Genomic DNA, 111,715 nt, shown 5'->3' on the forward strand with positions numbered 1-111,715 from the left:
CCACCACGAACGGGCTGGTCGCCATCGAGGGCTCCGCCACCCGATCCTCGGTGCTCAACCAGGCGCATGTGCGAACCGCCAAGGCGGTGATCATCGCGACCGACAGCGACGACGCCTCGGTGCTGGTGGCCCTGACCGTACGGCAGCTCACCGCCGGTCAGGTCCGGATCATCGCCGCCGCGCGGGAGGCGGAGAACGCGCCGCTGCTCAAGCAGAGCGGGGCGCACCACGTCATCGTCTCGTCGGCGACCGCCGGGCGTCTGCTGGGCCTGTCGACCTCCGCGCCACCGCTGATCGACGTGGTCGAGGACCTGCTGACGCCCGGTCAGGGGATGGCGCTGGCCATGCGGTCGGCGGAGCGCAACGAGGTGGGCCGGAACCCGCGCGAACTGGAGTCCCTGGTGATCGCCCTGGTGCGGCGCGGCAAGGTGGTCACCCTGGCCGACCAGGCGGGTGCGGTGGTGGAGACCGGCGACATGCTGGTCCACGTCCGCGACGACCGTCCCACCGCCAACACCCTGCCCTGATCGCCGACCCGGGTCAGCAGAGGACGTCGGGGTTGTCCCGGATGGCCTCCGTGCAGGTCGCCGGCCCGCCGCTGCTGGCCCGCCGCAGCAGGTCGTAGAGCGTGTCCCGCTCGGCGGGGTCGAGTGCGGCGAGCACGTCGTCCTCGGCTCCGGCCAGGGCGCACTCGGCCTCGTTGAGCCGCCTGGTCCCGTGCTCGGTGAGGCTGACCACGTGTCGACGGCGGTCCTCGGGGGAGCGGCGACGCTCGACGAGCTCCGCCGTTTCCAGGTCGTTGAGCAGCCCCACCACGTTCGTGCCGTCGAGTTGCAGGCTGCCCGCCAACGCCTGCTGACTCATCTCGCCGGCCTCCCGCAGCACGGTGAGCGCGACCAGGTGCCGGGGGCGCAGACCGAGCGGTGCCAGCACCGACTCCGAGCGCAGCCGCATCCGGCGGGCCAGGAATTCGAGCAGGGCGCCGGAACGGCGCTCCCTGTGCTCGGCCGGCCCGGCAGTCATGTGACCGAGTTTACCCCCCACGGCGAAACATTGGCCTGCTATAAATAGTTGGTGCTACACAAACCATCTGTGAGGGGTTAGCCAATGCCGCACCTGTTGCACATCGACTCGAGCATCCGGGGAGAGCAGTCGGTCAGCCGCCGGCTCACCGCCCGCGCCGCCGCCGCGTGGCAGGCCGCGCATCCCGGCGGCACGATCACCTATCGCAACCTCGGCAAGGAGCCGCTGCCGCACCTCGACGAGGCCGCCGAGACGGCCCGGCACACGCCGCCCGACCAGCGCACCCCGGAGCAGCACCGGATCTGGGAGCTGACCGAGCAGGTGGTCGCCGAGGTGCAGGCCGCCGACACCGTGCTGCTCGGCCTGCCGCTCTACAACTACGGCGCGCCGAGCAGCGTGAAGAGCTGGGTGGACCTGCTGATCGCGCCCGGCCTGTCGTACGATCCGGCCACCGGCGCCGGGCTGCTCGGCGGCCGGGAGTTCATCGTGCTGGCCTCCCGGGGCGGCGGCTACGGCTCCGGCACCCCGCGCGAGGGCTGGGACCACGCCGCGCCCTGGCTGCCGCACGGCCTGTCGATGACCGGCCTGGAGCCGAGGTTCATCGGCTGCGAGCTGACCCTGGCGTCCAGCGTCCCGGCCATGTCCGAGCTGATCCCGCTGCACGAGGAGAGCCTCGCGGTGGCGCAGCGGAGCATCGACGAGCTCTGGGTACCGGCCACGGTCTGACCTGGTACGGAAAACTGCCGGGCCGCCCCCTCAGGGAGCGGCCCGGCAGTTTCGACTGAAGCGGTGGGTCAGAGGATCGTCCAGGTGTCGCCGCTGCCCAGCAGGCCGGCGAGCTGCTGCTCCGGAGTCTCGGTGACCGAGGCACGGGCCTCGTCCAGTTGCGCCTGGACCACGCTGTCGTACGACGGCCGGCGCACCGACCGGAACACCCCGATCGGGGTGTTGCGCAGGTCGAAGCCGGGAAGCCGGGACAGCGCGAAGGCGTACGCCGGGTCGTCGACCGTGGCGTCGTGCACCACGATGTCCTCCGCCGGGGTGGACGCCGTCTCGCGGACCTCCAGGCCGAAGCCGCGCGGCGGGTGCACCACGCAGAACTGCCCGTCCTTGCCGAACGTGATCGGCTGACCGTGCTCCAGCCGGATCAGGTGGTCGTCCCGGACGCCCGGGTCCTTGAGCTGCTCGAACGCGCCGTCGTTGAAGATGTTGCAGTTCTGGTAGATCTCCACGAAGGCCGAACCCTCGTGCTCGGCCGCAGCCCGCAGCACCGACTGGAGGTGCTTGCGGTCCGAGTCGATGGTGCGGCCGACGAAGGTCGCCTCCGCGCCGAGCGCCAGCGACAGCGGGTTGAACGGCGCGTCCGCCGACCCGACCGGCGTCGACTTCGTGATCTTGCCGACCTCGGAGGTCGGCGAGTACTGCCCCTTGGTCAGACCGTAGATCCGATTGTTGAACAGCAGGATCTTGAGGTTGACGTTGCGGCGCAGCGCGTGGATCAGGTGGTTGCCGCCGATGGAGAGCGCGTCACCGTCACCGGTGACCACCCAGACCGACAGGTCCGGACGGGAGACCGACAGGCCACTCGCGATCGCCGGGGCGCGCCCGTGGATCGAGTGCATCCCGTAGGTGTTCATGTAGTACGGGAAGCGCGACGAGCAGCCGATGCCCGAGACGAAGACGATGTTCTCCCGGGGGATGTTCAGCTCCGGCATGAACTGCTGGACGGCCGCGAGGATCGCGTAGTCACCGCAGCCGGGGCACCAGCGCACCTCCTGGTCGGACTTGAAGTCCTTGGCGGTGAGCTTCAGCGCGACGGGCTCAGACATTCTTCAGGACCTCTTCCAGCATCGACTCCAGCTCGGCGGCGGTGAACGGCAGGCCGCGGACCTGGTTGTAGCCGATCGCGTCGACCAGGTAGCGGGCCCGGATCACGTGGGCGAGCTGGCCGAGATTCATCTCGGGGATGACCACCCGGTCGTACGCGCCGAGCACCGTGCCCAGGTTCGCCGGCATCGGCGCGAGGTGGCGCAGGTGCGCCTGGGCCACCGGCAGCCCGCGCTGACGCAGCGCGCGGCAGGCGGCACCGATCGGGCCGTACGTGGAGCCCCAACCGAGCACCAGCACCCGGGCGTCGCCGTCCGGGTCCTCGACCTCGACGTCCGGAACCGGGATGGTCTCGATCCGGGCCGCCCGGGTCCGCACCATGAAGTCGTGGTTCGTCGGGTCGTACGAGATGTCGCCGGTCTTGTCGGCCTTCTCCAGCCCGCCGATCCGGTGCTCCAGGCCCGGGGTGCCGGGCACCGCCCACGGGCGGGCCAGCGTCTGCGGATCGCGGAGGTAGGGCAGGAAGGTGGTGCCGTCCTCACCGTTCGGCGCGGTGGCGAACTCGACCCGCAGGTCGGGCAGGGAATCCACCTCGGGCAGCAGCCACGGCTCGGAGCCGTTGGCGACGTAGTTGTCCGACAACAGGATCACCGGCGTGCGGTAGGTCAACGCGATCCGCGCCGCCTCCAGGGCCGCGTGGAAGCAGTCCGACGGGGACTTCGGCGCGATCACCGCGACCGGCGCCTCGCCGTGGCGTCCGAACAACGCCATGTTCAGGTCGGCCTGCTCGGTCTTGGTCGGCATACCGGTGGACGGCCCGGCCCGCTGCACGTCGACGATGACCAGCGGCAGCTCCAGTGCCACCGCGAGCGAGATCGTCTCGCCCTTCAGCGCGACACCGGGACCGCTGGTGGTGGTCACCCCGAGCGCGCCGCCGTACGAGGCGCCCAGCGCCGCGCCGATCGCCGCGATCTCGTCCTCGGCCTGCATGGTGGTGACGCCGAACCGCTTGTGCTTGCTCAGCTCGTGCAGGATGTCCGAGGCCGGGGTGATCGGATACGCCCCGAGGAACACCGGCAGGCCGGAGCGGACCCCGGCGGCGACGAGACCGAGCGAGAGCGCGGCGTTGCCGGTGATGTTGCGGTACGTCCCGGACGGCATCTTGGCCGGCTTGACCTCGTACCGGACGGCGAAGTCCTCGGTGGTCTCGCCGAAGTTCCAGCCCGCCTTGAAGGCGGCGATGTTGGCGGCGACCAGTTCGGGGCGCTTGGCGAACTTGCGCTCCAGGAACCGCAGCGTCGAGGAGTACGGGCGGGAGTACATCCAGCTCAGCAGCCCGAGAGCGAACATGTTCTTGGCCCGCTCGGCGTCCTTCTTGGACACGTCCTGATCGGCCAGCGCGCCGATCGTCATCGAGGTCAACGCCACCGGGTGCACCGCGTACGCGTCGAGGCTGTCGTCGTCGAGCGGGCTGCTCGCATACCCGACCTTGGCCAGGTTGCGCTTGGTGAACTCGTCGGTGTTGACGATGATGTCGGCCCCGCGCGGCAGGTCGGCGAGGTTGGCCTTGAGCGCCGCCGGGTTCATCGCCACCAGCACGTTCGGCGCGTCGCCGGGCGTGAGGATGTCGTACTCGGCGAAGTGCACCTGGAAGCTCGACACGCCCGGCAGGGTGCCGGCGGGTGCCCGGATCTCGGCCGGGAAGTTGGGCAGCGTGGAGATGTCGTTGCCCAACTGCGCGGTCTCCGAGGTGAACCGGTCACCGGTCAGCTGCATGCCGTCGCCGGAGTCGCCGGCGAACCGGATGACCACCCGCTCCAGTTGGCGGATCTGCTTGCTCACGGCCGTACCCCGCTCCGTCGTGCGTGGCCCGCTCGGCTGAGTGGGATGGTGACCTCGCCTTGCCCGGCCACGAGACCTCCTTGACGCGCCGCTGCACCGGCCGTCCGCGAAGGTCCGGCCCGCCTGTCATTCCTCACCCAGAGCCTACGTCGGATCGAGCCCCCGCCTGCCCCGGAGGTCCGCCGACTGGGACTGGAATGTGGGGGTTTATGCGACCCCTTGGGGGGTTTCGCCCGGCACGCCGTAATCCAGATCACCGCCCAATCCGGGCGGACCACCAGGGATTGACCCGGCCCGCCGACGCCTCCCGCCGGTAGGCTGACCGATCGTGACCGGTTACCTGGGCTCGTACGCGACGCTCGGGCTGTTGCTGCTCGCCGGCGTCCTCTTCCTCGTCGTCGCCTTCTCGGCCAACCGGGTGCTGCGCCCGGCCCGCCCGGCGGACCCGCCCGGCAAACGGGCCAACTACGAGTGCGGTGTCGACCCGGTCGGCGGCGACTGGGCGCAGATGCAGATCCGGTACTACGTCTACGCCTACCTGTACGTGCTCTTCGCGGTCGAGGCGGTGTTCCTCTTCCCCTGGGCGGTGGTCTTCGACCGGCCCGGCTTCGGCCTGGTCACGGTCGTGGAGATGGCGATCTTCGTGGCCGTCCTCGCGCTCGGCCTGCTCTACGCCTGGCGTCGCCGGATCCTCGACTGGACCTGATCGCGGTCAGGCCAGCCCACGCCGGGTGAGCGTGGGCGGGCGGGTACCCCGGATGGACGCCACCATGTCGAGTACGCGGCGGGTCTGAAGGACCTGGTGGGCCCGGAATACCCGGGCACCCAGCCAGGCGGAGACCGCCGTGGCGGCGAGCGTCCCCTCCAGCCGCTCGGCGACCGGCAGGTCCAGCGTCTCGCCGACGAAGTCCTTGTTCGACAGGGCCACCAGCAGCGGCCACCCGGTCTCGGCCAGCTCACCGAGCCGTCGGGTGATCTCCAACGAGTGCCGGGTGTTCTTGCCGAAGTCGTGGGCCGGGTCGATCAGGATGCCGTCGGGGCGTACCCCGAGGGACACCGCCCGCTCGGCGAGCCCGGTCACCGTCGACACGACGTCGACCACCACGTCGTCGAAGGCCGCCCGGTGCGGCCTGGTCCGCGGACTCAACCCACCGGCGTGCGAGCAGACCAGCCCGGCCCCGGTCGCCGCGGCGACCCGGGCCAGCGCCGGGTCCGCACCCGACCAGGTGTCGTTGAGCAGGTCCGCCCCGGCGGCCACCGCCTCCACCGCCACCTCGGCCCGCCAGGTGTCGATGGAGATCACCACGTCCGGGAAGGCGGCCCGGACGGCGGCGATGGTGTCCACCGTCCGCCGGATCTCCTCGGCCACGTCCACCTCGGCACCCGGCCCCGCCTTCACCCCGCCGATGTCGACGATCTGCGCGCCCTCGTCCACGGCGCGGGCCACCGCCCGCAGCGCACTGTCCGCCTCGAACGTCGCGCCCCGGTCGAAGAAGGAGTCCGGGGTGCGGTTGACGATCGCCATCACCACCAGCTCGTCGGGGCCGAACGTCCGTCCACCGAGCCGAAGCTCCCCGGCCACGCCGCCTCCTTGATCGCCGCACGCCGCCGGAGGGTCACCCGGCCGACCTCCACGACGCTATCCGGTGCCAGGTCACGGGCATCGTCCGGTACGGCGCGCCGGGTGGGGTCGCTCCGGGGCCGTCGACATGCCACGATCAGTGGTATGGGTCAGCTTCTGCTCCTGCTGGTCGTGGCGGTCGCCGTCGCGGCGGTGGTGTTCGGGGTGACGGTGCTGGTCACCGGCCGGGATCCCGGCCTGGTGCCGGTCGAGGCGGACGGGCGGGCGGTGCCGCTGCCCGGTGACCGTCCGCTGCGCGAGTCGGATGTGAGCGAGGTGCGTTTCGACACCGCGTTGCGCGGATATCGAATGGCCCAGGTCGACCAGGCGCTGCGCCGGGCGGCGTACGACATCGGTTACAAGACCGAGCTGATCGGGGTGCTGGAGGCAGAGGTGACCGCGTTGCGCGACGGGCGGACGGCCGAGGCCGACGCCCTGCGGCGCGCCCGCGAGCAGTCCGCCGGCCTGGCCACCGGCCCGGCCGCCGACACCAGCTCGGCGGTCTCCGACACCTCCACCCCGCCCGTCTCCGACGTCACCGTCTCTGCGGCACCGTCCGACATCTCCGTCACTCCGGCGAGCGCCCCCTCACCCGGTGGCACCGCCGCCACGTCCGGCACCGCCGCGCCCCGCACCGCCACCTTCGCGGGACCGACCGCCGAGGATGCGCCGCCGACCGCCCCCGCGACGACCGCGCCGCCGCCGACCACCGCAGCGGCGACCGCGCCGACCGGCGGCCGGGACGACGCCGCGACCGACGGCCAGGGCGCTACGCCGACCGGCGACCGTCAGGGCGCGTCGTCGGTCGAGGCAGAGGGCCGCACGTCGGACGACGACGCGCCGGAATCCGAGCCACGCGGACCCGTGGTCCGCTCGGAGTCGGCGTGAGCGATCCGGAGGGGCAGGACGATCTGCGCCAGGCGGCCCAGCCGGGCGCAGGTGAGGTCACCGCGACCGTGATCGTCGACGCCCCGGCCGAGAAGGTCTTCGCGGCCCTGCTCGCCTGGGAACGGCAGTCCGACTGGATCCCGTTCACCCGCGTACGGGTGGTCGAGGGCGACGGCGGCGAGGGCAGCCTGGTCGAGGCGGTCACCGCGCTCGGCCCGGCGGTGCTGCGGGACAAGATGCGGGTCGTCCGGGTGGACGCGCCGTACGAGATCGGCGTGGTGCACTGCGGCACCCTGCTGCGCGGTCCCGGCGTGCTGCGCTGCACCCCGTTGGCGGGCGGGCGGACCCAGGTGGTCTGGCACGAGTGGTTCCACCTGCCCGGCGGCACCGCCGGTCGGGCGGCCTGGCCGGTGCTCTGGCCCGGCTCGAAGTTCAGCCTCACCCAGGCGCTGCGCAGGTTCGCCCGTCAGGTCGAGCAGGGCCGCATACCCTGACCCGGTGCATCCCGCCGAACGCTGAGCCGCCTCACGGTGTCCGGCGGCGGGGTGGGCGCTCGATCTGTTCCGTTTTGGGCAGACCCGCGAGCACCACGAGCTTCCTCGTCAGTGGGCGGCGCGTGGATCAGATCGTGTGGATCGTGATGAGGTCTTCGAGCCCTGCGAGATCCTCGGCGTTGCGGGTGTACACGGCGGCGTCATGGGCGTGTGCAGTTGCCGCGATGAGCAGGTCCATCACCCTCGCTCGCGGCTGGCGGCCGGTCTCGACGACACGTGCGGCCAGCCGCGCGTAGCTATCGGCGATCACTTCGTCGATGGGAAGTGGATCAAATCGACGTTGGATGGCACTCAACCGTGCCAACCGGAGCGCCCTCGCCTCGGCGGTCTTCGCGACCAGGACACCGAACTGGAGTTCGGCGAGGCTGGCGATGCTGATGGCCAGCTCGCCGGGAATCGGGGTCACGTCGGTGGCGATGAGGATGCTGGTGTCGAGGATGCCGCGACTCACCGCTCGACCCATGGATCGGTGATGGCGTCGTCGAGCAGGTCCCGATCGCCCGCCCACCCTGGGTCCGTGGGCTGGTCGAACACGCCGGCGAGGTCGTCCCACTCGCGCCAGGTGCGAGGACTGACCGGGCCGAGCACGGCTGCCGGTCGGCCAGCGACGGTGATCGTCACACGTTCGCCCGCCTGCGCCCGACGCACCAGGTCGCTGGCGTTCTGCCGCATCTCCCGCAGCCCGACCTCATGCATACGGGCACTGTAGCACATGTGCTACCTGCTCCCGAGGGTCAATCAGTACCTCGCTGCGGCCGATCCTCCGGGCCGCGACGGTCACACCCGCGACGGTCACACCCGCGACGGTCACACCCGCGACGTAGCCTCGGGGCCGTGACTGAACTGGTGATCGGTGCCGACGGGCTGGCCCGCTGCGCCTGGGGGGCGAGTACGCCCGACTACGCGGTCTACCACGACACCGAGTGGGGTCGCCCGCTGCGTGGCGACGATGCGCTCTTCGAACGGATGACGCTGGAGGCGTTCCAGTCCGGGCTGTCCTGGTTGACGATCCTGCGGAAGCGTCCGGCGTTCCGGACGGCCTTCGACGACTTCCGGATCGAGGCGGTCGCCGGGTACGGCGAGGCCGACGTGGCGCGGCTGTTGGCCGACGCGGGCATCGTCCGCAACCGCGCCAAGATCGAGGCGGCGATCGCGAACGCGCGAGCCGCGCTGGAACTGCCGGAGGGGCTGTCCGCGCTGCTCTGGTCGTTCGCGCCGGCCGCCGGTCGGGACCGTCCCACCGCGTCGACCGGGGTGCCGGCGTCGACCGACGCCTCCGCCGCCATGGCCAAGGCGCTCAAGCGGCGGGGCTTCCGGTTCGTCGGCCCGACCACGGCGTACGCGCTGATGCAGGCCACCGGAATGGTCGACGATCACCTGGCGGGCTGCCACGTCGTGGCGACCCGGGCGAACGTGATGAGATGAGGACATGACGACCGACACCGCGCACCGGCGCAGCGGCGCGAGCCACGCGGAGGGCCCCGGAGCCTGGGCGGTGCTGCTGCCGCCCGGCAGGTACGACGCCGAGCGCCTCGTGCACCACGACACGCTGGAGCTGACCGGCCTGGACGACCGCCTCCTGCCCGGCCCGGGCGACCAGGTCGCGGTGCTGGCCGACGAGCCGCCCCGACTGGTGGCGCTGGGTCGGGTCGCGGTGCCGACCGGTCCCGTTCCCGACGACCCGGAGGACCCGCAGTCCGACCGGGGGCCCGACGCGCTGGTGGTCACGTACACCCGGCGGGCCTTCGACGAGCCGGTGCCGGCGGAGACGCTGGCCCTCGACGGGCCGGTCACCGCGCTCGACCCGGTCACGTTCCGCGAGTTGGCCGACCGGCTCGGCCCGGCGCCGCAGCGGCAGACCTGGCTGGTCAGCCTGGACCTGCCGATCGAGGCGGACTCGCCGGCCGAGGCGGTCCGGCTGTTCTGGGCGTACGTGCAGGAGCTGGGCCCCCGGGAGCTGCCCGCCTTCGTCTCGCCCTCCGGTGACGAGTTGGCCATGCAGGCCTTCGTGCTCGGTGCCGAGGCGAACCAGGACCCGGAGGAGGACGACTGACCCGCTCGGGTCAGCGTCCCTCGAAGATCGGCTTCTGCTTGTTGACGAAGGCCACGGTGGCCGCCCGGTGGTCGGCGGTGCCGCCGCAGATCGCCTGCGCCTTCGCCTCGGCGGCCAGCGCGTCGGTCAGGGTGCCGGCGTCGGCGACGGAGAGTTGGCGCTTGATCGCCGCGTAGGCCACGGTCGGGCCGGCGGCGAGCCGGGTGGCGAGTTCCTGGGCGGTGGGGAGCACCTGCTCGTCGTCGTCCAGCAGCCGGGTGAGCAGGCCCAGCCGGGCTGCCTCGTCGGCGCGTACCGGCTCGGCCAGCATCAGCAGCTCGACGGCCTTGGCGTGGCCGACCAGCCGGGGCAGCGTCCAGGACGCGCCGGTGTCGGCGGCGAGCCCGACCTTGGCGAACGCCATCAGGAAGCTGGTCGACGGCCCGCCGACACGGAAGTCGGCGAGGAACGTCAGCGAGGCGCCCGCGCCGGCAGCCATGCCGCGTACCGCCGCCACGACCGGCTTGGTCAGGTTGGCGAGCCGGGCGGCGATCGGGTTGTAGTGCACCGCCACGGTGTCCAACGGCCGCCCCGCGCCCTCTTCGAGGGTGGTCACGTGCTCGCGCAGGTCCTGGCCGGCACAGAAGTTCCCGCCGGCCCCGGCGAGCACCACCGCCCGGATGCTGCGGTCGGCCTCCAACTCGGCGAGCGTGTCCCGGAGCGCCTCCTTGAGCGCCACGTCGAGCGCGTTCATCGCCGTCGGGCGGTTCAGGGTGAGCGTGGCGACGGCGTCGGTGCGGTCGACGAGTAGCGGCTCTGTCACGTGTGGCGACCCTTCTGTCGGGCGATCCGGTGTCCTCCGTCGAGGCACTGTTCGACGTACCGGTCGGCGGCCGGCCGGAGCCGGGCCGCGTGCCGGTCGAAGAAGCCGGCCGCGGCGGTGCCGGGCCAGCGTTCGGGGAGCAGCGCCGGTGGCAGCTGCGGGTCCCGGAACAGGAAGGTACGCCACGCGTGCACCAGCCGGAACCGGGCCGCGTACGCCTCCTCGTCGCCGCTACGTGCGGAGACTCCGCTCAGCAGGGCGCGCTGCTCGGTGACGAACTGCTCGTACGCCCGGCCGATCTCGGCGAGGTCCCAGGCCCGACGGACCAGGCCCATCGCGCCCGGCGTCCCGGCGGCGTGCGCCGCGCTGAACCGCTCGAACCGGACGCCCGCCTCGCTGAGCAGCAGGTCGACGTCCTCGGCCGGACGGGTGGCCACCCAGGTCTGCTCGTCGAGCGTGCCGTAGCCGAGGTACCGCAGGTTGGCGGCGAGGCGTTGGCGGTCGCGTCGGGCCGTCGGCGCGTCGAGCACGAGCAGGTCGAACCGCCCGTCCCAGGTGACCCGACCGGTGCGGTAGATCCGGGAGGCCGCCTCGTCCAGTCGTCGGGCCGCCTTGGGTGTGATCGAATAGCCCGGACCGGAGGTCAGTTTGACCGGTTCGAGCCAGCCTTGACGGACCATGCGGGAGACCGCCGTCCGTACGGCGGGTGGGGCGATCCCGAGCGGCGCCAGCAGCTTTACCAGGGCGGCAACGGGTGCGCGGCCGCCCCGAGGCCGGAGGTGGTCGCCGTACAGGTCGAAGAGTGCCGACCGTGCCTGCATGACCGCACATTGTGACAGGCCATCTCGCGATAAGCTAGATGCTGTTACATCAATGCTGCTTCGGTTTGGGTCCGGCGGTGTTCATCAGGGAAAATCGTTGGTCGACACCTCCCGTGCACATCGCGGGTGGTCATGGCGAAGTGGCTGTGGGGCAACCCACCGACCCTGGTGTAGGTCTGAGGGGAGACAACATGGCGGCGATGAAGCCGCGGACGGGCGACGGTCCGCTGGAAGTCACCAAGGAGGGCCGGGGCATCGTCATGCGGGTCCCGCTGGAGGGCGGTGGCCGGCTCGTCGTCGAGATGACTCCCGACGAGGCGACGGCGCTCGGTGACGCGTTGAAGGCGGCCGCCGGCTGAAAGAGGCCGGTGCGTCGGCGACGCTCGCCGCCGCGGACGGTTCGTCACACCCTGAGCCACCGGCTGAGCCGGTGGCTCAGGGCCTTCACACCATCTCGCCGGGCAGCCGCCCCGCGATCGTCCTCAGGAGGTACGGCTCCGCGTGCTCGCCATCCGTCTGACCGCCGAGCCGGACCGGCTCGACGTCCTGGTCCTGCCCGTCCGACCCGCTCCCGGCGACGCCACGTCGGCCGAGCCGGTGCCCGCCGGGGCGACGCTGCCCACGGGGATCGCCGACGAGGCCGCCGCGCTGGTCGGGCCGGCCCGGGTCACCGGCCGCGCCGGTCAGGTGCACGCCCAGGTGCGACCGGGTGGCACCCCCGCCCGGCTGCTGCTGCTCGGTGTGGGCGAGGCGGACGAGGCGGCGTGGCGGGCGGCGGGTGCCGGACTGGTCCGGGCAACGCGAGATGAGACTCATGTCACAGTGGCGTTGCCGGCGGAGTTGGCACCCGAGTCGGTGCGTGGGCTGGTCGAGGGCCTGCTGCTCGGTTCGTACCGGTTCCGCCTCGGCGACGACCCGGACGCCCCGACGCTGACCGGGGTCGACCTGGCGGTCGCCGAACCCGACGCGTACGCACAGGCCGTCGCCACGGCCCGGACGACCGCCGAGATGACCCGGCTGGCCCGCGACCTCACCAACACCCCCTCCTCGGTCAAGAACCCGGAGTGGTTCGCCGCCCAGGTCACCGACGCCGCCGCCGACCTGCCCGGACTCCGGGTGCGGGTACGCGAGCCGGAGCAGTTGGCCGCCGAGGGATTCGGCGGGATCGTCGCGGTGGGCGGCGGCTCGGCCAGCGGTCCCCGCCTGGTCGAGATGGACTGGCACCCGGCCGACGCCCGGACCCACGTGGTGCTGGTCGGCAAGGGCATCACCTTCGACACCGGCGGCATCTCGATCAAGCCCGTGCCGGCGATGAAGCTGATGCGCAAGGACATGGCCGGGGCGGCGGCCGTCGTCGCGGCGACCCTGGGCGCGGCAGCCCTGAAGCTGCCGGTCCGGATCACCACGCTCGCCCCGCTGGCCGAGAACATGGTCAGCGGCTCGGCGTTCCGTCCCGGCGACGTCATCCGGCACTACGGCGGCCTGACCAGCGAGACCACCAACTCCGACGCCGAGGGGCGGCTGGTCCTCGCCGACGCGCTGGCGTACGCCGTGCAGGAGCTCAAGCCCGACCTGCTGATCGACCTGGCCACGCTGACCGGGGCGAACGCGGTCGCGCTCGGCACCCGCATCGGCGCGCTCTACAGCGACAACGACCGGTTGGCCGGGGACCTGCTGGCGGCCATCGACGCGGCCGGCGAGTCCGCCTGGCGGATGCCGCTGGGCACCGACTACGTCGAGCACCTCGGCAGCGACGTGGCCGACCTGCACAGCGCACCGACGCAGGGGCCCGGATCCGTGCTGGCCGCGCTCTACCTGCGCGAGTTCACTGGCGAACTGCGCCAGCAGTGGCTGCACATCGACATGTCGGCGCCGTCCTGGTGCGACCGGGACGACGCGGAGCTGACCCGGGGCGCCACCGGCTGGGGCGTACGCGGCCTGCTGCGCTGGCTGGCGACCCTCTCCTGACCGGCGGCCCGGCCGTGGTGCGCCCAGTTCAGCAGCGCACCGCGGCCAGTAGCCCGTGGCCCACCGGCAGCATCGCCGGGATCCAGTTCTCCGACTCGCGGATGGCCTTGATCGTCTCGCGCACGGTCACCGTCTCCGCGTCCCGGGCCGCCGGGTCACCGATCCGGCCCCCGGCCAGCGTGCCGTTGAGGACCAGCACGCCACCGGGCCGGAGCAGCCGCAGCGCGGCCTCCACGCAGGCGGTGAAGCCGGTCGCCTCGGCGTCGACGAAGACCAGGTCGTACGCCCCGTCGGCGAGCCTCGGCAGCACGTCCAGCGCGCGTCCGGTGATGATGCGGGTCCGGCCGGCGACGAAGCCCGCCTCGGTGAAGATCCGGCGGGCGATGCGCTGGTGCTCCACCTCGACGTCGATCGTGGTGAGCACCCCGTCGACCCGCATGCCCCGCAGCAGCCAGACCCCGCTGACCCCGGTGCCGGTGCCGATCTCGACCACCGCCCGCGCATTCCCGGCGGCGGCGAGCAGGCGCAACGCGGCGCCCGCTCCGGGGGTGACCGCGTCGAGTCCGACCTCCCGGGCGAGGCTGCGGGCGGTACGCAGCACGAGGTCCTCGGTGACGTACGACTCGGCGAACTGGAGAGCCGGGTTCGTCGGACTACCGGAACCGGCGACGGTGGCGATGGGACACCTCCGGGCGGCGAGCATGATGCGCAGGGCGGGTGGGCACTGTGACTCTAGAGGCGGCCCGCCACCGGCGCAGCCGGGCGTCCACCCGCAGTGACAACCGCTGACCCCACGCGGCACATCCGTGCAATCCTGGAAGCGGTATCCCGTCGACGGCATCGGAGCGGCGTCCGATCGCCGGATCGCGGGACACCGGGGGACGGACTGGGAGGCACCGAGTGACCGACGGCTGGGACTGGCGCCAGCCCGGCGCGAGCGGCGTACCGGCGGGACAGCCGGTGCCCGGAACTCCGCCGGCAGGCTCGTCGGCGCGCGAGGGAGGCCCACCGGGTGCCTCGCCGTGGTGGTCCGACGCGCTGAGCGACCCGTGGCGGGACCCGTACGCTCCGACGGCGGTGGTGGTGCCGGCGGCACCGGTCGTCGGCGCCGAGCCGGAACGGGTCACCGACCCGGACGCGCCCGGACGCTCGAAACTGCACCAGATGCTGCTGGTTCCCCTGCTCGCCGCGTTGCTCGCCGGCACGCTCGGCGGTGCCCTCGGGTACGCCTTCGCGGTCCGTGGCGGCGCGGCCGGGCCGGTGCTCGGCGCCGCCCCCGGGACCGCCCCCACGCTCGCCCAACGCCCGCCGGAGTCGCTGGCCGGGGTGGCCGAGCGGGTCCTGCCCAGCGTGGTCACCGTCCGGGTGGCCGGGGTGGGCGGCACCAGCGAGGGCTCCGGGTTCATCGTCAGCACCGACGGCCACGTGATCACCAACGATCACGTCGTGGCCGGCGGCAGCGGCAAGGCGTCGGTGGTCTTCAACGACGGCAGCACCGACTCGGCGACCGTGGTGGGTCAGGACCCGGAGTCCGACATCGCCGTGATCAAGGTCTCACGTACCGGACTGCGCCCGGTCGAGTTCGGCGACTCCGACGCCCTGGCGGTCGGCGACCCGGTGCTGGCCTTCGGGTCGCCCCTGTCGCTGGCGAACACGGTCACCTCGGGCATCGTCAGCGCGCTGGACCGGACCATGCAGGCCGGCGAGCCGGGCGGCCCGACGCGCTACTACGCCGCGATCCAGACCGACGCCGCGGTCAACCACGGCAACTCGGGTGGCCCGCTGGTCGACGCGGCGGGGCGGGTGATCGGCGTCAACTCGACCATCAAGTCCCTGGTCGCGGATGGCCAGGAGGCCGGCAACATCGGTCTCGCCTTCGCCATCCCGATCAACCAGGCCAAGCGGATCACCCAGGAGATCATCGGCACCGGCAAGGCCCGGCGTACGGTGATCGGCGCCCAGGTGGGCGGACCGGGTGCCAACGCCGGCGGATCGGGTGTCCGCCTCGCCGCGGTGGAACCGGCGGGGCCGGCGGCCGGCGCCGGGCTCCGGGCCGGTGACGTGATCCTGCGGCTCGACGGCCGACCGATGACCGAGCCGACCGACCTGATCGCCCTGGTCCGCAAGTACGCCCCCGGCTCGGTGGTGACCGTCGAGTACCGGCGGGGCAGCGACCGGCAGAACGCCTCCGTCACGCTGGCGGCGGATGCGAAGTGACCTCGCAGAACCCCTTCTGGCCGGGCCCCCGACGTGCGTACTCTGGCTGCGGTAGCCGGGGGAGGAGGACGGGGTGTTCGAGAACCTGAACGTGTGGGAGGTCGGCGCGCTGCTGCTGCTGGCGCTGCTGATCTTCGGCGATCGGCTGCCGCAGGTGATCAGCGACGGCCTGCGGATGGTGCGCAACCTGCGGAACATGGCGCGTAACGCCACCACCGACCTCAGCAAGGAACTGGGCACCGACATCCAGCTCGAGGATCTGCACCCCAAGGCGTTCATCCGCAAGCATCTGCTCAGCGAAGAGGACGAGCAGGCGATCCGCAAACCGTTGCAGGGCGTCTACGACAACCTCCGGGCGGACGTCACCGGCGTGCACAACGACCTCAAGGACGTCGCCACCTCCGCCGACCCGCGAACCCCCGCCGCCACGTCGTCGGCCGCCCGCGCCACCGCCCCGGCGGCGTCCCCGCCGGCCCCGCGCGCCGCCAGCTACGACGAGATCACCTGACGGCGCGCCTTCCGGTCAGCGACCGGCCGGAGTGAGACCGAGCGGCTTGCCCAGCAGCGACTCCCGGCGCAGCGCGAGCCGGTCGGCGACCTGGCCCATCGCCTTCGCCGCCGGAGAGTCCGGCGCGGACAGCACGATCGGGTTCCCCTCGTCGCCGGCCTCGCGGACCCGGGTGTCGAGCGGCACCTGACCCAGCAGCGGCACCTGCGCGCCGATGGTCTGGGTCAGCGAGTCGGCGACGGTCTGGCCGCCACCGGCGCCGAAGACCTCCATCCGGGAACCGTCCGGCAGCTCCAGCCACGACATGTTCTCGATCACACCGACCACCCGCTGGTGGGTCTGCAACGCGATCGCACCGGCCCGCTCGGCCACCTCGGCGGCAGCGGCCTGCGGCGTGGTGACCACCAGGATCTCGGCGTTGGGCAGCAACTGGGCCAGCGAGATGGCGACATCGCCGGTGCCCGGGGGCAGGTCGAGCAGGAGCACGTCCAGGTCGCCCCAGTACACGTCGGCGAGGAACTGCTGCAACGCGCGGTGCAGCATCGGCCCGCGCCACACGACCGCGGCGTTGCCGGCGGTGAACATGCCGATCGAGATCACCTTCACGCCGTGCGACTCCGGCGGCATGATCATGTCCTCGACCCGGGTGGGACGGCCGTCCGCGCCGAGCATCCGGGGCACCGAGTGTCCGTAGATGTCCGCGTCCACCACGCCGACGGAGAGACCCCGGGCGGCCAGTGCCGCCGCCAGGTTCACCGTCACGCTGGACTTGCCCACGCCGCCCTTGCCGCTGGCCACCGCGTACACCCGGGTGCGGGAGCCGGGCTGCGCGAACGGGATGACCGGCTCCTCGGAGGCGCCGCCGCCGCGCAGCGTGGCCTGGAGCTCCTTGCGCTGCTCGGCGCTCATCACACCGAAGTCGATCTCGACGCCGGTGACTCCGCTCACCGCGCTGACCGCGGCGGTGATGTCCGCCCGCAGCTTGTCCTTCAACGGGCACCCGGCCACCGTGAGCAGCAGCGCGACCCGGACCACACCGTCGTCGCCGATGTCGGCGGACTTGACCATGCCGAGTTCGGTGATCGGCCGGCGGATCTCCGGGTCGTTGACGGTGGCCAGGGCGGCCTGGACGGCGTCGTGGACGGTGCTGACGGGAGCTGACATGCCCGCAATGCTACGTCGGTCGTGATCCGCCACCGGCGCCAGCGGCGACGGTGTGAGCCAGTCGATGACCAGGGTCAGGAGTGTCGGGGGCTGCCGCTGCCGCGCCGGCCGTCCCCGGGGAGGTCCCCGTCCATCTCGTCACGGGGCTCGTCCAGCGGGTCGGCGTCGTCCCCCCGCGCCGCCGCACCCTCCCGGAGCCGCCGCTCCAACCGCAGGCGCCGCTGCGCCGCCTCGTCCAGTTCCTCGGCCATCCGGGCCAGCTCGGAACGGAGGAAGTCCCGGGTCGCCACCTCACCCATCGCGATCCGCAACGCCGCGATCTCCCGGGCCAGGTACTCCGTGTCGGCCTTCTGCATGCCCGCCCGGCGCCGATCCTCGTCCAACGCCACCCGGTCCCGGTCGGCCTGGCGGTTCTGGGCCAGCAGGATCAGCGGCGCCGCGTACGACGCCTGGATGGAGAGGACCAGGGTGAGGAACGTGAAGGTGTACGGGTCGAAGCGCAGGGTCGTCGGGGCGAGCGTGTTCCAGACGAACCACAGGGTGATGAAGAGCGTCATGTAGACGATGAAGTTCGCCGTACCCATGCCCCGGGCGATCGCCTCCGACCAGCGACCGAAGGTCTCCTGGTCGACCCGGGGCAACCTCAGGCCGCGCGGTTCCCGGGGCAGGTCCAGCCGCTCGGTCCGCCGCTGCTCAGTCATCGACTCGCTCCGTGCTCACGTCGGTGGACGCCGCACCGTTCGCGGCATCCGGTGCAGGGCTCGGCACGGCGTCCCGGTCCCGCCAGTCCGCAGGCAGCAGGTGGTCCAGCACGTCGTCGACCGTGACGGCACCCACCAGCCGGTTGTTCAGGTCGATCACCGGCATCGCGACCAGGTCGTAGGTGGCCATCCGGCGGGTGATCTCCGGCAGCGGCGTGGCCGGGCGCAACGGGTCGATGTCGTTGACCACCACCCCGCCGAGCAGGTCGGCCGGCGGCTCGCGGAGCAACCGCTGGAAGTGCACCATGCCCAGGTAGCGGCCGGTCGGTGTGGCCATCGGCGCGCGGGACACGAACACCTGCGCGGCGACCGCCGGGGAGAGCTGCGGCTCCCGGATCCGGGCCAAAGCCTCCGCCACCGTCGCATCCGGCGGCAGGATGACCGGCTCCGAGGTCATCACGCTGCCGGCCGTGCCCGGGGTGTACTTGAGCAGTTGCCGCACCGGATCGGCCTCGTCCGGCTCCATCAGGTCGAGCAGCACGTCCTGCTCCGGCGGCGGCAGCTCACCCAGCAGGTCGGCGGCGTCGTCCGGATCCATCTCCTCCAGCACGTCGGCGGCGCGCTCCCGGCCCAGCGCGGTGAGGATCTCCACCTGGTCGCGCTCGGGCAGCTCGCTCAGCACGTCGGCCAGCCGGGGGTCGTCCAGCGCCGCCGCGACCTCGTTGCGGCGGGCGTCCGGCAGGTCCTGCAACGCGTTGGCCAGGTCCGCCGGGCGCATGTCCTCCAGCACCGCCAGCAGGTTGGCGGTCCCCCCGGGCTCGGCGAGGCCGCTGAGCCCGCGAACCTTCTCCCACTCGACCTGCTGGAGGTTGCCCCGGCGGGCCAGCCGGCCGGTCTGCTCCCGGGCCGCCACCCGGGTCAGCGACCATTCCCCGGCCCGGCTGCACTCCATCGCCACGTCCACCACCGTCGCCGCCCGGTTCTCCGGGCCGAGCTGCACCCGACGGTCGAGCAGCTCCTGGAGCACCAGCAACTCGTTCGGGCGCTTCTCGAAGCGGCGCAGGTTCAACGTGCCACTGCCCAGCACCACCGCGTCCGCGTCGATCGAGATGATCCGGTTGATGGAGAGGAAGATGCGCCGCCGCATCGGGATCTCGGCGACCAGGCCCACCACCTCGGGCGGTCGCTGACCGGCGCGGAGGCGGCCCACCGCGTCGCGTACCCGGCCCACCTGGTCACCGTTCGGATCGAAGACGGCGACTCCGGCGAGACGGGCGAGGTAGACCCGAGTCGGCGTGCTCACGGGCACCAGCCTAGGGCGTACGCGGAAGTCAGCGCCCGGCTGTCACTTCCGGACAGCCCGGAGGGCCTAGTCTTTACCAACATGTCGACCTTGGCTTACGAGATCGTGGACGTCTTCACCGACCGTCCGTACGCGGGGAACCCGCTCGCGGTGGTCTTCGGGGCCGACGGGTTGGCCACCGAACAGATGCAGTCGCTGGCCCGGGAGTTCAACCTCTCCGAGACGGTCTTCGTGCTGCCCGCGACCCAGGTCGGGGCCACCTACCGGGCCCGGATCTTCACCCCGAACGAGGAGTTGCCGTTCGCCGGCCACCCCAGCGTGGGAGCGGCGGTGACCGCCAGCCGGCGGGGCCTGTTCGGAACGGGTCAGGTCAGCCAGGAGTGCGGTGCCGGGGTGCTCCCGATCGAGGTGACCGACGGCGGCGCCACGCTGACCGGCGGCACCCCCACCCTCGGGCCCGAGTTCGACCCGGAGCCGCTGCTGGAGGTGGCCGGACTGGCGGCCGGCGACCACTTCGGCCCGGCACCCCGGGTGGCCGGCTGCGGGCTGGAGTTCCCGTTCCTGCCGGTACGCCCCGACGCGCTGGCGAGGGCCGAGGTCAATCCGGTGGCAGCCCGGCGGTACGGAATCGAACACGTGAGCGTCTTCTCCTGGAACGCCGACGCGCAAACCGCACAGGCCCGCGTCTTCGTCCCCGGCCTCGGCGTACCCGAGGACCCGGCGACCGGGTCGGCCGCTCTCGGCCTGGGCGTGTGGCTGGTCGCCAGTGGCCTGCTGCCCGGCGAGGGCCGTTCCACGTACACCGTCCGACAGGGCGTCGAGATGGGCCGCCCGTCGACGCTGAGCTGCACGGTGACCGCCGCCGGTGGCACGGCGCTGGGCGCCAGCGTGGCCGGTCACGTCATGCCGGTGGCCCGGGGCGAGATCCTGGTGCCGCCGTTCGTCGGCTGACCGACCGGGCACGCGTACGGGAGGATGTGGTGGTGACCGACGAGCGTGAGAGCACCCCCCTGGTCGACGAGGCGATGAAGAAGGCCTCGGTGGCCTGGGTCGCGGTGGCGGGTGGACCGTCGCTCGCCCTGTGGTGCGTACCCCTGGAGAGCGCCCTGTTCGTGGTCAGCGGGCCGGGGGAGCAGTCCGCCCCCGGGTTGGCCGAGGTCGACGAGGCCCGGGTGACGCTCCGGGGCGACCACGGCGGCGCGATCGTCACCTGGCCGGCCCGGGTGACCCGGGTGCGGCCCGGCACCGACGAGTGGGACACCCTGGCTCCGCTGGTCGGAGCGAAGCGGCTGAACGCCACGGGCACCACCGCCGACCTGGTCGCCCGCTGGGCCGCCGACGACTGCGCCCTGGTCCGGCTCTCCCCCGGCGGTACGCCCGTCCACGGTGCCGACCTGCCCGCCGACTCGCTCGCCGAGCCGCCCAGACCCACGCCGGCCGTCCGCGCCGTCCGCAAGCCGTTCCGGCTGCACCGCGTCCGGCGACGCTGACCGCAGCGCCGCCCCTGCTACGACACCGTCACCGCTGCGGCCCGCCCGGCTGGTAGCCGCTGCCGTCGGTCGACCTCCGTCGACTCGACCAACTCGACGACCTCACCGAGGGCGCCCAACGCCCGACCGGTCCACTCGGTGTCGACGTTGAAGACCAGATGATCGACCAGGTCCGGGGCGGCCAGCCGGGCCGCGCTCAGCCCGGCCCGCCGCGCGCCCGTCAGCTCCTGGCTGCCGCCGTCGCCCACGTACAGGCACTCCTCCGGACGCAGGCCCAGCCGCGCGCACGCCGCCAGGTACAACGCCGCGTCCGGCTTGCAGCGCCCCACCTGCACCGAGTAGATCCGCACGTCCAGCAGCGGCGCGACGGCCAACTCCGGCAGGAGCACCGGCAGTTCGTGCGTACAGTCGCTGATCACACCGGTCCGGATGCCCCGGTCCCGCAGCGCCCGCAACGTCGGGACGGCCTCGTCCCGCAACCGGGTGTCGCCCCGTACGGCGTCCAACCGGGCCGTGGCCGCCGCCCGCAGCGCCTCCTCGGTCGGCCGTACGCCGGCCTGCTCGCACAGCCAGCGCAGGGTCGCCTCGGCACTGCCGAAGCGCCCGGCGGCGCGCTCGTAGAACGTGCGGTCGAGCAGCTCGACGAAGATGTCCGGCGGACAACCGAGCAACTGGGCGGTGACGCGGTGACCGGGACCGCGCTGGACCGGACGGGTCAGCGTGCCGAAGAAGTCGAACAGCACCGCCTGGAACCTGGGCATGGGGGAGCGCCTCCGGACGGGGTGAGGGGGGTCCCGACGGGCTGCGCATGATCGTAACGGACCGCTGACGGAAAGTGGTCATCGCGGTCGTGTGAGGATTGCGTCTCGTGCCACCCGAACCACACCGTCCCCCGGTCGACCTGCTGACCACCGGCGCACTCGCCGTCGCCGTGGTGGCGGTCTCCTCGTCCGCGCCGCTGATCGCGTTCGCCGCCGCGCCCGCACTCGCCATCGCCTTCTGGCGCAACGTGCTCTCGGTCGCCGTGCTGAGCCCGTACGCGCTCACCCGCCGGCGGGCCGAGTTCCGCTCCCTGCTGACCGGCGCGAACCGGCGTCAGGGCGTCTTCTGCGTACTCTCCGGGGTCGCTCTGGCCGCGCACTTCGCCACCTGGATGCCGAGCGCGAAGCTCACCACGGTCGCCGCCGCGACCGCACTGGTCGCCACCCAACCGGTCTGGCAGGGGCTGATCGCCCGCCTCCAGGGCCGCCGACTGCCGCTGGGCGTCTGGGCCGGCATCGGAGTGGCGGTGCTCGGCGCGGTCCTCGCCACCGGCGCCGACTTCACCGTCTCCGGCACCGCCTTCGCCGGCGACCTGCTCGCCCTCGCCGGTGGCCTGTTCGGAGCGGTCTACACCGCGCTCGGCGAGCGTGCCCGGGTCACCGTCAGCACCGCCACCTACACCACCATCTGCTACGCGGTGTGCGGACTCGTCCTGTTGGTGATCTGCCTGGTCGGCCGCGTGCCGTTGGGCGGCTTCGACACCGGCACCTGGCTGGCCGTGATCGCGCTTGTCGCCGGGGCCCAACTGCTCGGCCACTCGATGTTCAGCTACGCGCTGCGGCGGATCCCGGCCACCACGGTCAGCGTGCTGATCCTGCTGGAGGCACCAGGCGCCGCCCTCATCGGCTGGGCCTGGCTGGGGCAGTTGCCCGCCGCGTCGAGCGTGCCCGGCCTGCTGCTGCTGTTGGTCGGTGTCGCCGTGGTGGTGCTGGCCAGCGCCCGGTCCGCCCGCCGGGTCACCCGCTAGGAAGGGAGGCCGACCGCCGCCGCGCTGGCCGCCCAGAGCCGGGCCGCGAGCTGCGGATCGGACGCCTTGCGCAGCGGACGACGCGGTCGGCAGTCGAAGTAGTAACCGCCGCCGGTCAGGCGGGCCCGATCCTGGTTGGCCAGCCACACCAGCGTCTGCGCCCCCTTCACCGGGCCGCGCAGCGGCAACAACCGCATCCCCAGGGCCACCAACCGGCTGTCGCTGCCGAACCGGGTCCGCACCACGCCGGGATGGAAGCAGTACGAGTCGACGGCCGGCCACCGCCGGGCCGCCTCGGCCGTGAACAGGATGTTGGCCTGCTTGCTGGTCCCGTACGCGCCCATCGGGCGGTACCGCCGCAGTGGCCGGTTCAGGTCGTCCGGATCCAACGAACCACTACGGTGCGCGCCCGAGGCGGTCACCACCATCCGCCCGACCCGGTCGGCCAACAGGTTGCTGAGCAGGAACGGCGCCAGATGGTTGGCCTGGATGGACAGCTCGAAACCGTCGACCGTGGTGATCGGCTGGAGCACGATCGCACCCGCGTTGTTGGCCAACACGTCGATCCGGTCGTACGCGGCCCGCACCTGCTCGGCCAACCGGCGTACGTCGTCCAGGGCCGCGAAGTCGGCGCGGAACGTCTCGGGACGCTCGCCGGACGCCTCGCGTACCTCGTCGGCGGCCGCCCGCAGCCGGGCCGGGTCCCGCCCGACGAGCACGAGCCGGTCACCCCGGCGCGCCAGGTCGATCGCCGCCGCCAGCCCGATGCCGGAACTCGCTCCGGTCACCAGCACGAGTCGACGGCCGGTGACGTCATCCGCAGGTCCATCCACCCCGGTCACGGCACGAGATTACCGTGATCGCCGGTCCCGCCGAACCTCGACTTTCCCGTCGCCGTGACGACCGCCGGACCGGCCGCCCGCCCCGAATCCCGGCCGGGGCGGGCCCACCTGTTCAGACGGTGGTCACGGCGGTGGCCCAGATGACGAAGATCGCCACGTAGACGAGTACCACCAGCGCGAAGAAGGCGGTGATGATCCAACCGACGATGATGGCCGCCTTCGCCATCCCCTCGCCCTCCTCGCCGGTCTCCCGGATCTGGCGGATGGCGACATGCCCCATGATCGCGCCGATCGGAGCGGTGATGCACGAGCCGATCCCGATCAACGAGAGGATCAGGCCCACCAGGGCCAGCGAGTTGGTGCTCCGCTGCGGGTAGCCGTAGCCGTATCCGGGTTGGACCGGCGGCGGGTAACCGGGCGGCGGGTACGGCGCGGGAGCCGGCGGAAAATCAGACTTCGCCGCGTACGAGTCGATCGGCGGGTAGGGATCGGTCGGCTGGTACGGGTCGTACCCGGCGGGCTGGGAGGGGACCGACAGGAGCGGATCGGCCGGCGGACTGGAAGGCTGACCGGCCGACGCGGGGTCGGGCCAGCCACCGGCCGGTGGGGGCTGTGTCATCGGGCTCACTTCCGTCGCGATGTGGTGGCAGCCAGGGTAGCCATCGCGGGGTAGGGCGCGACGCGCCCGGCAGCGGGTGCGCGTTGCCCGGCACGGCGGCAGCAGGCAGGATCGCGGCATGGGGATTGACGCGCGCGCGGCGGACCGTTCCGGCAGCAGACCGAGGCGGGACGTCAGCCGCCCGGGAGTGGCCCGCCGCCCCCGCCCGGTGACCACACCGAGCGCGGCGGAGGACGACGCCCCGGCATCGTTGCCCGAGCCGGTGACCATGCGACTGGACGGCAAGGTCGCCCTGGTGACGGGGGCAGGTAGCGCGGACGGGATCGGGTACGCCACCGCCCGCCGACTGACCGACCTCGGCGCCCGGGTGGCGATCGTCTCGACCACCCGCCGCATCCACGAGCGGGCCGGTGAACTCGGGGTCACCGGGTTCGTCGCCGACCTCACCGACGAGTCGGAGGTCGGCGCGCTGGCCGACGCCGTCGCCGAGCAGCTCGGCGACGTGGAGGTCCTGGTCAACAACGCCGGGCTGGCCAGCCGGGCGAGCCCGGAGGTGCTCCGGCCGGTCGCCCAGCTCAGCTACGAGGAGTGGCGTGCCGAGATCGACCGGAACCTGACCACCGCGTTCCTGTGCAGTCGGGCCTTCATCGGCGGGATGGCCGAACGCGGCTGGGGTCGCATCGTCAACCTGGCAGCCACCGCCGGGCCGGTCAACGCCCTGCCCACCGAGGCGGCGTACGCGGCGGCGAAGGCCGGGGTGGTGGGCCTGACCCGGGCTCTGGCCATGGAGATGATCGCCGACGGGGTGACCGTCAACGCGGTCGCGCCCGGCACCATCTACACCGCCGCCTCCACGATGGCCGAGATCAAGCAGGGCCTGGGGACTCCGGTGGGCCGCCCCGGCACCCCCGACGAGGTGGCCGCGGCGATCACCTTCCTCTGCTCACCGGCGGCGTCGTACATCACCGGGCAGATGCTGGTGGTCGACGGTGGCAACAGCGTGCGGGAGTCGCAGTTCCGCTGACCGTGGTCAGGTGTTCGTGCCGCTCGATCCGGCCCAGATGACCAGCGCCAACCAGCCGCAGCAGGCCACCAGGTAGAGGCCGGTGAAGATGTAGCTGAGCGCCAGCCCCCAGGTGGCGAGCTGAGCGCCGTCCTCGCCGCTGGTGCGGAGCTGGCGCTTGGCCAGGTGACCGAGGGCGATGCCGGCCGGGGCGAAGACGAACGCGAAGACCAGCGACAGGATGGCGAGTACGTTCGTGCCGCCGCCTCCGCTGCCAGGCTGGGGTGACGGCGGCCCGTACGGGCCCTGCGGCGCGTACGGCGGCTGCTGCCCCCACTGCTGCCCGTGCGGCGGCTGCCCCGGATGCTCGTACGACGGCTGTCCGTACGCAGGCTGCCCGTACTGCTCTCCCGAGGGCCGACCGTACGGGTCACCCTCGGGCAGGCCGTACTGATCACCGGTCGGGCCGTACCGGTCGCCGTACGGCTGTGCGTGCGGTGGCTGGTGACCGCCCGGCGGCGGCTCGTAGGGCGACGGCGGCTGATCCGGCTCCGGTGGCTGGCTCACGTTCGTCGACGTTACCCGCAGTGATGGACCCTGTCCCCACGGTTGTCAGGAAGGCCCCGCCCAGCTGCCCGACCCTCCTCGGCGGCGGCTGTCGAGCTGAACCGTTCGTGCCGGTATGGTTTCTGGCTGGCCGTCTCGCTGGTGTCCTTCGGGGCGACTGTCGAGCTGAACCGTCTGTGCCGTCGTTGCTCTCGGCCGACACGATGCGGGCAGCGTGATCTGTCTTCGCTCTCAGCTCGATAGGGCCCGTGCAGGTATGACACGCCGGTCGCCGGATCGCCACCCGGCTCCGCCGAGGGGCGCCCTGCCCGCATCGGACCCCTCGGGCGCATCTGACCGGCCGCATCGGCTGAGCTGCACCGGCGGCAGCAAGACCGCGCCGGTTCAGTCGCGCCGGTTCAGTCGCGCCGGGTCAGGCCGGCGGCGGCGCGCTCGACGATCAGGCAGCGGTCCTCGACGTAGTCGATGCCGGCCTGCTCCGCGATCTCCCGTGCCTGCGCGGAGACGATGCCGAGCTGCAACCAGACCGCCGGGGCACCGATCGCCACCGCCTGGCGGACCACCTCGACGGCGTCCTCCGCCGGGCGGAACACGTCGACCAGGTCGACCGGGTGCGGGATGTCGGCCAGGGAGCGGTAGACCGGTTCACCGAACAACTCGTCGGCGGTCGGATTGACCGGGACGATCCGCCACCCGTACCGCTGCATCTCGGCCGGTATGGCGTGCGCGGCCTTGCTCGGGTCGCGGGACGCGCCCACGACGGCGATCACGGCGGAGTCGGCGAGGATCTGCTGAGCGGTACGCACCAGCCGACTCTATCCGCGCCCGGAGGGCCCTCAGAGCAGGCTGAGCTGTTCGGGGGCGGCCGGGGCGGGCGTGGTCACCTGACGGTGCTCACCCGGATCCGGCCGGTACAGCCCGTGCCGCCGGGCGGCGATGCGCACCCGTGCGGTTAGCTCCCGTTGGTACGACTGCGGGGCGTACGCCCCGGCCCGGTACAGCTCCCGGTAGCGGGGCACCAGGGCGGGATACTCCCGGGCGAGCCAGTGCGCGTACCACTCGCGGGCGCCGGGACGCAGGTGCAGCGGGAGCGGCGTCACGCTGGCCGCACCGGCGGCGGCGATCGCGGCCACGGTGGCGTCGATCGACTCGTCGGAGTCGCTGAGGCCGGGCAGGATCGGCGCCATCAGCACGCCCACCGCGAAGCCTGCGTCGGCGAGCTGGCGTACGGCGTCGAGCCGCCGCCGAGGGCTCGGCGTGCCGGGCTCGGCCGACCGCCACAGCCGCTCGTCGACGAAACCCACCGAGAACGACACGCCGACCCGGGTGACCTCGGCCGCCTGCCGCAACAAGGGCAGGTCCCGCAGGATCAGCGTGCCCTTGGTGAGGATCGAGAACGGGTTCGCGAAGTCGCGCAGCGCCTCGATGATCGGCGGCATGAGGCGGTAGCGGCCCTCGGCCCGCTGGTAGCAGTCGACGTTGGTGCCCATCGCCAGGTGCGCGCCCCGCCAGCGCGGCGCCGCCACCTCCCGCCGGACCAGCTCCCCGGCGTTGACCTTGACGACCACCTGCCGGTCGAAGTCCGCCCCGGCGTCGAAGTCGAGATAGGTGTGGGTCTTCCGCGCGAAACAGTTGTGGCTCACCACTCCGTTGGCGATGAAATCGCCGGTTCCCGTGGTGATGTCCCAAAGCGGCAGGTCGAGCCCAAGAGCTTCGATCGTTGCGACCTTGAGCCGCGCGCTGCATTTCACCGCAGTGCCATCCATCGACCGCTTGCGGGTGATTGCGGGATCGGTCAGGTGGAAGAAGCGTAGCCGTTTGGCCAGACCTCCTGTCAACCGCAGGTTGCGAACCCGGTTGGGTAGTCCGTGATCTTCGAGAACGAAGTGGAGACCCAGATGACGTAGCGCCGCCGCCGTCCAGCTGAGGATGTCGTCATCCTTGTTGGAGATCCGCAACACACCCTGGCTGCAACTACCTTCGGCGTCGAAGATGCCTGCGAGAAAACCGCGGTACCAGTCGTCGTCGGGCTGGTCCGGCCAGACGATTAGCGCTCTGACGGCGTCGACATCGGCCGCTCTGGAAGTGCGGATCGCCTTCATCGCTCTGCGGTTCGTCCGTGCCGGCGCGAAGGAGAACCAGGTGGTCTCCACTCCGAAGGCAGACAGGTATCGGTGCGTCCGGCGCAGCGCTTCCTCATCGACCAAAGCAAGCCGAAACCGGTGCACTGCCCCGTACGGGTATCGGTAGGTGCCCAGGTTGCCGTCGCCGCGGATCATCCCGCAGAGGTAGCCACGCCGATATCCATCGTTTCCCTTCGGGCCGGTCGCGAAGTGGCCTGTGCCGATCAGGCGGTTGTTCGTCGTCAGGTAGGAACGTCGGCGGTGACCGTTCATGGCGCCGATGACGTGTTTCCAACCCCGTTCGGTCAGAAAGCGGTGGTCACCGCTCGCGATCAGTGTTGTTCCGTCCTCGAGAGTGACTCTGTACGCGGGCTTGGTCGTCGACCACTTGGCCAGCACGGTGGTCACCACGTAGCGGCGGTAAGCGCCCCTTCGTTCTGTTCCGTAGATGTGATCGCCGACCTCCAGCTCGCGTAGCTCTCTGGTGCGTCCGTCAGCCATCAGGATCGGGGTGTCGCCCGAGAGGCAATAGACGCAGGCATGGCTGCATCCCCGGTATGGATTGATCGTCCACTCGAACGGGACGCGGGAGGTGCCCGGGACCTTGTTCAGGATGGACTTGGCGCGTACCTCGTAGAAGGTCATGCCGGCGAAGTCGGGGGTGTCGAAGGTGCGCACGATCGCGTCGGGCAGCGCCAGCGGCAGGGGTGGCGTCGCTGGCGCTGCCCTTCCAGGATCTCCCTCGTCCGGGGGAGCGGCGAGGTTCTCCCAGCGCATGACCGCTATTCGAACACACGTACGACACCGCTGCAAGTGGCACGCCGGACACCGTGGTGTGCACGGGCCGGTGGCGGGGGAGGATGGCAGGTATGGAGAGGTCGACCTTCGTCTACGACGGGGACTGCGCGTTCTGCACCCGCTGCGCCGAGTTCATCGAGCGCCGGATTCCGACCGGCGCCACGGTGCTGCCCTGGCAGTTCGCCGACCTCGACCGGCTCGGGCTGACCGAGGCCGAGTGCGAGGAGGCGGTGCAGTGGGTCGGCGTCGACGGGCACCGGGCCGCCGGTCCGGACGCCATCGCCGCGCTGCTGGCCGGCAGCGGCCGACTCTGGCGGATCGCCGGGGCAGGGCTGCGGTTCCCGCCGGTACGTGCCGTCGCCTGGCCGGCGTACCGCTGGGTGGCCCGCAACCGGCACCGGATGCCGGGCGGTACGGCCGCCTGTTCGCTGCCGCAGGAGACGCGCGACCGCCTCTACGGTCCGTCGGCGGGCTGAGCGCCGATCCCCACGTCCGGTGTGGCGCGGTCGCCCGAGGTCCGACGGGTCAGCAGTCGTCGGGCCAGGACCACCGGACGGACCTTCTCCAGCGGCAGGAAGCTGGTCATGGCGACCAGGTGCGGTGCGAACGAGATGGTGATGGTCGCGATGGTGACCAGGTGGAACGAGTAGAAGAAGCCGACTGTGGCGTGCCGCCACCGGGCCGGGATCACGAAGATCGCCGGGCTGAGCAGCTCGAAGGCGAGGATGCCGAACTGGGCGACGAGCAGCAGGTGGGGCACCTGGGCGAGCAGGTCGGCGAGGTCGGTGCCCCGGCGGATGATCGCCTTGGCCAGCACCGAGCCGGTCGCCCAGTCCAGGCCGCCGAAGCGGAACTTGGCCAGGGCGGCGAGGAAGTAGGTGCAGATCACGGCGATCTGGGTGACCCGCAGGGCCCAGCCGCCGGCCTCGGTGGGCGTGGCGTCCCCGTGTCGGGCGCGGCCTGCGGTCGGTAGCACCGCGAGCGCGACGAGCAGGGCGAACCGGTCGTGGTCCACCTTCCCGTAGCTCATCGCGACGATCATCCACTGGAAGTAGAGGGCGAAGACCGTCCACCCGAGTAGCCGGGGCGCCCGTCCGCTGGCGGCGGCCAGGGCGAGCAGCAGCAGGGCCCAGAAGACGACGCCGACCAGCGCGGGCTCGGGTGTGGGCAGCGGCAGCAGGCGGCCGACGAACAGTGGTTGGTACATGTCGCCGGGCACGTCCACCTTGGCGCGTACCCACGGAGTGAAGACGACCAGGTCGGCGGCGACGAAGAGGTAGATCAGGGTGCGGAAGGCGGCGACCCGGCCGCGGGGCACCGCCTCGGTCAGCCAGCGGATCACGGGTTCACCTGCCAGCGCACGACCGTCTCGTCGGACCACAGTCCGGTGGGCCGGCGGTCGGTGATGTCGTGCCAGCGGATCACGATCCGGACCTCGGTCAGCCGGGGCGCGTCGGGCTGACGCCGCGCGTACGCCTCGGCGATCTCGCGCAGTCGGCTCGGGTCGGCGACGAACTGGGCCTGCTGGCCCTCGATCTCGGCGCGGCGGATGCCGGTCGCCCGTTCGCCGAGGTCGACCACGCTGCCGGTCTGGTCCACGCCCTCCACCCGGGTGTCCGGGGCGTCGGCGTCGGCCGGGTCCGAGGTGGAGTACATCCGGAAGGGCCCGAACGGGAAGTGGTCGTCGTCGCCCCAGGCCGTCCCGGCGAGCAGGAGGGTCAGGCCGAGTGCGGTGGCCGCCACCCGGATCGCGCGGCCGTGGTTCGTCAACACATCCATCGGATGCCGAAGATACGGCACGGAAGCCCTGGTACGGCTCCCGTCGACCGGCCTGTGTCGCAAGTGTGACGGGCCGGGCCGGTGGTGGCGGGCACACGCACCGACGGCCGGGCCCCCGGTTGTCGGGCCCGGCCGTCGGTGGGGGAGGTCAGTGGTTGTGCTCGGCGAGCTTCTTGCGGACGTCGTCCATGTCGAGCGCCTGGACCTGCTCGATGAGGTTCTCCAGGGCCGACTCGGGCAGTGCGCCGGGCTGTGAGAAGACGATCACGCCGTCGCGGATGGCCATGATGGTCGGGATCGAACGGATGTCGAACTTGGCGGCGAGGCCCTGCTGCGCCTCGGTGTCCACCTTGCCGAAGGTGATCTCGGTGTGCTTGTCCGAGGAGCGCTCGTAGACCGGGGCGAACCGCTTACACGGACCGCACCATTCGGCCCAGAAGTCGACCAGCACGATGCCGTCGCTCTCGGTCACCTGGTCGAAGTTAGCCGTGGTCAGCTCGACGGTTGCCATGTCTATCTCTCCGATCACGCGGAACGTCTACCCCTGGTGGAACCCGACCGTACCCCGACGCATTCCCGCCGGGGTGCCACCAAAACCCGGTCCAGGTCGCCTTGGGAGCCTTTGTCCACATCGATCGTCATCGGTCTTGTGGTGCGTCCGCAGATCGCAAATGCACGTCGCAATTGCGTGACCGGTTGTGATGGGAGCGGTTCCAAGGAGATCAGGCCCAGTAACTGCTACGACACGGTAACTTTGGCGTTGACGAGGACCGATTCGACCTGCGGAGATCGCTTCTGGGCGGATGTTTGGTCACGTTGGGTAATGTAACGAAAAGATAAATGTGACCTCGGTCTCTGTGCAGTCGAAGGGTCGTACGGCAGAATCTTGAAGCATCAGAGCGTGGGCGGCGGGTGCCGGGGAGGGCCCCGCCGCTCATTGCGTCCGGCCCCGGTTGTGACCGCTGAGTCCGACCGGTGTGGCCACCGCAGAACGGCCCTTCTTTCCGCCTCCGGCCCGACCCGGCACATATGCTCGAGCCGGAGGTCCCGCCATGAGCGAGCGCAGTGCGCAGGTCACGATCGTCGCGGGCTATTCCGCCACCGAGTGGGAACTGCTCACCGGGCTGCCCGGCCGCGTGATCGTGGTCGCCGCCCGGCCCGGCCCGGGACGCGCGTACTCGTCGGTGGCCGCCGGTCTCGCCGGACTGGACGCGGTCGCGGCCGGCCGGGTCTTCGACAGCGATCTCATCCGGGCGGTGGTGGCCACCGTCTACGCGCGCCACGACGGTGCGTCGGAGTCCGGCGCGGAGCCTGACGATCCGGCGGACCTGCTCGCGGCGTGCCGGACGGCGGTGCGGGTGCTGGAGCGGCGGGCCGACCCGGCCGACTCGGCGGCGTACCGGCAGTGGGTCCAGTCGGTGGGTGCCCGGGTGTGCCGTACCGCGTCGGCGGTGGTGCCGGGCGCGGAGCTGGCTCCGGCCGACCGTCGTTTCCTCGACCGGCTCGGTGGCGCACTCGCCCTGCGCTGAACCCCGCTCCTCGGCCGGGCGCCAGGGGCGCGCCGAAACTGGCGCGGCGGCGCGCGTACCCTGCGTGGTCGTGACCGGTGAGCAGCTCGACGTCGGCGTGGGCCCGTGGCCCGGCGACCCGCCGGACGACCCCCGCTACGACCCGGAACTGCTTGCCGAGGGCGACCGGCGCAACGTGGTCGACCGGTACCGGTACTGGCGTCGCGAGGCGGTGGTCGCCGATCTGGACGAGCGGCGACACGACTTCCACGTGGCGATCGAGAACTGGCAGCACGACTTCAACATCGGCACGGTGGTCCGCAACGCGAACGCCTTCCTCGCCGCCGAGGTGCACATCGTCGGCCGCCGCCGGTGGAACCGGCGCGGGGCGATGGTGACCGACCGCTACCAGCACGTACGGCACCACGAGACGATCGAGCAGTTCGCCGACTGGGCGGCCGGGCAGGACCTGTCGCTGGTCGGGATCGACAACCTGCCGGGCTCGCGTCCGATGGAGACCACCACGCTGCCCCGGCGTTGCGTGCTGCTGTTCGGTCAGGAGGGCCCCGGCCTCTCCGACGCCGCGCGGGCCGCCTGCGACCAGCTCTTCTCCATCGCCCAGTACGGCTCGACCCGGTCGATCAACGCGGGCGTGGCCAGCGGGATCGCCATGCACGCCTGGATCCGCGCGCACGCCGGTCCGCCGCCGGGCTGAACTGCCGCCACGCCGGGGTAAAGGCGCCGCTCCGCTTGACGGCTCGCCCGGACGGGGCGACGGTGGAGTGGTGACTGTTGCGGTGAGTTGTCCCAGATGTGGGGGGTCCGTGCGGGCACCGGACCTGATGCACGCCGAGTCGCGCTGCCCGGACTGCGGGCCGGTGGCGCCGCTGCACGTACCCGAGAACATCGGTGCGGAGATTGTGGCCAGCGTGGTGGAGCGGATCCAGTCGGCGGCACGACCGGCGCAACCGCCGGTCCCGCTGTGGTGCCCGTGGCCGCTGCCTCCCGGCTGGACCACCACCGGCGTGGCGTGGGCCGGTGACGACCGGATCGGGGTACGTGCCACCGCCGTCGCCTGTGCCGGCCCGGCGCCGCTCGGCGGTGGACCGGCCGATCTGGTCTTCGTGGCCGAGGAGCCGGGCGTCGGCCTGGGCACGCGGTACGCGGGAGTCCCCGGCCCGGACGCCGGTCCGGAGTTGGCCGAGGCGTTGACCGAGCCCGGTCCCGGGCATCCCGGTCATGTCGGGCGCGCGGGGATCCGGGTGGCCGGTCATCCCACTCCACTGTGGCTCGTGAGTTCCCTGACAGATCGAAGCGCGTACGCCGGCGAAGCTCGGGGAATGTGGCTGTATGCGATAGCCTGGCCGGCGAGTGCGGGGCATCTGCTCGCCGAGGACGTGCTCCTGCACGATCTGGTCGAGTGGACGCCGCCCGAACTCGTGTACGGCGCACCATCTCCGTACCTGCACGGGAAGGCCTGACGGCCCCCCGGAATGTCGGAGAACGGACGCAGATATTCACGGTACGACACCACGCTGATACTCTGGGTGCCGCTGAGGTAATCGGAACCCGGCGCCGTGCGAGAGGATGGCCCCCATGGTCAAGAAGGTCCTCACCTGGGCCGGTATCGCTTTCTTGATCTTCTTCGTAGCCTACCGGCCAAATTCTGCCGCAGACGTGTTCAAGTCTCTGGGCGGCGGGATCATGGACATCGCCCAGGGCTTCGGCGACTTCTTCACCAGCCTGGTCGCCTAGCCTCCGATGGGAAGCCCCTCCGGCCCACCCTTCGACCCCGACGACCCGGACCGGGCGCGCCGGGAACGCGACACCGAGCCGATACCCCGGATCGATCCTGACGACGGTCCGGGCTTCGGGTCCGGTGCGCGGCTCTCCGACGGGCCCGCCTTCTCCGACGACGCCGGCTACGGCGACGGCCCGGCCTACTCCGGGGAGACGCGCTCCGAGCGGGCCTGGGTACGCGATCCCGAGGGCGGCTACCAGCCCCCGCAGATCTCCGAGGAGGAACTGGCGGGGCTGCGCTCCGACGCCAGCGGCATGACACCCCGACGGGTGCTGCCGCTGGAGGACGAACCCAGCTCGCTGGTCGCCCGCTATCTCTTCCCGACCGAGCGTTACCGGGGCGAGTGGAAGCGGCACTGGATCCATCTCGTCACCCCGATCCTGATCGGGATCGCCGCCACCTTCGTGCTCGGCTACCTCTCCGGCTTCCTGGCCGGGCAGAACGTCGGCGCGCTCACCACGATCGCCGTACTCCTCTGGTTCGGTGTGATGGGCTGGGTGGCCTGGAAGGTCGCCGACTGGTGGTACGACAGGTTCATCCTGACCAACAAACGGGTGATGGTCGTCAACGGCATCATCACCCGGCGGGTCGCAATGATGCCGCTGGTCCGGGTCACCGACATGAAGTACGAGCAGACGCCGGCCGGGCGGGCGCTCAACTACGGCACCTTCGTGCTGGAGTCGGCCGGTCAGGAGCAGGCGCTGCGCGAGGTCAAGAACCTGCCCAACCCCAACGAGCTCTACCTGCGTGTGGTCGAGGAGATGTACGAGCCGCAGGCAGTCGAGGCGCGGTTGGGCAAGGAGCAGGACGAGGCCAAGGCCGACGACGGCGCCTGAAACTTTCCGACCGAACATCGGAGCCACTGCGCACCTTTCGCCCTCGACCCGCTACCCCGGGCCGTGGCAGGCTGCCGAGCAGGATCAGTTCGGGGGTGGCGTGTGGGCGGTAGCAATCCGTTGGAGGACGAGTTCCGCGACTTCGTCACGGCCCGTTCCGCCGCGCTGCTGCGCACCGCGTACCTGCTCACCGGTGACTGGGGCACCGCCGAGGACCTGCTCCAGACCGCGCTGACCAAGACGTACCTGGCCTGGAAGCGCCTCGGTGGTATCGAGGCCATCGAGCCGTACGCCCGGCGCGTCATGGTCAACACGTCGACGAGTTGGTGGCGGCGTCGCTGGCACGGCGAGCGACCGACCGAGGTGCTGCCGGAGCGCGCCGCCGCCGACGCGATCGAGCAGCAACTCGACCGTGACGTGCTCTGGCGGCACCTGCGCGCACTGCCCGCCCGGCAGCGCGCGGTGCTGGTGCTGCGCTACTACGAGGACATGTCCGAGGCGCAGACCGCCGCCCTGCTGGAGATCTCGCCGGGCACCGTCAAGAGCCAGTCCTCCCGCGCCCTGGCCACCCTGCGACGGCGACTCGGCGCGGAGGAGGCGATCACCCTCCCCGGCGCACCGACGACCCCGGCCTCATCAGCGGCCACACCCACGCCGGCGGCCCGCCGGGCCGGTCGCCCGACCACCCGGTCCACGCCCACCACCCGGTCCACGCCCACCGCCAGGCTCCGCCCGGCCGCCGGGTCCGACGTACCACCTCCGGCCGACGCGCCGCCTTCTACCGGCCGAGGAGACCCACAGGTTCCGGCCCTACGACCCGGGTCACCGCCCGAGGCGGCGGCGCCGCGGCAGCCGGACGACGCCCTGGTCGGAGAGCACCGGTGAACACCGTTTCCGGAGGTCGTGACAACCAGAGCGGGGCGCCGGAACGTCTCGTCAACATGTCGCAGGACGAGTTGGAGCGCGCCGTCCGGGAGACGTTCTCCCGGCAGGTGGCGACCCCGCGCGCCCCGCACGACCCGGCGGGTGCCGTGCTCCGCCGGGCCCACCGCATCCAACGTCGCCGCACGGTGGCCGGAATGAGCCTGGCCGCGTCCGCGATCGTGCTGGTCAGCGTCAGTGCGATGCACCTACGCGACGACCACCCGCCGCCCGGCGGCACGGTCGTGATCGCGGATCCGTACCCGGCACCGGACACGTACCGCACCGTCCTCCCGTCGCCCGGCCCGCGCACCGAGACTCCGCTGGCCGAGGTCGATCTGCTGGTGAACCGGACGATCGCCACCGCGCAGGGCCGCCGGGTGACCCTGATCGGGATCGGTGCGGTGGAGCGCGCACACCGTCTCACCGACGGGCGGGGCTGGCTGGCGGTCGGCGAACCGTCGCTGGCCGGGCGATCGCTCTGGGCGGTGGCGGCCGACGGGACCGCCCGGGTGCTGCTGGCGGGCGCCGACGAGATCGTCCTCGACCGGGACGGCCGGCAGGTCGCCTGGAAGCAGGACCGGGTGCTGGCCGCCGCCCGCATCGTGGACGGCGAACTGGCCGGCACCGTACGCGCCGACGCGCCGACCACGGCCGTACCGCTGCGGTTCGTCGACGGCGCGGTGCTGGTGCGACTCGACCCCGACCTTCCCGGGCACGTGCTCTGGCCGCTGCGGCCGGGCCCACTCGACGAGGGCACGGACCGGACCAGCCAGCGGATCTTCGGCGCACTGCCGGACGGACGCCTGGTCGGCGAGGTGTCCGCCGAGACGCCCGAGGACGCCTGCCTGACCCTGCTCGATCCGGTGGCCCTTCGCCCACCCGAGCCGCCGGCCTGCGGCCCCACGATCGAGGGAGCCGGCCTCGGTGCGGTCTCCCCGGACGGGCGGTGGCTGCTGGTCAACGGGCGCGTCGGCGAGCAGGACCGGGCGCTGCTGGTCGACCTGACCCGACTCGATTCGACCCGACTCGATCCGACCGTCCCGGTCCGGCCGGCCGGACCGGCGATGACCGGCGCGGTGTCCTGGAACCTGCCGGACGTGGCGCACTACGCCGACGCGACCGGTGCCCTGGTCCGGGTGGACGCCGAGCGGGTCCGCGCCGGTCGGTCCGCCGTCCGGGTCACCGTCCCCGGTCTGCGCGACGACGAGCCGCTGGTGGTGGTGACCGGTGGCTGACCGCCGGCCCGGTAGCGTCGGGCGATGACCCACCGGATCGACCTGCACACGCACTCCACGGCCAGCGACGGCACGCTCGCTCCCGCCGAGCTGGTCCGGGCCGCTGCCGAGGCCGGGCTGGACGTGGTGGCGATCACCGACCACGACACCACCGCCGGCTGGGCGCCGGCCCTGCGGGCGCTGCCGCCCGGACTGCGCCTGATCCGCGGTGCGGAGCTGTCCTGCCGGTGGTACGGCGAGCAGCCACCGATGTCGCTGCATCTGCTGGCGTACCTGTTCGACCCGGACCATCCGGAGCTGGTCGCCGAGCTGACCCGGATGCGGGCCGCCCGGCTGGCCCGTGGCGAACGGACCGTGGAACTGCTGCGTGCCGACGGTGTCGACGTGCGATGGCCGGAGATCCTCGCCACGGCGGGCGGTGGGACCGTCGGGCGACCACACATCGCCCAGGCGCTGATCCGGGCCGGGCTGGTCGCCACCACCAGTGCGGCGTTCGGACCGGAGTGGCTGGGCGAGCGGTACCGCCTGCCGAAGGAGGACATCGACGTCTTCCACGCGGTCCGGCTGGTCCGGGCGGCCGGCGGGGTGCCGGTCTTCGCCCACCCCCGCGCCAGTCGACGTGGCCCGGTCGTGCCGGACACGCTGATCGCCGAACTGGCGGCGATCGGCCTGGCCGGTCTGGAGGCCGACCACGAGGACCACTCGCCCGCCGAGCGGGCCCACGTCCGTGGACTCGCCGCCGACCTGGGCCTGCTGGTGACCGGGTCGTCGGACTTCCACGGCACGCACAAGACCGTCCGGCTCGGCGCCTTCACCACCGCGCCCGAGGCGTACGAGCGTCTCGTCGCCGCCGCGTCCGGGGTGACCGAGGTCGCTTCGGGCTGACCTCGCGTTCCGCCCCGCCGACCGCCGCTACGGTGACCGGGTGGATCTCAAGCTCTTCGGCGAGGTCTTCGTGACCCTGCTGGTGATCGTCGACCCGCCCGGCATGATGCCGATCTTCCTGGCGTTGACCGGTCCGCTGTCGGCCCGCGAGCGCAACCGGGCTGCCTGGCAGGCGGTCGCGCTGGCGCTCGGCGTGATCGTGGTCTTCGCGGTCGCCGGCCAGACCCTGCTCGCCTACCTGCACGTCGACCTGCCGGCGTTGCAGGCGGCCGGTGGGCTGCTGCTGATCCTGGTGGCGTTGGAGCTGCTCACCGGCAAGACCGACGACCCGACCAAGCAGGCCACCTCCAACATCGCCCTGGTGCCCCTGGGTACGCCGCTGCTGGCCGGTCCCGGCGCGATCGTGGCGACCATGCTCTTCGTCCAGCGGGCGGACCGGACGGCCGACTACACCGCCATCGCCGCCGCGATCGTCGCGGTGATGCTCGCGGTCTGGGTGGTGCTGCGCTTCTCCGGCGGGATCGTCAAGGTGCTACGCCCGGGCGGCATCGAGGTGCTCACCCGGATCGCCGGCCTGCTGCTGGCCGCGATCGCCGTGCAGCTCATCGCGGACGCGATCGCCGCGTTCGTGGCCCAGTACAGCGGCGCCGGTTGAGATCGGCCGGCCCTGTCGCCGGTCGCGCTGAGCGCCGCCGCTGCGACTGTCGGAGGTGGATGGCAGGATCGGGAACGTGCGACGAGCCTCCCCCGCAGGACGACCCGCCGCCGGTGGCCGTGCCCCCCGGCCCCGCGACGCGCAGCCCGAGCAGCTCGGATTCGAGGGCATGCCGGAGCGGCTGTTCGTCTGCACCCCGAGCAAACTCGGTGCGTACGCGGACTGTCCCCGGCGCTACCGCTACTCCTACGTCGACCGTCCCGCCCCGCCCAAGGGGCCGCCGTGGGCGCACAACTCCCTCGGCGCCAGCGTGCACACCGCCCTGAAGAACTGGTATGCGCTGCCCGTCGACCGGCGCCGCCCGGAGGTGCTGCCCACCCTGCTCAAGGGCACCTGGGTGCGGGACGGCTACCGCGACGACGCGCAGGAACGGGACGTCTACCGGCGGGCACTGGGTTGGCTGGAGACGTACGTCGGCGGGCTCGACCCGGCTGACGAGCCGCTCGGCGTGGAGCGGGTGGTGGCCACCAAGACCGGGGTGCTGGCGTTCAACGGGCGCACCGACCGGATCGACTCCCGACCCGGCCCGGACGGCCCCGAGCTGGTCATCGTCGACTACAAGACCGGCCGCACCGGGCTGGACGCCGACGATGCCCGGGGCTCGCAGGCGTTGGCGCTCTACGCGTACGCGGCCGAGCGGGTGTTCCGTCGCCCGTGCCGTCGGGTCGAACTGCACCACCTGCCCAGTGGCACGGTCGCCGCGCACGAGCACACCGTCGACTCGCTGGCCCGGCAGGTGACCCGGGCCGAGCAGACCGCCCAGGACATCATGGCCGCCGAGCGGTCGGTCACCGACGGCGGCGACCGGGACACCGCCTTCCCGACCACGCCCGGCCCGCGCTGCTCCTGGTGCGACTTCCGGCGTACCTGCCCGGCCGGTGCCGAGCAGCCGGGCAAGGAGCCCTGGGCGGCCGTCGACCGTCCCACCGCGCCGCCGGCCGAGCCGGGCTGAGCCTGACTGAGCCGGGCTGAGCCGGAGCCGCGCCGGGCTGAGCCGCGCCGAGCCGTCCCGCCAGGATCTCGCCGAGCGAGCCAGGGGAGCAGCCGTCCGGTCAGCCGGACAGGGCTGCCACCCGGGCCGCCCGTTCCTCGGCGGCGCGCCGCATCGGTCCTTCCCGCCAGTCGCGTGGCAGGGCGGTGAGGGCGAGCCGGAGCGCGCGTACCGTCACGTCCGCCGACAGGGCGGTGGTCGGCAGGCCCAGCCCGCCGTACAGTCGCCGGGCCCAGCCGGGCAGCAGCGCCAGCGCGGTGCCGGCCACGCCGAAGTACGCCCACCTCAGCGGCCCGAGGTTGAGCCCGAAACGGGCGGGCAGGCTGAGTTTCCACGGCAGCGGCGGCGCGGTCAGGAACAGGGCCGTCTCGGCGGCCTCCTTGGTCATGCGCAACTCCGGGCGAACCCGGCGGTAGTACTCGGCCACCTCGGCGGCGGTGCCCGGCACCGTCTCCGGATCCAGCCCGACCAGTGCGGCGGACCGGCGCTGCTCGGTGTAGTAGCCGTCCACCTCGGCGTCGTCCAGTGGTACGCCGGCCCGGCGCGCGGTGTCGAGGAACGACTCCACCTCGGTGACGTGCACCCAGCGCAGCAGGTCCGGCTCGTCGACCCGGAACCGCTCCCCGGTGGCCGGGTCGACGGCCGTCATCCGGGCGTGCAGCCGACGCAGCCGTAGCCCGGCCTCCTCCGCCTCGGCCGTGGTGCCGTAGACGGTGGTGCCGACGTAGTTGGCGGTGCGGATCAGCCGGCCCCAGGCGTCCCGGCGGTAGTTGCTGTTCTGGGCGACCCCGGCCATCGCCCGGGGGTGCAGTGCCTGGAGGTAGAGCGAGCGCAGCCCGGCGAGGAGCAGGATCGGCTCCGCGTGCAGTTTCCAGGTGACCGAGTCGGGACCGAACAGGCCGGTGTCAGTGGAATCCACCCACCAAGGGTGCCACGGCCTGCCGAAACGTTCAGGAGTCGGCGGAGCGGCGGGCCTGGCAACCGGGACAGAGCCCCCAGAAGGTGACTTCGGCCTCGTCGACGTGGAAGCCGACCGCGACCCGCGGATCCAGGCAGGGGGCCTCGCCGACGGCGCAGTCCACGTCGGCGATCTCGCCGCAGCCACGGCACACCATGTGGTGGTGGTTGTCACCGACCCGGGCCTCGTAACGGGCGGGACTGCCGGCCGGTGCGATCCGGCGGGACAGCCCGGCGCGGGAGAGCGCCCCCAGCACGTCGTAGACCGCCTGTGTGGAGACCGAGTCGATCCGCTCGCGTACCCGTCGGGTGATCTCGTCGACGTCAAGGTGACCGCCGTCCGCCAAGACGTCGAGTACGGCGAGGCGTGGCCGGGTGACCCGCAGGCCGTGCGACCGCAGCAGATCCTCACCCCTGGACATGTGTCAATGACAGCACGCTCGCACCGACCGGACAACAGACCGGCGGGTTCGGTGGCTCGGGCCACAGCCAGCCCTTCCGGGTGACGTGTCGGTGAACCCTGGGCGCCGATGGGCCGTGTCAAGCAGAAGCGCACTGGGCGGGGCCCACCCCGGCCCGTACGCTGACAGGTCACGATCACCTACCGCCGGAGGTGCGGATGTTCGAGAAGGCGCTGGGCCTGCCCATGCACGTGCTCGTCGTGCATGCGGTCGTGGTCTTCGTACCACTGCTGGTGTTGCTCGCCGCCGCGTACATCGCGCTGCCGAGATTCCGTTCCCGCCTGGACTGGGCGGTGGCGGTCCTCGCGATCGCCGCGCCGATCACGGCGTTCGTCGGCAAGCAGTCCGGCGAGGCCCTGCAGGAACGGCAGATCGCCAGAGGCTTCTCCGGCGAGATCATCGACCAGATGAACGCGCACGCCGCCTACGGTGACGTGCTGTTCCTGATCACGCTGGGTCTCGCCGTGGTGACGATCCTGCTGCTGGTCGCGACCAGCAGCCACCCCCGGGCGCCGAAGCTGCCGACCTGGTCGACGCCGGTGCTGTCGGTGCTGGTGATCGGGGCGGGTGTGGCCGCGCTCGTCTACGTCTGGCTCACCGGTCACTCGGGTTCCGAGATGGTCTGGGGCAACACCTTCGACTGACGGCCCGCCTCGTTCAGAGGAACGCCCGCGAGCAGAGCAGGCAGACCACCACCACGAGGACGGCGCCCGCGATCCCGCCGATCACCCAGGTCACCCGCTGCGCCCGCTGCTCCTGCGTGTCCAGCGCCGTCATGTCCTGTGCCGGTAGCCGCCGTGGCGGTGCCGCCTGGAGATGCACCGGCGGACGCCATCCGGGCGGCGGCGCGGTGGTGGGCGGTGGCCCGCCGTACCCGGCCGGTCGGTGACCACCCGAGGAGCCGGCGCCCGGACCGGTCGCGACGTCGTCGGCGGGGGCCGTCGGCGGACGCCAGGGATCGTCGGACGCGGGTCGGCGTGGCACGGGGGCGCCCGGTGCGGGCAACCCGCCGGCACCGGGTGGGGACTCCGGCCGGGGGTCGGGCGGGGACTCCGGCCGGGCACGGGTGGCGGACTCCGCACCGGTGTCGGGCGTGGGCCCGTCCCCGGTGACGGGCCGGCGCCAGGGATCGTCGGAGGCCGGGCCGGGGTGGGGCGTCGTCACGCCGTCCGACGCTACCAACGACCGGTGTGCCACGCCGTCGGCCGCGCCGTGACCCCGTACGCCGTGCTCGGTCAGCCCGCACAGTCCGTGGTCGGCGGTTCGGGAGCGGTCCGGTGGTTGCGTTAGCCTTGGCGCTCGTGACGAGTGGGAATCCCGGTGGGCGGCGCGACGACGATCGCGCGGTCGACCTGAGCGACGACGACTTCGTGGTGCTGCCGGAACAGAGCGCCGACGACACCGATCGCGGGTGGGGCGAGCGGACCGGCGGCAACGACGACCGGCTGCTCGCCGAACGCCCGCCGCACTGGCACTGAAACGCCCTGCCGAGCCGGGACCGCGCCGGGCCGTCGCCCGGCGACCGTCGCGATCGACGAGGCGGGGCGACGCGTACCCGGTCGGGGCCCGGTCAGGGGGTGCTGGCCGCCGCCGGAGCCTTGCTCGTGCCGCCGCCGGAGGAGTTGCCCGACGAGCCGGTGCTGCCACCCGACGTGCTGCTCGACGAGGAGGTCGAGCCGGTCGAGGAGGACGACGACTCGGACGTACCCGACTTGCTCGGGCTCGACGTGGTGTCGGTGCTCGCCGAGCCGTTCGAGCGGGAGTCGGTGCGGTAGAAACCGGAGCCCTTGAAGACGATGCCGACGGAGTTGAAGACCTTCCGCAGCCGCCCCTCGCACGCCGGGCAGTCGGTCAGCGGCTCGTCGGAGAAGGACTGCACCGCCTCGAGCTGGTGACCGCACGTGGTGCAGGCGTACTGGTACGTGGGCACGTTCTCCTCCGGGTCTGACACGGCCGGTTGGCACTCGACGTATTCGAGTGCCAATGGTGCGTCATCGGGGGCCGGTTCGTCCAGCGGAAGTGTGTGGCGCGACACCCGAGAGCGGGAGCAGGCCGCCGCTCGGGGTGAGCGCCGCGCGTACCGGACGGTCGTGGGGCTCGGCCGGGACCTCGTCGAGCAGCTCGCCGTCGTACAGCGGCGTCACCGTGAGGGCGGTCGCCGGCACCCGGGCCAGCGCCCGGTCGTACGAGCCGCCACCCCGACCCAGGCGTACGCCCCGGCGGTCGGCGGCCAGGGCGGGCACCACGACCACTTCGGCCGTGGCGATCGCGTCGAGACCCAGCCGAGGGGTGTCCGGCTCGCGGATGCCCCGACCGGCGGCGACCATCGCGTCGGCTCCCGCCCAGCGGGCCCAGTCCAGGTCCAGGTCGTCGCGGAGCACCGGCAGCAGCAGGTCGGCGCCGGGCGGCAACGCGTCGGCGAGCACCGCCGGCAGGTCCGGGCCGCCCGGCTCACCGCCCACCGGCGCGTACGCGGCCACCCGGGTCGGCCGTAGTCGGCGTACCAGGTCGACGAGTGCGGCCTGGACGGCTCCGGCGGCGCTCTCCCGCTCGGCGGCGGTGTACGCCCGACGGCGGGCCAGCAGCGTCACCCGTGCCGCCCGCTTCGCGTCATGCGTCACTTCCGCTCCTTCCGCAAATTCAGGCACGCAACACCCCTCACGCAACGCCTTTCCCGCCGTTGCTCTGTGTCAGCATCGCAGGCGACGGTCGCGCAACTTCCGGGGGGAAGGTGAGGCGTTGACGCTACGGGGGCGGTTGACCGCGTCGTTCCTGGCCGTGGCGTTCGGCCCGGTCCTGCTCGGTGCCGTCTTCGTCGCCTCCACCGTGGCGACCATGGACCGCAGCCGCGCCACCGAGCGGCTCGCGGTGGCCGCCACCGCCGTGCGCACCTCGATCGACGCGCTCTGCCAGCAACTCCGTGCCGCCGCGGACGCGGTCGCCCTCACCGCCGACCGGCCGGGTGCCGCCAGCCAGGTGGTCAGCCGGGGCCTGGCCTCGGCGGTGCTGGTCACCGACGTGACCGGCCGGGTCAGCTTCGCCACCCCGGACGCCCCACCGGCGCCCTGGCGGGACTGCGGCCCAGCGGAGCCGCCCGTGATCGGTCTCGGCGCGGTCTCCGCCGGGCCGGTCGGTGCGCTCGCCGTCCGGGTGGAACTGCGCGACCCGACCGGAACGGCGCTCGGCACCGTCTCCGCCGCCCAGCCGGTCGACCCCCGGTTCGTGGCGCGTCTCGCGGCGGTGACCGGCGTCGCGGTAACCCTGCTCGACGGCGGCGGCGTGCCGCACGTCGCGCACACCACGGAGTCGGCGAACGGCCGGGACGAGGTGGTCGCCGCAGCCGCGTCGCTGCGCGGTGAGCGGGTGACCGGCACGCCGGACGGCCGGTACCTGCGCCGGGCCGGCCCGACCACCGGCCAGCCGCTGCACCTGGTGCTCTCGGTGCCCAGCGACCAGCCTCCCGGGCTGCACGCCGTGCTGGTCGGCGTGGTGCTGCTCGCCGCCCTGCTGGGGGTGGCCGCCGCCTGGCGACTGGCGCGGGTGACCACCCGCCCGCTGGTGGAACTGGCCGGCGCGGTGGACCGGGTGGCAGCCGGTGACCTGACCGCCCGGGTGCCGGTACGCAGTGACGACGAGGTCGGCCGCCTCGCCGCCGCGTTCAACCGGATGGCCCAGGAGACCGGTGGCTACCTGGCGGCGTTGGCCAGCAGCCGCGACCAGCTACGCGGGCACCTCGCGGTGCTGGGCGACACCCTGGCCAGTACGCACGACCTGCAACGGATCCTGCGGGTGATCCTGCGCAGCGCGCTCGCCGCGACCGGCGCCCGGGCCGGTGCGGTGCTGCTCACCGAGCCCGGCGGCGTGCTGGTCGCCCAGTGCTCCGAGGGGCTCGACGGGTACTGGCCCGGCACCGGGTCGGTGCCGGTGGGCAGCGGTCTGCTGGGCGAGGTCGCGGCGACCGGCCGACCCTGCCGGGGACGGGTGGACCCGGCCGACACCGACGGCGAACCGCCCTGCCGGACGTACGTCGCGGTGCCGTTCACCACGCCCGAGGCGACCGTGCGCGCCGAACCCGGCCCGGGGTGCGACGCCGCGACCGCCGGGACCCGGCCGGACGCGCCGGAGACAGTGCTCGGCGTGCTCGCCCTCTACGACCGACCGGGCGGAGCCGAGTTCGACGACGACGACCTGGCGACGCTGCGCACCTTCGCCGGGCACGCGGCGGTGGCGGTGGAGAACGTCCGCGTCCACGAGGAGGCGCAGCGGCTCTCGCTCACCGACCCGCTGACCGGGCTGTGGAACTACCGCTACCTGCGCGAGTCGGTGCGTCGCGAGGTGGAACGGGCCAGCCGGTTCGGTCGGACGGTCAGCGTCCTCGTGCTGGACCTGGACCGGTTCAAGCGGATCAACGACACGTACGGGCACCCGGCCGGGGACACCGTGCTGGCCGAGTTCGCCCGACGCGTACGGGGCGAGATCCGCGAGGTGGACCTCGCCTTCCGGCAGGGCGGGGAGGAGTTCGTGGTGCTGCTGCCGGAGACCGACGCCCGGGGCGCGACCATCGTCGCCGAGCGGCTCGCCACGGCCGTCCGGGACAGCCCGGTCTCCGTGGCGGGGCACGCCGGGGTGCCGGACCACGTCCCGGTGACGGTATCGATCGGGATCGCCGTCTTTCCGGACCACGCCGACACCGGACCGCAGGTGCTCCAGGCGGCCGACGAGGCGCTGTACGCCGCCAAGTCGGGTGGCCGGGACACCTGGCGGCTGGCTCCCGCCCGCGAGGCGTCCGCCACCCGGGAGCTACCGGTGCTGGTGGCGACCCGTAGCCCGCGGGACGGTCTGCCCCGGGCCGGACCCGAGGGCGATCCGGGCGAACCGACCACCGGCGACGAACCGGCCGGGGCCGGTTCCGCCGGGACCGGCAGAACTGCCCCGGCGGGCGGCGCGTCTTCCGGTCCTCACCCGCCGCGTCACGGCCCCGGCCGATAGTCTCGCGACATGTCGGAGCACTCAGCGAACCCCTCAGCGACCGCCGCCACCGGTCGTCCCCGTGCCGTCAAGGCCGTCATCCCGGCCGCCGGCCTGGCCACCCGGTTCCTGCCGGCGACCAAGGCGGTACCCAAGGAGCTGCTACCGGTCGTCGACCGCCCCGTGTTGCAGTACATCGTCGAGGAGGCCGCCCAGGCCGGTATCGGCGACGTGCTCCTGATCACCGGGCGCGGCAAGACATCGATGGTCGATCACTTCGATCGCCGCCCCGACCTGGAGGAGCGGCTCGCGGAGAAGCCCGAGCTGCTGGCCGCCGTCAAGCGCACCGAGGAACTGGCCGCCATCTACACCTGCCGGCAGCCCGAGCAGCTCGGCCTCGGCCACGCCGTCGGGTACGCCGAGTCGCACGTCGGCGACGAGCCCTTCGCGGTGATGCTCGGCGACGAGTTCGTCAACCTCTCCGAGCCGCTGCTGCCGGCCATGTTGGAGCTGCAGTCCCGTACCGGTGGCGTGGTGCTCGCCTTCTTCGAGGTCGACCCGGCGGAGACCACGCGCTACGGCATCGCCTCGGTCGAGCCCGCCGAGTCCGAGCTGACCGACATCGGCGAGGTCGTCCGGGTCACCGGCATGGTGGAGAAGCCCAAGCCGGAGGACGCCCCGAGCAACCTGGCCGTGCTCGGCAGGTACGTCCTGCCGGGCAGGATCTTCGACGCGATCCGGCGTACCGAGCCCGGCAGCGGCGGCGAGATCCAACTCACCGACGCCATGGAGCTGCTGCGGACCGAGGGCACTCCGGTGCACGCGATCGTCTACCGCGGCACCCGCTACGACACCGGTATGCCGCTGGGCTACCTGCAGACCGTCGTCCAGATCGCCGCCGAACGCGAGGACCTGGGCAGCGAGTTCCGCAAGTGGCTGACCGAGTTCGTCAACTCCGACGCGTCGGGCGGTCCGAATACATGACCGCGACGGCCGACGCCGAGGCGGCCGAAAACGGGTTGACGCCGCTCGCCGACTACCTGGGCAGTGTGCTGCGCAGGTTACGTGCGCTGCCTCCGCTCGACCTCGACCTCACCCAGGCGCACGGCAACGTCCTCGCCGAGGACGTCGTCGCTCCGCACTCGTTCCCGGCCTTCGACCAGGCGGCCGTGGACGGGTACGCCGCGCGCTGGGAGGACATCGCCGGCGGGACCCGGGGCGTGGGATACGTCCCGGCCCAGTCCGGCCGTCCGGGTGGTCGCACGATACGCCTCAACGTGGTCGGTGACCTCGGCGCGGCCAGTTGGCGGCCGGTCCGGCTCACCCCCGGCTCGTGCTTCTCGGTGGCCGCCGGAGCGCCACTCCCGGTCGCCGCCGACGTGGTCGTCCCGGTCGAGTGGACCGACCAGGGCATGGCCGCGGTGGAGATCTTCCGCGCCCCGAAGCGGGGCTACGGCGTACGCCGGGCCGGTGAGGAGGTGGCCGCCGGCACGATGCTCGCCCGCGCCGGCACGTACGTCTCACCGGCGCTGGTCGCGGTCCTCGCCGCCACCGGCATCGGGCACGTGGTGGTCCGCCCCAGCCCCCGGGTGGTGATCGTGGCCACCGGCGACGAACTGGTGGACGTCGGCCGGGGCAGCCAGCCCGGCCAGGTGGTGGACGCCAACTCGCACGCGTTGACCGCGGCGGCGGCGGAGGCGGGTGCCCTGGCGTACCGGGTGGGCATCTGCGACGACGACCCGGAGGGGCTGCGCGGCCTGCTGGAGGACCAGACCCTGCGGGCCGACCTGATCATCACCACCGGCGGCACCGGCACCGGCCCCGGCGACATGGTCCGCCGCATCCTGTCCCGGCGGGAGGGCAGCCGCGCCGGACCGGTCACCTTCACCGACGTGGCGCTCTATCCGGGCACCGCGCTCGGCTTCGGCACCGTCGGCGCCGAGGAGGTGCCGGTGGTGTGTCTGCCCGGCGACCCCGGTGCGGCGATGATCGGTTTCGAGGTGCTGGCCCGTCCCGCGATCAACCTGCTGGCCGGCGCCGAACCGGTGTTCCGCCCCAGCGTGCGGGCGCACCTGCTGGAGACGGTCTCCTCGCCGGTGGGTCTGCGCGAGTTCCGGCCCGCGCACGTCGCCGAGCGACGGGGTGGGGGTTACACTGTCCAACCGCTCAACGGCGGTCCGTTCACCCTCTCCGGTCTGGCGGAGGCGAACGGACTTCTCGTTCTCGGTGAGCGGGTCACCGCCGCCGCTGCCGGCTCCACCGTGGACGTGCTGCTGCTCGACCGTCGACGGTGAATCCGGGTGACGCTCGGGAGTGGAGGAGTGGTGCGGTTCCGACGGGCTCCCGGCTGGCCGGTGGTGCTCTCCGACGGTCCGGTGCTGCTGCGACCGTACCGACGCTCCGACGCGGCGGCCTGGTCCGAGGTGCGCTGCGCCAACCGGGAGTGGCTGGCCCCGTGGGAGTCCACGCCGGCCGGTGGCTGGACCGAACTGAACTCGCCGGCCACCTTCCGCTGGGTGTACCGCGACCAGCGGCGGTCGGCGCGTACCGGCGAGGGCATGCCGTTCGCGGTCTGCCTCTATGCCGACGGCCTGGAACGTCTGGTCGGGCACATCAACATCGGCAGCATCGTGCGTCGGGCGTTCTGCTCCGGCTACGTCGGGTACTGGGTGGACCGTCGGGTCGCCGGTCAGGGCGTGATCCCGACCGCGATGGCGCTCGCCGTCGACCACGCCTTCGGCCCGGGTGGACTGCACCGGGTGGAGGTCAACATCCGGCCGGAGAACGGGCCGTCGCGTCGCGTGGTGGAGAAGCTCGGCTTCCGCGAGGAGGCGTACCACGCGCGCTACATGCACATCGACGGTGCGTGGCGGGACCACATCGGGTACGCGATGACGAGCGAGGAGATCGCCGCCGAGGGCGGGCTGCTGGCCCGTTGGCACCGGCTGCGCGCCCGTACGCCGTGAGCCGTCCCACGTGCGGAATCGGCGCGGCGCGGTGGTTCCGGCCAGCCTGACCCGTAACCTCAGGTAACTGCAAGCTGCGGCAGGCGCTGCCCGCTCCGCATGATTCACGTCGCCGACGCCGATCGGTGAAAGATCCTGCGGCCGGTCGGCGGTTGCTCCGAATCTTGGTGACGGGAGGGGTGAGGGTGCCGACCTCGGTGCTCCTCGCCGTCCTCGCCGCCGCCGGTCTGCTCGCTCTCGCTCCGGCGCTGGTTCGCCGGTACGACGCCGCCGAGCGGTTGGTGGCGGAGCGGGCGCAGTCGACGGCGCGGGTGCTCCAGCGCCGCCGACGACGCCGCACTGTCCCCGGCCGCCGACCGGTCAACCCGTCGCGCGCCCTCGTCGTCACCCTCAGCGAGAACCCCAGCTCGGGCCAGCTCGCCGCCCCGGTCTCCGGCCCACCCGCACCTCGCACCGGTGACTCCCCGCGCGGCTCCGCATCGGCCCGTTCCGGCAGTGCGGCTGCGGGCGATCCGGCGTCGACCGGTTCCGGCGCCGCCGACAGCGCTCCCGCGTCGCGTCGGTCCGGCCGTCCGAGTCGGCTGCGCTCCGTCACGCCGGCCGGGAGCCGTCCACGCCGCCGCGCCGACCGCCGACGCCCGCACACCCCCGCCGTCTACCGCCGCCGTCGGGTCCTCGCCGCCCTGGTGCTGCTCAACGCCGTCGAACTGGTCGGCGTCCTGGTGGTCGGCCCCGGCTTCTGGATCAGCTTCGCGGTCACCGGCACCCTGCTCATCGTGTACGTCGTCCACCTGCGCGCCCGCGCCCTCGCCGACCGCCGTCGACGGCGTGCCCGGGCCCGCGAGGCCGCCTGGCTGGCCGCCCGGCAGGCCGAGGTGCGCCGCGAACAGGCACGCCGCGCCGCCGCTCGCCGGGAGGCCCAGCGTCGCCTGGCCGCCCAGCGGGAGTCCGTCCGGCGTTCCGCCATGGGCCTGGATCGCCCCGCCGACCTGCCGCAGGTCGCCAGCGGCGGCTCGGTCTCCTACCGCCGCGCCGGTGGCCTGCGTGGTCGCCCCTACGAGGCCGGCCGCGGCTCGCACAGCGCCTGACCTCCTGTCCGAGGGCTCGCCACCCCGTGCAGGGTGGAGGCCGGTCGCCAGGCAGCAGTTTCACGGTTGTTGCTGCCTCGGCGGTGGGTGAAGGCGGCAATATCGGGGATTCTGCTGCCTCGTGGGGGCCGAGGAGCCAGGTGTCCGGGGTGTGGGGATCTTGGGGCGTCGAGCGGGCGGGGCGGTTCGCGGCGAAGGCGGTCGACCTGTTAGCCTTGTCGCCGGCCCGCCTGGTGAAAGCCGGGTGGGACCGAAGCCGGTAAAACGGCGGAGGGGCTGTGGCGCAGACTGGTAGCGCACCTCGTTCGCATCGAGGGGGTCAGGGGTTCAAATCCCCTCAGCTCCACCAGCAACATCAATGGCCAGCGGAAACGCTGGCCATTGATCATTTGGCACAGATCCGGCACAACTCAGCCCGGAAGCGCCGACCCCGAGCGGTTCCCCGCACCCTTCCGAAGCGCCGTGCTGACCATGTTGCGGCGCCCTGCGGCCCGCCGCCGTACCACGCCGGGACGCGCGTGCGGCCGGGCGGCCGGTCACGCCCCGGCACGCACGGCGCAGCCATGGAGCAGGAACGGAGACAGCCGGGGCGTCAGCCGCAGGCTCATGGCCCCGGACGAGTCCTCAGGGGCCACGGACGGGTCACCCACGAGCCGCTGTGGCGGTGTCCGCGGGGTGCCGGTCCGTGACCCGGAAGCCGAGTCCGATCCCGGGCACCCTCAGGGAGACCGGGAGGTGCGGGTGGGGTGTCAGTTCTCCGGCTGGATGCTGGCGAGCAGTTCGGTGACGTGGGTCTTGATGTCGTCGCGGACGTGGCGGACGACGTCGAGGGGTTGGCCGGCGGGGTCGGTGAGTTTCCAGTCTTCGTAGCGTTTGCCGGGGAAGACGGGGCAGGCGTCGCCGCAGCCCATGGTGACGATGACGTCGCTGGTTTCGGCGGTGTCCCAGGTGAGTCGGGTCGGGGTCTGGTCGGTGATGTCGATGCCGACTTCCCGCATTGCTTCGACGGCGGTGGGATTGATCTGGTCGGTGGGCGCGCTGCCGGCGGAGCGGACCTCGACGGTGTCCCCGGCGAGGTGGCGGAGCCAGGCGGCGGCCATCTGGGAGCGGCCGGCGTTGTGGACGCAGACGAACAGGACGCTGGGCTTGTCGGTCATCGAGCTGCGCTTTCTCGGGTGGGGTGGGGCACGACCACCGCGTCGGCGGCGTGCCCGGCGTGGGGGTACCAGGCGGCGAGGGCGGCGACGGCCACCAGGCCGCCGACGAGCTGGGCGGCGACGAAGCCGGGCACGGAGGCGGGGGCGATGCCCGCGAAGGTGTCGGTGAAGGCCCGGCCGATGGTGACCGCAGGGTTGGCGAAGGAGGTCGAGGAGGTGAACCAGTAGGCCGATCCGATGTAGGCGCCGACGGCGGCCGGGGCCACGGTGGTGCGGCCGGAACGGGCGAGGGCGAAGACCAGGAGGACCAACCCGGCGGTGGCGACCACCTCGGCCAGCCACAGATTTCCGCCGGTGCGGTCGGTGTGGGACCAGGTGACCGGCGGGAGCCCGAACATGAGGGCGGCCAGAACCGCCCCGGCGACGGCCCCGGTGACCTGCGCGCAGACGTAGGCGGCCAGGCCCCGGAGAGTCAGACCGGTCCCGGACCGGCGGCCGAGCCACCAGTCGACGGCCGAGACGACCGGATTGAAGTGCGCGCCCGACACGGGGCCGAACATCAGGATCAACGCGCCCAGAGCGAGGGCGGTGGCGACCGCGTTCTCCAGGAGCTGGAGGCCCACATCCGTCGGGGAGAGCCGGGTGGCGGCGATCCCGGAGCCGACGACGGCGGTGACCAGCAGGGCCGTGCCGGTGAACTCTGCGCTTGCCCGCCGGGTCAGCGCGAGGCTCACCCGGTGACCCGGGGGGCCGTGGGGATGTCCAGCAGTGCGCCGAGCTGGCGGAAGGCTTCCGGGCGGACCCGGTACCAGACCCAGGTGCCCCGCCGCTCGGAGTCCACCAGGCCAGCGTCCCGCAGCACCCGCAGATGGTGGGAGATGGTGGGTCCGGACAGGTCGAACGCCGGGGTCAGGTCACAGACGCAGATCTCCGGCACCGAGGCGATCATCGACATCAGCCGGAGTCGGACCGGGTCGCCCAGGGCCTTGAACATCGGGGCGACCACCGCCGCCTGGTCGTCGTCCATCGGACGGGCCGCGATCGGGGCGCAGCAGGCCACCGCGTTCAGGTCGACCACCGGCACGGCTTGTTTCGACATGCGTCTAGGTTGACAGATTTCAAAACAAGAGGCAACGTGGGGGCTGATTCGAAAATCATCTAGGCAGGACGGGTCGCGGTGATCGTGGCCCTGCCGAGAGGAGACAGCCCATGTCCCGCGTTCAACTTGCCCTGCGCGTGTCCGACCTCGAAGGCTCCGTGGCCTTCTACGCGAAGCTGTTCGGTGTCGAACCGGCCAAGCGCCGCCCCGGCTACGCCAACTTCGCCGTCCAGAACCCGCCGTTGAAGCTCGTGCTCCTGGCGGGCGAGCCCGGCCAGCCGACCGTGCTGGACCACCTGGGCGTCGAGGTCTCCACCACCGAAGAGGTCAACGCCGCCACCCGGCGCCTCACCGAATCCGGCCTGATCACCCTGGAGGAGAACAGCACCGAATGCTGCTACGCCCTCCAGGACAAGGTCTGGGTGCGTGGCCCCGGCGACGAACCCTGGGAGGTCTACACCGTCAAGGCCGACTCCGACCACCTGGAGAAGACCACCGCGAGCGCCTGCGACACCCCCGCCACCGACAAGCAGCCCGCCACCACCGGCACCTGCTGCTGACCGCACCCGACCACAGCGGCAGACGTCCCGCCCGCAACGCCCGGACTCTCGCGAGACAGTACGAGCCGGGCGGCGGGCGGGACGGTGGCAAACACGGTGACCGGATGGTCGGCGGTCGGCGGGGTGGCAGCGGTGGGTGATATCGGATGGTCTTGTGATCCTCCGGCAGATGGTCTCCGCCGGAGCGCTGCTGCCACACCTGGTCGGCCACTGTGGGCGAGACCGCCTGATCAGGCCGACCACGCCCGCCCGCTGCGTCACGTCACGCACCGGAAATCCGGGGCGGTCGAGGTCAGCAGGGCCGTCCTCGCGGGCACTTTCCACGCCCGGTCCAGTTCGGCGGCGAGTGTGCCCAGCAGACGCGGTACGTCCGTGGCGGCCGAGTCGTGCATCGCCTCGACGACGACCAGCACGGTGGAGGTCTCCTCGCGCACCGCCGACCAGCCGCTCTGTCTGTTGGTCCAGCGTCGGGCGTGGGCCCGTCCGTGCGGGTCGGCGAAGATCACCTCACCGGGGTCGGGCCGCTCCTCGGCCCCGCTCAAGGTCAGGTAGCGCTCGTCGCCCCGGGCGTGCCGAACCTCGATGCCACCGCCGACGCGATCGACGTCGAGGATTCCGACCGGGATCGCGTACGCGGCCGAGACGGCGTTGCCGAGGTCGACGAGCGGGTGCACCCGGGGCAGGTCACCGGTGGTACGCAGCCGCCGCAGCAGGGACTCCGACGCGCAGCGGTACCTGGTCGGCGCCAGCCCCATCCGGGCGAATGCCCGACGCCACGCCTGGATCTCCGCAAGACCCGCTTCGCTGCCGGCGGCGAGCCGCTGCCGGGCCTGCGCCAGCAGGTCGGCCAGCGGCAGTTCGGCTCGCGGCTCACCGGCGACGCCCTCGGCGTACAGCACGCCGGCGACCAGTGGCGGATGCTCGGCCCGGACCTCGGGAGAGTGCTGAAAGTACACGCCTCGACTCCTCACGCCTCGGCGCGGGCCAGCAGCAGGCCCAGCGCCAGGAACGACCCGGCGAAGCACCGGCGCAACCAGTCGGCCACCCGGGGGCGGTCGAGCACGCGTCGGCGTACGGCGGCGGCTCCCAGGCCATAGCCGACGAAGACCACCAGCGTGGTGGCGGTGAACACCGCGCCGAGCCCGAGCATCCGGCCGAGGGCTCCCGGCGTCTCCGGGTGGACGAACTGCGGCAGGAACGCCACAAAGAAGATCGTCAACTTCGGATTGAGCAGGTTCATCAGCACCGCCGAGACGATGACCTTGCCCGCCGGACGGGTGGGGGAGGTGTCGTCCACGGTGATCGCACCCCGGTCCCGCAGCGTGGCGAAGGCGAGCCAGAGCAGGTAGCCCACGCCCAGGTACTTGACCAGGTCGAAGGCGAGCGCGCTGGAGTGCAGCAGCGCGGCGAGCCCGGTCACGGCCGCCACCAGGTGCGGGACGGTGCCCAGGGTGCCGCCCAGCGCGGCGACCAGGGCGGCCCGGCGCCCACCGGTCAACCCGGCGGAGAGTGTGAACAGCACCCCGGCGCCCGGGGTGACGACCACGACGAGCGTGGTCAACAGGAACGCGATGGTCACGAGGTTGCTCCCTGGTCCGGTGATGGCACACCGGCAACCCTGTCGCCAGAATGGTCCGATGGACAGTGCCAAAACCGCCCCGCCTGACCGGTCCATAACCGAAAGGACGGTCACGCCTCCGGTGGTGGCGGGGCCCCCGGTCAACGCCGGGTCGGACTTCCTGCATCTCGACATCGGGCAGGCTCCGGCGGGTGGGCGGGCGGCCTGGCTTGCCCACCGGCTACGCCGGGCGATCGGCGACGGGGTGGTACCGGTCGGCGCCAGGCTGCCCGCCACCCGGGTACTCGCCGCCGATCTCGGGGTGTCGCGGGGGGTGGTGGTCGAGGCGTACCAGCGCCTGGTGGAGGACGGGCACCTCGCCGGCCGGGGCCGTGCCGGGACCGTGGTGGTCGCCACCGGAGTCGCGGCGCCGCCGGGCGCCGGGACGGGGTGCGGGGCGCGGACCTCGGGGACACCCGGTGTCCGATCGTCGGACGACACCGTCCTGTTCCCGCAGGTGCCCGGCCCGGACGCCTTCGACGCGGTACGCGCCGCCCCGGCGCGGATCGACCTGACACCCGGCGTACCCGATCTGGCGGCGTTTCCCCGCGCGGCCTGGCTGCGGGCCGAGAAGGTGGTGCTGGGGCGGCTGGCCGCATCGGACCTCGGCTACGGCGACCCGTGCGGGACGCCGACGCTGCGCCGCGCCGTCGCCGGGTGGCTGGCCCTCAACCGGGGGATCAGCGTCGACCCGGCCGAGGTGATCGTCACCACCGGGGTGTCGCAGGCGCTCGGCCTGCTCGCCCAGGTGCTGCCGGACGACGGCATCACCACCGTCGGCGTGGAAGACCCCGGTTCCCTCGGCGTCCGGCAACATCTCGACAACTGGCGGCTCGACACGGTGCCGATCCCGGTCGACGCCGCCGGACTGCGGGTGGACGAACTGGCCGCCAGCGGGGCACCTGCGGTGATGCTCACCCCCGCGCACCAGTTCCCGACCGGCGTGGTGCTCGACGGCGAGCGGCGCCGCCGGCTCGCCGACTGGGCCCGCAGCGGCGGTCTGGTCATCGAGGACGACTACGACGCCGAGCACCGCTACGACCGCCCGCCGGTGCCCGCGCTGCGGGCCACCCTGCCGGAGCGGGTCTGCTACGCCGGCAGCGTGTCGAAGCTGCTCGCCCCGGCGCTGCGGATCGGTTGGCTGCTGGTGCCCCACCGGTACCGGGACCCCGTGGTGGCCGCCAAACGCAACGCCGACCTGGGCAACGCGATTCTGCCGCAACTGGTCCTCGCCGAGCTGATCACCTCAGGGGCGCTGGAACGGCAACTGCGGCTGCTGCGCCGCCGGCACGTACGCCGCCGGGACGCGATGATCGCCGCCCTGGCACGTCACCTGCCCAGGGCGACCGTGCACGGAGCAGCGGCCGGGCTGCACCTGACCGTCACCCTGGACGGCAACGTGGTGGACACCGAGTTGGCGGCGGCGACTCTCGCCCGTGGGGTGAAGGTGCAGCCGTTGTCCTGGCACTGCCGCCGGCCGTACCCGCCCGGCCTGGTCCTCGGCTACGCGGCCAACTCCGCCTCGGCCATCGAGGAGGGCATCGCCACCGTGGCCGCCGCGCTGCGCTGAGTCATCACGAACGAGGTCCCGGTGTCAGTCGAACAGCCCGTCGAGCGCCTTCTGTTCGAGTTCGCGCCAGCGCTGGGCGTCCTTCAGCGCCTTGGCGATCTCCTTCTCGTCGAGGTGGTGCGCGCCCTCCTCACGGATGCACGCGACGCTGAACGGCCCGCCGACCGACGGCGAGGTCCGCTCCAGCGCCTCCAGCACCCGTATCACGCCCACCACGCCGTACTCGACGGTGCGCGTGGTCATCCGGAAGTGGGACAGTAGCGCGCCGGCCTGCTGGGCCATGGGGGCGCCGGAGCCGATGGCGTGGAAGCCCACGTCCTCGTAGCGGCCGATGAGCCCGTTTGGGTTGATTTCCACGATCCACGGCCCGCCCTGGCTGAAGCCGACCGCGAGCAGGTACGCCGACACCCCGCCGCCGTTGGGCTCGCCGGGCACGTCCGGGATGTAGTTCTTGTAGTGCTTCTTGAAGATGGGCAGGACGCGCTCCTGCAACTCGTCGCCGATGTCGGGGGCTTCGAGGATGGCGGTGGCCGATTCCTCCAGGAGGGGACGCAGGTCGTTGAGTACGCCCCGCGCGCCACTGCCGCCCCAGGCGGCGGAGGAGCCCAGCGGATGAAGCTTCTGGGCGGGGAAGCTCAGACCACGGTCGCTCTCGGTGATCTGGGAGTCCGCGCCGATCACCACCCCGTCGCTGCAGACAACGGCGAGTACGACGGTCATGGAGTCCTCCTGCGCAGGGGTAAGGGGTATCAGGCGCGAGGTACCCGACATGCCGTCTGCCTACACACCGACAGGTGTCGACCCGTTCGCTCGAACGACCTGCGGCCGGCGTCGAAGCAGCGGGCGCGGAGCAGGTCAGGACGGTTTGCGGAGTTCGGCCGCGCCGAAGGACACCGAGAACCGCTTGCACCAGATCGAGACGCTGCGGAAGTCGTCGAGATTCGCGTCGGCGGGGATGTCGTACACCTGGTCGCCCCGGTTTCCCTTGAGCCGGTCGAGTTCGAGCCATCGCCCGTCGTCGAAGACGTGCCAGCCGTCCCGGCCGGCGATCACCGGCTGGTCGGTGAGCCAGACTCGCAGGTCGGGGCCGTTGGAGGTGGACAGGTCCTGGAGTGCCAGCCGGTGACTGCCGTCCGCGAGCCGGATCAGTCGGGCGGTGCCGGTGGTCTCGTGTTCGTGGGTGACGAACTCTCCGCTGGCCAGCAGCCTGTTCCTCGGACTCGGCGCGACGGAGACGTCGGCGGCGGAAGGTGACGCCTGGGCGGAGGGGGACCCGGCCGCTGCCGGCGAACCCTCGGGCGCGGGTGCGCCGACCTCCGGCAGTGTCTCGGCGACCACCTGGTTGGTGAACAGCTTCCACGGTTGGAACCAGTAGAGACCGAATGCCGCGCCTGCGCCCAGCAGGACGGCGAGGAGCCAGGTCAGGGGTTTGCGCGTCATCGCCGGAGCCTATGTCGGCGGAAACTCCACCGGCGCTGTCAGTCTATTTCGGATTTCTTACGGTGCGGGGTGCCCGGCGGCTCGCCGGACGAGGAGCCCGGGAAGGCCAGTCGTCACAGGCGACCCGGATGATCGCAATCCTGAGTGAACTGTCAGGATTGCGGGATGACGGTCAGAACTGCCGGCAGGGTCGCCCTGGTCACGGGCGGGAGCCGGGGCATCGGCGCCGCCGTCGCGCGCCGCCTCGCCGAGGACGGGATCGACGTCGCGTTCACCTACCGCACGGCGGGGGACAACGCGAAGTCCGTCCTGGCCGACATCGAGGCGTACGGGCGGACCGGCTTGTCGCTCAGCGCGGACAGCGCCGATCCGACGGCGGTGATCGACGCGGTGGACCGGACGGTGGCCGAGTTGGGGCGGCTGGACATCCTGGTCAACAACGCGGGGGTGTTCGCGGGTGGGCCGATCGAGTCGGTCAGCTTCGACGCGCTGGACCGGGCGGTCGCGGTGAACGTGCGCGGGGTGTACCTGGCCACCCAGGCGGCGGTGCGGCACATGGGCGATGGTGGGCGGATCGTCAACATCGGCAGCAGCTTCGCCAGTCGTGTCCCCGCGCCCGGAGTCAGCGCGTACGCGATGACCAAGAGCGCGGTGAACGGGCTGACCCGGGCCCTGGCCCGCGAACTCGGCCCGCGTGGCATCACCGTCAACCTGATCCTGCCCGGCTCGACCGACACCGACATGAATCCGGCCGACAGCGACGGTGCGGACGCGCAGCGGACGCAGATCGCCCTCGGGCGGTACGCGTCGCCGGCCGACGTGGCCGCGACCGTCAGTCACCTGGTGGGTGACGGCGGCCGGCACATCACCGGTGCGTCGATCGCGATCGACGGCGGTGCGACCGCCTGAGGGGTGGCGTCCCGGCACCGTGGTGACCTAGACTCCAAACCCCGTTCGATCGAAGATCGTCGTTATGGCTTCGACGGTGTCGGCCGACGTGTCCCGGCTACCGGCTGGAGCAGTTGTGGACGAAGGTCACCTGATCGATCGCCGGCGCCTGCTGGGCCTGATCACCGCCACCCTCGCCGTCGGCGTGATCCCGGAGGCGTGGCTCGCCGAGGCGGCGTACGGGGCGACGCCCCGCTGGAACCGACCGTTCGACAAGTGGGTCCCGATCACCTCGTCGTTCGGCGTACGGGTCGACCCGATCACCGGCGAGCGGCGGCAGCACAACGGCACCGACTACAGCTACGGCGGCATCCTCGGCTATCCGGTCCGGTCGATCGCGGCCGGCACCGTCACCGGCGTCACCTACAGCGCCGCCGGGCTCGGTCACCACGCCACGGTCACCCACGCCGACGGGTGGCGCAGCGTCTACGGTCACCTGCGGGACGTACCCGTGGTGCGGGTCGGCGCCCAGCTCGCGGCCGGGCAGCACCTCGGCAACGTCGGGTCGACGGGCCGCTCCACCGGGCCGCACCTGCACCTGGAGATCTTCCATCCGAACGGGCACCGCGTGGACCCCGAGTCGATCCTCACCGGCGCTCCCTACGCCGGGGCACCCGGCCAGCCACCCGCGATTCTCACCAAGGACGGACTCATGTACCTCATCTGGAGCACCGGCGGCACCGGCTACCTGGTCACCCCCAACCGCGTGATCGGGCTGCGGTCGATGGCCCACTACAACCTGTTCAAGCGGATCATCAACTCGAACCAGGCCGCCGACCAACCCGAGATCTTCAACCAGTTGGAGATCGACCAGATCAACGCGTACCTGAACGGGCACGTCCCGGCCTGACCCGGCGTCAGGTCGCGGCGCTCCGGGCGTCGCCGTCGCGCCCGTCGAGGACGGCGAGCAGGGCCGAGGCGACGAGCGCCACCGGCCGGTCGTCGTCGCGGGTCAAACAGCGCAGCGTGTCCGCCGCGAGGGTCCCCGGCATCTCCGCGAGGGCCTGGGTCAGCCGCATCCGCGCCGCCGAGTCCGCGCCCGGATCGGCGAGTTCGTCGGCCAGCGCAGTCATGATCCGTTCCGCCCACGTCGCGTCCTCGGCGAGGGCGCCCAGCAGTTCGGCCGCCTCGACGTCGTTGGGACCCTCGACCACGAGACCGACAAGCGTCGGCACCGCCCGGGTGTCGCCCCGGGCGCCGAGCGCGAGCGCGGCCGGTCCGCGCACCGCCGGCTCGGCGTCGGCGAGCGCGTCGACGAGGGCGGCACTCGCCTCGTCGCCCGGCAACTCGGCGAGCGCCCGGACCGCGCGCCGCCGCACCTCGGCGTCACCCGAGGTCAGGCCGGACGCCACCCGGGCCACACCGGCACCGGCCGCCCGCGCGAGAGCCCACCGCAGCGCCCCGGCGACGTGCGGATCGGACTCGCCGAGCACCGCCTCGGCCAGCAACTCGGTGGGGGCCGACTCGTGTTCGACCAGGACCGCCTGCTGGCGGCGCGCGGCACTGCCCGATCCGAGACCGTGCAGCAGTTCGATCAGACGCGCCACCTCCGGCCAGTCGGCGGGCCCGGCGGCATCGACCGTGCGGAGCCGGTCGAGCAGCTCACGCTCCCGGTGCAGCCGCTCCTCGGTCCGCCGGATGAGGTCGCCGACCAGCGCCGCCGGGGTGAAGGCGGGGTCGTCGAGGGTGCGACCGATCTCCCGCAGCGACAGCCCCAGCGAGCGCAGCCCCTCCACGTGGAAGATCCGCCGGACGTTCTCCGGGGTGTACTCCCGGAAGCCGCCCACGGTGCGACCGGTGGGACGGACCAGCCCGAGCGCGTCATAGTGCCGGAGCATCCGGGCGCTCACCCCCGACCGTCGTGCCACCTCACCGATCAGCACCGGGTGTCTCCTCCCGGTCCGGGCCGAGCACCGCGACCCTTCTCGCCTCGTGCACGGCGAGGTCGAATCCGGCCTCCGGGGCGAGCAGCAGGCGTTCGGTTGCGCGCGCGTGCGCCCGTACCGCCGGGTCCCGGTGGGTGGCCCCCGCCGCCAGGACCGGCTCGACCACGTCGGCCAGCTCGACGAGGGCCTGGCTCAGACTGAGCTGGACCTCCCGGTCCCCGCGACCGAACTGCGTGGCCAGCTCCGTGGCCAGTGCCGACCGCTCCGCGTCGGGTACGAGCACGACGGCCGTTCGCCAGGCGGTCCGCGCCACCGTGTCGTCGGCGTCGCGCAGCAACGCGGTCGTGATCGCCGGCCAGACGCTCCGGTCCCTGATCTTGGACAGGCTGTGCAGCGCCTGACTGCGGGCCTGGGCATGGGTGGAGTCGAGCTCCGCCAGCAGCCTCGGCACCGTGACCTCCGACGGCAGCCGGGTCAGCGCCCAGGTGAGCATGTCGCGCACGAAGAAGTCCGGTTCGACCCCGCCGCGCGCCACGAGTACGTCCACGGCACCGGGATGCGGGTGCGTACCGAGGGCCAGGGCCGCGTTGAGCCGCCTCGACGGGTCGTCGGCGGACAACGCGCCGACCACTCGTGCGTCGGGCGTGGGCTGGTCGGTCGAGTCGATGGGAACCACCTCCGACCACCAGTGAAGACCTTGACACCGTGACAGGGTCAAGTCTCACCTGTTCCCTAGACTGCCGTGGTGCGATACGACCAGCTCGAAACAGCGATCCGTCGGCTCGTGGACACGGCCGGGGAGGACGAACTCCGGGTGTTCGGCGTCGAGACGGTGGCCCGCCTCGTACGCGACGAGGGACTGGTCGACGTCGCCGCCGACGGGGAACTGGACGAGGACGCCGCGGCGGCGTTCGCGCTCGCCCGGAAGACCGTCGGGACGGCCGACGCCGCCACGTCACGTGCGCTGATCACGCGGATCGAGGAGGGCGCCCTCACCGACGGCGACATGGACCCGGACCTGCTCATCGCCCTGATCGCGCTCGAACACTGGACGACGTACCTGGAGACCGGGCAGCGCGACGAGCTCTACGAGCTGGCGCTCCGCTCCGTCGAGGAGGTCGACCACCAGGTCTCCGCCGACCTCGACGACTTCCTGGCCACCCCTGAGATGGCCGCCGAGTACGAGCGGATCGCGCGCCTGCTGCAGGGCGGGCCCCCGGCCTGAGGAACTACCCCTATGGTGGGTCGATGGCATCCGTGAAGCAGGTCCAGGTGACCTTCGACTGTGCAGAACCCGAGCGTGTCGCCCGTTTCTGGTGCGAGGTGCTGGGATACGTGGTGCCGCCGCCACCGGAGGGCTTCGCCGACTGGGCGGAGTTCACTCGCGCGTTGCCGCCCGAGCGGCAGGGCGCGGCATTCGCCTGCGTCGACCCGACCGGCGCGGGTCCGAGGCTGTTCTTCCAGCGCGTACCCGAGGGCAAGGTGGTCAAGAACCGGCTGCACCTCGACGTGCGGGCCGCCACCGGGCTCGTCGGCGCGGAACGCGTGGCCGCGCTCGAAGCCGAGGGCGCGCGGCTGGTCGCGCTCGGCGGCGCCCGGGTCCGGCTGCTGGAATCCGACGGCTTCAACGAGTCCTGCCTCGTGATGCAGGACGTCGAGGGCAACGAGTTCTGCCTCGACTGACCGGTTCAGGCCGTTTCAGGTACTCCGGGTGCGCGCGGCGAGCGAAGACCAGCGCTTCCGCGTTGACCTCAAGTTCCCGCCGCCGCGTTGATCAAGAGGTTTTGGTCGCTCCGGGGTGCCGTCGTCGGCGCAAACTTCTTGATCAACGCGTGGGGGGGCGTGAGGTGGGGCGTGTGGGGGGCGGTGTGCTGCGGTGGGGTTTCGTATAGATGACGTTCTCTTGACGGTGGTGATTGTTAGCGCTATCAATGCGGTGGCGGTGTTCCTGTCGTGGTGGAAGGGCGGGGCTATGGTGCGGCGCAGTGTCCGCAGGGTCGTGGCGATGGCGGCGGTCCTGGTGTTGGCGGGAGGCGCCGTGGTGGCGGTGGGGGCGGTGCCGGCGCAGGCCGCCCCGGTCACCTTCACCAATCCACTGGCCGAGCAGCGTGCCGACCCGCACGTCTACCGGCACACCGACGGGTACTACTACTTCACCGCCACCGTCCCGGAGTACGACCGGATCGTGCTGCGCCGTGCCACCACGCTCCAGGGACTGGCCACCGCCGCCGAGCGGGTGATCTGGCGCAAGCACGCCAGCGGCGAGATGGGCGCGCACATCTGGGCTCCCGAGATCCACTTCATCGGCGGCAAGTGGTACGTCTACTTCGCCGCCGGCCGCACCGACGACATCTGGGCCATCCGGCCGTACGTGCTGGAGAGCAGTGCGGCGAACCCGTTGGACGGGCCGTGGGTGGAACGTGGACAGCTCCAACCGGCCCGCAGCGGCTTCTCGCTCGACGCCACCACGTTCGTCCACAACGGAGTCCGCTATCTGGCCTGGGCCGAGTACGCCGGTAGCAACTCGAACATCTACCTGGCCCGTGCCACCAACCCGTGGACGTACGCGGGCACCCCGGCCCTGATCGCCACCCCCACGCACGCCTGGGAGACCCGGGGGTACCGGGTCAACGAGGGGCCGGCGGTGCTGATCCGCAACGGGCGGGTGTTCATGACGTACTCGGCCAGCGCCACCGACGCCAGTTACGCGGTCGGGTTGCTCACCGCCTCGGCCACCAGCGACCTGCTCAATCCGGCGTCGTGGAGCAAGCGGTCCACGCCGGTGCTGGCCAGCGACGCCCGGACGGGTCAGTGGGGTCCGGGGCACAATTCGTTCACCGTGGCCGAGGACGGCAGCGACGTGATCGTCTACCACTCCCGCAACTACGAGCGGTACCTCGGCAACGGCTACGATCCGCTGACCGACCCGAACCGGCGTACCCGGCTCCAGCGGGTCTACTGGAACGCCGACGGTACGCCGAACTTCGGCGTACCGGTGCCGGACGGCCTCAGCCCGGTGCGGTTGCGCGCGCACGACCTGCCGGACCGCTACATCCGGCACTGGGAGTTCCGGGTGCGGTTGGAGCCGAACGTCGCCGTCCTGGCCGACTCGCAGTTCCGGATCGTCGCCGGTCTGTCCGACCCGTCGGCGATCTCGTTGGAGTCGACCAACTATCCCGGCTACTACCTGCGGCACCGTAACCACCAGCTCTGGGCGGAGCGCAGCGACGGCTCCACCCTGTTCCGGCAGGACGCCACGTTCACCCGCCGGGCCGGGCTCGCCGACGCGGCGAAGGTGTCGCTGGAGGCGGTGAACTTCCCCGGCCAGTACGTCCGGCACCGCGACGGGCTGCTGCACCTGGAAGCCGTGTCGGACGCCCCCGGGCGTGCGTCGGCCACCTTCGCCCTGGACTAGGGCCTCTTCCTGGCACGGGCCTTCGACGGCGACCGTGGCCCACCCGACGACACTGATCTATATTGATCGCTTCCGTTGTGGACGTCGACGCGCCACGAGTGCGTCGGTGCGGCGGCAGTCGGGCGAACCCGGCTGCCCGGATCAGGAGGCCCAGTGAAGATCAGCAGCGTGGTCCGTCAGGCCGTCGTCGGTCTGCTCGTCGTCGGCGCGGCACTCGTCCCGGCCGGTGCCGGCCAGGCGCACGCCGTGGCCGACGCGGTCAGCGTCTATCCGCCTATCCAGGGTGCGTCCACCTGGGACCGCTTCGGGCTCTCCGGGCCGGCGAGCCACCACCGGGTCTTCTCGAACTGGGGATATCTCAACGACTGGTCGGTCGACATCTACCGCAACCCCGGCGCGACCGTGGTCTCGCCGTTCGGCACGAAGAGCGCCGCCGGTCATCCGATCTCGGTCCGCGTGGTCACCGTGCGGGCCGGTTGCGCTACCGGGAACCTGGCCGACGGCGGGTACCGCATCGGGCTGGAGGCCCGGGACGACCGGCTCGGTGCGGTCATCGCCCGCGCCGACGTCATGCACGTCGCCAACAAGCCGGCCGGCATCGTGGTCGGCGCGACTGTCGGGCCGTGGACCAAGCTGGGCGAGACCGGCCGGTTCCGCTACTCCAGCTGCTACCAGGTCAACGGCGACTCCGGCGCACACATCCACCTCGAAGTGATCAATCAGCACCGGTACTCCTGCTACATTCGGCGGTCGGCGAACACCGCGTTGACCGACCTGACGGTGATCGGCCGCGCCGGTGTCCACTACTCCGGTGCGCCCCAGGCCTGCTGATCGGAACCGCCGGCAGGTCACGCCCGGGCGCGACCTGCCGGCGGGGTCACCGGACGGGTGGGGTCACGCGCGGACCCGCCGGGCGGACGGGCGGCGGGTCAGGGCGAAACCGACCACGCCGGCCACCGCGGCGAGGACGCCACCGGCGGTGGTCCAGATCCAGCGGGAACCGGCCTCGGGGAGCCACCCGGTGAGGTCGATGTTCCAGCCGTCGTCGTCCTCGTCGACCGGTGCGACCGTCGGCTCCGTGCTCAGCACGGCACCGGCGTTGGTCGGCGCCACCAGCGGGGCTTCCAGCCGACCGTCCTCCGGGGCGCTGCCGGCGTCCCCGCTGGCGGAGATCAGCAGGTCCACGTCGATCGGACGACCCAGGTCGGGCTCGGGCACGTCGACCACGGACAGGCGCACGTAGTACGTGCCGGGCAGCGGATCGGCGGACCACGGCTCCGCCCAGGGCCGGACACGCCGCAGGGTGCAACCGAGGGCCACGGTACCCACCGAGGAGTCGGCGGTCGGGGTCTGCGCGCCGGCCGTACACGCCTGGCGGCGGCGCAGGCCGTCGAAGACCTCCACGGTCCACGTCGACGTGCCGGTGCGCTGCTCGGCGAGGGAGACCGTCGCGGTGATCCCGTGGGTCTCGCCCGCCGCCGCCGGGAACGACCAGTAGAGGTACTCGCCGGTGGAGGCGCCCACCCGCACCGGTTGACCCGCCGCGATCGGGGTGGCGCTGAGGAACGTGGTGCCGGCCTTGGTCACGGTGGCGGCACCGGGTGAGGGAGTGGGGGTGGGTGCGGCCAGCGCCGCGCCCGGGGCCAGGACGATGCCGGCGGCCAGCAGCGCGGCCACGGTTGCCGATCGGGTACGCATCAGTTCTCCCTCCAGGTGGCGACCCACCAGCGGGTGAGCAGGCCGGTGACGAGCCCGGTGAGCAGACCGGCCAGGGTCAGCAGGAGCAGCAGCACCCAGCCGCGTCCCAGGTCCGGCCCGTCCGGAGCGGGGGAGGCGGCGACCACGTCGACGGTCAGTTCGACCGGAATGCCGGGGTCCTTCGCGGTGCCCGACCGGGGCGAGAACATGTTGCTGACCACCAGACAGACGGTGGTCACCGCCGGGGTGGCGCTGGCCGTCGGCGCGGGGGTGGCGTCCTCGTCGCGCTTGGCGTCGTCGCCGTCCTCCGTGGCCGACCAGCGCAGACCGGCCGAGACGACGTCGGTACGTCCGCTGCCGGCGTCCACGCCCCGGACCAGTTCCCGGCCGTCCGCCGCGGTGGCCCGCAGCAGTACGCCGTGGTCGGGATTGATCGGCCGGTCGAGCGCGATGCTGACCGAGGCGCGCAGTTCCTGTCCCGTCCGGACCGGCACCCGGTACCAGCGGTGCTCGGAGAAGGTCTCCCGGTCGGTGTAGACGCCGGGGGAGAGCAGCGGCGCACCCTCGCAGACGTCGGTTCCGTCGACCTTGGCCGGCGTGGTGGCGTACGTGTCTCGGGCCCGGTCGACGAGTTGCTTGAGCCGGTCCGTGAGGTCGTCGGCGCTTGTCGCGGCCGTGTACGTGCCACCCGTGGCGGCGGCGATGCAGAGCAGTTGCTTGCGGACCTTCTCGTCGGGTGCCAGGCCGAGGGTGTCCACCACCAGCGTGGTGCCCTGGGCGGCGAGTTCCCGGGCCACCTGGCAGGGGTCCGGCGGTGCGCAGGTGTCCTCGCCGTCGGTGATCAGCACGATCCGCCGGGCGGTGGTGCCGGTGCCGAGGTCCTTCGCGGCCTCCCGCAGGGCGAGCCCGACCGGGGTGAATCCGGTCGGACGCAGTGTCGCCACGGCGGCCTTGGCCTTCGTCCGGTCCACCGGACCGACCGGCACGATCTGCTGGGTGTCCCGGCAGCCCTGCTGCTTGTCCTGGCCCTTGTAGGTGGCCCCGAGCACCCGGATGCCGAGCTGGGTCTCGTCGGGCAGGGCGTCCACCACCTCGCCGAACGCCTGTTGCGCCACCGAGATGCGGCTGCGTCCGTCGATGTCGGTGGCCCGCATCGAGCCGCTCACGTCCAGCACCAACTGGACGCGAGGCGGCTCGGCGACGGGTTCTGCCTGGTCGTCGTCGGCTCGGGCCGGCGCGGGGCCGGCCAGCGTGGTCGCCGCCAGCAGCCCCAACAGGGCGGCTGACGACCATCTCTTGTTGATCACCGGGCGGAGTGTAGCGAGGTCCACTCAGGACGATCACTCCGGTCGTCGGGCGAGCCGGCTGTCCCGCACGGCCCGCCCGACGTACCGCCGGCAGACGACCTCGCGTGCGCTACGGCCGCCAGGAACCGGCGGAGCGGAACAACGGCTTGTACTCCACCACGCCGTTGGTGTCGGCGACGTCGAAGACGACCGTGCCGACCCGCTTGGTGCCGGCCGGCAGGTTGTTGCCGGAGCCGATGGTCTCACCGCAGCCGGCCAGGATCCCGGCCAGGCCGTTGACCGTGGTCCCGTCGGCCGCCACCCACTCGAAGTAGATCGGGTTGATGGAGGCCGTGCCCTTGGTCACCGTCGCCGTCACGTCGGCGATCAGGTAGCGGCCCTTCCGTGGCTCGGGGGCGAACGACCGGCAGCCCTCGTTCACGGTCCGCACCCGGGTCACGGTGATCTCGACGGTGCCGTCGTTGTCGTTCACCACCAGGGTGGTGCCGATGCTCAGGTTGTACGTCTCGCCGCTGGGCGGCGAGTTGGTGGGCGGAGGCGGCGGCGGGGGCGCGGCCTCGGTCGGCGCGGCGCTCGGCGACGGTTCCGGTGCCGGCGAGGCGGCCGACGGTATGGGCCGCGCGCCGGTCTCCCGGTCGTCATCCGTGCCGTTCAGCAGCGCGATGACGCCGCCGCCACAGCAGAGCAGCGCCAACGCGGCGACCACGGCCACCACGATCAGCGCGGTCTTGCTGCCGGAACCACCGCTGGGCTGTGGCGCGCCCAGCGGGTACCCGGGCGCAGCCGGCGGATAGCCGGTGCCGCCAGGCGGATAGCCGCCCTGCTGGTAGCCACCCGACGCGTACGGTCCGGGCTGCTGGTAGGCGCCGGGCGCCTGGTAGGGGTCGTGCGACGGGTACGCGGCACCGGCCTGCGGATACCCGGCACCGGCCTGGTACGGGTCGTGCTGCGGGTACCCGCCAGCGGCTGCCTGGTGCGGCGCGTACGGCGATCCCGAGCTGGGCGGCTGGGGGGCACCCGAGGCCGGGTAGTGCGGCGACCCGGAGACCGGCTGCTGGGGCGAGCCGGCGGACGGGTACTGGGGAGAACCGGAGACCGGAGGCTGGGGTGCGCCGGAGACCGGCGGTGCGGGCGGCGGCTGCGGGGTGGCCCAGGCACTGTCGGGCTCGTCGGGTGGGGCGGCCCACGTGCCGTCGGGCTGCGCGTCGGCCGGCTGCCCGACCGGCGGCAGGGGTGCCCACGGATCACTGGGCGGCTGCGGCGGCTGGTAGGGGTCCTGCGGCCCGGATGGGGGCTGGGGGTCGCTCACCGTACTCCTCGGGCACCTGACGTCTAACGCGAACCGCCTGACGCTACCTCGGGCGGGCAACACCGAGCGGCCACCGGTAGGGGTCCGAGCGGAGGAGGGCCAGGGGCCGTACGGCCCGGTCAGGGGCGGTGACGCTCAGGCGCGTACGGGCGACGGCGGGCGTGGACGCCTCACTCCGGCAGGAGTACGGCGGCGGTGCGGACCAGGTTCGCGTCGACCGCGTACCGGCCGGTCACCAGGGTGGGCGGACGGTCGACCGGGGCGGCGTCGATCCGGGCCGGTGCGATCCGTGCGGTGAAGGTCCCCGCGTCGGGGTCGAGCTCCACCACCGCGTCGTGGAAGTCCAGCCAGGTGCCGACGATCGGGTGCCACACCTTGTAGACCGTCTCCTTGGCGCTGAACGCCACCGTCGGCCAGGAGACGCCGGAGGGCAGCCGAGCGTACCGGTCCTCCTCCTCGGGCAGGCAGATCAACCGGCGTACGCCCGGGCTCAGTTCCTTGTGCTGCTCGGCGTCCATGCCGACCCCGCGCACCTCGCTGCGGCGCGCGACCGCCGCCGCGCAGTAGCCCCGGGTGTGGGTGATGCTGCCGACCGTGCCCGTCGGCCAGACCGGCGCGCGGTTCTCGGCGGCGAGCACCGCGACCTGCGGCAGGCCCAGCTCCGCCATGGCCCGGCGGGCGCAGACCCGGCCCGCGGTGAAGTCACGGCGCCGGCTGTCCACCACGCGTTCCCCGAGACCGGCCGCCTCCTCGGCGTGGAGTTGCCCGGACCAGTCCTGCTCCCGGGCCACCGCCACCGCCACCTCGGGAGGCAACAGGTCACGCACGCGCGATCACCGGGCGGTGCGTTCGGCGGCCCGTCCCGGTACCGTCGACCGGCGGCGAGTGCTCTGCGTCATTGCGACGCGTACGGTGGGTCGCGGTGGTCATGGTTGGTCAACGTACCTCAATGACGTAACACCGTGTCGATCCCGGGCGCTGTACGAAGCGCACGGCGCTCGTGGCGCGGCGGCGGGTGCCCACCCGTGGTCCTGTGTGGAGGCGGAAGGAGCGCGATGACAGGTGTGGCGGATCGCTCGGGGAGTGCGGTGGCCGGGACCGGTGGTGTGGAGCGGCTGGCCGAACATGCTCCGGCGACTCCCGACTGGACCTGCGGCACCTGCGGCGCGGACTGGCCCTGTGCGCCGAAACGTGCCCGGTTGCTGACCGAGTACGGGACGGATCGGCCGATGCTCAGTGTCTATCTGGGCGCGTGCCTGGCCGCCGCGGTCGAGGACCTGCACGCGCCCGGACCGACCTCGTTGCAGGACCGGTTCCTCGGCTGGCTGCCCCGCCGCCCGAGAGACCCGGCGAGCCCGCCGCCGACGTGATCGTGGCCACCCTGTCGACGGGACGGGTACGCCGCTGGCCAGGCAAAATGTGAGCTGGTTTCCGGTTGGGCGTGGCGGTTCTCCGCCTCCAGCCGAGGGCGCGGTTCGGTGGAGATCCTTGTCGGGACAGGCCTCGGTCGGAAATCTGACCCGAGCTGCCCCGTTGTGCCGCTGGTCATGGGTGGTTAAGCTGCAGAGGCGCGCCCCAATCGCCCGCTTCCCCCGTGGCAGGCGATCGGGGCGCGTCCTATTGTCCGGACTGAGTGCCCGGACCGACGTGACAGGGCCCGCACGCCACAGCGTGCGGGCCCTTCGCCGTCGGTGTCAGATCCAGCGACCGTCCAGCCACATCCGTGCGGACCACTCCGCGTACGGCAGCGACTGACCGACGAAGATCGGATAGAAGTACGCGAAACAGAGGACGACGAGCACCATGTACGCCCCCACGATCACCCCACCCACCAGGCGGCGGTCCCGGGTGGCCTCGTCGTCGAGGACCGGTCGGGTGCCGCTCGGCCCGGCCGGCGACGCTATCGCCCCGAGTACGTAGACCACCGCCAGCACGAGGAACGGCAGCGCGGGCGCGGCGTAGAACGAGAACATCGTCCGCCCGTCCAGAGCGAACCAGAACCACGGCAACAGGCCGGCGGCCGCGCTGAGCAGGATCGTGCCGGCGCGCCAGTCCCGGCGGGCCAGGCCGAGCCAGACCAGCGCCACCAGCGCGGGCAGGAACGACCACCAGAGCAGCGGGGTGCCGAGCAGGAGGATCTCCTCGGCACAGCTCGCCGCGCCACAGGGGCTGTCGTTGGTCCAGTGGAAGGCGACCGGTCGGCCCAGCAGCAGCCACTGCCAGGGCCACGACTGGTATTTGTGCGGGTCGTCTAGTTGGCCGTGGAAGCCGAGCGCGGCCTGGTGGTACTGGATCAGGTTCCACAGCGCCCCGACCACGGGCAGGTCGCTGAGCCCGGCGTCCGGGTAGCGCTCGGCGAGCCGGTAGTAGCCCTCCTGGCTGCGCAGCCAACCCGACCAGGACGCCACGTAGGTGACCGCCATCAGCAGGCCGGCGAGCGCCATCCACGGCACCCCGTCGAGCATGGTGGCCCGCCACGGCCGGGGCACCCCCGCCGCGCGGCGGACACCGACGTCCCAGAGGAGCATCAGCAGTGCGAACGCGGGCACGAAGAACAACGCGCTCCACTTGACCGCGAAGGCGCAGCCGAGCAGGACCCCGGCGGCGAGCCGCCACCAGGGCCAGTTCCGCCAGCCGCCGGGCGGGCGGCCCGCCCGGCCCCGGGCCGTCGGATCCAGCCCCGCCTCCAGCGCCCGGGCCCAGCGCCGACGCTGCGCGTCCCGGTCCAGCACCAGTGCGCCGAAGGCGGCCAGCACGAAGAAGAGCAGGAAGAGGTCGAGCAGGGCGGTGCGGGACAGCACCAGGTGGAAGCCGTCGAACGCGAGCAGCAGGCCGGCGGCGCAACCGAGCACGGTGGAGTGGAACATCCGGCGGCCGCTGCGGATCAGCATCAGCACCGACAGGGTGCCGAACAGCGCCGCCGAGAAGCGCCAGCCGAACTCCGGCGAGGTGGTCATCAGCGCGCCGGGCACCGAGATGCCGTGTTCGGCGTCGGCGTAGCCGAAGGCCCACTCGCCGAGACCGATCAACCACTTGCCCAGCGGCGGATGGACCACGTACGACGGTCCACCGTCCTTGTAGTTCCACTCGACGCCTTTGTCGATCAGCCCCCAGGCGTCCCGGGCGTAGTAGACCTCGTCGAAGATCTTGCCGGTCGGGTGGCTGAGGTTGGCGAAGCGCAGCACCGCCGCGATCGCCACCACCACGGCGGTGGCCCACCACGATCTCCGGTCCACGCGGGCCTCGACGGTGGCCAGCCGACGGCGGATCGTCGCCGGTACGCCACCCCCGCCCGCGTCGCCGGTCGTGCCACCGCCCGTGTCACCGGTCGAGGTGGCCGCCTGCTCCGGTCCCGGCTGGTCCGCGTTCGCGCTCTGTGCTGTCGACGCACTCGTCACCCGGCGATCGTAGGCTGCGGAGGGGGTCGCTGGCGTACATCGTCTCCGAATCCGGTACGACCGTCGATGAAGGAGTGCCTACTCGTGGGTGAAATGTCCGAAACTGGTCGCCTGGTCCTCCTCGGCGCGCCGCTCGGCAACCCCGCCGACGCCTCCACCCGACTGCGAGACGTGCTCGGCACCGCCGACGTGGTCGCCGCCGAGGACACCCGGCGACTGATCCGACTCGCCCGCGACCTGGACGTGACGATCCCTGGCCGGATCGTCTCCTACTTCGAGGGCAACGAGGAGCGGCGTACCCCCGAACTGGTCGACGTGCTCACCGCCGGACACCTCGTCGCACTGGTCACCGACGGCGGCATGCCCAGCGTGTCCGACCCCGGCTACCGGCTGGTCCGCGCCGCCCTGGACGCCGGGGCCCCGGTCACCTGCGCCCCCGGACCGAGCGCCGTCACCACCGCCCTGGCGCTGTCCGGGCTGCCCTGCGACCGGTTCTGCTTCGAGGGCTTCCTGCCGCGTACCCCCGGTGCCCGCCGGGCCCGACTGCGGGCGCTGGCGGCGGAGGAGCGCACCCTGGTTTTGTTCGAATCCCCGCACCGGATCACCGCCGCGCTGACCGACCTCGCCGACGCGTTCGGCGCCGACCGGCCCGCCGCGCTCTGCCGGGAGCTGACCAAGACGTACGAGGAGGTGCTCCGCCGCCCACTGGGTGACCTGGCCCGGTGGGCCGCCGACGGCGATCCGCGCGGTGAGATCACCCTCGTGGTGGCCGGGGCGCCGGCCACGCCACCCACCCGACCCGACGACGACGCCCTGCGCACCGCGGTCGCCGAGCGGGAGGCCGCCGGCCAGAGTCGCCGGGACGCCGTCACCGAGGTGGCGACGGCCTTCGGGCTGCGTCGCCGTGACGTGTACGCCGTCGTGCACCAGGTGGTGTAAGGAAGGGCCCCCTACTAACGCCTCGTGTATAGGAAGGGTCCCTTCCTTACATCTCACCAGGCGGCGGCGAGGAAGCCGAGCGTGATCGCCAGCGGGCCGGCGAAGGCGACGGTGACCGCCCAACGACGGCCCCGTGGATCGGGCAGTCGCGTCGCGCCGGTCCAGCGGGCGATCCCGGCACCGCAGCCGAGCACCCCCAGCAGGCCGAGCAGCCAGCGCAGGTGCGCACCGACACCGTGATCGGCGTACGCGACGGCGGCGTCCGGACCGGTCACCCGGGCGGGTAGCGCCGTCCCGGCGATCGTCCGCTGCTCCGGGACCCCGCTGACCCGTACGCCGTGGGTGCGGAACCCGCCGTCGGCGGCGGTGAAGATCCCCCGGCAGCGCTGGGTCAACCCGTCACCGGTGCACCCGGTCACCACTGCGGTGCCCGAGGTGCCCTGCCCGGCAGCGAGCAGGATCGGGCCCGCGCTGACCCAGGCGAAGAACGCCGCCACGAGGCTCAGGCCGACCAACGCGGCCAGTCCCGGCAGCGGGTCGGGCGGATGACTGCTCCGCTCCCGGTGGCGTACCTGCCGGAGCCGACGAAACAGCCCGCGCTCGCCGGGCGGATCCTGCCGCACCGGCGTGCCGTCCCAGTGCACCTGTTCGATCGGCGCCCAGAACGTGTCCTCCTCGTCGACGTCGGCGGGGTCGACGAACGGATCCGCGCCGAGATGCCGCGCCGAACGCACCGGCACCCGGTGCGGCAGTGTGCCGACCGGGGCGCCGGTGGTCGGCTCCACCTCGACACCCTGCTCCGGCGCCGTCGGTTCACCGAGGGCGCCACCGGCCGGGTTCGCCCCGTCGGGCGTCACCGTCCGGGGGTGTGGCGCCACGGCATGGGTACGCGCCGACGCGGCCGGATCCGGCCAGGTCTCGGTGGGAAGGCCGTCCTCGTGGTCGCGGGCGGCGCGGCTGCCAGTCACGCGCTTCATTGGACACCGGTGGGGATGCTCGGACACGCAGCTCAGGCAGCGTGTCGGCGACAAATCGGACCAGCCGAGGGTCCGGAATCGCCGGATTGTCGAGCGGGCGGGCCTATTGGTTCGCAGCCGCCCCAGGTGGGTCACTACGCTTGCTGGGCATGAGTCACGTTCTCGCGGCGGTCGCCTGGCCGTACGCCAACGGCCCGCGCCACATCGGCCACGTCTCCGGTTTCGGCGTTCCCTCCGACGTCTTCGCCCGGTACATGCGGATGGCCGGCCACGACGTGCTCATGGTCTCGGGCACCGACGAGCACGGCACCCCCATCCAGGTGCAGGCCGACGCCGAGGGCCTCAAGCCCCGTGAGCTGGCCGACCGGTACAACCGGGTGATCGTGGAGGACCTGCACGGCCTGGGTCTCTCCTACGACCTGTTCACCCGCACCACCACGCGGAACCACTACGCCGTGGTGCAGGAGTTGTTCGAGGGGATGTACCGCAACGGCTACATCGTGCCGAAGACCACCATGGGCGCCATCTCACCGTCGACCGGCCGGACCCTGCCCGACCGCTACATCGAGGGCACCTGCCCGATCTGCGGCTACGACAGCGCGCGCGGCGACCAGTGCGACAACTGCGGCAACCAGCTCGACCCGATCGACCTGATCGACCCCAAGTCGAAGATCAACGGTGAGACGCCGAAGTTCGTCGAGACCGAGCACTTCTTCCTCGACCTGCCCGCCCTCGCCGACGTGCTGCGGCAGTGGCTGGACAGCCGGGACGGCTGGCGGCCCAACGTGCTGCGGTTCTCCCGCAACCTGCTGGACGACCTCCAGCCCCGGGCCATCACCCGGGACCTGGAGTGGGGCGTACCGATCCCGCTCGACGGCTGGCGCGACCGCACCGACAAGCGCATCTACGTCTGGTTCGACGCGGTGATCGGTTACCTCTCCGCCTCCGTCGAGTGGGCCCGCCGCTCCGGCGACCCGGAGGCGTGGCGCCGGTACTGGCACCAGCCGGACGCCGACGGCGAGACGGACGACGACACCCGGTCGTACTACTTCATGGGCAAGGACAACATCGTCTTCCACTCGGTGATCTGGCCCGCGCTGCTGGCCGGCTACTCCGGCGAGGGCGACAAGGGCGGCAAGCCGGGCCAGCTCGGACGGCTCAACCTGCCCACCGAGGTGGTATCCAGCGAGTTCCTCACCATGGAGGGACGCAAGTTCTCCTCCTCCCGGCGGGTGGTCATCTACGTCCGGGACTTCCTGGAGCGCTACGACGCCGACGCGCTGCGCTACTTCATCGCCGTGGCCGGCCCGGAGAACAACGACACCGACTTCACCTGGGCCGAGTTCCTGCGCCGCAACAACGACGAGCTGGTCGCCGGCTGGGGCAACCTGGTCAACCGGTGCGTGTCGATGGCGGCGAAGAACTTCGGCGCCATCCCACCGATCGGCCCGGACGGCCTCACCGAGGCCGACGAGGCGCTGCTCGCGGTGGCCCGGACCGGCTTCGCCACGGTCGGCGACCTGATCGGCCGGCACCGGCAGAAGCAGGCCATCGGCGAGGCGATGAAGGTGGTCGCGGAGGCCAACAGGTACCTCTCCGACCAGGCGCCGTGGAAGCTCAAGGACGAGGCGGACAAGCCCCGGATGGGCACCGTCCTGCACGTCGCCCTCCAGGTGGTCAGCGACGCCAACACCCTGCTCACCCCGTTCCTGCCGCACTCCGCACAGAAGGTGCACGAGCTGCTCGGCGGCACCGGCGTGCACGCGCCGATGCCGGTCATCGAGGAGGTCGACGACCTCGACGGCGGGCCCGGGTACCCGGTGCTGACCGGGGACTACACGCAGGGCGCGCGCTGGGAGTCGGTGCCGCTCGCGGTCGGCCGGCCGCTCGCCGCGCCCAAGCCGGTGTTCCGCAAGCTCGACCCGTCGATCGTCGACGAGGAACTGGCCCGGCTGGAGAGCTGACCCGGGCCAGACACGGAGGTCGTCGCGACGTCGACGACCGGTGACGACACGTGCGGCGGGCGCGACCCCGACACCGGGATCGCGCCCGCCGCGCGTCGACCGGCCTGGGCCTACGCCCGCACCGGTGACCGGGTCAGGCCCGGACCATCGACGGCGACCCGATGAACTCCATGATCGCGTCGTTGACCTGGTCGGCGTTGGTCCACGGAATGCCGTGCGGGGCGCCCTTGAGGGTCACCAGCCGGCTGTCCGAGAGCAACGGCTGCAACCGCTGACCGGTCTTCGGGTACGGCAGGACCATGTCCTTGTCGCCCTGCACGAGCAGCATCGGCACGTCGATCCGCGACACGTCGGCCCGGAAGTCCGTGCCCCAGGCGTCCACGCAGTCGTGCGTGGCCTTGGCCGAGGCCCGCGCGCCGATCTCCCAGTGCGCCCGGTACGCATCCTCGCTGACCAGCTTGCCCCGGTTCTCGTCGTAGTTGAAGAACGTGTTGCAGAAATCGGTGAGGTACGCGAACCGGTCCTCGGTGATGGCCTTCTTGAACCCCTCGAAGAGGCTCGCCTCGACCCCCTCCGGGTTGTCCGGAGCCTGCCGCAGGTACGGCGCCAGCGGCGCCAGCAGCACCGCCCGGTCCACCCGGTCCGAGCCGTACGCACCCAGGTAACGGGTCACCTCACCGGTGCCCATCGAGTGCCCGACCAGGATCGTGTTGCGCAGGTCCAGCTCGGTCATCAGCACGTCGAGGTCGGCGGCCAGGGTGTCGTAGTCGTACCCGAAGGCCGGCTGCGCCGAGTTGCCGAAACCCCGTCGGTCGTACGTGATCACCCGGTACCCGGCCGAGAGCAGGGGATCGATCTGCTTCTCCCAGGTCGCCCCGTTGAACGGGAACCCGTGGATCAGCACGATCGGCTGACCCGAGCCGTGGTCCTCGTAGTACAGGTCGATGGGCGCGGAGTTCTCCGTCCCGACAGTGATGAAGGGCATGTCCACTCCTACGATTCAGACAACGCGGTCGCTCACGCATTCCCGCGTGACCTGCCGATATGCCCGAGCCGCCCCAGCGTCAGAGGACGTACGGGTGGTCCACCACCCGGTCGTCGGTCACCTCGACACCCGGCGCCCAGGTCTCGTAGACACCCCGTTCGTGACACTGCGCCCCGGTCGCCAGCACCGCGTCCGGATTCGGGCGTCGCAGCCGCAACCGCAGCCACCCCGACTCCTCCCGCAACACCAGACACGGCACCCCGCGCCAGGTGGCGACCCGCACCCGACGGCTCACCCCGTCGACCGGGTAGCGGGCGGCCCGCGTCAACGCCAGCACCCGGAACCCGCCGGGCAGATCCGCCACCGCCTCGTACTCCCCGCCGCCGTACGCGCCGACCAGCCGCGTCGACCGGGGAGCCTCGCCGGTCGGCACGTACTCCTGGTCCGGGGACAACCCCGGCACGGCGGCCAGCAGGTGCCGCCACTGCGGCCCGGCCATCCGCAACCAGCCGCGCTGCTCCGCCTGGTACGCGTAGAGCACCACCTCCGGCCCCTGCGCCGGGTACGCCAGCAGGGTGGCGTTGGCCGGCATCGGCAGGTCGGCGAAGTCGCGGGTGACGAACTCCGGGATCAGGTGATGACTGCTCGGCGTGAACCCGGTGCCCAGCACCGCCGGCCCCACCCGGTCGCGCGACCCCAACGCCGCCAGCCCCCGGTACGCCGCGCCGGCCGGCACGTCGTAGTCGGTCGGGTCGGCGGCCCGCCACCGCACCGCGTACGTCACGTCCACGCCGTCCTGGCTGCCCCCGCCGTCGGCCCGCAGCACCGACGTCGCCGCAGGCGTCCGCAGATGCGCCACGTCGTGTTCCCGGAAGCAGAAGCCGTGCGGCAACCAGCCCCGCACGAACCCGGCGAGCTGCCGGGCCGAGAGGACCTTCACCATCCGGGTGCCCCGACGCACCACCGCCGAGGCGCGTACCGCCGTGACCAGCGGATCGTCCGCCGCGTCGGGCTGCTGGCTGAGCCGGTGCACCTGCGACCAGCCGTGCTCGCGGTGCAGCGGCACCAGCAGCGGCGCCTCCGGCTCCTCGCTCGGCGCACCCGCCCCGTGCACCGCCGTCACCTCGCTGACGTGCACGAACCGCCGCCACGGCAGCGCCGAACCCGGCCGGGGCGCCCACTCGAAACCGGTCACCTCGTCGGCGCTGAACACCTCGTACGCCGCACCTCGGGCGATCTCGTCGGCCGCGTACACCGCGCCGCCGTACGTCACCCGCAGTCCGGTCCGCTGCCGCGCCGTGTCGTCGTCCGTTCGCGGCCCGATACTCACCGGAGCGACGGTAGGGGTCTCCGGCGTAGCCGAGGTGAACCACGGGTGGCGGGCGGGTGGAATCGGGCGGTGTGTGATGCTGTCGACTGATGAGCGAGCCCACCGAGTCCCGCCGCCAGCGCGCGTCCCGCCGCGCCGGCGAGTTCCCACCCGCGCCGGAGCCGCTGCCCCGGCCGGTGCTGGACAGCCACACCCACCTGGACATCACGGTGAACGAGGTCGGCGTCCCGCAGGGCAGCAGCGCCGCCGACCCGGTCGCCGCCGCGATCGAGGTCGCCGCCGCCGTCGGCGTGGACCGGCTGGTGCAGGTCGGCGTCGACGTCGAGTCCTCCCGCTGGGGCGCCGAGGTGGCCGGCAGGTACCCGGCGGTGGTCGCGACCGTGGCGCTGCACCCCAACGAGGCGCCCCGGTGCCACGACCTCGACGCCTCGCTGCGCGAGATCGAGACGCTGGCCGCCGAGGACCGGGTACGCGGCATCGGCGAGACGGGCATGGACTTCTACCGCACCGGCGACGAGGGCCGGGCCGCGCAGGAGGAGAGCTTCCGGGCCCACATCGCCATCGCCAAGCGGTACGCCAAGACGCTGGTCATCCACGACCGTGACGCGCACGCCGACGTGCTGCGCATCCTCGACGACGAGGGCGCACCGGAGACCGTGGTGCTGCACTGCTTCTCCGGCGACGCCGAGTTCGCGGCCGAGTGCGTCCGCCGGGGCTACCTGCTCAGCTTCGCCGGCACCGTCACCTTCGGCAGCGCCGGGGCACTACGGGAGGCCGCCGCGCTCACCCCGCTCGACCAGATCCTGGTGGAGACCGACGCGCCGTACCTGACCCCGATGCCGCACCGGGGCCGCCCCAACGCGTCGTACCTGATCCCGCTGACCGTCCGGGCGCTGGCCACCCACACCGGCGCCGACCTGGACGACCTCTGCGCCGCCATCTCCGCCACCGGCGAACGCGCCTTCGGGCCGTGGTCCTGACCGTGGCCGCAGACCTGCTCGGCCCGGCGGAGATCCGGGAACTCGCCACCCGGCTCGGCGTCGCCCCCACCAAGAAGTTCGGTCAGAACTTCGTCCACGACCCGAACACCGTCCGCCGGATCGTCACCACCGCCGGGCTGGCCCCGGACGACGTGGCCCTGGAGGTCGGCCCCGGCCTCGGTTCGCTCACCATCGGCCTGCTCCGCGCCGCCGCCCACGTGCACGCCGTCGAGATCGACTCGACGCTGGCCGGCGCGCTGCCGGACACCGCCGCCCGGCACGCCGGCCCGGAGGCCACCCGGCTCACCGTGCACCACGCCGACGCGCTCCGGATCGGCGCCGCCGCCCTGGCCGACCCGGCGCCCACCGCGCTGGTCGCGAACCTGCCCTACAACGTCGCCGTTCCGGTGGTGCTGCACCTGCTCGCCGAACTGCCCAGCCTCCGGCACGGCCTGGTGATGGTGCAGAAGGAGGTCGCCGACCGGCTCGTCGCCGGTCCCGGCTCCAAGGTGTACGGCGTGCCCTCGGTCAAGCTCGCCTGGTACTCCCGTTCCCGGGCCGCCGGCAAGGTGCCCCCGAACGTGTTCTGGCCGGTGCCCAACGTCGACTCCGGCCTGGTCGCCTTCACCCGCCGCGAACCACCCCGCGCCGACGTACCCCGGGCTGCGGTCTTCGCCGTGGTGGACGCCGCCTTCGCCCAGCGCCGCAAGACCCTGCGCGCCGCCCTCGCCGGCTGGGCGGGCGGTGCCGACCGGGCCGCCGCGGCGCTCACCGCCGCCGGAGTCGACCCCGGTGCACGTGGCGAGTCACTCACCGTCGAGCAGTTCGCCGCCATTGCCGCGTCGGCCCCGAACCACCCGTCGGCCGCGCAGTAGGCTGACGCGGACGCCGGTACCGGTCGCCGACACCGCCGAGGAGCTGATCGTGGAGAAGCCGTTCGACACCCGGATGCGTCCACGGGACACCGTCCGGTGACCGAGGCATGGCGACCGGAGGGTGAGGAACGGCGTGGTGCCGGCGGACCGGTCCGCGTACGGGTGCCCGCCAAGATCAACCTGCACCTGGGCGTCGGCCCGCTGCGACGCGACGGCTACCACGAGTTGAACACCATCTACCACGCGATCTCGATCTATGACGAGCTGACCGCGAGGCGGGGCGACACCCTCACCCTCACCATGGAGGGCGAGGGCACCGGAGAACTCGCCCTCGACGACTCCAACCTGGTCATCCGGGCCGCCCACGCCCTCGCCGGCTACAGCGGTGTGATGCCGCACGCCCGGCTGCACCTGCGCAAGCAGATCCCGCTCGCCGGTGGTCTCGCCGGTGGCAGTGCCGACGCCGCCGCCGCACTGGTCGCCTGCGACGCCCTCTGGGGCACCGGCCTGTCCCGCGACGAACTGGCCGGCATCGCCGCCGACCTCGGCTCGGACGTCCCCTTCCTCATCCACGGCGGCACCGCGCTCGGCACCGGCCGGGGCGAAGCGGTCAGCCCCGTGCTGGCCCGGCCCACCTCCTGGCACTGGGTCGTCGCCATCGCCGACAGTGGCCTCTCCACCCCACAGGCGTACCGGAAACTCGACCGGCTCCGCGACGCCGGCACCGCCGGTGAACCGCTCGGCAGCACCGACAGACTGCTCGGCGCGCTGCGCCAACGCGACCCCCGGGTGCTCGCCCCCACCCTCGGCAACGACCTGCAGGACGCCGCACTGGCCATGCGTCCCGCCCTCGCCGACACCCTCAAGGCCGGCGAGGCGGCCGGCGCGCTCGCCGGCATCGTCTCCGGTTCCGGCCCGACGTGCGTCTTCCTCACCGCCGGCGCCGCCGACGCCGAACGTATCGCCGCCGAACTGGAGGCCGCCGGCGTGTGCCGCGAGGCCCGCGTCGCCCACGGCCCGGTCCACGGCGCCCGCGTCAACTGACACCACCGCACCGGGCTGGCCCCTGACCTCGAGCCGCGTCAGGCGCGGGGCCGTGTTCACGGTGCGGTCCTGTCGCGCTGACGGCGGGGACGGTTCGCGTCAGGCGTGAGGTCGTGGTCGTGCGCGGTCCCTGTCGAGCTGACGGCGAGGACGGATCGCGCGGGTTGTCAGTCGGCGGAGGTCGTGGCCGGGGCGCGGCCACAGCGGGCTGATGGCGGGGACGGATCGCGCGTGGTGTCAGGTGGCCGGCTGTGGCGCCCAGCAGGGGCGCCGAGCGAGGCGGCCTGGTGTACGTTCCCTGTCGAGCTGATGGCGGGGACGGTTCACGCGTGGTGTCAGGCGGCGGGGCCGTGGCCGGAGCACCGCCCTCCGAGCTGATGGCGGGAACGGATCATGCTCGGGAGACTGCTGCTCTGCGCTTGTCACGCTGCGTGCAGTTCCTTGCTGGCATGTTCGCGCTGAACCGGGCGTACGGTCTCGGGTTCGGGTGGTTCGGGTGGCGCCGAGGTGGCGAGAGCATCGGCGGATCAGCTCGAAAGGCAGCCCAGCAGAGGTCCTGCCGGACCGTCGAACGGGGAAACACGGCGGGAACACGGCGAGGGAGCACGGCGGGAACGCGGCGGGGCGGACGGGCCGGGCGTTGCCGTGGAAGAGCCAGCTCCAGCAGGTGTCGGCTCCGCCCCGGGGGACGTCACCCTGGTCATGGGCGCGTGGGGAGCAAGGTGAGCGTCGGTGGGTCGGTGCTACCGGGGCAGGGTGGGCCGGAGGGGTGGCGGGCCCGGTCGGGCGGGCGCCGAGGGGTGGCGGTGTTCCGCGTACCCTGGGAGGCCAGGCGTCCCCAGGTGCCCGCCGGCACCGGGACGCCTTGATCATGGAAGGTGGGTTCGTGGCCAACATCGTCAACCTGGACCGGGTGTCCAAGGGCTACGGCGCCGCCGGGCCGCTGCTCACCGACGTCTCGCTCGGTCTGGACGACGCTGACCGGATCGGTGTGGTCGGGCTCAACGGCGCCGGTAAGTCGACGCTGCTACGGCTGCTCACCCGGACCGAGGAACCCGACGACGGACGGGTCACCCACCGCCGTGACCTGCGCGTCTCCTGGCTGCCGCAGAACCTCACCCTCAGTCCCGAGGCCACTGTCCGGGACGTCGTCCTGGGCACCGAGTGGCTCGCCGAGAGCATGGGCGCCGAACACGAGTGGGCCGGCGACGCGGGCGTCCGCGCCATCCTCGACGGGCTCGGCATGCCGCACCTGGGCCTCGACGCCACGGTCGGGCCGATGTCCGGCGGTGAGCGCCGCCGCGTGGCGCTGGCCGCGCTGCTGGTCCGCGACGCCGACCTGCTGATCCTCGACGAGCCCACCAACCACCTCGACGTCGGCGGCGTCGACTGGCTGGCCCACCACCTGCTCGGCCGCAAGGGCGCCCTGGTCGTGGTCACCCACGACCGCTGGTTCCTCGACGCGGTCTGCACCCAGACCTGGGAGGTCGCCGACCAGGCGGTCCGGGCCTACGAGGGCGGTTACGCCGCCTGGATCCTCGCCCGGGCCGAACGCGAACGCATCGCCGCCGCCACCGAGGCCCGGCGGCAGAACCTGCTCCGCAAGGAGATCGCCTGGCTGCGCCGGGGCCCGCCGGCCCGGACCTCCAAGCCGAAGTTCCGCATCGACGCCGCCAACGCCCTCATCGCCGACGTGCCGCCGGCGCGCGACACCATGTCGTTGCAACGGCTGGCCACCGCCCGGCTCGGCAAGCAGGTGTACGACCTGGAGGGCGTCCGCCTGCACGCTGGTCCCAAGACCATCCTGGAGGACGCCACCTGGCAGGTCGGCCCCGGCGACCGCGTCGCGATCCTCGGTGCCAACGGTGCGGGCAAGACCACCCTGCTGCGGATGCTCGCCGGCATCACCCGCCCCGACGGCGGGCGACTGGTCACCGGCTCCACGGTACGACCCGCCTTTCTCTCCCAGGAGTTGGCCGAACTCCCCAGCGAACTCCGGGTCCTGGAAGCCGTCGAGGAGGTCGCCCGACGGGTACGCCTCGGCGACCGGGAGATCTCCGCCGCGCAGCTCGCCGAGGTGTTCGGCTTCGACGACCGGCGGCTCTGGACCCCGGTCGGTGACCTCTCCGGCGGGGAGCGGCGGCGCCTCCAGATGCTGCGCCTGCTCGCCGGGGAACCGAACGTGCTGCTGTTCGACGAACCCACCAACGACCTCGACACCGACACCCTGGCCGCGCTGGAGGACCTGCTCGACTCCTGGCCCGGCACCATCGTGGTGGCCAGCCACGACCGCTACCTCATCGAGCGGGTCGCCGACACCGCGTACGGCATGTTCGGCGACGGCCGACTGGTGCACCTGCCCGGCGGCGTCGAGGAGTACCTGGCGCGTACCGCCGGCCGGCCGGGCGCGGGGCGCAGCGTCACGCCCCCGGCTGCCGCGCCCACCGGCGGCGGCGGGGGAATGAGCGCCGCCGAGGCCCGGCAGGCGCGCAAGGAGCTGACCCGCCTCGAACGGCAGGTCGGCAAGCTGGAGCAGAAGGAGGCGGCACTGCTCGACCAGCTCGCCGCCAACGCCACCGACTACTCCAAGGTGGCCGAGCTGGACGCCCAACTGGGTCAGGTCCGCGCGGAGCGGGAGCAGGTCGAGGAAGCCTGGCTCGCCCTGGCCGACGAGATCCCCGCCGGCTGACCGCCGGCCCGTCCGCCCGACCTGCGACCTCCGGGTACCCCGTGTGCGGCGTCACACGGCCGGGTACGGGAGAATCGCCGTCGACCCTCACCCAACGGCGTTGGAGACACAGACATGGCGCACACTCCCGTCAACCACCCCGCGCGGCCGATCTACCGGGCGATCGGCGGGCTGACCGGTCTGTACCTGGTGGTCTTCGGTGTGCTCGGACTCGTCAGCAGCACCGGTGAGCCCGCCTTCGGCCTGAGCGACACCCGGGTCCTGGGGCAGGGCACCAACCTCGGATTTTCGATCTTCTGCCTGGTGGTCGGCGGTCTGGTCCTGTTCGGCACCGTGATCGGTCGCAACCTGGACGTGCTGATCAATCAGTGGACCGCCTACGTGATCATGGTGGTCAGCCTCGGCGGGCTCGCCTTCATCCGCACCGAGGCCAACATCTTCAACATGAGCGTGGCCAGTGTCGTCGTGCTGATGGTTCTCGGCCTGGCGCTGCTGATGGCCGGCATGTACGGCAAGGTCGGTAGCGAGGACGAGCACGAGGCGTGGCAGAAGGCTCGGCTGGTGCTCTGATCTTTTCGGTTGCGGTGGTGGTTCTCGCCGGGGTTGCGGTGGTGGGTTTTCGCCGGAGCCCGACCCGCTCCGGGCGGTCAGGCTTGATCCCTGCGCGGGTCGGGCTCCGGCGAAAACCTGTCGGGGCCCGGTCCGCCCGAGACTGATTCTCCGCAGGTTCTGCCCTTGGTCAGCTTCTCAGTGGGGGACAATTGTCCTGATTGTTCCCCTGTTGGTGGAGGACCGATGCCGCACTTTCCGATCAACCACCCGGCGCGGCCGATCTACCGGGTGCTCTCCGGCCTGATCGGGCTCTACATCCTGGTCTTCGGCGTCTGGGGCACCGCACTCACCTGGGGCGAGCCGCTGTTCGCCCGAGGCAGCAACTGGGCTCTCGGGCTCCGCACCAACCTGGCCTTCTCGCTGGTCTCCATCGTCTTCGGGATCGTGCTCATCGTCGGCGCATCCCGGCGCGGCAACCTCGGCCACTACATGAACCTGACCGCGGGGATCGTCTTCCTGGTCACCAGCATCCTGATGATGTCGGTGCTCCAGACCGAGGCCAACTTCCTGAACTTCTCGATGTCGACCGTGGTCGTCTCGATGCTCTTCGGCCTGATCCTGCTCGGCACCGGCCTGTACGACAAGGTCGGTCCGCCCGAGCACGCCGAGGACGAACGCAATCGCCGCTACCACCCGGTCGCCGAGGCCCACCGCCGCCGCTGATTCCCGTCGCCACCAGGGCGTCGCCCCGGGCGGGAGCCCTCAGCGCATGCGCGTCGTGGTCAGCCCCGGCTTCGCCTCCAGGTGCGACAACCCGTTCCAGGACAGGTTCACCAGGTGCGCCGCCACCGTCTCCTTGCGCGGCTTGCGCACCTCCAGCCACCACCGGCCGGTCAACGCCACCATCCCGACCAGCGCCTGTGCGTACAGCTCGGCCAGCTTCGCGTCGTACCCCCGGCTGGAGAACTCCGCGCCCAGGATGTGCTCCACCTGGTGCGCGACGTCGTTCATCACACTGCTGAAGTTGCCCGTCGCGGAGAGCACCGGCGACTCCCGCACCAGGACCCGGAAACCGCTGGTCTCCTCCTCGATGTACCCGAGCAGGGCCAACGCCGCCTGCTCCAGCAACTCCCGAGGATGACCGGCGGTCAACGCGGTGGTGATCCGGTCCAGAAGTGCGCGGACCTCCCGGTCCACCACCACCGCGTAGAGCCCCTCCTTGCCGCCGAAGTGCTCGTAGACCACCGGCTTGGAGACCTTGGCGCGGGACGCCACCTCCTCGATGGAGGTGGCGTCGAAACCGCGCTCGGCGAAGATCTGCCGACCGATCGAGATCAACTGCTCACGGCGCTGCGCCGCCGACATGCGTACCCGGGACGGCGCCTTCGTCGACGTGGCGGGCACCGCGCGCCGACGACGCTTGCCGCTCTCGTCGCTCGTCACCTCGGCCACCTCGTCACCTCGCGGGCGCTCCGTGACGCCTGTCGTGGGATCCTGCTCGCGCTCTGCCCGGTCACCCGAACATACTGCCAGGTAACTTGTCGGTCGGTCGCCCGGTCACCGTCAGGCCGGCCCGGGTTCCGCCGGTTTCACGAGCTTCGACGCGAGCCGCTCCGGCTTCGGCCAGCGGACGTCCCAGGCGGCTCCCGCCTTCTCGAACAGCCAGATCACCCGGGCCGAGATGTCGATCTGGCCGCGCAGCACCCCATGCCGGGCACTCGTCGGATCGGCGTGGTGCAGGTTGTGCCAGCTCTCCCCGAACGACACCAACGCCAGCGGCCAGAAGTTGGCCGCCCGGTCACCCTGCCGCATCATGAACGGTCGCTCACCATAGACGTGGCACACCGAGTTGATCGACCAGGTGACGTGGTGCAGCAGGGAGATGCGGACCAGGCCCGCCCAGAACAGCGCGGTCAGCGCCCCCTGCCAGCTCCACGTCAGCAGCCCGCCCATCAGCGCCGGACCCAGCACCGAGGCGGCCGCCAACAGGGGAAAGAGCGCGCTCGTCCGGCGGATGTCCCGGTCGGCCAACAGGTCCGGAGCGAAGCGCTCCCGGTTGGACAGCTCACGGCCGAACAGCCAGCCGACGTGCGCGTGGAACAGGCCCTTGGTCAGTCCACGCAGCGTCGTCCCGAACCGCCACGGCGAGTGCGGGTCCCCCTCCAGGTCGGAGAAGGCGTGGTGACGCCGGTGGTCGGCGACCCACTGGATGATGTCGCCCTGCACGGCGAGCGAACCGGAGACGGCCAGCGCGATCCGCAGCCACCGCTTCGCCTTGAACGACCCGTGGGTGAAGTAGCGGTGGTAGCCGACCGTGATGCCCAGGCCGGCAAGCACGTACCAGAATGCCGCGACACCCACGTCGACCCAGCTCAGCCAGCCGCCCCAGGCGACCGGTACGGCGGCGACCAGTGCGGCGAACGGAATCACCACGAACGCCCAGAGCGCGACCAGGATGCCGCGCGACTGGGTGCCCTCGGTGAGGGGCTTCGGCCCGGTCGGGTGGGAGTCGAGAACAGCGCTGGACATGGCACCTCGCAGGGAACGATGAGACAGCAAACTACGCCTACGTCACCGTAACTTAAGCCGTCGGAAGATCACATCTGGCAGCGATGCCTACCGATGCCCGGAGTGTCACACCCCCGCCCTAGCCTGCACCCCATGACCGATTCTGGCGTCCGACGTTCCCGTGCCAAGGACGAGTTGCGTGCCGAGGCGCTGGTGTTGCGGTCCGCCGGCCACTCGGTGCCGGAGATCGCGCGGCGGTTGGGGGTGAGTCGCTCGCCGGCCTATCTGTGGGTTCGGCACCTTCCCTTGAAGCGCGATCCGGACGATGTGCGGGAGCGTCGGCGCGCCCACTCCAAGGTCATGACCGACGCTCAGTGGGGGGAGTATCGACAGGAGCGTGATGCGGCGCGTGCGGCCACCATCGAGGCGGCCGCCGGGTGGGTCAAGAGCGTGCGATATCGCGAGTTGGTGTTGGTCGGCGCGGCGCTGTACTGGGCCGAGGGCACCAAGGTCAAGCCCTGGCGGCCGAACGACTGTCGGGTGCGTTTCGTCAACAGCGACCCGGCGTTGGTCGCCCTGTTCGTGCGCTTCGTTGAGGCGCTGGGCGAGCGGCGGGAAGCGTTGCGGTACCGCGTCTCGATCCACGAGACCGCCGACGCCGCGCAGGCGGTCAGGTGGTGGGCGGAGCGGGTGGGAGTGTCGCCCGAGTCGTTCCAGCCCACCACGCTCAAGCGGCACCGTCCCGCGACTGTCCGGCTCAACACCGGGGAGACCTATCGGGGCTGCCTGAGTGTCGAAGTGCCGCGGTCCCGTCGGTTGTATTGGAAGATCGAAGGGATCATGAAGGGTGTGAGCGATGGCGTCGGCGACGCGGGGCGCTAAAGTGTAGGAGTCCGGCAAGCCGAGAGTTTGTCCGTTTTAGACCGTCCCGGGTCGTCTAATGGCAGGACGTCAGGTTTTGGTCCTGATTGTAGGGGTTCGAGTCCTCTCCCGGGAGCTTCACCTGATCTGTGGCTGAAGCCTGGTTAGCATGGCCGCGAGACTGTCCGCGTCCCGACGGGAGCCACCTCGTGTCCGAGCCCTACCCCCGTACCGTCGTCGTCCTTGCCGCCGGGGAGGGCAAGCGGATGAAGTCCGCGTTGCCCAAGGTGTTGCACCCGCTGCTCGGCCGGACGCTGCTCGGGCACGTGCTGAACGCGGCGCAGCCGCTGTCGGCGGAGCGGACGATGGTGGTGGTCGGGCACGGCGCGGACCAGGTCCGGGCGCATCTGGCCGAGGCCGCGCCGGACGCTGTACCGGTGTTGCAGGCCGAGCAGCTCGGCACCGGGCACGCGGTCAGGATCGCGCTGGAGGCCGCACCGGAGGCGTCCGGCACGGTGGTGGTGCTCAACGGCGACGTGCCGCTGCTGCGGCCGGAGACGGTGGCCGGGCTGGTCGCGGCGCACGAGAGCGAGCGGGCGGCGGCGACGGTGCTGGCTGCCGAGGTGCCGGATCCCACCGGCCTGGGCCGGATCGTGCGCGACGCCGACGGCCGGTTGGAGCAGATCGTCGAGCAGCGCGACGCCACTGCGGCACAGCTCGCCGTCCGGGAGATCAACGCCGGCATCTACGCCTTCGACGCGGGCCGGCTGCGGGACGTGCTCGGCAAGCTCTCCACCGACAACGACCAGGGTGAGGAGTACCTCACCGACGTCTTCCGGCTGCTCGTGTCGGCCGGTGAGCCGGTCGGCGTGCACCTGGCCGGCGACCACGCCGAGACGCTCGGCTGCAACGACCGGGTGGAGTTGGCGGCGCTACGGCGGCTGCTGCGGGACCGGGTCAACGAGCGCTGGATGCGTACCGGGGTGAGTCTGCTGGACCCGGAGACGACGTGGATCGACGTGACGGTGGCCCTGGACCGGGACGCGGTCGTGGACCAGAACACCCAGTTGCGCGGCGGTTCGGTGGTCGGCGCGGGCGCGGTGGTCGGACCGGACGTGACGCTGATCGACACGGTGGTCGGGCCGGGCGCGACGGTGCTGCGCAGCCACGCGGTCGGTGCCGAGGTGGGCGCGGGCGCGAGCGTGGGGCCGTACGCGTACCTGCGACCGGCGGCGCGGCTGGCCGAGAAGTCGAAGGTGGGCACGTTCGTCGAGGTGAAGAACTCCGAGGTGGGGCCGGGCGCCAAGGTGCCGCACCTGTCGTACGTGGGTGACGCGACGATCGGGGCGCGGGCCAACATCGGCGCGGCGACGATCTTCGTGAACTACGACGGGGTGAACAAGCACCGCACGGTGGTGGGCGAGGCCGCCTTCGTCGGCTGCGACACCAGCCTGATCGCCCCGGTCGAGGTGGGCGCCGGCGCGTACGTGGCGGCGGGCAGTGCGATCAGCAAGGACGTGCCGCCGGGTGCGTTGGGTGTGACGCGGGCGCCACAACGCAACGTCGAGGACTGGGTGACCCGCAGGCGGTCGGGTACGACGTCGGCGGCGGCTGCCGAGCGGGCCTTGCAGGGTGCTCCGGGTGTGACCTCGGCCGCAAGTGAAGGTGAGGCAATCCACGGCGCCGCCGAGTCGGTGGGCGGTGCGCCGGGGGCGGGAGATACTGCAACCGAATAGTCCCCGGTCGACCACCACCGTGGCCGGGTACCACCGACCAATACGGGAGCAGACGGGCCCATGGGCAGCATCGTCGCCGAAAACCGCAAGAGCCTGATGCTCTTTTCCGGACGTGGGTTTCCGGAGCTGGCCAGGGAGATCGGTGAGGTGCTCGGCGTCGCGCCGACGCCGGCCGACGCGTACGAGTTCGCCAACGGCGAGATCTTCGTACGGTTCAAGGACTCGGTGCGGGGGTCGGACGCCTTCGTGGTGCAGTCCGTCACGCACGGGGTGAACACGTGGGTCATGGAGACCCTGATCATGGTCGACGCGTTGAAGCGCGGGTCGGCGAAGCGGATCACGGTCGTGTTGCCGTTCTATCCGTACGCGCGGCAGGACAAGAAGCACCGGGGGCGGGAGCCGATCTCGGCCCGGCTGATCGCCGACCTGTTGAAGACGGCGGGGGCGAACCGGATCCTCACCGTGGACCTGCACACGGCGCAGATCCAGGGCTTCTTCGACGGGCCGGTGGACCACCTGTTCGCGATGGACATCCTGGCCGAGTACGTGGAGCGCAAGTACGCGGGCCGGCCGATGACCGTGGTCGCGCCGGACTCGGGTCGGGTGCGGGTGGCCGAGCGGTGGACCGACCGGTTGGGCGGCTGCCCGCTGGCCTTCATCCACAAGACGCGGGACCCGATGAAGCCGAACCAGGTGGTGGCGAACCGGGTGGTCGGTGAGGTCGAGGGTCGGGTCTGCCTGATCGTCGACGACATGATCGACACGGGCGGCACGATCTGCAAGGCGGCGGACATTCTCAAGGAGTCCGGCGCGGCGGACGTGATCGTGGCGTCCACCCACGCGCTGCTCTCCGACCCGGCGACCGAGCGGCTGAAGAACAGCCCGATCAGCGAGGTCGTGGTGACCAACACGCTGCCGTTGCCGCCGGAGAAGCAGCTCGACAAGCTCACCGTGCTCTCCATCGCGCCGCTGTTGGCCCGGGCGATCCGTGAGGTGTTCGACGACGGCTCGGTGACCACCCTGTTCGGCGGGTTGAGCTGACGCCGGTCCGGGCGGGTCGGTCGATCGGACCGGCCCGTCCGGGGGCGTCGATGATCGGCTGGTCGGCGGCGGTGAGCTGCCCGGTCGGCTCCGGCGGGGACTGCCGGAACTTCGGGAATCCGCTCGGGTAGACTGGTGCGGTTGCCACGGCGAGGGTGCCCTGCGGGCCGCTGAGAAGCGCCGCACGGAGGCACCGTGATCGACGCGGTGCTCCGGGCAGTCGTTGTGACGCATGAGCCCTTGCGAGCCCCCCGCCCAGCACCGCCAGACGACAAGCTGCCGTAGCGAAGCATCAGGAGTTTCCCCGTGTCCGAGGTAAAGATCAGCGCCGAGCCCCGCACCGAGTTCGGCAAGGGTGGTGCCCGCCGTACCCGCCGGGCCGGCAAGGTGCCCGCCGTGCTGTACGGCCATGGCGAGAAGCCCAAGCACATCGCGCTCCCGGCCCGCGAGTTCGCGGCGGCCATCCGTAACGGTGGCGCCAACCAGCTCCTGGCGCTCGACATCAGCGACGGCACGCAGGCTCTGGCGCTGCCGAAGGCGATCCAGCGGGACCCGATCAAGGACACCTTCGAGCACGTCGACCTGCTGCTGGTGCGTCGGGGCGAGAAGGTCACCGTGGACGTGCCGGTGCAGCTGACCGGTGAGGCGGCGCGGGACACGCTGATCGTGCACGACCACGACACCCTCTCGGTGACCGCCGACGCCACCAAGGTGCCGGATCACCTGGAGGCGTCGATCGAGGGTGCGCAGGCCGGCTCCCAGGTCACCGCCGCCGACGTGCAGCTTCCGTCGGGCGTCGAGCTGGCCGCCGACCCGGAGATGGCGGTCGCCACCGTCACCGCGGCACCGACCGCGGAGCAGTTGGAGGCGACGCTGCCCGAGGCCGAGGCGGCGGACGCCGAGGCCGAGGCTGAGGCCGGCGAGGAGACCGCCGAGGCTGGCGAGTCGGCCGGCGAGGAGACCGCCGAGGCCAAGACCGAGGCCTGATCGGTCCGCAGGCTGTGCGACAGGCGTCCCCGTGCTCCGGGGGCGCCTGTCGACGTATCGGGGACGGCCGCCGGGTGGCGGTCCGCCGGGACGAGGAAAGGGGCGGGCGGTGACGGACGAGACCGGGCCCTGGCTGGTGGTCGGTCTGGGCAACCCGGGTCGGGAGTACGCGGGCAACCGGCACAACGTCGGTTTCCTGGTCGCGGACCTGTTGGCGGGTCGGCTGGGCAGCAGGTTCGGTCGGCACAAGCGGGCGGTGGCGGAGGTCGCCGAGGGGCGCCTCGGTCTGGGCGGCCCGAAGTTGGTGCTGGTCAAGCCGTTGACGTACATGAACCTTTCGGGTGGGCCGGTGGCCGGTCTGGCGCAGTTCCACAAGGTGCCGCCGGGGCAGGTGATCGCGGTGCACGACGAGCTGGACATCGCGTACGGCCAGGTGCGGGTGAAGTGCGGTGGCGGCGAGGGCGGGCACAACGGTCTGCGCTCGATGTCGAAGTCGCTGGGCACGAAGGACTACGTACGGGTGCGGTTCGGGATCGGGCGTCCGCCGGGGCGGCAGGATCCGGCGGACTACGTGCTGTCGGATTTCGGCGCGGTGGAGCGCAAGGAGTTGGAGTTCCTGGTGGATAGGGCGGCGGACGTGGTGGAATCCGTGGTCATCCGAGGCGTCGAACCGACGCAGAACCTCTACCACGGTGCCTGAGGTACGGCTGTGACGACGGGAGCGCGAGTATGAGCAGTCCACCCACGGCCGACGGGGCGTTCGCGCGGTGGTTGGCGGCCCGTGCCGGTCAGGCGTTGCTGCGCCTGCGGGCGGAGACGGGGTTCGCCGACGCCGGTGCGTTGAAGGCGGCGGGGGACAAGGTCTCGCACGACCTGATCCGGACCGAGCTGGCGAAGTGGCGTCCGGACGACGCGGTGCTCTCCGAGGAGGACGAGGGTTCCCGGCTGGCGTGGACGGCCGAGGTGAACGAGGCGTCGATCTCCCGGCTGGTCGCCGAGCGGGTGTGGATCATCGACCCGCTGGACGGTACCCGTGAGTTCAGCGAGGAGGGGCGCGCGGACTGGGCGGTGCACGTGGCGCTCTGGGCGCGGGACGCGTCGACATCCCACGGTCTGGTGGCGGGTGCTGTCGGATTGCCGGCACAGCAGCAGGTGTTGGCCACGGACGTCCCTCCGGCGTACCCGGCGGAGGCGGCCGGGGGCGAGGGCCGGCGGCTGCGTCTGGCGGCCAGCCGAAGTCGGCCGCCGGTGTTCCTGACCGACCTCGCCGAGGAGGTCGGGGCGGAGTTGGTGCCGATGGGATCGGCCGGTGCGAAGATCGCCGCAGTGGTGACCGGCGAGGTGGACGCCTACATTCACGCCGGGGGTCAGTACGAGTGGGACTCGGCGGCGCCGGTGGCTGTGGCGACGGCCACCGGACTGCACGCTTCCCGGATCGACGGTTCTGCGCTGAAATACAACGAGGCCGACCCGCGTCTGCCTGACCTGCTGGTGTGCCGTGCGGATCTCGCCAGCCGGTTACTTGCAGCGTTGCACCGGCATAGCGGGTAGCCTGGCGCTACTTTCTGACATCCCCGACCGGAAAGGTCTGGAAATCGGATGACCGAGCGAATCGAGCCGGTGTCATGACCGCCACCGCTGCCTACCAGGTGACGCATCTCGACGCGTTGGAGGCGGAGAGCATCTTCGTGATGCGCGAGGTGGTCGCCGAGATGGAGCGGCCGGTCCTGCTGTTCTCCGGTGGCAAGGACTCGATCGTGATGCTGCGCCTGGCGCAGAAGGCGTTCGCTCCGGCCCAGATCCCCTTTCCGGTGATGCACGTCGACACCGGCCACAACTTCCCCGAGGTGCTGGACTACCGGGACCGGCGGGTCGCCGAGCTGAACCTGCAGCTCGTCGTGGCCAGCGTGCCGGAGGCACTGGCCAGCGGGTTGGTCCGGGAGTCGGCGGACGGGATGCGCAACCGCATCCAGACGCCGGTGCTGCTCGAGGCGGTGGAGAAGCACCGGTTCGACGCGCTCTTCGGCGGGGCCCGGCGGGACGAGGAGAAGGCCCGCGCCAAGGAGCGGGTGTTCAGCTTCCGTGACGAGTTCGGCCAGTGGGACCCGAAGAACCAGCGTCCGGAGCTGTGGTCGCTCTACAACGGCCGGCACCACCCGGGTGAGTCGATCCGGGTGTTCCCGCTCTCCAACTGGACCGAGTTGGACGTGTGGCACTACATCGCCCGGGAGCGGATCGAGCTGCCGTCGATCTACTACGCGCACGAGCGCGAGGTGGTCGAGCGCGACGGGATGCTCTACGCGGTCAACGAGTTCCTGCCCGCGCGGGCGGGGGAGGAGCGGTTCAAGGCCCAGGTGCGCTACCGCACCGTCGGCGACGCCTCCTGCACGGCGGCGGTGAGCTCGGACGCGGACACGGTCGACAAGGTCATCGAGGAGGTCGCGGCGACCCGGATCACCGAGCGCGGGGCGACCCGTGGTGACGACCGGGTCAGCGAGGCCGCGATGGAGGACCGCAAGCGGGAGGGCTACTTCTGATGACGACCGAGACGCTCGCGCCGGGCGACGCCGAGGGCCGGGCCGTCGGGTCGGAGGCCCGACCGATGGACCTGCTGCGCTTCGCCACCGCCGGCAGTGTCGACGACGGCAAGTCGACCCTGATCGGCCGGCTGCTGTACGACACGAAGTCGCTGTTCACCGACCAGTTGGCCGCGGTGGAGGCGGTCAGCGCGGCCCGGGGCGACGAGTACACGAACCTGGCGCTGCTCACCGACGGCCTGCGCGCCGAGCGGGAGCAGGGCATCACCATCGACGTGGCGTACCGGTACTTCGCCACGCCCCGTCGCAAGTTCATCATCGCCGACACCCCCGGGCACATCCAGTACACCCGGAACATGGTCACCGGGGCGTCCACGGCCGATCTGGCGCTGATCCTGGTCGACGCCCGTAAGGGCCTGGTCGAGCAGTCCCGCCGGCACGCCTTCCTCTGCTCGCTGCTGCGGGTGCCGCACCTGGTGCTCTGCGTCAACAAGATGGACCTGGTGGACTACTCGCAGGACGTCTTCGACCGGATCGCCGACGAGTTCACCGCGTTCGCGGCGAAGCTGGACGTGCCGGACCTGACCGTGGTGCCGATCTCCGCGCTCAAGGGCGACAACATCGTCACCCGTTCGGAGAGCATGCCCTGGTACGAAGGCCCGGCGCTGCTGCACCACCTGGAGCGGGTGCACATCGCCAGCGACCGGAACCTGGTCGACGTCCGGTTCCCGGTGCAGTACGTGATCCGGCCGCAGTCGACGGTGGTCACCGACTATCGCGGCTACGCCGGTCAGGTCGCCTCGGGGGTGCTCAAGCCGGGTGACGAGGTGATGGTGCTGCCGTCCGGCTTCACCAGCCGGATCGCGTCGGTGGAGACCGCCGACGGGCCGGTCGGGGAGGCGTTCCCGCCGATGTCGGTGACGGTACGGCTGACCGACGAGATCGACATCTCGCGGGGCGACATGATCTGCCGCCCGAACAACGCCCCGGCGGTGGCGCAGGACATCGAGGCGATGGTCTGCTGGATGGACGAGAGCCGGCCGTTGCAGGTCGGCGGCAAGTACGCCATCAAGCACACCACCCGGTCGGCCCGGGCGATCGTGCGCGGCCTGCACTACCGCCTCGACATCAACTCGCTGCACCGCGACGAGACGGCGACCGAGTTGCGGCTCAACGAGATCGGCCGGGTGCGGTTGCGGACCACCGTCCCGTTGCTGGCCGACGAGTACCGCCGCAACCGCACGACCGGTGGTTTCGTCATCATCGACGAGACCACCAACCGCACCGTCGGCGCCGCCATGATCGTCGAGACCGCCTGAGCACACGGGGCGGCCGGGCAGATACCCGTTCCCCACGGCGCCCCCCTGCCCGCTCTCGCCACCCTGGTTACCCTCGTCGCCTCACCCGATGACCCCGGGCGCGGCGACGAGTTGCCAGATCCTGCTCGATCCTGGATCGAGTGGTCTCGGTGCCGCCACGAGGCCACTCCATCCGGGATCGAGCGTGATCATGGGCGGTATGTGCGGCGAGAGTGGGACGCGAGTAGGCGGTGTGTGCGGTGGCGGGCGAGCTGATCCGTCCACGCCATCAGCTCGACAGGCGGTGGGTGAGGACACCCCGGGCGTGCGAGAACCGAGGACATCTCGTCGGTGTGGGTCAGGCGAGGCGGGTCGCGCCTGCGGCCGGGAGCGCGGTGAACCGGTTGGGGGTGACGTAGCCACGGGCGGCGTAGGCCGCCGCGACGGCGTCGCCCACCGCATCGGCCCGGTCCGCCTCGACCAGGGCCAGGACGCAGCCGCCGAAACCGCCGCCGGTCATCCGCGCGCCGAGTGCACCGGCGGCGAGCGCCGTGTCGACGGCGGTGTCGACCTCCGCGACGGTGATGGCGAAGTCGTCGCGCATGGAGGCGTGCGAGGCGGTGAGCAGCGGACCGATGCGCCGGATCTCCCCGGCGCGTAGCAGGGCGACGCTGTCGCGTACCCGCTGGTTCTCGGTGACGACGTGCCGGGTCCGGCGGCGGGTCTCGTCGTCGGGCAGTCGGGCCAGCGCGTCGTCGAGGGCGTCGGCGGGTACGTCCCGCAGGGCCGGCACACCGAGCAGGTGCGCGGCCTTCTCGCAGGTGGCGCGGCGGGACGCGTACTCGCCGTCGGCGTGCCGGTGCGGGGCACGGCTGTCGATCACCAGGATCGCCAGGCCGTCGTGGTCCAGGTCGAACGGGACATGGTCCACCTGCTCGGTGCGGCAGTCGAGGAAGAGGGCGTGCCCGGCCCGGCAGCGGATCGCGGCCGACTGGTCCATGATGCCGGTGGGCGCGCCGACGTAGTGGTTCTCGGCGCGCTGCGCCAACCTCGGCTGGAGCGTGGCGGGCAGGTCCAGCCCGCCGAGATCGACCAGCGCGGTGAGCACGGCGGCCTCCAGTGCGGCCGAGGAGGACAGGCCGGCGCCGAGCGGCACGTCGGAGGCGACGGCCAACCGGGCGCCGGGAACCGGGTGGCCGGCTTCGCGCAGCGCCCACACCACCCCGGCCACGTACGCGGCCCAGCCGGTGACCCGGCCGGGGGCGGCCACCTCGTCGGCGCCGAAGTCGACCGTCTCGCCGGTCAGTTCGGACCAGACCGTCCAGTCCTCGGTGGGCCGGGGCGCTGCGGCGACGACGGTGCGCAGCGGCAGCGCGAACGGCAGCACGAAGCCGTCGTTGTAGTCGGTGTGCTCGCCGATCAGGTTGACCCGGCCGGGAGCCGCCCAGCGGCCGGCGGGTGGTGCGGCGTACGCCTGCCGGAAGCCGGCCTCGGCGCGGGCGGCGACGTCGGTCACGGCCGACCCGACACGTGCGCGCGGTAGAAGGTCCAGGCGTCGGAGACCATGTCGTGCAGGGTCGGCTTGCGCGGCTCCCAGCCCAGCTCGGCGCGGGCCAGCGCGGAGGAGGCGACCAGTTCGGCCGGGTCGCCCTCGCGGCGCGGTGCCACCTCCACCGGCACGGGGTGGCCGGTGACCTCGCGGACCACCTCGACGACCTGCCGGTTGGTGAACCCGTTGCCGTTGCCGAGGTTGTAGATGCGGTGTCGTCCCGGGGTCGCCGCGTCGAGGGCGAGCAGGTGGGCGCGGGCCAGGTCGGCGACGTGGATGTAGTCGCGGACGCAGGTGCCGTCGGCGGTGGGGTAGTCGTCGCCGAAGAGTTGCAGCTTCTCCCGCCGGTCGGCGGCCACCTCCAGCGCGATGGGAATGAGGTGGGTCTCCGGGTCGTGCCGCTCGCCGAGGGCGGTGTCGCCGTCGAGGTACGCCCCGGCGACGTTGAAATAGCGCAGCGAGACGGCGGCCAGGCCGTGCCCGGTCGCCTCGGAGGTGAGCGCCATGTCGACGGCGAGCTTGGTCGCGCCGTACGTGTTGGTCGGGGCCTTGACGGCGGTCTCCGGGATGGGCAGCTCGGTCGGGTTGCCGTAGACGGCGGCGGTGGAGGAGAAGACCATCCGGGGTACGCCCGCGGCGCGGACGGCGTCGATCAGCGCCAGTGACCCGACGGTGTTGGTGTGCCAGTACTTCTCCGGGGCGGTCATCGACTCGCCGGCGGCGATCAGGGCGGCGAAGTGCAGCACGCCGTCGAATCCCGCCTGCGGGGTGAGCACCCGGGCCGCGTCGTGGATGCCGGCCTCGACGTGGGTGGCGTCGGGCGCGAGCGCCTCCCGGTGGCCGGTGCACAGGTCGTCCAGGACCACCACGTCGTGCCCGGCGTCGAGCAGCATCCGGGTCACCACGCTCCCGATGAAGCCGGCGCCGCCGGTGACGAGCAGTTTCACGTCGTTCTCCTCCTACCTGGACCTGTGGTGGTCACCCTACAACTCCACCACGACCGACCATTTCTGAACAGAGTCGAACACCACCGTGCCGCCTTCCGCTGACTACCATCACTGTCATGCGGGCAGCGCGTCGGCGCGGACCCAGGCGACGGGGCGCACAGCGGTCCCGCCGCCAGCCCGGGCCGGTGGCCAGAGCCGTCGCCCGGGTGGTGGTGCGGGCCGCCGACGGCACCCTGCGACTCGTCACCGACCTGCTCGGCGCCGGGTCGGCCGCCGGTCGGGAACGCATCAGCGAGGCCGAGCTGCGCGACCTGGTCGCCGCGAACACCGTGCTCGACCCGGTCGGTCGTCGCATCATCGACGAGGTGCTGGTGGCCGGTGCCAGCCTGGTCCGCGAGGTGATGATGCCCCGCACCGAGGTGGTGTTCCTCTCCGCGGCGCTGACCGTCGCCGAGGCCGCACCCCTGGTCCGCGCCGGTACGCACACCCGCTATCCGGTGGTCGACGGCACCCACGACGACGTGGTCGGTGTGGTGCACCTGCGCGACGTGCTGCTGCGTCCGGACCGCGACCCGGGCACCACCGTCGGCGAGCTGGCCCGGGAGATCAAGCGGCTGCCGGCCAGCAAGCGGGTGCTCGCCGCGTTGACCGAGATGCGGCGGGAGGGGCACCACCTGGCCGTGGTGATCGACGAGTACGGCGGCACCGCCGGCATCGTCACCTGTGAGGACCTGGTCGAGGAACTGGTCGGCGAGATCCACGACGAGTACGCCGACTCGCCCGAACCGGCTCTCGCCGGGCTGCCCACGGTGGTCGACGGACGGCTCAACCTGACCGACTTCGCCGAGCGCACCGGCGTGCACCTGCCGCACGGGCCCTACGAGACGGTGGGCGGCTTCGTGATGGCGGCGCTGGGTCGGTTGCCCGCAGCGGGCGACGAAATCCCGGTGCCCGGGGCGGGCGACGATCCCGCCGCGTCCGGCGGCTGGCTGCTGCGGGTGCTCACCCTGGAGGGACGCCGGGTGGCCCGGCTCGCGGTCACCGTCGCCCGCCTGCCCGAACAGCGTCGCGATCCGGGCGGCGTCGCCGAGCGGGCGCGACCTGCCGGCCCGTCATGACGGACGCAGGGTGTTGCTGACAGAATCGGCGGCATGTCCGACGTTCCCGCCCGCCCGCGCGTCTTCTCCGGCATCCAGCCGACGGCCGACTCGTTCCACCTCGGCAACTACCTGGGCGCGGTCCGGCACTGGGTGGCGTTGCAGGAGTCGCACGACGCCTTCTACTGCGTGGTCGACCAGCACGCGATCACGGCGGGACACGAACCGAAGGTGTTGCTCCAGCGGTCGCGGACGGCCGCCGCGCAGCTGCTCGCCGTCGGGCTGGACCCGGAACGCTGCACCCTGTTCGTGCAGTCGCAGGTGCCCGAGCACGCGCAGCTTGCCTGGGTGCTGGGCTGCATCACCGGTTTCGGCGAGGCGAGCCGGATGACCCAGTTCAAGGACAAGTCGCAGAAGCAGGGCAACGAGCGCGCCAGCGTCGGGCTGTTCACGTACCCGATCCTGCAGGCCGCGGACATCCTGCTCTACCAGGCCCACGCCGTGCCGGTCGGCGAGGACCAGCGGCAGCACCTGGAGCTCTCCCGGGACCTGGCGCAGCGGTTCAACTCGCTGTTCGGCAAGACCTTCACGGTGCCCGCGCCGCACATCGTGAAGGAGACCGCCAAGATCACCGACCTGCAGGACCCGACGGCCAAGATGTCGAAGTCGTCGTCCTCCCCGGGCGGCATCGTGGACCTGCTGGAGGACCCGGCCCGCTCGGCCAAGAAGATCCGCTCGGCGGTCACCGACACCGGTCGGGACATCATCTTCGACGCCGAGACCAAGCCGGGCGTCTCCAACCTGCTCACCATCTTCTCCGCGTTGAGCGGGCGCGGCATCGACGACCTGGTCGCCGCGTACGCCGGCAAGGGCTACGGCGACCTCAAGAAGGACCTCGGCGAGGTGGTGCGGGAGTTCGTCACGCCGATCCAGCAGCGCACCCGCGCGTACCTCGACGACCCGGCCCAGCTCGACAAGCTCCTCGCGGGCGGTGCGGAGAAGGCCCGGGCGGTGGCGGCGCCCACGCTGCGCACCGCGTACGAGCGGGTGGGTTTCTTCCCGCCGGTACGCGGCGAGTAGTCGCCCGCGCGAGGGCGAGCAGTCGGTGGCCGGAGAGGTGACGCGGAGCGTGGATCAGGGCAGCGGTGTCCCGTCGACCGACGACATCGTCCAGATCGGCATCGCCGTCGACATCCCCGAGCCGTGGGGCGGCGAGCTGACCCGGCGCCGACTGGCCTCCGGCGACCCGAACACGGTCCCGGCCCACGTCACCCTGCTCGGGCCGACCGAGATCCCGGTGTCCGCGCTGGCCGCGGTGGAGGGGCACCTCGACCGGGTCGCCGCCGAGCACCTGCCGTACACCCTGCACCTGCGCGGCACCGGCACCTTCCGGCCGGTGACGCAGGTGGTCTTCGTGACGGTGGCGGCCGGCATCAGCGAGTGCGAACTGCTCGCCGCCGCCATCAACGCGGCCCCTCAACTTCGCCGTGAGCTGCGCTTTCCCTACCATCCACACGTGACGGTGGCGCAGGACGTCGCGCCGGAGGCCCTCGACCGGGCGTACGAGGACCTCGCCGACTTCTCCGCGATGTTCGAGGTGGAGGGCTTCACCCTGTTCTCGCACAGCGGGCAGACGCGGTGGCAGCCCCGCCGGTACTTCCGGCTGGGCGGCTGACCGGTGAACCTGCTGGGACGGGTCGAGGCGGGCGTCGACCGTGGCCTGCGGAGCGCCCGGCACCGCTCCCCGGCCTTCGGGCACCTGTGGCGGGCCGGGGTGCGCTACACCGACCTGCACGGCGGGCGGTTGGCCGCCGCGATCGCCTACTACGGCTTCTTCGCGGTCTTCGCCCTCGCCCTGGTGTCGTACGCGGCCTTCGGCGCGATCCTGGACGAGAACGACGAGCTGCGCGCGGGGGCGGAGGAGTTCCTCCGGGAGAACCTGCCGTTCCTCGATCCGGCGCAGGTGGCCGAGAGCAGTGGCACCGTCGGCGTGGTGGGCCTGCTGATCCTGATCCTGACCGGGATCGGCTGGGTGGAGGCGATCCGGTCCTCGCAGCGGCTGATCCACGGCCTGGACCAGCACCCCGGCAACCTGGTCGTCCGCCGGTTGGTCGACCTCGGCGTACTCCTCGTGGTCTTCGTGCTGCTCGGCGTCTCGGTGGCGGCGGTCGACGCGTTGGAGACGCTGCTGCGGTTCCTGCTGCGCAGCACCGGCTCCGTCGGGCTGACCACGGTCAGCGCGGTGCTCAGCGTGGTGGTGAACGCGGTGCTGGCGACGCTGCTGCTGGTGGCGGTGCCCCGGCTGCGGATGAGCCGGGCCCGGTTGCGGCCGGTGGTGCTGCTCGTCGCGGTCGGCATCACGCTGCTCAACACCGTCGGGCGGTTCTGGGTGGGGCGGGTGGAGCACAACCCGGCGTACACCGTGGTGGCCACCGCCGTGGGCCTGCTGGTCTATCTCTACCTGCTCAACCAGTTGGTGCTCTTCGGTGCCGCGCTGGCCGCGACCAGCCGACGCGGCCAGGTGGTCGACCTGGCGAGCCGTCCCCGGCCCGTCGACCTCGACGTGGAGAGCGATCCCGGTACCCCCGGCGGGGCCGGTTGACCGTGATGTGTGGGGAACCCGCCCCCACCTCGTCGGGCACCGACGATGATGGGCCCGTGGGGGCACTTGTGACGTTGGACCTGCCGAGCGACTCACCGATGCTCGACCTGCCGTGGATCATCACGTTCGGGCCGCTCGGAGACGCCGACGAGTGGGAGCCGGTGGTCTGCGGGCCGTACGAGCGGCCGCACGCGCTGGCGCTGGCCGAGACGGTGGTGGCCGAGGAGTCGTTGATGGCGGTGGTCGAGCCGCTGGTGCCAGCGGTGAACGTGGCGCAGATCCGTGGTGAGATCGCCGCCGCGCAGCTCGCCGCCACCGACGAGACGGTCCGGGTGGACCAGGCCGACCTGTACGGCGACTACGAGGACACCGTCGACGAGGAGGAGATGGCGGCGGCCGAGCGGGGGGACACGGGCGGGCCGCTGCCGGTGCCGGACGAGGACGAACTGCGGGCCGGCTTCGCCCGCATCGCGACGCGGCTCCCCGGAGGCTGACGAACCACCCGGCACCGGTGCCCGGACGTCGTCGTCCGGGCACCGGTGCCCGCACCGCACCCCCCACCACAAGGGGTCGTCGTCCCGGTCATCCCGGCGGGGACCAGGTCGTCGGGGGTGATACCCCGGTCAGCGCCGTTCGAACCAGGCGGCCGTGTCACCCGGGAGCAGGTGGCCGCCGTCGTGTTCGGTGAGCGGCGCGCTGGCCACGAGCGGCGTGCCGTACCCGTCGATCAGCACCGGCGAGTCGCCGGTGTTCACCACGCAGGTCAGCACCACGGAGTCGACCTCCCGGTGGAACGCGAGCACGTCCGGGCCGGTCTGGCGCCAGGTGATGCCGCCGACGCCGGCCAGTGCCGGATGGGTGTGCCGGATCCGCAGCGCCGCCCGGTACAGCTCCAGGGTCGAGCCGGGCACGCCGGCCTGGGCGGCGACCGAGAGGGACTGCCAGGTCGCCGGGGCCGGTAGCCAGCTCAGCGCGCTGCCGGCCGGTCCGAAGCCGTACGGTGCCAGGTCACCGCTCCACGGGATCGGCACCCGGCAGCCGTCGCGGCTCTCGCCTGTACGCAGGAAGGCCGGGTCCTGACGCAGCTCGTCGGGCAGGTCGAGCACCTCGGGCAGCCCCAGTTCCTCGCCCTGATAGAGGTAGGCGCACCCGGGCAGGGCGAGCATCAGCAGCGCGGCGGCGCGGGCCCGGCGCAGCCCGACCTCCCCGTCGCCGTACCGGGTGACGTGCCGTTGCCGGTCGTGGTTGGAGAGCACCCAGGTGGTGGGGGCGCCGACGATGGTGGACTCGCCCAGCGCGGTGTCGATCACCTTGCGGAACGAGTCGGCCGACCAGGTGGCGTCGAGGAAGTCGAAGCTGAACGCCTGGTGCAGCTCGTCCGGGCCGATGTAGCGGGCCAGTCGCTGCGGGGTCTCCGCCCACGCCTCGGCCACGGCCATCCGGCCGCCCGGGTAGCTGTCCAGGATGGGACGCCAGGTGCGGTAGATGTCGTGCACCTCGTCCTGGTCGAAGTAGGGCAGGCGGCCCTTGCCGAGCAACTCGGACTGGCGACGGCCGGTGGTCATCGAGCTGAAGCCGACGTCCGGCAGGCCCTCCGCCTTGATCATGCCGTGGGCCACGTCGATGCGGAACCCGTCGACGCCCCGGTCCAGCCAGAACCGCAGGACGTCCTCGAACTCGGCGCGTACCTCCCGGTGGCGCCAGTTCAGGTCGGGTTGGGTCGGGTCGAACAGGTGCAGATACCACTGGCCGTCGTCGACCCGCGTCCAGGCGGGGCCGCCGAAGATGCTCTCCCAGTCGTTCGGGGGCTGCGCACCGTCTTCACCCCTGCCGTCGGCGAAGAGGTACCGCGCCCGCTCGGCCGCGCCGGGGGCGGCGGCCAGCGCGGCCTGGAACCACGGGTGCTGGTCGGAGGTGTGGTTCGGGACCAGGTCCACGATGATCCGCAGCCCGAGCGCGTGCGCGTCGGTGATCATCGCTTCGAAGTCGCCGAGGGTGCCGAACATCGGGTCGACGTCGCGGTAGTCGGCCACGTCGTAGCCGCCGTCGACCATCGGCGAGGTGTAGAAGGGGGTCAGCCAGAGCGCGTCCACCCCGAGGTCACGCAGGTAGGGCAGACGTTCGCGGATGCCCTGGAGATCGCCGATGCCGTCGCCGTCGGAGTCGGCGAAGCTGCGGACGTAGACCTGGTAGACGACGGCGGATCGCCACCAGTCGGCGTCGGAGGTCAGCGGCGACGGAGTGCTGGCGGTCATCGGGTGTTCCCCGTTCTGTGGTGCGGGACGGCGGCACCCGGGCGTGGGCGAGGTGGCGCGGGTGTCTGAGAAGGATGCCGCCCCGCCTCTGCAAGAGTCAAGCATTTCTTGCGCAAGGGGGGCGGTGGATGTGCCGCTCCGAAGGCGGCAGGCGGCCGGAATCAGCCCGACCTTCACGCCAGGCGGAGGTGGCAGGTGTCCGGCGTCACGCCGGGATCGACAGCACCGGCGACGCCGGTCGCCGACCCTGGCCGCCCTGCGGGGCGCTGTCGTCCCGACGGGCCACCGCGGTCGAGCCGCGCACCACCAGCTCGGGACGGAAGAGGTACTCCGAACGCGGGGCGGCGTGGCCGTTGATCTCGTCCACCAGGGCCCGGACCGCGGCGACCGCCATCGCGGTCACCGGCTGGCGCATGGTGGTCAGCGGCGGGTCGGTGAAGGCCATCAGCGGCGAGTCGTCGTAACCGACCACCGACAGGTCCTCCGGGACGGAGAGTCCGCGCTGCCGGGCGGCCCGGATCGCGCCGAGTGCCATCAGGTCCGAACCGCAGACGATCCCGGTGACGCCCCGCTCGATCAGGCGGCCGGCGGCGGCCTCGCCGCCCTCCACGCCGAACAGGGAGAGTTCGGTGAGCTCGCGCAGTTCGTCGTCGTCGAGCTGGACGAGGCGCGCCATCGCGGTCTTGTATCCGCTGACCTTGCGCTGCACCGGCACGAACCGGTCCGGCCCGGTGATCAGGCCGATCCGACGGTGGCCCAGGGCGCCCAGGTGCGAGACGGCCAACTCCGCCGCCTCGCGGTCGTCGCAGGAGACGAAGGGCGCCGGGATGCCGGGGGCGTATCCGTTGATCATGACGATCGGCAGCGGCCGGGCGATCAGGGTGCGGTACCGGTCGTGGTCGGCGGCGGTGTCGGCGTGCAGCCCGGAGACGAAGACGATCCCGGAGACCTGCCGGTCGAGCAGCATCTCCACGTACTCGTCCTCGCGGACACCGCCGGGGGTCTGGGTGCAGAGCACCGGGGTGAACCCGGTCGGGGCCAGCGCCGACTCGATGATCTGGGCGAAGGCGGGGAAGATCGGGTTGTCCAACTCCGGCACCACCAGGCCGACCAGCCCGGCGCTGCGCTTGCGGAGCCGGGCGGGGCGCTCGTAGCCGAGCACGTCGAGGGCGGTCAGGACGGCCTGCCGGGTCTCGGGTGCCACGCCGGGCCGGTCGTTGAGCACCCGCGACACCGTGGCCTCGCTGACGTCGGCCTGCTGGGCTATGTCGGACAGGCGAGCGCGCATGGCCGCACTGTAGCTCACCCTCAACTTCTTGCGCAGTGGTCGGCAAGAACTTGCAGAAGTGGGCAGCAGGCGGCGGTTCGCTCTCACATCGGCGCTGTCGCAACGGCCTCCATCGGGACGGTGGGTGTGTTTCCGGTGTGCAGAGCGTGATCCAGTCGCCGTCTGCGGGCGGCTGGACCGTTGGGAAATGCCGGTAAAGCCGCAGTTGTGGAGTGGTCGGGTTGCGGATCCAGCGCGGTTGTTGCGGTGATGTTCGCAAGGGGTTTCGAGTTACGCAAGTTCTTGCTACTGTCCCGCCGACACCCGGCAGGAATCTAGGAGCGAACATGCGTCGCACAGCCAGGGGGATCGCCGTACTCGCCTCCGCCACCCTCGCCCTCTCCGTCGCCGCCTGCGGCGGCGGAGAGGACAACCCGGCTGATGGGCAGTCCACCGTCGACCCCGCTTCCCTCACCGCAGAACTGACCTGGTGGGACACCTCGGACCCGCAGAACGAGGGCCCCGCGTTCCAGGAGCTGATCGCCAAGTTCAACCAGACGCACCCGAACGTGAAGATCAACTATCAGTCGGTCCCGTTCGGTGAGGCGCAGAACAAGTTCAAGACCGCCGCGCAGGCCAAGAGCGGCGCTCCGGACATCCTCCGCGCCGAGGTGGCCTGGGTGCCGGAGTTCGCCTCGCTGGGCTACCTCTACGCGCTGGACGGCTCCGAACTGCTCGCTGACTCCTCGGACTTCCTGGAGACGCCGCTGGCCTCCAACAGGTTCGACGGCAAGACGTACGGCGTCCCGCAGGTCACCGACAGCCTGGCGCTGATGTACAACAAGGAGCTGCTGAGCCAGGCCGGCGTCGACGCGCCGCCGAAGACCTGGGCGGAGCTGAAGACCGCCGCGCAGGCGGTCAAGGAGAAGACCGACGCCGAGGGCGTGTACGTCAACCCGGCCGGCTACTTCATGCTGCCGTTCATGTACGGCGAGGGTGGCGACCTGGTCGACACCGCGAGCCAGAAGATCGTCATCAACTCGGAGCAGAACGCGGCCGGACTGGCGATCGCCAAGGACCTGATCACCAGCGGTGCGGCTGCCAAGCCGTCCGCCAACGACGCCTACGGCACCATGATGACCCTTTTCAAGGAGAAGAAGGTCGCCATGATCATCAACGGCCCGTGGGAGGTCAACAACGTCACGACGGCCCCCGGCTTCGGCGGCCTGGAGAACCTCGGCGTCGCCCCGGTGCCGGGCGGCTCGGCGCGGGCCGGTGGCCCGGTCGGCGGCCACAACTACGTGATCTGGTCCGGCATGCCGCAGGAGAAGGTGGACGCCGCCGTCGCGTTCGTGAAGTTCATGAGCTCCGCCGAGTCTCAGGCGTTCCTCTCCGAGAAGCTCGGCCTGCTGCCGACCCGCACCTCCGCGTACGCCCTCGACGCGGTGAAGAACAACCCGGTCGTGGCCGCGTTCCAGCCGGTCGTGGAGGCCGGTGTGGGCCGTCCGTGGATCCCCGAGGCCGGTCAGTTCTTCGGCCCGCTCGACCAGATGGCCACCGAGGTCCTGATCCAGAACAAGGACCCGAAGGCCGCGCTGGACACCGTGGCCCGGAAGTACAAGGCCGAGGTCGTGCCCGGCTACGGGCTCTGACCGTCCGCGCCGGCTCCGGCCGGTGACCTTTCGGCACCCGGCAGGGTCGCGCGGCCGTCGCGGTCGCGCGCCCCTGCCGGACTTCTCCTCGGGAGCGCTGATGACCACCGTGACAGCCGACCCGGCGCCGTCGTCCACGACGCCGCCCGGCCGGTCCGCTCGAACGTCCCGGCTGCGCCGCAGTTGGGACAAGCACTGGTACGCCTGGGCGATGGTGCTGCCCGTCGTGATCGTCCTGGCGGTACTGATCTTCTACCCGCTCTTCCGCGGGATCTGGCTCTCCTTCACCGACCTCACCGAGGCCAACCAGGTCGCCGAGATCTGCACCAAGTCGATCACCGGCAGCGAGGTGTGTCGCGACAACCCCAACAAGTGGGAGTTCGTCGGCCTCGACAACTACGTCCGGGTCCTCACCGGCCAGGTCGGCGACTTCTGGCAGTGGACCGGCGTCACGCTGATCTGGACGTTCGTCTGCGTGGCCTGCCACTTCGGTCTCGGCCTCGGGCTGGCCACCATGATCAACCGGCCGATGTGGGGCCGCAGCGTGTACCGGGTGCTGCTGGTGCTGCCCTGGGCGGTGCCCGCCTTCGTCAGCGCCTTCGCCTGGAAGTTCATCTTCAACGAGCGCTTCGGCCTGGCCAACGCCCTGCTCTCGGCGGTCGGCATCGACCCGGTCTCCTGGTTCGCCGACCGGTGGACGGCGCTGCTGACCGCCATCGTCACCAACATCTGGCTCGGCGTGCCGTTCATGATGGTGGCCCTGCTCGGCGGGATGCAGACCATCCCGTCCGAGTTGTACGAGGCGGCCGAGATCGACGGCGCCTCGCCGTGGCAGCGGTTCGTCAACATCACCCTGCCCGGCCTGCGTCCGGTCAGCATGACCGTGGTGCTGCTCGGCACCATCTGGACCTTCAACATGTTCCCGATCATCTTCCTGGTGACCGAGGGGCAGCCGGCAGGGCAGAGCGAGATCCTGGTGACCGGTGCCTACCGGGCGGCGTTCGAGGGCATCCGCAACTACTCGCTCGCCTCCACGTACGGCGTACTGATCCTGTCGATCCTGCTGGTGTTCTCGATGTTCTACCGGCGGGCCCTGCGCAAGCAAGGCGAGGTGTGGTGATGGCGCAGGCACGCAGACCCGCGCAGGCGCGCGGACCCGGCCGCAGTCGCCGTTCTCCGCTGAAGTCGGTCCTGCTGCACGGCACGTTGATCCTGGCCTCGCTGATCGCGGTCGGCCCGATCGCCTGGGTGCTGTTGTCGTCGCTGAAGCCCGGGTACGCGATCCAGAGCAGCGAGCTGACGCTGTTCCGGGACACCACGCTGGCCAACTACAGCTACGTGCTGACCAGCACCAACTTCCCCCGGTGGTTCCTCAACTCGGTGATCGTCGCGGCGTTCACCATGGGGATCGGCATCTTCCTGTCGGCCACCACCGGCTACGCGGTGTCCCGGTTCAACTTCCCGGGTCGCCGGCCGCTGATGATGGTCTTCCTGGTCACCCAGATGTTCCCGGTGGCCATCCTGATCGTGCCGATCTACACGATCATGGCGCGGCTCGGGCTGATCAACACCATGCCCGCGTTGATCATCGCGTACCTGACCATCGCGGTGCCGTTCTGCGCCTGGATGTTGAAGGGCTACTTCGACTCCATCCCGACCTCGCTGGACGAGGCGGCGGCGCTGGACGGGTGCGGTCCGTTCGCCACCTTCTGGCGGGTGGTGCTGCCGTTGGCCCGCCCGGCGGTGGCGGTCACCGCGTTCTACACCTTCCTCACCGCGTGGGGCGAGGTGGCGTACGCGTCGGCCTTCATCCAGACCGACAACAAGTTCACCCTGGCCTACGGCCTCCAGCAGTTCGTGCCGCAGTTCAACCCGCAGTGGGAGTACCTGACGGCCGCCGCCGTCCTGGTCACGGTCCCGGCCGGGCTGGTCTTCTTCGTCGCCCAGAAGCACCTCGTCTCCGGCCTGACGGCGGGCGGCACGAAGGGCTGACCGGAAGGCCCTCTACTACAAACCGTCGTTGATAGGGCAGGATGGGTCGGGTGGAAGCACTTCGACTCATCCTCCTCTACGGCCACCTGATCGGCTTCGCGCTGCTGCTCGGCGGCGCGATCGCCCAATACCTCACCGGCAAGATCCGGATCAACGCCGCGATGCTCTGGGGCGCGGTGATCCAACTCGCCACCGGCATCGGGCTCTCCGCCCCGCTGCGCGACGGCGACGAGCCGGCACCGGCGAAGCTTGTGACGAAGCTGGTGTTCGCGCTGCTGATCTTCGTAATGGTCTTCTTCTCCCGCAAGCGGGACGAGGTGAACCGTGGGCACTTCCTCGCCATCGTGGGATTGACCCTGGTCAACGCCGCTGTCGCGGTCTTCTGGCGGTGAGCGGCGAGCCCGTCGATCATCGTCGGAAAGGGACTTAACGGACGCACCTTCGCCCGCCTGTCGCCACCCTGAGTGATCTGCCCCACCGGAGCATTACGTACGGGTAACAGGCCTCCAACAGTCCTGCACGATTGTCGTTCGGCAGGTGGGCGCGGGCGTACGCTCTGCGTCCGTAACGTGGGATGCCGGCGGCACAGCGCAAGCCGGTTCAAGGGAGCCACCGCAACCACGCGGTGTGCAGTGGGAAGGAGACGTCTTGCGCTCGGTGCGTGGGATGCGGATCGCCTCGGTCATCGCGGCGGGTGGGCTCGTACTGAGCGCCGCCGCCTGTGGCGAGGCCCCGGATGAGGACAACAACGCCGGTACGGGCGGCGAGAAGTACGTCGCCTGTATGGTCACCGACGTCGGCGGCATCGACGACAAGTCGTTCAACGCCTCGGCCTGGAAGGGTCTCGAGGAAGCCAAGGCCGAGAACAGCAACGTCGACATCAAGTACGTCGCGTCCAAGGCCGAGGCGGACTACGAGCCGAACCTCACCCAGTACGTGAACCAGGACTGCAACTTCATCCTGGCCGTCGGTGGCCTGATGGGTGACGCCACCAAGAAGATCGCCGAGGCGAACACGGACCAGCAGTTCGCGATCGTCGACGCCAACCCCGGGGTGGGCAACGTCTACCCGATGGAGTTCGACACCGCCCAGGCCGGCTTCCTCGCCGGATACGTCGCCGCCGGCATGAGCGAGAGCGGCAAGGTGGCCACCTACGGCGGCATGAAGATCCCGCCGGTGACCATCTTCATGGACGGCTTCGTCGACGGCGTCGCGCACTACAACCAGGCCAAGAGCGCCGACGTGCAGGCCCTGGGTTGGAACAAGGAGACCCAGAACGGCTCCTTCACCAACGACTTCATCAAGCAGGACGAGGGCAAGAAGGTCAGCGACGCGCTGGTCGCCCAGGGCGCGGACATCATCATGCCGGTCGCCGGCGGCGCCGGCCTCGGCACCACCGGTGCGGCCAAGGCCTCCGGCGGCAAGTACAACACCATCTGGGTGGACGTCGACGGCTGCGAGAGCACGCCGGACTGCGCGGCGATCATCACCACCGTGGTGAAGAACATCCCGGGCGCCGTCAAGGAGGCCGTGCTCAAGGCCGCCGGTGGCGAGAAGCTCAACGCCGAGGAGGGCTTCGTCGGCACGCTGGCCAACGACGGCGTCTCGATCGCCCCGTACCACGAGTTCGAAGACAAGGTCCCGGCCGAGCTCAAGGCCGAGGTCGACAAGCTCAAGGCGGACATCGCCGCCGGCACCGTCAAGGTCGAGTCGGCCGCCCAGCCGAAGTGACCCGTCACCGGTCGCCCCGGTGAGACGATCACCGGGGCGACCGGTACGCGGAGCCCATGATCCGGCCGCTCCGGCGCGGGGAGACCCGCGCTCGGGGCGGCCGGTCCGCGCCCCCGGTCGGGTCCCGGCCGCACACCGTCCGCCAGCAGCTACGCTGCACCATCGCTTCGCACTCCAGGAGGTTGCGCTGAGACTCGAACTGCGCGGCATCACCAAGCGGTTCGGTGATCTGGTCGCCAACGACCACATCGACCTGACGGTGGAGCCTGGAGAGATCCACGCCCTGCTCGGCGAGAACGGCGCGGGCAAGTCGACCCTGATGAACGTCCTCTACGGGCTCTACCAGCCCGACGAGGGCGAGATCCTGGTCGACGGCACGCCGCTCAAGCTGCGCGGCCCCTCCGACGCGATCGCCGCCGGCATCGGCATGGTGCACCAGCACTTCATGCTCGTACCGGTCTTCACCGTCACCGAGAACATCATGCTCGGCGCCGAACAGGTGCGCGGCGGCATCGCCGGATTCCTGGACCGGCGCCGCGCGCGCCGCGAGGTCGCCGAGGTCTCGGAGCGCTACAACCTGCGGGTCGACCCGGACGCGGTGATCGAGGACCTGCCGGTCGGCGTCCAGCAGCGGGTCGAGATCGTCAAGGCGCTGACCCGCGACGTCGACCTGCTCATCCTGGACGAGCCCACCGCGGTGCTCACCCCGCAGGAGACCGAGGAACTACTCACCGTGATGCGGTCGCTCAAGGCCGCCGGCAAGTCCATCGTGTTCATCACCCACAAGCTCGGCGAGGTCAAGGCGATCGCCGACCGGATCACGGTGATCCGGCGCGGTAAGACGGTGGGCACCGCGTCGCCCGACGCCAGCCGGGACGAGCTGGCCGCACTGATGGTCGGCCGCAGCGTGCGGCTCACCGTGGAGAAGGCGCCGGCCACGCCGGGCGAGCCGGTGCTGGAGATCTCCGGCCTGGTCGTCGACGACGACCGGCAGGTCCGCGCGGTGGACGGCGTCGACCTGACCGTACGCGCGGGCGAGGTGCTCGGCGTCGCGGGCGTGCAGGGCAACGGGCAGACCGAACTGATCGAGGCGGTCATGGGGCTGCGCCCGGTGCTCGCCGGGACGATCAGCCTCGACGGTCAGCGGGTCGACGGCTGGAGCACCAAGAAGGTGCTGCGCGCCGGGGTCGGCTACGTCCCCGAGGACCGCAGTGTCGACGGCCTGGTCAAGGAGTTCAGCGTCGCCGAGAACCTGGTGCTGGACATCTACGACCGGCCGCCGTTCGGCAGCGGGCTGTCGCTCAAGCCGGACGCGATCGCGAAGTCGGCGCAGGAGCGGATCGACCAGTTCGACGTCCGGACCTCGTCGGCGCAGGCGCCGGTGGGCACGCTCTCCGGCGGCAACCAGCAGAAGGTGATCGTGGCACGGGAGCTGTCCCGGCCGCTCAAGCTCTTCATCGCCGCCCAGCCCACCCGGGGCGTGGACGTCGGTTCGATCGAGTTCATCCACAGCCAGGTCATCCGCGAGCGCGACGTGGGCACCGCCGTGCTGGTGGTCTCCAGCGAACTCGACGAGGTGATCGGGCTGGCCGACCGGATCGCGGTGATGTATCGCGGCCGGGTCATCGGCATCGTCGGCCCGGACACCCCGCGCGAGGAGATCGGTCTGCTGATGGCGGGCATCACCCCCGACGCGACCGGCGGTTCCCCGGAGAGCACCCCAGCCGCCGGCGGCACCGCCGTGGCGACCATCGACCGGGACGACGCAGCGGTGACCGACGCGGACGCGGCGAGCGCCGACGGCACGACCGCGACCACCGACCGCGACGTCACGGCCACCACCGACGGCGTGGCCCCGGCCCCCGAGGGTCCCGGCAACGAGGACGAGAAGGCATGAGCGAGCTCTGCGAGCGAATCATCAGGCTCAGTGCGGTGGTGCCTCATGACGGTACGGAGCGAAGCGGAGTGCCGGCATGAGCGAGCTCTGCGAGCGAATCATCAGGCTCAGTGCGGTGGTGCCTCATGACGGTACGGAGCGAAGCGGAGTGCCGGCATGACCACTTCTTCCCAGCCTGGCTCGCCGGACAAGGAACCGGCGAGCGAGGAGCAGGCCAACCGGACGGCGATCGGCAACACCGAGCGCGCCGAGACGGCCACCACCGGGCAGTCCCCGCAGGGACGGCCAACCCTGGGCCGGCTGTTCCTGGAGAACCTGTGGGCGGCCAACACGTTCACCGTGACGCTGCTGTCGCTGGTGCTGGCGATGGTGGTCGGCGCC

At 71.9% G+C, this 111,715-nt stretch carries 118 protein-coding genes, 2 tRNA genes and 1 pseudogene (2 of these 121 running past the window's edge); 72 read left to right on the plus strand and 49 right to left on the minus strand.

Going from position 1 to position 111,715, the window contains the following annotated elements; genetic code table 11:
• Positions 1-527, plus strand: partial view of a TrkA family potassium uptake protein gene (locus HUT12_RS03565; protein ID WP_131052010.1) — the 3' portion only. It extends 487 nt beyond the left edge of the window; only the last 527 of its 1,014 coding nucleotides appear in the window; its start codon lies beyond the left edge, outside the window; its stop codon occupies positions 525-527.
• Between the two features lie 13 nt (positions 528-540).
• On the opposite strand, the gene HUT12_RS03570 is transcribed toward HUT12_RS03565, so the two are convergent.
• Positions 541-1,023 carry a MarR family winged helix-turn-helix transcriptional regulator gene (locus tag HUT12_RS03570; protein WP_131052011.1) on the minus strand — a complete coding sequence of 161 codons (483 nt, stop codon included), beginning with the start codon at positions 1,021-1,023 and terminating at the stop codon, positions 541-543.
• 84 nt (positions 1,024-1,107) lie between these two features.
• On the opposite strand from HUT12_RS03570, the gene HUT12_RS03575 reads away from it, so the two are divergent.
• Positions 1,108-1,749 (plus strand): FMN-dependent NADH-azoreductase, encoded by a 642-nt coding sequence (locus HUT12_RS03575; protein ID WP_176092465.1) that lies wholly within the window; start codon positions 1,108-1,110, stop codon positions 1,747-1,749.
• 68 nt (positions 1,750-1,817) lie between these two features.
• Here HUT12_RS03575 and HUT12_RS03580 read toward each other — a convergent pair whose 3' ends face one another.
• Together HUT12_RS03580 and HUT12_RS03585 are read right to left on the minus strand one after the other, a co-directional pair.
• Positions 1,818-2,852 carry a 2-oxoacid:ferredoxin oxidoreductase subunit beta gene (locus tag HUT12_RS03580; RefSeq protein WP_131052013.1) on the minus strand — a complete coding sequence of 345 codons (1,035 nt, stop codon included), beginning with the start codon at positions 2,850-2,852 and terminating at the stop codon, positions 1,818-1,820.
• Entirely contained in the window at positions 2,845-4,692 is a 1,848-nt protein-coding gene (locus HUT12_RS03585; protein WP_131052014.1) for a 2-oxoacid:acceptor oxidoreductase subunit alpha, read from the minus strand. Before HUT12_RS03585 ends, HUT12_RS03580 begins: the two co-directional genes overlap by 8 nt.
• A gap of 328 nt (positions 4,693-5,020) precedes the next feature.
• Here HUT12_RS03585 and HUT12_RS03590 point away from each other — a divergent pair, with 328 nt between their 5' ends.
• Positions 5,021-5,398: an NADH-quinone oxidoreductase subunit A gene (locus HUT12_RS03590; RefSeq protein WP_131052015.1), complete on the plus strand. Its 378-nt coding sequence runs from the start codon at positions 5,021-5,023 to the stop codon at positions 5,396-5,398.
• Between the two features lie 6 nt (positions 5,399-5,404).
• On the opposite strand, the gene folP is transcribed toward HUT12_RS03590, so the two are convergent.
• A complete protein-coding gene (folP, locus tag HUT12_RS03595) occupies positions 5,405-6,274 on the minus strand; it encodes a dihydropteroate synthase (protein WP_176092466.1) in 870 nt (289 codons plus the stop codon).
• Between the two features lie 144 nt (positions 6,275-6,418).
• On the opposite strand from folP, the pseudogene HUT12_RS33325 reads away from it, so the two are divergent.
• Together HUT12_RS33325 and HUT12_RS03605 are read left to right on the plus strand one after the other, a co-directional pair.
• A pseudogene (locus HUT12_RS33325) lies at positions 6,419-6,778 on the plus strand (DivIVA domain-containing protein); the annotation flags it as partial.
• 419 nt (positions 6,779-7,197) lie between these two features.
• A complete protein-coding gene (locus tag HUT12_RS03605; RefSeq protein ID WP_176092467.1) occupies positions 7,198-7,695 on the plus strand; it encodes an SRPBCC family protein in 498 nt (165 codons plus the stop codon).
• A 127-nt stretch (positions 7,696-7,822) separates the two neighbouring features.
• Here HUT12_RS03605 and HUT12_RS03610 read toward each other — a convergent pair whose 3' ends face one another.
• Both HUT12_RS03610 and HUT12_RS03615 read right to left on the minus strand, forming a co-directional pair.
• The gene (locus HUT12_RS03610; RefSeq protein ID WP_176092468.1) at positions 7,823-8,206 is read right to left on the minus strand and encodes a PIN domain-containing protein; all 384 of its coding nucleotides are present in this window, start codon (positions 8,204-8,206) and stop codon (positions 7,823-7,825) included.
• Positions 8,203-8,451 (minus strand): type II toxin-antitoxin system Phd/YefM family antitoxin, encoded by a 249-nt coding sequence (locus HUT12_RS03615; protein ID WP_131056284.1) that lies wholly within the window; start codon positions 8,449-8,451, stop codon positions 8,203-8,205. The genes HUT12_RS03610 and HUT12_RS03615 overlap by 4 nt, the downstream gene beginning before the upstream one ends.
• Before the next feature lie 138 nt (positions 8,452-8,589).
• On the opposite strand from HUT12_RS03615, the gene HUT12_RS03620 reads away from it, so the two are divergent.
• A complete protein-coding gene (locus tag HUT12_RS03620; protein ID WP_176092469.1) occupies positions 8,590-9,180 on the plus strand; it encodes a DNA-3-methyladenine glycosylase I in 591 nt (196 codons plus the stop codon).
• A 4-nt stretch (positions 9,181-9,184) separates the two neighbouring features.
• A complete protein-coding gene (locus HUT12_RS03625) occupies positions 9,185-9,808 on the plus strand; it encodes a hypothetical protein (RefSeq protein WP_131056288.1) in 624 nt (207 codons plus the stop codon).
• A gap of 10 nt (positions 9,809-9,818) precedes the next feature.
• Here the strand turns inward: HUT12_RS03625 and HUT12_RS03630 are convergent, their stop codons facing one another.
• Positions 9,819-10,610 carry an enoyl-CoA hydratase/isomerase family protein gene (locus HUT12_RS03630; RefSeq protein ID WP_176092470.1) on the minus strand — a complete coding sequence of 264 codons (792 nt, stop codon included), beginning with the start codon at positions 10,608-10,610 and terminating at the stop codon, positions 9,819-9,821.
• Positions 10,607-11,431, minus strand: a complete 825-nt coding sequence (locus tag HUT12_RS03635; protein WP_131056292.1) for a PaaX family transcriptional regulator C-terminal domain-containing protein — start codon at positions 11,429-11,431, stop codon at positions 10,607-10,609. Before HUT12_RS03635 ends, HUT12_RS03630 begins: the two co-directional genes overlap by 4 nt.
• Before the next feature lie 191 nt (positions 11,432-11,622).
• Between HUT12_RS03635 and HUT12_RS03640 the strand changes: the two genes are divergently transcribed.
• Positions 11,623-11,790, plus strand: a complete 168-nt coding sequence (locus HUT12_RS03640; RefSeq protein WP_013283866.1) for a DUF3117 domain-containing protein — start codon at positions 11,623-11,625, stop codon at positions 11,788-11,790.
• A 142-nt stretch (positions 11,791-11,932) separates the two neighbouring features.
• Positions 11,933-13,399 (plus strand): M17 family metallopeptidase, encoded by a 1,467-nt coding sequence (locus tag HUT12_RS03645; RefSeq protein WP_176092471.1) that lies wholly within the window; start codon positions 11,933-11,935, stop codon positions 13,397-13,399.
• A gap of 28 nt (positions 13,400-13,427) precedes the next feature.
• Here the strand turns inward: HUT12_RS03645 and HUT12_RS03650 are convergent, their stop codons facing one another.
• Entirely contained in the window at positions 13,428-14,102 is a 675-nt protein-coding gene (locus tag HUT12_RS03650) for an O-methyltransferase (RefSeq protein ID WP_343232792.1), read from the minus strand.
• 257 nt (positions 14,103-14,359) lie between these two features.
• Here HUT12_RS03650 and HUT12_RS03655 point away from each other — a divergent pair, with 257 nt between their 5' ends.
• Together HUT12_RS03655 and HUT12_RS03660 are read left to right on the plus strand one after the other, a co-directional pair.
• Positions 14,360-15,616 carry a S1C family serine protease gene (locus HUT12_RS03655; protein WP_254877026.1) on the plus strand — a complete coding sequence of 419 codons (1,257 nt, stop codon included), beginning with the start codon at positions 14,360-14,362 and terminating at the stop codon, positions 15,614-15,616.
• 73 nt (positions 15,617-15,689) lie between these two features.
• Entirely contained in the window at positions 15,690-16,124 is a 435-nt protein-coding gene (locus HUT12_RS03660) for a preprotein translocase subunit TatB (RefSeq protein ID WP_176092473.1), read from the plus strand.
• A 15-nt stretch (positions 16,125-16,139) separates the two neighbouring features.
• On the opposite strand, the gene HUT12_RS03665 is transcribed toward HUT12_RS03660, so the two are convergent.
• From HUT12_RS03665 to HUT12_RS03675, 3 genes are all read right to left on the minus strand, one after another.
• Positions 16,140-17,288: an Mrp/NBP35 family ATP-binding protein gene (locus tag HUT12_RS03665; RefSeq protein WP_131053968.1), complete on the minus strand. Its 1,149-nt coding sequence runs from the start codon at positions 17,286-17,288 to the stop codon at positions 16,140-16,142.
• A gap of 74 nt (positions 17,289-17,362) precedes the next feature.
• On the minus strand, positions 17,363-17,989 hold the full coding sequence (locus tag HUT12_RS03670) for a DUF1003 domain-containing protein (RefSeq protein WP_131053967.1): 627 nt from the start codon (positions 17,987-17,989) through the stop codon (positions 17,363-17,365).
• Entirely contained in the window at positions 17,982-19,292 is a 1,311-nt protein-coding gene (locus HUT12_RS03675) for a CBS domain-containing protein (RefSeq protein ID WP_176092474.1), read from the minus strand. The genes HUT12_RS03670 and HUT12_RS03675 overlap by 8 nt, the downstream gene beginning before the upstream one ends.
• 81 nt (positions 19,293-19,373) lie before the next feature.
• Here HUT12_RS03675 and HUT12_RS03680 point away from each other — a divergent pair, with 81 nt between their 5' ends.
• Together HUT12_RS03680 and HUT12_RS03685 are read left to right on the plus strand one after the other, a co-directional pair.
• Complete coding sequence (locus HUT12_RS03680) at positions 19,374-20,243, plus strand: PhzF family phenazine biosynthesis protein (protein ID WP_176092475.1); 870 nt, start codon at positions 19,374-19,376, stop codon at positions 20,241-20,243.
• 32 nt (positions 20,244-20,275) lie between these two features.
• Entirely contained in the window at positions 20,276-20,782 is a 507-nt protein-coding gene (locus HUT12_RS03685) for a hypothetical protein (protein WP_176092476.1), read from the plus strand.
• Positions 20,783-20,799: 17 nt separating this feature from the next.
• On the opposite strand, the gene HUT12_RS03690 is transcribed toward HUT12_RS03685, so the two are convergent.
• Positions 20,800-21,543 (minus strand): HAD family hydrolase, encoded by a 744-nt coding sequence (locus HUT12_RS03690; protein WP_176092477.1) that lies wholly within the window; start codon positions 21,541-21,543, stop codon positions 20,800-20,802.
• 107 nt (positions 21,544-21,650) lie between these two features.
• Here HUT12_RS03690 and HUT12_RS03695 point away from each other — a divergent pair, with 107 nt between their 5' ends.
• Positions 21,651-22,571 carry a DMT family transporter gene (locus HUT12_RS03695; protein WP_176092478.1) on the plus strand — a complete coding sequence of 307 codons (921 nt, stop codon included), beginning with the start codon at positions 21,651-21,653 and terminating at the stop codon, positions 22,569-22,571.
• Here the strand turns inward: HUT12_RS03695 and HUT12_RS03700 are convergent.
• Together HUT12_RS03700 and HUT12_RS03705 are read right to left on the minus strand one after the other, a co-directional pair.
• Entirely contained in the window at positions 22,568-23,413 is an 846-nt protein-coding gene (locus HUT12_RS03700) for an SDR family NAD(P)-dependent oxidoreductase (RefSeq protein ID WP_176092479.1), read from the minus strand. The genes HUT12_RS03695 and HUT12_RS03700 overlap by 4 nt on opposite strands.
• Before the next feature lie 112 nt (positions 23,414-23,525).
• Complete coding sequence (locus HUT12_RS03705) at positions 23,526-24,032, minus strand: DUF4190 domain-containing protein (protein WP_176092480.1); 507 nt, start codon at positions 24,030-24,032, stop codon at positions 23,526-23,528.
• A gap of 118 nt (positions 24,033-24,150) precedes the next feature.
• Here HUT12_RS03705 and HUT12_RS03710 point away from each other — a divergent pair, with 118 nt between their 5' ends.
• Positions 24,151-25,056, plus strand: a complete 906-nt coding sequence (locus HUT12_RS03710) for an SDR family NAD(P)-dependent oxidoreductase (RefSeq protein ID WP_131053961.1) — start codon at positions 24,151-24,153, stop codon at positions 25,054-25,056.
• Positions 25,057-25,062: 6 nt separating this feature from the next.
• Here the strand turns inward: HUT12_RS03710 and HUT12_RS03715 are convergent, their stop codons facing one another.
• From HUT12_RS03715 to HUT12_RS03725, 3 genes are all read right to left on the minus strand, one after another.
• Positions 25,063-25,602 (minus strand): DUF4190 domain-containing protein, encoded by a 540-nt coding sequence (locus HUT12_RS03715; RefSeq protein ID WP_176092481.1) that lies wholly within the window; start codon positions 25,600-25,602, stop codon positions 25,063-25,065.
• Positions 25,603-26,000: 398 nt separating this feature from the next.
• On the minus strand, positions 26,001-26,408 hold the full coding sequence (locus HUT12_RS03720; protein ID WP_176092482.1) for a CoA-binding protein: 408 nt from the start codon (positions 26,406-26,408) through the stop codon (positions 26,001-26,003).
• 30 nt (positions 26,409-26,438) lie between these two features.
• A complete protein-coding gene (locus HUT12_RS03725) occupies positions 26,439-28,502 on the minus strand; it encodes an intein-containing Rv2578c family radical SAM protein (protein WP_176092483.1) in 2,064 nt (687 codons plus the stop codon).
• Positions 28,503-28,594: 92 nt separating this feature from the next.
• Between HUT12_RS03725 and HUT12_RS03730 the strand changes: the two genes are divergently transcribed.
• The gene (locus tag HUT12_RS03730; protein ID WP_176092484.1) at positions 28,595-28,999 is read left to right on the plus strand and encodes a thiol-disulfide oxidoreductase DCC family protein; all 405 of its coding nucleotides are present in this window, start codon (positions 28,595-28,597) and stop codon (positions 28,997-28,999) included.
• Here the strand turns inward: HUT12_RS03730 and HUT12_RS03735 are convergent.
• From HUT12_RS03735 to trxA, 3 genes are all read right to left on the minus strand, one after another.
• Positions 28,978-29,865, minus strand: a complete 888-nt coding sequence (locus tag HUT12_RS03735; protein WP_176092485.1) for an HTTM domain-containing protein — start codon at positions 29,863-29,865, stop codon at positions 28,978-28,980. The two genes, HUT12_RS03730 and HUT12_RS03735, sit on opposite strands and share 22 nt — an antisense overlap.
• A complete protein-coding gene (locus HUT12_RS03740) occupies positions 29,862-30,302 on the minus strand; it encodes a hypothetical protein (protein WP_176092486.1) in 441 nt (146 codons plus the stop codon). Before HUT12_RS03740 ends, HUT12_RS03735 begins: the two co-directional genes overlap by 4 nt.
• Before the next feature lie 148 nt (positions 30,303-30,450).
• Entirely contained in the window at positions 30,451-30,813 is a 363-nt protein-coding gene (gene trxA, locus HUT12_RS03745) for a thioredoxin (RefSeq protein WP_131052627.1), read from the minus strand.
• 541 nt (positions 30,814-31,354) lie between these two features.
• Here trxA and HUT12_RS03750 point away from each other — a divergent pair.
• The 10 genes from HUT12_RS03750 to HUT12_RS03795 all read left to right on the plus strand — a co-directional run bounded on the left by HUT12_RS03750 (position 31,355) and on the right by HUT12_RS03795 (position 39,158).
• Positions 31,355-31,831 (plus strand): hypothetical protein, encoded by a 477-nt coding sequence (locus HUT12_RS03750; RefSeq protein ID WP_176092487.1) that lies wholly within the window; start codon positions 31,355-31,357, stop codon positions 31,829-31,831.
• A 70-nt stretch (positions 31,832-31,901) separates the two neighbouring features.
• A complete protein-coding gene (locus HUT12_RS03755) occupies positions 31,902-32,525 on the plus strand; it encodes an RNA methyltransferase (protein ID WP_176092488.1) in 624 nt (207 codons plus the stop codon).
• A gap of 82 nt (positions 32,526-32,607) precedes the next feature.
• Positions 32,608-33,291: a TFIIB-type zinc ribbon-containing protein gene (locus tag HUT12_RS03760; protein ID WP_357211784.1), complete on the plus strand. Its 684-nt coding sequence runs from the start codon at positions 32,608-32,610 to the stop codon at positions 33,289-33,291.
• A gap of 115 nt (positions 33,292-33,406) precedes the next feature.
• Positions 33,407-33,565: a hypothetical protein gene (locus HUT12_RS03765; RefSeq protein WP_007455302.1), complete on the plus strand. Its 159-nt coding sequence runs from the start codon at positions 33,407-33,409 to the stop codon at positions 33,563-33,565.
• A 6-nt stretch (positions 33,566-33,571) separates the two neighbouring features.
• The gene (locus tag HUT12_RS03770; protein ID WP_131052630.1) at positions 33,572-34,447 is read left to right on the plus strand and encodes a PH domain-containing protein; all 876 of its coding nucleotides are present in this window, start codon (positions 33,572-33,574) and stop codon (positions 34,445-34,447) included.
• Between the two features lie 102 nt (positions 34,448-34,549).
• Positions 34,550-35,332, plus strand: coding sequence for a SigE family RNA polymerase sigma factor (locus tag HUT12_RS03775; protein WP_176092489.1), 783 nt, complete (start codon positions 34,550-34,552; stop codon positions 35,330-35,332).
• Entirely contained in the window at positions 35,329-36,606 is a 1,278-nt protein-coding gene (locus HUT12_RS03780) for a hypothetical protein (protein ID WP_176092490.1), read from the plus strand. Before HUT12_RS03775 ends, HUT12_RS03780 begins: the two co-directional genes overlap by 4 nt.
• 24 nt (positions 36,607-36,630) lie before the next feature.
• The gene (locus tag HUT12_RS03785) at positions 36,631-37,491 is read left to right on the plus strand and encodes a PHP domain-containing protein (protein ID WP_131052633.1); all 861 of its coding nucleotides are present in this window, start codon (positions 36,631-36,633) and stop codon (positions 37,489-37,491) included.
• Between the two features lie 40 nt (positions 37,492-37,531).
• Positions 37,532-38,146, plus strand: a complete 615-nt coding sequence (locus HUT12_RS03790; RefSeq protein ID WP_131052634.1) for a MarC family protein — start codon at positions 37,532-37,534, stop codon at positions 38,144-38,146.
• Positions 38,147-38,222: 76 nt separating this feature from the next.
• The gene (locus HUT12_RS03795) at positions 38,223-39,158 is read left to right on the plus strand and encodes a PD-(D/E)XK nuclease family protein (RefSeq protein ID WP_176092491.1); all 936 of its coding nucleotides are present in this window, start codon (positions 38,223-38,225) and stop codon (positions 39,156-39,158) included.
• A gap of 100 nt (positions 39,159-39,258) precedes the next feature.
• Here the strand turns inward: HUT12_RS03795 and HUT12_RS03800 are convergent, their stop codons facing one another.
• Together HUT12_RS03800 and HUT12_RS03805 are read right to left on the minus strand one after the other, a co-directional pair.
• Positions 39,259-40,116, minus strand: a complete 858-nt coding sequence (locus HUT12_RS03800; RefSeq protein WP_131052636.1) for an oxygenase MpaB family protein — start codon at positions 40,114-40,116, stop codon at positions 39,259-39,261.
• 31 nt (positions 40,117-40,147) lie between these two features.
• Positions 40,148-40,576, minus strand: a complete 429-nt coding sequence (locus HUT12_RS03805) for a Fur family transcriptional regulator (RefSeq protein ID WP_176092492.1) — start codon at positions 40,574-40,576, stop codon at positions 40,148-40,150.
• 197 nt (positions 40,577-40,773) lie between these two features.
• Here HUT12_RS03805 and HUT12_RS03810 point away from each other — a divergent pair, with 197 nt between their 5' ends.
• A complete protein-coding gene (locus tag HUT12_RS03810; protein WP_131052638.1) occupies positions 40,774-41,259 on the plus strand; it encodes a DUF2231 domain-containing protein in 486 nt (161 codons plus the stop codon).
• 13 nt (positions 41,260-41,272) lie between these two features.
• On the opposite strand, the gene HUT12_RS03815 is transcribed toward HUT12_RS03810, so the two are convergent.
• Positions 41,273-41,779, minus strand: a complete 507-nt coding sequence (locus HUT12_RS03815; RefSeq protein WP_176092493.1) for a hypothetical protein — start codon at positions 41,777-41,779, stop codon at positions 41,273-41,275.
• Positions 41,780-41,916: 137 nt separating this feature from the next.
• Here HUT12_RS03815 and HUT12_RS03820 point away from each other — a divergent pair, with 137 nt between their 5' ends.
• Positions 41,917-42,093 (plus strand): hypothetical protein, encoded by a 177-nt coding sequence (locus tag HUT12_RS03820; protein WP_176092494.1) that lies wholly within the window; start codon positions 41,917-41,919, stop codon positions 42,091-42,093.
• A gap of 92 nt (positions 42,094-42,185) precedes the next feature.
• Here HUT12_RS03820 and HUT12_RS03825 read toward each other — a convergent pair whose 3' ends face one another.
• On the minus strand, positions 42,186-42,545 hold the full coding sequence (locus HUT12_RS03825) for an FmdB family zinc ribbon protein (protein WP_131052640.1): 360 nt from the start codon (positions 42,543-42,545) through the stop codon (positions 42,186-42,188).
• Between the two features lie 61 nt (positions 42,546-42,606).
• A complete protein-coding gene (locus HUT12_RS03830; RefSeq protein ID WP_254876709.1) occupies positions 42,607-43,236 on the minus strand; it encodes a 5-formyltetrahydrofolate cyclo-ligase in 630 nt (209 codons plus the stop codon).
• Positions 43,237-43,354: 118 nt separating this feature from the next.
• Here HUT12_RS03830 and HUT12_RS03835 point away from each other — a divergent pair, with 118 nt between their 5' ends.
• From HUT12_RS03835 to HUT12_RS03860, 6 genes are all read left to right on the plus strand, one after another.
• Entirely contained in the window at positions 43,355-45,604 is a 2,250-nt protein-coding gene (locus tag HUT12_RS03835) for a diguanylate cyclase (RefSeq protein WP_176092496.1), read from the plus strand.
• Between the two features lie 9 nt (positions 45,605-45,613).
• A complete protein-coding gene (locus HUT12_RS03840; RefSeq protein WP_131052642.1) occupies positions 45,614-46,567 on the plus strand; it encodes a UTP--glucose-1-phosphate uridylyltransferase in 954 nt (317 codons plus the stop codon).
• Positions 46,564-47,877, plus strand: a complete 1,314-nt coding sequence (gene glp, locus HUT12_RS03845; protein ID WP_131052643.1) for a gephyrin-like molybdotransferase Glp — start codon at positions 46,564-46,566, stop codon at positions 47,875-47,877. The genes HUT12_RS03840 and glp overlap by 4 nt, the downstream gene beginning before the upstream one ends.
• A 30-nt stretch (positions 47,878-47,907) precedes the next feature.
• The gene (locus tag HUT12_RS03850) at positions 47,908-48,549 is read left to right on the plus strand and encodes a GNAT family N-acetyltransferase (protein ID WP_131052644.1); all 642 of its coding nucleotides are present in this window, start codon (positions 47,908-47,910) and stop codon (positions 48,547-48,549) included.
• Between the two features lie 179 nt (positions 48,550-48,728).
• Positions 48,729-49,637: a hypothetical protein gene (locus HUT12_RS03855; protein WP_176092497.1), complete on the plus strand. Its 909-nt coding sequence runs from the start codon at positions 48,729-48,731 to the stop codon at positions 49,635-49,637.
• 272 nt (positions 49,638-49,909) lie between these two features.
• Positions 49,910-49,986 (plus strand) — tRNA-Ala (locus HUT12_RS03860).
• A gap of 400 nt (positions 49,987-50,386) precedes the next feature.
• On the opposite strand, the gene HUT12_RS03865 is transcribed toward HUT12_RS03860, so the two are convergent.
• The 3 genes from HUT12_RS03865 to HUT12_RS03875 are packed head-to-tail and all read right to left on the minus strand — an operon-like array spanning position 50,387 to position 51,893.
• Positions 50,387-50,794, minus strand: coding sequence for an arsenate reductase ArsC (locus HUT12_RS03865; RefSeq protein WP_131056297.1), 408 nt, complete (start codon positions 50,792-50,794; stop codon positions 50,387-50,389).
• On the minus strand, positions 50,791-51,528 hold the full coding sequence (locus HUT12_RS03870; RefSeq protein WP_176092498.1) for an aquaporin: 738 nt from the start codon (positions 51,526-51,528) through the stop codon (positions 50,791-50,793). The genes HUT12_RS03865 and HUT12_RS03870 overlap by 4 nt, the downstream gene beginning before the upstream one ends.
• Positions 51,525-51,893, minus strand: a complete 369-nt coding sequence (locus HUT12_RS03875) for a metalloregulator ArsR/SmtB family transcription factor (RefSeq protein ID WP_131056301.1) — start codon at positions 51,891-51,893, stop codon at positions 51,525-51,527. The genes HUT12_RS03870 and HUT12_RS03875 overlap by 4 nt, the downstream gene beginning before the upstream one ends.
• Before the next feature lie 110 nt (positions 51,894-52,003).
• On the opposite strand from HUT12_RS03875, the gene HUT12_RS03880 reads away from it, so the two are divergent.
• Positions 52,004-52,453, plus strand: coding sequence for an ArsI/CadI family heavy metal resistance metalloenzyme (locus HUT12_RS03880; protein WP_176092499.1), 450 nt, complete (start codon positions 52,004-52,006; stop codon positions 52,451-52,453).
• 257 nt (positions 52,454-52,710) lie between these two features.
• Here the strand turns inward: HUT12_RS03880 and HUT12_RS03885 are convergent, their stop codons facing one another.
• Together HUT12_RS03885 and HUT12_RS03890 are read right to left on the minus strand one after the other, a co-directional pair.
• On the minus strand, positions 52,711-53,409 hold the full coding sequence (locus HUT12_RS03885; protein ID WP_176092500.1) for a B3/4 domain-containing protein: 699 nt from the start codon (positions 53,407-53,409) through the stop codon (positions 52,711-52,713).
• Positions 53,410-53,420: 11 nt separating this feature from the next.
• Positions 53,421-54,032 (minus strand): LysE family translocator, encoded by a 612-nt coding sequence (locus HUT12_RS03890; protein ID WP_131056307.1) that lies wholly within the window; start codon positions 54,030-54,032, stop codon positions 53,421-53,423.
• Between the two features lie 58 nt (positions 54,033-54,090).
• On the opposite strand from HUT12_RS03890, the gene HUT12_RS03895 reads away from it, so the two are divergent.
• On the plus strand, positions 54,091-55,641 hold the full coding sequence (locus HUT12_RS03895; RefSeq protein ID WP_176092501.1) for a PLP-dependent aminotransferase family protein: 1,551 nt from the start codon (positions 54,091-54,093) through the stop codon (positions 55,639-55,641).
• 24 nt (positions 55,642-55,665) lie between these two features.
• On the opposite strand, the gene HUT12_RS03900 is transcribed toward HUT12_RS03895, so the two are convergent.
• Positions 55,666-56,361 carry a proteasome protein gene (locus HUT12_RS03900; protein WP_176092502.1) on the minus strand — a complete coding sequence of 232 codons (696 nt, stop codon included), beginning with the start codon at positions 56,359-56,361 and terminating at the stop codon, positions 55,666-55,668.
• A 135-nt stretch (positions 56,362-56,496) separates the two neighbouring features.
• On the minus strand, positions 56,497-57,081 hold the full coding sequence (locus HUT12_RS03905; protein ID WP_131056444.1) for a DM13 domain-containing protein: 585 nt from the start codon (positions 57,079-57,081) through the stop codon (positions 56,497-56,499).
• A 165-nt stretch (positions 57,082-57,246) separates the two neighbouring features.
• Between HUT12_RS03905 and HUT12_RS03910 the strand changes: the two genes are divergently transcribed.
• Both HUT12_RS03910 and HUT12_RS03915 read left to right on the plus strand, forming a co-directional pair.
• A complete protein-coding gene (locus HUT12_RS03910) occupies positions 57,247-57,990 on the plus strand; it encodes an SDR family NAD(P)-dependent oxidoreductase (protein ID WP_131056446.1) in 744 nt (247 codons plus the stop codon).
• Positions 57,991-58,105: 115 nt separating this feature from the next.
• Complete coding sequence (locus HUT12_RS03915; RefSeq protein ID WP_176092503.1) at positions 58,106-58,879, plus strand: M23 family metallopeptidase; 774 nt, start codon at positions 58,106-58,108, stop codon at positions 58,877-58,879.
• A 7-nt stretch (positions 58,880-58,886) separates the two neighbouring features.
• Here the strand turns inward: HUT12_RS03915 and HUT12_RS03920 are convergent, their stop codons facing one another.
• Both HUT12_RS03920 and HUT12_RS03925 read right to left on the minus strand, forming a co-directional pair.
• Entirely contained in the window at positions 58,887-59,912 is a 1,026-nt protein-coding gene (locus HUT12_RS03920) for a MerR family transcriptional regulator (protein ID WP_176092504.1), read from the minus strand.
• A complete protein-coding gene (locus HUT12_RS03925) occupies positions 59,899-60,591 on the minus strand; it encodes a HEAT repeat domain-containing protein (RefSeq protein WP_176092505.1) in 693 nt (230 codons plus the stop codon). Before HUT12_RS03925 ends, HUT12_RS03920 begins: the two co-directional genes overlap by 14 nt.
• A 69-nt stretch (positions 60,592-60,660) precedes the next feature.
• On the opposite strand from HUT12_RS03925, the gene HUT12_RS03930 reads away from it, so the two are divergent.
• From HUT12_RS03930 to HUT12_RS03945, 4 genes are all read left to right on the plus strand, one after another.
• Positions 60,661-61,140 (plus strand): hypothetical protein, encoded by a 480-nt coding sequence (locus tag HUT12_RS03930; protein WP_131054981.1) that lies wholly within the window; start codon positions 60,661-60,663, stop codon positions 61,138-61,140.
• Positions 61,141-61,163: 23 nt separating this feature from the next.
• Positions 61,164-61,598: a VOC family protein gene (locus HUT12_RS03935; RefSeq protein ID WP_176092506.1), complete on the plus strand. Its 435-nt coding sequence runs from the start codon at positions 61,164-61,166 to the stop codon at positions 61,596-61,598.
• Between the two features lie 289 nt (positions 61,599-61,887).
• Positions 61,888-63,330, plus strand: coding sequence for a family 43 glycosylhydrolase (locus HUT12_RS03940; RefSeq protein WP_176092507.1), 1,443 nt, complete (start codon positions 61,888-61,890; stop codon positions 63,328-63,330).
• Between the two features lie 153 nt (positions 63,331-63,483).
• Complete coding sequence (locus tag HUT12_RS03945) at positions 63,484-64,161, plus strand: hypothetical protein (protein WP_176092508.1); 678 nt, start codon at positions 63,484-63,486, stop codon at positions 64,159-64,161.
• A 63-nt stretch (positions 64,162-64,224) separates the two neighbouring features.
• Here HUT12_RS03945 and HUT12_RS03950 read toward each other — a convergent pair whose 3' ends face one another.
• The 4 genes from HUT12_RS03950 to HUT12_RS03965 all read right to left on the minus strand — a co-directional run bounded on the left by HUT12_RS03950 (position 64,225) and on the right by HUT12_RS03965 (position 68,471).
• Complete coding sequence (locus HUT12_RS03950; protein WP_176092509.1) at positions 64,225-65,028, minus strand: peptidase; 804 nt, start codon at positions 65,026-65,028, stop codon at positions 64,225-64,227.
• Positions 65,028-66,335, minus strand: a complete 1,308-nt coding sequence (locus tag HUT12_RS03955) for a VWA domain-containing protein (RefSeq protein WP_176092510.1) — start codon at positions 66,333-66,335, stop codon at positions 65,028-65,030. The genes HUT12_RS03950 and HUT12_RS03955 overlap by 1 nt, the downstream gene beginning before the upstream one ends.
• 109 nt (positions 66,336-66,444) lie before the next feature.
• Positions 66,445-67,644: a hypothetical protein gene (locus HUT12_RS03960; protein ID WP_176092511.1), complete on the minus strand. Its 1,200-nt coding sequence runs from the start codon at positions 67,642-67,644 to the stop codon at positions 66,445-66,447.
• Positions 67,645-67,814: 170 nt separating this feature from the next.
• Positions 67,815-68,471, minus strand: a complete 657-nt coding sequence (locus HUT12_RS03965; protein WP_176092512.1) for a 4'-phosphopantetheinyl transferase — start codon at positions 68,469-68,471, stop codon at positions 67,815-67,817.
• A 228-nt stretch (positions 68,472-68,699) separates the two neighbouring features.
• Between HUT12_RS03965 and HUT12_RS03970 the strand changes: the two genes are divergently transcribed.
• Complete coding sequence (locus HUT12_RS03970; protein WP_254876710.1) at positions 68,700-69,014, plus strand: hypothetical protein; 315 nt, start codon at positions 68,700-68,702, stop codon at positions 69,012-69,014.
• 324 nt (positions 69,015-69,338) lie between these two features.
• Here HUT12_RS03970 and HUT12_RS03975 read toward each other — a convergent pair whose 3' ends face one another.
• Complete coding sequence (locus HUT12_RS03975; protein ID WP_176092513.1) at positions 69,339-71,042, minus strand: dolichyl-phosphate-mannose--protein mannosyltransferase; 1,704 nt, start codon at positions 71,040-71,042, stop codon at positions 69,339-69,341.
• A gap of 84 nt (positions 71,043-71,126) precedes the next feature.
• On the opposite strand from HUT12_RS03975, the gene rsmI reads away from it, so the two are divergent.
• Entirely contained in the window at positions 71,127-71,981 is an 855-nt protein-coding gene (gene rsmI / locus HUT12_RS03980; protein ID WP_176092514.1) for a 16S rRNA (cytidine(1402)-2'-O)-methyltransferase, read from the plus strand.
• A gap of 53 nt (positions 71,982-72,034) precedes the next feature.
• On the opposite strand, the gene HUT12_RS03985 is transcribed toward rsmI, so the two are convergent.
• Positions 72,035-72,949: a hypothetical protein gene (locus tag HUT12_RS03985; RefSeq protein WP_254876711.1), complete on the minus strand. Its 915-nt coding sequence runs from the start codon at positions 72,947-72,949 to the stop codon at positions 72,035-72,037.
• A gap of 158 nt (positions 72,950-73,107) precedes the next feature.
• Here HUT12_RS03985 and metG point away from each other — a divergent pair, with 158 nt between their 5' ends.
• Positions 73,108-74,922 carry a methionine--tRNA ligase gene (metG, locus tag HUT12_RS03990; protein WP_176092515.1) on the plus strand — a complete coding sequence of 605 codons (1,815 nt, stop codon included), beginning with the start codon at positions 73,108-73,110 and terminating at the stop codon, positions 74,920-74,922.
• A 133-nt stretch (positions 74,923-75,055) separates the two neighbouring features.
• Here the strand turns inward: metG and HUT12_RS03995 are convergent, their stop codons facing one another.
• Complete coding sequence (locus HUT12_RS03995; RefSeq protein ID WP_131057149.1) at positions 75,056-75,907, minus strand: alpha/beta fold hydrolase; 852 nt, start codon at positions 75,905-75,907, stop codon at positions 75,056-75,058.
• A 79-nt stretch (positions 75,908-75,986) separates the two neighbouring features.
• Positions 75,987-77,237, minus strand: a complete 1,251-nt coding sequence (locus HUT12_RS04000) for a hypothetical protein (RefSeq protein WP_176092516.1) — start codon at positions 77,235-77,237, stop codon at positions 75,987-75,989.
• 89 nt (positions 77,238-77,326) lie between these two features.
• On the opposite strand from HUT12_RS04000, the gene HUT12_RS04005 reads away from it, so the two are divergent.
• The 6 genes from HUT12_RS04005 to HUT12_RS04030 all read left to right on the plus strand — a co-directional run bounded on the left by HUT12_RS04005 (position 77,327) and on the right by HUT12_RS04030 (position 84,100).
• The gene (locus tag HUT12_RS04005) at positions 77,327-78,217 is read left to right on the plus strand and encodes a TatD family hydrolase (protein ID WP_176092517.1); all 891 of its coding nucleotides are present in this window, start codon (positions 77,327-77,329) and stop codon (positions 78,215-78,217) included.
• Positions 78,218-78,219: 2 nt separating this feature from the next.
• Positions 78,220-79,092 (plus strand): 16S rRNA (adenine(1518)-N(6)/adenine(1519)-N(6))-dimethyltransferase RsmA, encoded by an 873-nt coding sequence (gene rsmA, locus HUT12_RS04010; RefSeq protein WP_176095644.1) that lies wholly within the window; start codon positions 78,220-78,222, stop codon positions 79,090-79,092.
• 96 nt (positions 79,093-79,188) lie between these two features.
• A complete protein-coding gene (locus HUT12_RS04015; protein ID WP_176092518.1) occupies positions 79,189-80,136 on the plus strand; it encodes a 4-(cytidine 5'-diphospho)-2-C-methyl-D-erythritol kinase in 948 nt (315 codons plus the stop codon).
• A gap of 886 nt (positions 80,137-81,022) precedes the next feature.
• Entirely contained in the window at positions 81,023-82,825 is a 1,803-nt protein-coding gene (locus HUT12_RS04020; protein WP_176092519.1) for an ABC-F family ATP-binding cassette domain-containing protein, read from the plus strand.
• Between the two features lie 114 nt (positions 82,826-82,939).
• On the plus strand, positions 82,940-83,395 hold the full coding sequence (locus HUT12_RS04025; protein WP_176092520.1) for a DUF4383 domain-containing protein: 456 nt from the start codon (positions 82,940-82,942) through the stop codon (positions 83,393-83,395).
• Between the two features lie 225 nt (positions 83,396-83,620).
• A complete protein-coding gene (locus HUT12_RS04030; protein ID WP_176092521.1) occupies positions 83,621-84,100 on the plus strand; it encodes a DUF4383 domain-containing protein in 480 nt (159 codons plus the stop codon).
• Positions 84,101-84,139: 39 nt separating this feature from the next.
• On the opposite strand, the gene HUT12_RS04035 is transcribed toward HUT12_RS04030, so the two are convergent.
• Together HUT12_RS04035 and HUT12_RS04040 are read right to left on the minus strand one after the other, a co-directional pair.
• Positions 84,140-84,781, minus strand: a complete 642-nt coding sequence (locus tag HUT12_RS04035; protein WP_254877027.1) for a TetR/AcrR family transcriptional regulator — start codon at positions 84,779-84,781, stop codon at positions 84,140-84,142.
• A gap of 159 nt (positions 84,782-84,940) precedes the next feature.
• Positions 84,941-85,906 carry an acyl-CoA desaturase gene (locus HUT12_RS04040; protein WP_131051676.1) on the minus strand — a complete coding sequence of 322 codons (966 nt, stop codon included), beginning with the start codon at positions 85,904-85,906 and terminating at the stop codon, positions 84,941-84,943.
• Positions 85,907-86,038: 132 nt separating this feature from the next.
• Here HUT12_RS04040 and HUT12_RS04045 point away from each other — a divergent pair, with 132 nt between their 5' ends.
• From HUT12_RS04045 to HUT12_RS04085, 9 genes are all read left to right on the plus strand, one after another.
• Complete coding sequence (locus tag HUT12_RS04045) at positions 86,039-86,767, plus strand: helix-turn-helix domain-containing protein (RefSeq protein ID WP_217705945.1); 729 nt, start codon at positions 86,039-86,041, stop codon at positions 86,765-86,767.
• A gap of 44 nt (positions 86,768-86,811) precedes the next feature.
• Positions 86,812-86,882 (plus strand) — tRNA-Gln (locus tag HUT12_RS04050).
• Positions 86,883-86,955: 73 nt separating this feature from the next.
• Entirely contained in the window at positions 86,956-88,482 is a 1,527-nt protein-coding gene (glmU, locus tag HUT12_RS04055; protein ID WP_131051674.1) for a bifunctional UDP-N-acetylglucosamine diphosphorylase/glucosamine-1-phosphate N-acetyltransferase GlmU, read from the plus strand.
• A gap of 60 nt (positions 88,483-88,542) precedes the next feature.
• A complete protein-coding gene (locus HUT12_RS04060; RefSeq protein WP_131051673.1) occupies positions 88,543-89,523 on the plus strand; it encodes a ribose-phosphate diphosphokinase in 981 nt (326 codons plus the stop codon).
• A 306-nt stretch (positions 89,524-89,829) separates the two neighbouring features.
• A complete protein-coding gene (locus tag HUT12_RS04065; RefSeq protein WP_131051672.1) occupies positions 89,830-90,510 on the plus strand; it encodes a 50S ribosomal protein L25/general stress protein Ctc in 681 nt (226 codons plus the stop codon).
• Between the two features lie 109 nt (positions 90,511-90,619).
• Entirely contained in the window at positions 90,620-91,210 is a 591-nt protein-coding gene (gene pth, locus HUT12_RS04070) for an aminoacyl-tRNA hydrolase (protein ID WP_131051671.1), read from the plus strand.
• A 29-nt stretch (positions 91,211-91,239) separates the two neighbouring features.
• A complete protein-coding gene (locus HUT12_RS04075; RefSeq protein WP_131051670.1) occupies positions 91,240-92,061 on the plus strand; it encodes an inositol monophosphatase family protein in 822 nt (273 codons plus the stop codon).
• Between the two features lie 74 nt (positions 92,062-92,135).
• Positions 92,136-93,047, plus strand: a complete 912-nt coding sequence (gene cysD, locus HUT12_RS04080) for a sulfate adenylyltransferase subunit CysD (RefSeq protein WP_131051669.1) — start codon at positions 92,136-92,138, stop codon at positions 93,045-93,047.
• A complete protein-coding gene (locus HUT12_RS04085; protein WP_176092524.1) occupies positions 93,047-94,366 on the plus strand; it encodes a sulfate adenylyltransferase subunit 1 in 1,320 nt (439 codons plus the stop codon). The genes cysD and HUT12_RS04085 overlap by 1 nt, the downstream gene beginning before the upstream one ends.
• A 337-nt stretch (positions 94,367-94,703) precedes the next feature.
• On the opposite strand, the gene galK is transcribed toward HUT12_RS04085, so the two are convergent.
• Together galK and galE are read right to left on the minus strand one after the other, a co-directional pair.
• Positions 94,704-95,861, minus strand: a complete 1,158-nt coding sequence (gene galK, locus HUT12_RS04090) for a galactokinase (RefSeq protein WP_176092525.1) — start codon at positions 95,859-95,861, stop codon at positions 94,704-94,706.
• A complete protein-coding gene (gene galE / locus HUT12_RS04095; RefSeq protein ID WP_131051666.1) occupies positions 95,858-96,841 on the minus strand; it encodes a UDP-glucose 4-epimerase GalE in 984 nt (327 codons plus the stop codon). Before galE ends, galK begins: the two co-directional genes overlap by 4 nt.
• Before the next feature lie 116 nt (positions 96,842-96,957).
• Between galE and HUT12_RS04100 the strand changes: the two genes are divergently transcribed.
• The 5 genes from HUT12_RS04100 to HUT12_RS04120 are packed head-to-tail and all read left to right on the plus strand — an operon-like array spanning position 96,958 to position 101,034.
• Entirely contained in the window at positions 96,958-97,959 is a 1,002-nt protein-coding gene (locus HUT12_RS04100; RefSeq protein WP_176092526.1) for a hemolysin family protein, read from the plus strand.
• A 33-nt stretch (positions 97,960-97,992) separates the two neighbouring features.
• Entirely contained in the window at positions 97,993-99,018 is a 1,026-nt protein-coding gene (gene trpS, locus HUT12_RS04105; protein ID WP_176092527.1) for a tryptophan--tRNA ligase, read from the plus strand.
• Between the two features lie 49 nt (positions 99,019-99,067).
• A complete protein-coding gene (locus tag HUT12_RS04110) occupies positions 99,068-99,613 on the plus strand; it encodes a 2'-5' RNA ligase family protein (RefSeq protein ID WP_236145582.1) in 546 nt (181 codons plus the stop codon).
• A 3-nt stretch (positions 99,614-99,616) separates the two neighbouring features.
• Positions 99,617-100,540 carry a YihY/virulence factor BrkB family protein gene (locus HUT12_RS04115; RefSeq protein WP_131051662.1) on the plus strand — a complete coding sequence of 308 codons (924 nt, stop codon included), beginning with the start codon at positions 99,617-99,619 and terminating at the stop codon, positions 100,538-100,540.
• A 56-nt stretch (positions 100,541-100,596) separates the two neighbouring features.
• Positions 100,597-101,034 carry a hypothetical protein gene (locus HUT12_RS04120; RefSeq protein WP_176092528.1) on the plus strand — a complete coding sequence of 146 codons (438 nt, stop codon included), beginning with the start codon at positions 100,597-100,599 and terminating at the stop codon, positions 101,032-101,034.
• Positions 101,035-101,163: 129 nt separating this feature from the next.
• Here HUT12_RS04120 and HUT12_RS04125 read toward each other — a convergent pair whose 3' ends face one another.
• Together HUT12_RS04125 and HUT12_RS04130 are read right to left on the minus strand one after the other, a co-directional pair.
• Entirely contained in the window at positions 101,164-102,795 is a 1,632-nt protein-coding gene (locus HUT12_RS04125) for a glycoside hydrolase family 13 protein (RefSeq protein ID WP_131051660.1), read from the minus strand.
• Between the two features lie 205 nt (positions 102,796-103,000).
• Complete coding sequence (locus tag HUT12_RS04130; RefSeq protein ID WP_236145581.1) at positions 103,001-104,083, minus strand: LacI family DNA-binding transcriptional regulator; 1,083 nt, start codon at positions 104,081-104,083, stop codon at positions 103,001-103,003.
• A 326-nt stretch (positions 104,084-104,409) separates the two neighbouring features.
• Between HUT12_RS04130 and HUT12_RS04135 the strand changes: the two genes are divergently transcribed.
• The 7 genes from HUT12_RS04135 to HUT12_RS04165 form a co-directional block, all read left to right on the plus strand.
• Positions 104,410-105,714: an extracellular solute-binding protein gene (locus HUT12_RS04135; protein ID WP_131051658.1), complete on the plus strand. Its 1,305-nt coding sequence runs from the start codon at positions 104,410-104,412 to the stop codon at positions 105,712-105,714.
• 100 nt (positions 105,715-105,814) lie between these two features.
• On the plus strand, positions 105,815-106,834 hold the full coding sequence (locus HUT12_RS04140) for a carbohydrate ABC transporter permease (RefSeq protein ID WP_176092529.1): 1,020 nt from the start codon (positions 105,815-105,817) through the stop codon (positions 106,832-106,834).
• Complete coding sequence (locus tag HUT12_RS04145; protein WP_176092530.1) at positions 106,834-107,706, plus strand: sugar ABC transporter permease; 873 nt, start codon at positions 106,834-106,836, stop codon at positions 107,704-107,706. The genes HUT12_RS04140 and HUT12_RS04145 overlap by 1 nt, the downstream gene beginning before the upstream one ends.
• A gap of 50 nt (positions 107,707-107,756) precedes the next feature.
• The gene (locus tag HUT12_RS04150; RefSeq protein ID WP_131051655.1) at positions 107,757-108,098 is read left to right on the plus strand and encodes a hypothetical protein; all 342 of its coding nucleotides are present in this window, start codon (positions 107,757-107,759) and stop codon (positions 108,096-108,098) included.
• A 274-nt stretch (positions 108,099-108,372) separates the two neighbouring features.
• Positions 108,373-109,437, plus strand: a complete 1,065-nt coding sequence (locus tag HUT12_RS04155) for a BMP family protein (protein WP_176095645.1) — start codon at positions 108,373-108,375, stop codon at positions 109,435-109,437.
• Between the two features lie 19 nt (positions 109,438-109,456).
• Positions 109,457-111,334, plus strand: coding sequence for an ABC transporter ATP-binding protein (locus HUT12_RS04160; protein WP_343232750.1), 1,878 nt, complete (start codon positions 109,457-109,459; stop codon positions 111,332-111,334).
• A gap of 156 nt (positions 111,335-111,490) precedes the next feature.
• Positions 111,491-111,715, plus strand: the 5' portion of a protein-coding gene (locus tag HUT12_RS04165; RefSeq protein ID WP_131051654.1) for an ABC transporter permease. It continues 1,098 nt past the right edge of the window; 225 of the gene's 1,323 nt are visible here — the first part of the coding sequence; the start codon lies at positions 111,491-111,493; the stop codon falls past the right edge of the window.

This window comes from Verrucosispora sp. NA02020, from assembly GCF_013364215.1.
Lineage (GTDB): Bacteria > Actinomycetota > Actinomycetes > Mycobacteriales > Micromonosporaceae > Micromonospora.

What these genes read in the sequence shown, in the direction of transcription:
- HUT12_RS03785 (WP_131052633.1), top strand. Translation starts at nt 36,631, where the DNA reads ATGACCCACCGGATCGACCTGCACACGCACTCCACGGCCAGCGACGGC.
- HUT12_RS03805 (WP_176092492.1), bottom strand. Translation starts at nt 40,576, where the DNA reads ATGTCCAGGGGTGAGGATCTGCTGCGGTCGCACGGCCTGCGGGTCACC.
- HUT12_RS03875 (WP_131056301.1), bottom strand. Translation starts at nt 51,893, where the DNA reads ATGTCGAAACAAGCCGTGCCGGTGGTCGACCTGAACGCGGTGGCCTGC.
- trxA (WP_131052627.1), bottom strand. Translation starts at nt 30,813, where the DNA reads ATGGCAACCGTCGAGCTGACCACGGCTAACTTCGACCAGGTGACCGAG.
- HUT12_RS03935 (WP_176092506.1), top strand. Translation starts at nt 61,164, where the DNA reads ATGGCATCCGTGAAGCAGGTCCAGGTGACCTTCGACTGTGCAGAACCC.
- HUT12_RS03910 (WP_131056446.1), top strand. Translation starts at nt 57,247, where the DNA reads ATGACGGTCAGAACTGCCGGCAGGGTCGCCCTGGTCACGGGCGGGAGC.
- HUT12_RS03635 (WP_131056292.1), bottom strand. Translation starts at nt 11,431, where the DNA reads ATGCAGGCACGGTCGGCACTCTTCGACCTGTACGGCGACCACCTCCGG.
- HUT12_RS03680 (WP_176092475.1), top strand. Translation starts at nt 19,374, where the DNA reads ATGTCGACCTTGGCTTACGAGATCGTGGACGTCTTCACCGACCGTCCG.
- HUT12_RS03625 (WP_131056288.1), top strand. Translation starts at nt 9,185, where the DNA reads ATGACGACCGACACCGCGCACCGGCGCAGCGGCGCGAGCCACGCGGAG.
- HUT12_RS04125 (WP_131051660.1), bottom strand. Translation starts at nt 102,795, where the DNA reads ATGACCGCCAGCACTCCGTCGCCGCTGACCTCCGACGCCGACTGGTGG.
- HUT12_RS03905 (WP_131056444.1), bottom strand. Translation starts at nt 57,081, where the DNA reads ATGACGCGCAAACCCCTGACCTGGCTCCTCGCCGTCCTGCTGGGCGCA.
- HUT12_RS03880 (WP_176092499.1), top strand. Translation starts at nt 52,004, where the DNA reads ATGTCCCGCGTTCAACTTGCCCTGCGCGTGTCCGACCTCGAAGGCTCC.
- HUT12_RS03570 (WP_131052011.1), bottom strand. Translation starts at nt 1,023, where the DNA reads ATGACTGCCGGGCCGGCCGAGCACAGGGAGCGCCGTTCCGGCGCCCTG.
- HUT12_RS04075 (WP_131051670.1), top strand. Translation starts at nt 91,240, where the DNA reads ATGAGCAGTCCACCCACGGCCGACGGGGCGTTCGCGCGGTGGTTGGCG.
- HUT12_RS03940 (WP_176092507.1), top strand. Translation starts at nt 61,888, where the DNA reads ATGGTGCGGCGCAGTGTCCGCAGGGTCGTGGCGATGGCGGCGGTCCTG.
- HUT12_RS04045 (WP_217705945.1), top strand. Translation starts at nt 86,039, where the DNA reads ATGACCGATTCTGGCGTCCGACGTTCCCGTGCCAAGGACGAGTTGCGT.
- HUT12_RS04100 (WP_176092526.1), top strand. Translation starts at nt 96,958, where the DNA reads ATGCGGGCAGCGCGTCGGCGCGGACCCAGGCGACGGGGCGCACAGCGG.
- HUT12_RS03730 (WP_176092484.1), top strand. Translation starts at nt 28,595, where the DNA reads ATGGAGAGGTCGACCTTCGTCTACGACGGGGACTGCGCGTTCTGCACC.
- HUT12_RS03580 (WP_131052013.1), bottom strand. Translation starts at nt 2,852, where the DNA reads ATGTCTGAGCCCGTCGCGCTGAAGCTCACCGCCAAGGACTTCAAGTCC.
- HUT12_RS04140 (WP_176092529.1), top strand. Translation starts at nt 105,815, where the DNA reads ATGACCACCGTGACAGCCGACCCGGCGCCGTCGTCCACGACGCCGCCC.
- HUT12_RS03740 (WP_176092486.1), bottom strand. Translation starts at nt 30,302, where the DNA reads ATGGATGTGTTGACGAACCACGGCCGCGCGATCCGGGTGGCGGCCACC.
- trpS (WP_176092527.1), top strand. Translation starts at nt 97,993, where the DNA reads ATGTCCGACGTTCCCGCCCGCCCGCGCGTCTTCTCCGGCATCCAGCCG.
- HUT12_RS03810 (WP_131052638.1), top strand. Translation starts at nt 40,774, where the DNA reads ATGTTCGAGAAGGCGCTGGGCCTGCCCATGCACGTGCTCGTCGTGCAT.
- glp (WP_131052643.1), top strand. Translation starts at nt 46,564, where the DNA reads ATGACCGCGACGGCCGACGCCGAGGCGGCCGAAAACGGGTTGACGCCG.
- HUT12_RS03750 (WP_176092487.1), top strand. Translation starts at nt 31,355, where the DNA reads ATGAGCGAGCGCAGTGCGCAGGTCACGATCGTCGCGGGCTATTCCGCC.
- cysD (WP_131051669.1), top strand. Translation starts at nt 92,136, where the DNA reads ATGACCGCCACCGCTGCCTACCAGGTGACGCATCTCGACGCGTTGGAG.
- HUT12_RS03670 (WP_131053967.1), bottom strand. Translation starts at nt 17,989, where the DNA reads ATGACTGAGCAGCGGCGGACCGAGCGGCTGGACCTGCCCCGGGAACCG.
- HUT12_RS03765 (WP_007455302.1), top strand. Translation starts at nt 33,407, where the DNA reads ATGGTCAAGAAGGTCCTCACCTGGGCCGGTATCGCTTTCTTGATCTTC.
- HUT12_RS04085 (WP_176092524.1), top strand. Translation starts at nt 93,047, where the DNA reads ATGACGACCGAGACGCTCGCGCCGGGCGACGCCGAGGGCCGGGCCGTC.
- HUT12_RS04040 (WP_131051676.1), bottom strand. Translation starts at nt 85,906, where the DNA reads ATGTCCAGCGCTGTTCTCGACTCCCACCCGACCGGGCCGAAGCCCCTC.
- HUT12_RS03650 (WP_343232792.1), bottom strand. Translation starts at nt 14,102, where the DNA reads ATGCTCGCCGCCCGGAGGTGTCCCATCGCCACCGTCGCCGGTTCCGGT.
- HUT12_RS03665 (WP_131053968.1), bottom strand. Translation starts at nt 17,288, where the DNA reads ATGTCAGCTCCCGTCAGCACCGTCCACGACGCCGTCCAGGCCGCCCTG.
- HUT12_RS04145 (WP_176092530.1), top strand. Translation starts at nt 106,834, where the DNA reads ATGGCGCAGGCACGCAGACCCGCGCAGGCGCGCGGACCCGGCCGCAGT.
- HUT12_RS03710 (WP_131053961.1), top strand. Translation starts at nt 24,151, where the DNA reads ATGGGGATTGACGCGCGCGCGGCGGACCGTTCCGGCAGCAGACCGAGG.
- HUT12_RS04005 (WP_176092517.1), top strand. Translation starts at nt 77,327, where the DNA reads ATGAGCGAGCCCACCGAGTCCCGCCGCCAGCGCGCGTCCCGCCGCGCC.
- HUT12_RS03770 (WP_131052630.1), top strand. Translation starts at nt 33,572, where the DNA reads ATGGGAAGCCCCTCCGGCCCACCCTTCGACCCCGACGACCCGGACCGG.
- HUT12_RS03950 (WP_176092509.1), bottom strand. Translation starts at nt 65,028, where the DNA reads ATGCGTACCCGATCGGCAACCGTGGCCGCGCTGCTGGCCGCCGGCATC.
- HUT12_RS03640 (WP_013283866.1), top strand. Translation starts at nt 11,623, where the DNA reads ATGGCGGCGATGAAGCCGCGGACGGGCGACGGTCCGCTGGAAGTCACC.
- HUT12_RS04130 (WP_236145581.1), bottom strand. Translation starts at nt 104,083, where the DNA reads ATGCGCGCTCGCCTGTCCGACATAGCCCAGCAGGCCGACGTCAGCGAG.
- HUT12_RS03690 (WP_176092477.1), bottom strand. Translation starts at nt 21,543, where the DNA reads ATGCCCAGGTTCCAGGCGGTGCTGTTCGACTTCTTCGGCACGCTGACC.
- HUT12_RS03895 (WP_176092501.1), top strand. Translation starts at nt 54,091, where the DNA reads ATGGACAGTGCCAAAACCGCCCCGCCTGACCGGTCCATAACCGAAAGG.
- HUT12_RS03725 (WP_176092483.1), bottom strand. Translation starts at nt 28,502, where the DNA reads ATGCGCTGGGAGAACCTCGCCGCTCCCCCGGACGAGGGAGATCCTGGA.
- HUT12_RS03575 (WP_176092465.1), top strand. Translation starts at nt 1,108, where the DNA reads ATGCCGCACCTGTTGCACATCGACTCGAGCATCCGGGGAGAGCAGTCG.
- HUT12_RS04135 (WP_131051658.1), top strand. Translation starts at nt 104,410, where the DNA reads ATGCGTCGCACAGCCAGGGGGATCGCCGTACTCGCCTCCGCCACCCTC.
- metG (WP_176092515.1), top strand. Translation starts at nt 73,108, where the DNA reads ATGAGTCACGTTCTCGCGGCGGTCGCCTGGCCGTACGCCAACGGCCCG.
- HUT12_RS04025 (WP_176092520.1), top strand. Translation starts at nt 82,940, where the DNA reads ATGGCGCACACTCCCGTCAACCACCCCGCGCGGCCGATCTACCGGGCG.
- HUT12_RS03705 (WP_176092480.1), bottom strand. Translation starts at nt 24,032, where the DNA reads ATGACACAGCCCCCACCGGCCGGTGGCTGGCCCGACCCCGCGTCGGCC.
- HUT12_RS04030 (WP_176092521.1), top strand. Translation starts at nt 83,621, where the DNA reads ATGCCGCACTTTCCGATCAACCACCCGGCGCGGCCGATCTACCGGGTG.
- HUT12_RS04155 (WP_176095645.1), top strand. Translation starts at nt 108,373, where the DNA reads ATGCGGATCGCCTCGGTCATCGCGGCGGGTGGGCTCGTACTGAGCGCC.
- HUT12_RS03865 (WP_131056297.1), bottom strand. Translation starts at nt 50,794, where the DNA reads ATGACCGACAAGCCCAGCGTCCTGTTCGTCTGCGTCCACAACGCCGGC.
- HUT12_RS03900 (WP_176092502.1), bottom strand. Translation starts at nt 56,361, where the DNA reads ATGACCGTCGTACTCGCCGTTGTCTGCAGCGACGGGGTGGTGATCGGC.
- HUT12_RS03615 (WP_131056284.1), bottom strand. Translation starts at nt 8,451, where the DNA reads ATGCATGAGGTCGGGCTGCGGGAGATGCGGCAGAACGCCAGCGACCTG.
- HUT12_RS03970 (WP_254876710.1), top strand. Translation starts at nt 68,700, where the DNA reads ATGACAGGTGTGGCGGATCGCTCGGGGAGTGCGGTGGCCGGGACCGGT.
- HUT12_RS03995 (WP_131057149.1), bottom strand. Translation starts at nt 75,907, where the DNA reads ATGCCCTTCATCACTGTCGGGACGGAGAACTCCGCGCCCATCGACCTG.
- HUT12_RS04060 (WP_131051673.1), top strand. Translation starts at nt 88,543, where the DNA reads ATGGGCAGCATCGTCGCCGAAAACCGCAAGAGCCTGATGCTCTTTTCC.
- HUT12_RS03840 (WP_131052642.1), top strand. Translation starts at nt 45,614, where the DNA reads ATGTCGGAGCACTCAGCGAACCCCTCAGCGACCGCCGCCACCGGTCGT.